Origin of the sequence: Streptococcus sp. sy010, from assembly GCF_007859175.1 — a bacterium.
In the GTDB taxonomy this organism is placed as follows: Bacteria; Bacillota; Bacilli; order Lactobacillales; family Streptococcaceae; genus Streptococcus.
This window is the reverse complement of sequence record NZ_VOHO01000002.1, coordinates 61,009-176,351: the sequence shown is the minus strand read 5'-3', so window position 1 is coordinate 176,351 and position 115,343 is coordinate 61,009. Positions and strand designations below refer to the sequence as shown.

Here is a 115,343-nt window from a genome sequence, read left to right as displayed (position 1 = left end):
CAGCAAGCAAGATGAGATTATTTTAGAGTTTGACGGTATTGAAACCTCTTATCCAAGAAAAGATTGGCACAAGATTACCCTAGCCTATGCCATGAGTATCCACAAGTCACAAGGTAGTGAATTTCCTGTCATTATCCTACCACTGACGCAGCAAAGTGGACGTATGCTCCAACGTAACCTCCTCTATACTGCCATTACCAGAGCTAAAAGCAAACTCGTTATGCTAGGGCAAATTTCCGCCTTTGACTATGCCGTTAGCAACGAAGGCACACAGCGTTTAACCTATCTCAAGGAACATTTTGAAAGTCCAGATGTCCCCAAACAAAGAGAAACTTTTCCACAAGATGTGGATAAGGTTGTGGAAATCTTCTCGAATCCTGTGGATAAACAAGAAAACTATCGTCTAACTGAGGACAACTGGCAAAACATCGATCCCATGATTGGTTTGGAACAGGCTGACATTGATCTTTTTTTCAAAAATTCTTAACAAACAAAAGAGGACCCGAAACCAAGTCCTCTTTTTATTGCATTAAATTTGCTTACTAGAACTAGTTTAATTCTCCAAATCCAGTAGAATATCTTGACCTTGATCTGATAAGCCAGTGGCTGTTACCCCAAGCAGACGGATACCTGAATTGTTTTCTTCTATTTCTGTAAAAATCTGCCAAGCATGTTGCTGAATACTCTCAACATCTTGCCTTGCTTGCTCCAAACTATGCCGTCTAGTTAAGGTTGAAAAATCTGCATAGCGAATTTTTAACACAATCGTTTTAGCCAATTTTCCATTTTTAATTAACAAATTGGCCACACGCCGTGCATTCTTATTGATTTCTGCCTGAATATCTTCTTCATTGTAAAGTAGCTTGGCATAGGTTCTTTCACTACCGATTGACTTGCGTACTCGATCAGGATTGACTGGGGAGTGGCTAATCCCCCTAGCCTTACGATAAAGATCGTAGCCAAAACGACCAAATTGATCAATCAAAGTCATCTCAGGCAAGTCTAGTAAGTCTTTTCCTGTAAAAACCCCTAAATCATGCAGGCGTTGAACAGATTTCTTGCCCACCCCGTGAAATTTCTCAATGGGTAAGTCAGCTAAAAATGCCTGTGCCTCTTCTGGTAAAATCAAGGTCAAACCCCTAGGTTTTTCAAAATCACTAGCCAATTTGGCCAAAAATTTATTGTAAGAAACACCTGCCGAGCAGGTTAACTGCAATTCTTGCCAAATATCATGCTGAATTAGCTTAGCAATCTTAATGGCAGACTTGATGCCAAATTTATTTTCTGTCACATCTAGATAAGCTTCATCAATACTCATTGGCTCAACCAAGTCTGTATAACGCTTAAAAATTTCCCTTGCTTGCAGACCAACTTGTCGATATTTTTCATAATGACCAGAAATAAAGATGGCTTGTGGACAACGTTCATAGGCTTCCTTGGAACTCATTGCCGAGTGAATACCAAAGGTTCTAGCCACATAATTACAGGTTGATACGACTCCTCGACCACCTGTCAGACGAGGATCTGCACCAATTACAACGGGTTTTCCCACCAAATGCGGCTGATCTCTTTCTTCAATGGCTGCAAAAAAAGCATCCATATCAATATGAATAATCTTTCTTGATGTGTCTTGTTTCAAAGGGAAAATTAACATCGCTTCTCCTTTTTCATTCCAATCCAACATCATTATAATACAGTTTATAAAAAGTTGACAACTGTTTTATAAAAGAATTTTTCAAAAAAAGCACTCTACTTATTGCAAACGCTTACTTTTGCGATATAATAAGGATAGACCAAAAGATATTAAGGAGGACGTCTATGGTAACTGTTAAAACTAGTACTGATATTTTTGAAAAAGCTTGGGAAGGCTTTAAAGGAACTGACTGGAAAGAAAAAGCTAGTGTTTCACGCTTTGTCAATGCCAACTACACCCCTTATGATGGTGATGAAAGTTTTTTGGCTGGTCCAACTGAACGCTCACTTCGTATCAAGAAAATCGTTGAAGAAACCAAAGCAGGTTACGAAGAAACTCGTTTCCCTATGGATACTGACCGTGTAGCCTCTATTGCGGATATTCCAGCAGGCTATATTGATAAGGAAAATGAACTCATTTTTGGCTTACAAAACTCTGAACTTTTCCGTTTGAGCTTTATGCCAAAAGGTGGTATTCGTATGGCAGAAACGACCTTGGTTGAAAATGGCTATGAGCCTGATCCTGTCCTACATGACATTTATACCAAACACACTACCACAGTAAATGATGGTATTTTCCGTGCTTATACGTCAAATATTCGTCGGGCTCGCCACGCCCATACGGTAACTGGTCTGCCAGACGCTTATTCACGCGGTCGTATCATTGGTGTCTATGCTCGATTGGCATTGTACGGTGCTGATTACCTCATGCAAGAAAAAGTTAATGACTGGAATGCCTTAACTGAGATTGACGAAGAAACTATCCGTCTGCGTGAAGAGATTAACTTGCAATATCAAGCCCTTGCCGAAGTCATCAAGTTTGGTGAACTTTATGGTCTTGATGTTCGTCGCCCAGCCTTTGATACCAAAGAAGCTATCCAGTGGACCAATATCGCCTTTATGGCTGCTGCTCGTGTTATCAATGGTGCTGCCACTTCACTTGGTCGTGTACCAATTGTTTTAGATATTTACGCTGAGCGTGATTTGGCTCGTGGTACTTATACCGAGTCTGAAATCCAAGAATTTGTTGATGACTTTGTCATGAAACTTCGTACGGTTAAATTCGCTCGTACTAAAGCCTATGACCAACTTTACTCTGGTGATCCAACCTTCATCACAACCTCTATGGCTGGTATGGGGAATGACGGTCGTCACCGTGTGACAAAAATGGACTACCGTTTCCTTAACACGCTTGATAATATCGGCAATTCACCAGAGCCTAACTTGACAGTTCTTTGGTCTAGTGAACTCCCATACGCTTTCCGTCGTTATTGTATGCACATGAGCCACAAACATTCTTCTATCCAATATGAAGGTGTGTCAACCATGGCTCAAGAAGGCTATGGTGAGATGAGCTGTATCTCTTGCTGTGTGTCACCGCTTGACCCAGAAAATGAAGATAAACGCCACAACATCCAGTATTTCGGTGCTCGTGTTAATGTCATGAAGACCCTTCTCACTGGATTAAACGGTGGTTATGATGATGTCCACAAGGATTACAAGGTCTTTAACGTTGTTGAACCAATCACTTCAGAAGTTCTAGATTTTGATGAAGTGAAAGAAAACTTTGAAAAATCATTGGATTGGTTGACTGATACCTATGTTGACGCCCTAAACATCATTCACTACATGACAGACAAGTACAACTACGAAGCTGTTCAAATGGCCTTTTTACCAACTCATCAACGTGCTAATATGGGATTTGGTATCTGTGGTTTCGCTAATACCGTTGACACCCTATCAGCGATTAAGTATGCGACCGTTAAACCAATCCGTGATGAAGATGGCTACATCTACGATTATGAAACAATTGGTGATTTCCCTCGCTATGGTGAAGATGATGACCGAGTAGATGACTTGGCTAAATGGCTCATGGAAGCCTTCTATACTCGTTTAGCTCGCCACAAACTTTATAAAAACGCTGAAGCGACTGTGTCACTTTTGACCATCACATCAAACGTTGCTTATTCTAAACAAACTGGTAACTCTCCAGTCCATCGTGGTGTCTTTCTAAATGAAGATGGCACTGTAAACACTAGCCAAGTTGAATTCTTCCCACCTGGAGCTAACCCAACTAGCAAATCTCGTGGTGGTTGGTTACAAAACCTTAATTCCCTTTCAAAACTTGAATTCTCTCATGCTAATGATGGTATCTCTCTAACAACCCAAGTATCGCCACGCGCCCTTGGAAAAACAAGAGATGAACAGGTTAATAACCTCATCACTATCCTAGATGGCTACTTTGAAAATGGTGGTCAACATGTCAACCTCAATGTTATGGACCTTAACGATGTCTATGAACAAATCATGAGCGGACAAGATGTTATCGTTCGTATCTCTGGTTACTGTGTCAATACCAAGTATCTCACTAAGGAACAAAAAACTGAGTTGACACAACGTGTCTTCCACGAAGTCCTATCTATGGATTCTGCCTTATAACCAAAAAGTCCTAGAAAATTCTAGGACTTTTTTCATTTAATCGATTCCCAAACTCAGCTTAGGCACCTCATGCTTGATATAGGGGATTTGCTTATCCTCTAACAATTTAATAGCAAAGGGATGAGGGCGATACTCTGTTTTATAGGTAATCTTGCCAATACCTGCCTGTAAAAGAGCCTTGGTACAGTTGACACAAGGAAAATGTGTGACATAAAGTTCTGTTTCTGCCGTTGAAATCCCTTCTTTGGCACATTGGATAAGAGCATTCATCTCAGCATGCACCGTTCGGATACAGTGGCCACTATCCATCTGATGACCAATATCATCACAATTTGCTGTTTTTGACACCCCACCATTGTAACCTGTTGCAATAATACGCTTGTCCTTGACCAAGACTGCTCCAACATAAGCACGATTACAGGTCGAACGCTTAGAAATCAACTCTGCATTTGCCATAAAATAATCCTGCCAAGATAGACGTTCAGCCATCACTCAACTCCTATAAGACAATCAATTCTTTTGGTGCACTGGTTAGCACTTCACAACCTGTTTCGGTAATGAGCAGGTCGTCTTCAATACGAACACCATATTTGTTATCTAAGTAAATACCTGGCTCATCTGTTACCACCATACCTGCTTGAAGAGTGTCTTTTGTTTTAGTGAAAAATGGTAATTCGTGAATATCCAAGCCCATACCATGCCCAATCGAGTGTGTAAAGTTATCGCCATAACCAGCCTTATCAATCACACGACGAGCCACACCATCAAAATCAAGATAAGTCATGCCAGCCTTGGCTTGTTCAATCAAAGTTTTATTACTACGAAGAACAATATCGTAAATCTCACGCTCTTCATCAGTCACATGACCGATGTGAATAGTTCTTGTCATGTCGCTGACATAGTGCTGATAGTAGCAACCAAAGTCCAGAGTCAAACTTTCACCAGATTTAATCACCTTATTACTAGCAACACCATGCGGCATAGCTGAGCGGTAACCACTCGCCACGATAAATTCAAAGGAAGCACCTGCTGCACCCAGAGCTCGCATACGTTGGTCTAGGAAATGATTAACTTCCATCTCGGTTGTGACATTTGGTTTAATAAAGTCCAACACATCTAGAAAGGCTTGGTCTGAAATTTGACAGGCACGGCGAATGGTCGCAATCTCACTGGCATCCTTGATGATTCGTAACTCTTCAACAAAATTGGTTAATGGTTTAAGCTCGTAAGCCTCAAATACCGTTTGTAAGGCTTGATAAAACTGATACGACACCTGGCTATCAAAACCAATACTTGTCAAACCATCATCTTTGATAATTTTGGCAATCTCTACCAAGGCTTGACGTGTTTCTACAATATCAAAGCCCTTGATTGATTCTTTTGCCATCAAGGTATAACGCGAATCCGTTAGAAAAAGACGGCGATTTTCACTAATAAAAACCGTACCTTCTGTCCCCCAAAAACCTGTAAGGTAATAAACATTGTTTTGACCTGTGACTAATACAGCGTCAACATCAGTCTGTGCTAATTTGCTTTCAAATCTTGCTAAACGTTCTTGCATGGGTTATCTCCTTTTTATAATTTTGTTTTCAAATAGTGTCCAGTATAGCTTTCGGCAACTTGGGCGACTTCTTCTGGTGTACCAGTGGCAATAATCAGACCACCGCCAACGCCACCTTCTGGACCTAAGTCAATCAGATGATCGGCAGTCTTGATGACATCTAGATTATGCTCGATCACTAAGACGGTATTGCCGTCATCAACAAAACGCTCTAAAACCTTCAATAGACGAGCAATGTCATCGGTATGTAGGCCTGTGGTTGGTTCGTCAAGAATGTAGAAACTCTTACCTGTGGAACGTTTGTGAAGTTCACTGGCTAATTTCATACGTTGGGCTTCACCACCTGAGAGAGTCGTTGCTGATTGCCCCAGAGTGACATAACCCAAGCCCACATCTTGAATGGTCTGTAATTTGCGAGCAATTTTAGGAATGGCTGCAAAGAAATCAAGGGCATCATTGACCGTCATCTCAAGGATTTGAGCGATATTTTTGTCCTTATAGTGAACTTCTAAGGTTTCGCTATTATAGCGAGTGCCATGACAAACTTCACAAGGGACATAAACATCTGGTAAAAAGTGCATCTCAATCTTGATGATCCCATCACCTGAACAAGCTTCACAACGGCCACCCTTAACATTGAAACTAAAGCGTCCTTTTTTGTAACCACGAATCTTAGCTTCATTGGTTTGGGCAAAAAGGTCACGAATATCATCAAAAACCCCCGTATAAGTTGCAGGATTAGAACGCGGCGTCCGTCCAATTGGACTCTGATCAATATCAATCAAACGATCGATATGTTCAATTCCAGTTACCCCTTTATGCTTACCTGGTTTTTCAGAATTACGGTTAAGGGCTTGGGCTAGGGATTTTTTCAAGACACTATTAACCAGGGTTGATTTCCCTGAGCCAGATACCCCAGTAACAGCTATAAATTTACCTAGTGGAAAAGCCACATCAACTGTTTTTAGATTATTTTCACTAGCTCCCTTAACCTCAATAAAACGACCATTACCCACTCGTCGTTCTGTTGGAACAGGAATCACTTTCTTACCAGATAGGTATTGACCTGTGATAGACGCCTTATTTTTAGCAACTTGCTTTGGAGTTCCTGACGCTACAATTTGACCACCAAATTGACCTGCCCCAGGACCAACGTCAATCAGCCAGTCGGCTTCTCTCATGGTATCTTCATCATGCTCAACTACAATCAAGGTATTGCCTAAATCCCTCATTTTTTTCAAACTGGCAATCAAACGGTCGTTATCTCGCTGATGCAGACCAATTGACGGCTCGTCTAGGACATAGAGGACTCCACTTAGGTTAGAGCCAATCTGAGTCGCTAAACGAATGCGTTGACTCTCACCACCAGAAAGAGTTCCAGCCATACGTGACAGGGTTAGGTAGTTTAAACCAACATTATTAAGGAAGGTCAAGCGATCGGTGATTTCTTTAAGAATCGGTCTGGCAATAGCTGCTTGATTCTCATTTAGTTCCAACTGATTTGCCCAAAGCAAATGATCTGAAATGGACAGATCTGCTAGTTGTCCGATATGAAGCCCTGTTTCCCCACCTAACTGAACAGATAAGGCTTGATCATTCAGACGGTAACCTCGACAGGTCAAACAAGGCAACTCGTTCATATAAGCTCGCATGACATTACGCGTATAATCACTGTTCGTTTCACGATAGCGACGATTAATATTGGTCACCACACCTTCAAAAACAATATCAATATCACGTATGCCACCAAATTCATTTTCATAATGAAAATGAAACTCACGCTCACCTGAACCGTAAAAAATTAAGTCCTGATATTCCTTGGCCAATTTCTCGAAAGGCATGTCCATGCTAATGCCAAATTGATCCATGGCTTGTTCCAACATCAAAGGATAATAATTAGACGAAATGGGATTCCACGGAGCTAGAGCTCCCTCACGCAATGTTTTTGTACCATCAGGAACAACCAAGTCTAAATCAACTTCTAGTTTATTACCCAAACCATCACAGGTAGCACAAGAGCCAAAAGGAGCATTAAAAGAAAACAGACGAGGTTCTAATTCTGGCACAGTAAAGTGGCAAACTGGGCAAGAGTAATGCTCAGAAAAGAGTAATTCCTTACCGTCCATAGTGTCGATAATGACATAGCCATCACCCAAGCGTAAGGCTGCTTCAACCGAGTCAAATAAACGGCTACGGATACCCTCTTTATTGATTAAACGATCAATGACCACTTCAATATTATGCAGTTTACTCTTAGACAATTCTGGGACATCAGCCAAATCATAAATCTCACCATCCACTCGCACACGAACATAGCCATCTTTTTGAACACGTTCTAGTATGCCTTTATGCTGTCCTTTTTTACGTCGGACAATCGGGGCTAAAATTTGCATTCTCGTTCGTTCGGGCAACTCCAATACCTGATTAACAATCTGCTCAACTGAAGATGCTGTAATCGCCCCATGACCATTTGGACAATAAGGAATCCCAACACGAGCGTAAAGCAAGCGAAGATAGTCACTGATTTCTGTCACTGTTCCTACGGTTGAACGTGGGTTCTTACTAGTTGTCTTTTGGTCAATCGAAATGGCTGGACTCAAGCCTTCAATAGAGTCAACATCCGGTTTTTCCATATTCCCCAAGAATTGACGAGCGTAAGCTGACAAGCTCTCAACATAACGGCGTTGCCCTTCTGCATAAATGGTATCGAAAGCCAGACTAGATTTACCAGAACCCGATAAACCTGTCACGACCACTAACTGATCACGAGGAATTTCAATATCAATATTTTTCAAATTATGGGCGCGTGCCCCACGAATAACTAATTTATCTTGCATTTTTCTCAACTTCTTTATTTGTGATTAGGCTGCTTTCATTATAACACAAAGCTCATCTTCTGTACCTTGATAAAGTCACAAGCTCTCTTGATTTGCTAAGATTCAACTTTTTTTAACCAGTCGCCCCAAAACCTATCTTTTTATAGTATAATAGAAAGAGTATGTATTGACAACGTAAGGGAGGGCTTGAAGATGAAACAAATGTTTCTTTCAAATGCAAGAGAATTCAAGGAAATTGACACATTCCAACCTGGAGCATGGATCAATCTTGTCAATCCTTCCCAGGAAGAGTCTGTCCAGTTGGCTGAGCAATTTAATATCGACATCACTGACCTAAGAGCACCTCTTGATGCCGAAGAAAGCTCACGTATTGCTTCTGAGGACAACTATACCTTGATTATCGTTGATGTGCCTACCCAAGAAGAACGTAATGGAAAGAGTTACTATGTGACCATGCCTTTGGGAATTATTGTCACAAAAGAAGCAGTTATCACGACTTGCTTAGAACCTCTTTCTCTCTTTGATTACTTTCTCAATCGACGGATTCGTAATTTCTATACGTTTATGAAAACTCGCTTTGTCTTTCAATTACTCTATCGTAATGCCGAACTCTTTCTAACTGCCTTACGTTCCATTGACCGCCAAAGTGATAAAATCGAAGCCGAACTGGAAGCAGCTACCAAAAATGCTCAATTGATTGACATGATGGAGTTGGAGAAGTCTATCATCTACTTAAAGGCTTCGCTTAAAATCAATGAACGAATCGTCAAAAAACTGTCTAGCAACGCCTCTAGTTTGCAAAAATATATTGATGACGAGGATTTACTAGAAGATACCTTGATTGAAACCCAACAGGCCATTGAAATGGCTAGTATCTATGAAAATGTCTTGAATGTCATGACAGAAACTTCAGCTTCTATCATTTCAAACAATCAAAATACGATTATGAAATCATTGGCTCTGATGACCATGGCTCTCAACATTCCAACCGTTATCTTTTCAGCCTACGGCATGAATTTCCAAGACAATTGGCTGCCACTCAATGATATGCCTAAGGCTTTTTGGATTATTGTCTTAATCGCTGCTCTTGGCAGTTCATCTGTTGTCCTCTACTTTTTCCGTAAAAAATGGTTCTAACCCCAAGGAGTATTTATGTCTATCCAAAATTTAACTAAGAAAAATCAAGATTTTATCAACATTGCCACTCATCAACTCATGAAAGATGGTAAAACAGACAGCGAGATTAAAGCTATTCTTGAAGAAGTTTTACCGAGTATTTTGGAACAACAAGGTAAGGGCGTTCCTGCCCGTAACTTCCTTGGTGCACCAACTGTTTGGGCTGCTAGCTTTAGCCAACCGACCGAAACAGAACAAGAAACTGTTGCTGAAGAAAAAAACACCAAGCCATTACTGATGTGGTTGGATAGCTCTTTCTTTTTATTAGCTATTGTCTGCCTGATCAATGGTATGATGGCTATTTTCAATCCTAAATCAGTCAACACTATTTCTTCAGGTTTAACCACCCTACTGACCCTTGCCTTTGTTGGAGGCTTGGCCTTTTACATGATGTACTATTATATTTACCGTCATGCCAATAAACCTCGTAGCGAACGTCCAAGTACTTGGAAATCTCTAGGAATTATCTTTTTGGCAACACTTGTTTGGATGATTCTTTACACACTCACACCACTATTGCCAAGTGCACTTAATCCTAGCCTACCTGTTTGGGGCTTACTCCTATTATCTGCGTGTGCCTTTCTGGTCTGCTACTATCTTCGCCGTCACTACAAGGTGCAGAGTGCGTTTGCTCCGCCACGCAAATAAGCTAGATATAACGACACATAAAAACCAAGTTGAGATGAACTCGACTTGGTTTTTTCTTATTTTCGTTTACGAGCAATGAGATGGATTGGTGTTCCTTCAAACACAAAGGCTTGACGGATTTGATTTTCTAAAAAGCGTAGGTAAGAAAAATGCATCAATTCTTCTTCATTGACAAAAATCACAAAGGTTGGTGGTTTGACAGCCACTTGGGTGGCATAGAAAATCTTCAAACGTTTACCTTTATCAGTCGGTGTCGGGTTAATGGCAATGGCATCCATGATGACATCATTAAGCACTGCCGATGGAATACGCAGATTTTGATTTTCACTAATGGTCTTAATCATCTCTGGTAATTTGTGTAGGCGTTGCTTGGTTACAGCAGACACAAAGATAATCGGTGCATAAGAGATATATTGGAAATTGTCACGAATATCTGCTTCCCATTGACTAACCGTATGATTATCTTTTTCAAGCGTATCCCATTTGTTGACAACGATAATAATTCCTTTACCTGCTTCATGGGCAAAACCAGCAATTCGCTTGTCGTACTCACGAATCCCTTCTTCTGCATTGATAACCATTAAGACCACATCAGAACGGTCAATGGCACGCATAGAACGCATGACAGAATATTTTTCTGTATTTTCATAGACCTTACCTGACTTACGCATCCCAGCGGTATCAATCATGACATATTCTTGACCACTGCTATCCGTAAAACTGGTATCAATAGCGTCACGCGTTGTGCCTGCGATTGGACTAGCAATCACTCGTTCTTCGCCCAAAATTGCATTGATCAAACTAGACTTACCGACATTAGGACGACCAATCAAACTAAACTTGATAACATCAGGATTGTCCTCTTCGTGTTCAGTTGGCAAGTGATTGACAATCGCATCTAGCACATCACCTGTTCCAATACCATGAACAGAAGATACTGGATAAGGATCACCCAAACCGAGTGAATAAAAATCATAGATTTCATTACGCATTTCTGGATTATCGACCTTATTAACTGCTAGAATAACTGGTTTGTTAGTTCGATAGAGAATCTTTGCTACATACTCATCCGCATCGGTGACGCCTTCCTTGGCTGAAACGACAAAAACAATCACATCTGCTTCGGTCATGGCAATATCTGCCTGATGTTTGATTTGCTCCATAAATGGCGCATCGACATCATCAATTCCCCCAGTATCAATTAGACTGAACTGGCGATTGAGCCATTCGGCACTAGTATAGATACGGTCACGAGTGACCCCTTCCACATCTTCAACGATAGAGATTCGCTCTCCTGCAATCCGATTAAATAAAGTTGATTTGCCAACGTTAGGACGTCCGACAATAGCAACTGTTGGTAAAGCCATTTTGATTTCTTCGCTTTCTTTTTATGATAAACGGCGATTTTCGCCTTCTAAATGTAATTCACTTGCTAAATAACGTATGCGTTCCATGACTCGCTTAGTCTGCCAACGCTCATCTTGATCTTTAACCAAGGCTAACTTATTCTCCAAGTCTGCCATGCTATAATTAGACGTGAAAAAGGTAGGCAATTCTTCTTGCATACGATATTGTAAAATCACCTGTAAAACCTCATCTCGTAACCAAGAACTAGCCTGCTCTGCTCCAATATCATCTAGAACTAACACTTGAGCTGTTTTTAACACATCAATTTCTTCCTTAACACTAGCAGTTTTAATGGCATGCTTAATGTCAATGGCAAAGCTTGGGTAGTGAACCAAAGTTGTACTCACCTGTTTTTTTTCAGATAGTTCATAGGCTAGAGCTGCCATGAGAAAGGACTTCCCAATTCCCATATCGCCATAAAGGTAAAGTCCTTTAGCCTGTTTTTCTGGATAAGCCTTGACAAAATCAACTAGAGATTTAAGAACAGTCAAACGTTTATGGTCATCCAAATGAACATCATTTTCAAAACTAATATGACGATAGGCCTTTGGGAGATTCAACAATTTTACACGACCTGTGATTTCTCGTTCTTCTTGCTGTGCTTTAAGCTCTGCTGTTTCCAGATAAGACACGTCCGCATAGCCTTCATTCATGACCAAGATCGGCTGATAGCCCTTTGCCACATAAGCAGAGTCCTTACTTAAAAAACGTTGTCGTTCAATCAGATACTGATTAAACTTCGGCAGACTACGCTTAATTTCTTCCTGTGACAAGCCCTCCCGGCTAATAAATTGAGCAATATCACTATCAGCCAATATGGCTTGTAACCGTTGTCTTGTTTCAACCTTTTGAAAACCATCACGGTTCAGGGTTTGACTAATCTTTTTCATCTAGTCCTCCTTTCTCAACTGGGCTAAAAGGTCCTGCTTAATATTTTTTAACCTAGCTTTATCTTCATCACTGGTTTGATTTTGGTAATCTTGATTACTCCACTGGGGAATATTAGGTTTAGTCATTTTTTTAGCCGACACCTTAGACTGACTAGACGGTTTCATGCCGATTTTCAGATACCTCAAAGCGGCTTCCGCACTGTTAATCTTTTTATAAGCAAAATCATTGGCTAATTTCAAGACATAATTTCGATTCAAATTAGTTGAATTAGTCTTTTTTAAACTATACATGATGATGACATTGATTAGCTCATCCAATAAATCCTTACCAACTAATTCAGCAATCAAACGCCGTTCACTATCTAAAAGACTAGCTTGATAAGGTTTTTTTAATAAAGCTAGTAACGCTTCCGGTTGCTGACGTTTAACTTCCTGTAAAATAGCCTCTTCTTCTTTAGAAAATTTACCTGATACCGTCTGTTCTTGTTGCAGTTTCTTCGATAAAATCCGTTTTGGGTAGATAACCCCTTGATAAGAGGTTTCCTTAGCTAATTGATACAAGGTTAACCAATCCAACTTAAATCGCTCAGCTAACTCATACAAGGCTAAAACATCATCCTGCTCCTTGGCAAAACGTAGCCGTTCTTGAAGCATTCGCTTTTTGAAAGGCTCCAAATCAAAGACGGCCTGTTTGATCTCAAATTGTGGTTCTAACGAGGTAGAAAAAACAGCTGAGAAAGATTTAGTGAGTTTAGTCAAACCTGTGGGCAACTTAACCTGCAAACTAGCGACTGCTTGGACACCTAAGGCCTTTTCTAGCAAGGCACGAAAAGCAGCATTTGCTAAAAATTCCTCGGTTGGTAAAGGGGCCTTTAAGTGAACTAAATAAGCACTTCTTTCTAAATCTTGGTAAAGGTCTAACAGTTCGATTGCAACTAGTCGATCCAAGGCTTGATTTAACTCTTGCGGTGTGAGTTGCAGTTGATCTAATAAATGACTCACTGACCATTCTCTTGAACCATCATCAAAAAAAGTCACAAAATAATAATAAAGGCTAAGGGCTTTTTGTCCCATAACTGGTAAATAAAGGCGGTGCAAACTCTGATGATTGGGACTCAACCAGTTATGTGCCAAATAAGAAAAGCGATCAGTCGGTTTCATCTGCTACCTGACTAGACTTGCCTTTGCTGCGAACTTTTTTAGTAATTTGTTTCAAGAGTTCTTCAATTTCATCCACATCCTTAAAACTGCGATAGACACTGGCAAAACGAACATAAGTGATTTCATCTAATTCTGCCAATTCATCCATAACCAAATTACCGATAACCACACTAGAGACTTCACTGTCATAATCCATACGAATTTTTCGCTCAATTCGGTTAATAGCCTTATCAATGTCATTACTTGAAACGGGACGCTTTTGAGCACTTTGAATAATCCCATTTAAAATCTTATCTCGAGAAAACTGCTCTCTTGTCCCATCCTTTTTAATCACCAATAAAGGCGAGTCCTCCACACGTTCAAAGGTCGTAAAACGTGCCTGACAATCATCACAAACACGGCGACGACGAATAGCCTGACCGTCTTCAGCTTGACGGCTATCAACAACACTAGATTTATTACCTTGACACTTAGGGCACCGCATTTTTTTTTACTCCAATCATTCTTTGCTTATCTATTTATTCTACCATATTTTAGGTAATTATAAAAGGAAGGGCCAACCCTTCCTTAAATTCTAATCATCAAATAAACCATCTAAAGCTGCAAAAGGATTGTTAGCCTCTTTTTCTTCAGCTTTGAGGTTCTGATATTGACTTTCCGTCAACACGACCCAATCATTACCTGATGGTAACTGATCTGCCTTAGCCTCTTCTTCCGTCAAAACTTTTAGAGGAATGTTTAACAAGATATTATCAATCACACTCTCAGCTAAATCAATCGCATCACCTTCAACAACCAAAACAAGATGGTCTTCAACCAAGTCTTTTTTGTCTGCGACTTGACTGGCTTCAATAAAAATCTCATCAACCAAAAGTTGCTCAGTCAAATCAACTGGCACTAAAGAACGACTAGATGGCAGAGTGATGACATAAGACAAGTCATAACTCAGATGATACAAGCCATCTTCGTAAACCACACGTCCCTTGGCAACAAGAGCTGCTACTTTCAAAATCTCTGGCTGTCTATCTTGAAGAGCTATTGTGACATCTAAACTTTTTTCAAAAGAAAGACCTTCTTGACTTTTCTTGATCTCATTAAGATTAAACACTGCTTTCTCCTTGTCTTACTACATCTGTCTCAAACGTTCAATTCGATCAGCAATTGGTGGATGAGTTTGAAAAAGTGCTTGAAAATCCTTTGACTTACGAGGATCACTAATATAAAGTGCCGCACTCGCATCATCTACCTGCTGACTCATAGGAGCAGATTGATCTAATTTTTGTAGGGCATTGATCATCCCTTGAGGATTACGGGTTAGTTCAACAGAACTTGCATCAGCCAAATACTCACGTTGGCGAGAAATAGCCAGACGAACCAAGGTGGCTGCCATTGGCGCTAGCATAATAGATAATATCGCAAAAACTAGAATTAAGGCAGAGGCACCACTGTTGTCACGATTATTTTGACGACGACGTCCCCCACCATACCACATCATACGACCACTCATACTACCAATTAGAGTTATTGCACTGGTTAAGGCAACCGCAATCGTTGAAATACGAATGTCATAATTTCGGATATGGCTGACCTCATGTCCCATAACACCCTCTAACTCTTCACGATTCATGACGGCTAGAAGTCCTGTAGTTGCAGCTACCGCAGCATTTTCAGGCTTAGACCCTGTCGCAAAGGCATTTAATGCCCTATCTTCAATAATGAAGACACGTGGCATCGGAATCTGAGCGACCATAGCCATGTCTTCGACGATTCGATAAAGTTCTGGAGCTTCATTTTCCGTGACCTCACGAGCATTATTCATAGACATGACCACGTTAGTTGATTGAAAAAGCATGCTCATGGCATAGATGGCACCAATGATGAGAGCAATCACGGCTCCGCCACCTAAACTCCCCCACATGAGATAACCGACACCTGCTCCCAATAGGGCTAGCAACGCAAAAAAGGCAATCAAAAGCAAGACAGTCCGACGCTTATTACTTGCAATTTGTTGATATAGCATATTGACCTTTCTTTAATTAGAAGTTAAATTCCACTTTAGGTACTGCTTTTTCTTCCTCTGGTGTTTGTAAAAATTCACTGGCCTTGAAACCAAAAATTCTTGCAAACAGGTTGGTTGGGAAAGTTTGCAACCTAGTATTGTAATTTGCTGTTGTTGTATTGTAAAGCTGACGCGAATAAGAAATTTTATTTTCAGTGTTGGTCAACTCGTCCTGTAGTTTAACAAAGCTAGCATTGGCTTTCAAGTCAGGATAATTTTCTGCTACTGCAAACAGACCTGACACTTGTTTAGACAAGGCGTCGCTGGCTTGCATGGCTTCGTTTGGTGTTCCAGCACTCAAGACTTGTGTACGAAGTTGCGTAATTTTTTCAAAGGTCTTTTCTTCGTAGTCTGCATAACCCTTAACCGTTTCAATCAGATTGGGAATCAAATCATTACGGCGTTTAAGTTGGACATCAATCTGACTCCAAGCCTCCTGCGTTTGCATTCGACTCTTTACTAAACCATTGTAAGCCGAAATCCCAAATAGAGCCAAAACGACCACAACAATAATCATAATCCACATGTTTCTTACCATCCTTTCTTGTTTTGAACATTATACCAAAAATCCTGTCATTATGCCAGTTGGAGCTAGTTAGCGAGCGACTAGCTCACTTTTTTTCCCCTTATTTTTATGGTACAATAAAGTCAAGGAGAAAAGAAACACTTATGACACCTGATGTATTTTACCAACTCTTGGCTGAGGCTGGCTTTGCCCTATCAGACCAACAAAAAGAGCAATTCGAAACCTATTTTGAGCGATTGGTTGAATGGAATGAAAAAATCAACCTGACTGCCATTACGGAGAAAAACGAGGTCTATCTGAAACACTTTTACGATTCTTTGGCACCGATTCTCCAAGGAAAAATCACCAATCAAGCCTTGAACATCTTAGATATTGGGGCTGGGGCAGGTTTTCCTAGCCTCCCTATGAAAATCCTCTTTCCTCAGTTAAATGTCACCATTATTGATTCGCTCAACAAACGCATTAACTTTCTGAACCTACTCGCCCAAGACCTTGGTCTGACAAACGTGCAGTTTTATCACGGACGTGCCGAAGACTTTGGTCAAGACAAGGCATTTAGGGGACAATTTGACATCGTTACGGCTCGTGCCGTGGCTCGCATGCAAATCTTATCTGAGTTGACCATTCCCTTTCTCAAAATCAAGGGTCAGCTCATCGCACTCAAGGCTAGCTCTGCTGAAGAAGAATTAGATCAAGCTAAAAACGCTCTAAACCTTCTCTTTGCTCAAGTTGATGACACAATCAACTACCAACTACCAAACGGTGATGACCGTAATTTGACTATCGTGGTCAAGAAAAAAGAGACCCCCAACAAATATCCTAGAAAAGCAGGGCTACCAAATAAAAAACCACTATAATCCCTTGATAAGTGGTTCTCCACAACAGAAAGCTCTTCAAAGCAAGATCAATCTTTCTTTTGAGGCATTATTGACCAGTCGCAAATAAAGACAAAGCATGTTTATCTACTATGCCGTCTGCTTAGATTAGGAGTGATTTGCCTATGATGAATTATAAGAAAATGATAACTGATGTTCTAAACGATCCAGAAGTCAAACAAAATCAGCGACTCCATACCTTGTTTTCTAAATCATTATCACGATACTTAAAAAATCACGATCGAACAGAAATTGCTTATCTTGTTAATGACATCTCCTATTACTTAATCTTAAATAACTACATTGCCCCTAAGATTGTGCTTGACTTTGCCACTAAAACCCAAAAAGAATTACATAGGCTAAGAGGACTGGGTTCCGCCCTAGATATGTTAGCCACGTCAATTTTAGGATTTGTGATTAAAGATAAAGTAAAATAACAGACAGTAGTAAGCTACTGTCTGTTATTTTTGTTCTTTTCTAGCTTAACTAAACCAGCAAACACCTTATTCAGCGACAACGAGCATTGACTTAATCGCCTTACGGTCTGCCATGTCTTGATAGGCCTGATTAACCTCTGCTAAATCATAAGTGTGCGTAAAGACTTTTCCAGGATTGATATTGCCATCTAACACTTCTTTGAGCAAGAACTGCTTGTCATAAGTGGTAACTGAGGCAGAACCGCCACCAATGGTGATGTTTTGAGCAAAGGTCGATCCAATTTTCCGATCGCCATAGTGAGGGACACCGACTGCTCCGATACGTCCACCATTGTGGAGAACCCCCAAGGCTTGCTCAAGGGCTGCTTCTGTTCCAACACATTCAAGGGCAACATCTGCACCGCCGTTTAGAATCTCACGAACCTTTTGGATACCTTCTTCACCACGTTCGGCAACCACGGCTGTCGCACCAGACGAGAGTGACATTTGTTGACGATCTTCATGACGACTCATCATGATAATTTGAGAAGCTCCACGCATTTTAGCTGCGATTACAGCACATTGACCAACTGCGCCATCACCAATGACAACAACCTTATCACCTGCTTGAACATTGGCTACCCGTGCGGCATGATAACCTGTTGGCATCACATCTGCCAAGGTCAAGAGAGATTTTAACATCCCTTCAGAATAATCTGACGGTTGACCTGGTACTTTAACAAGTGCCCAATTAGCATAATGGAAACGTAAATATTCTGCTTGGAAACCACCACCCCAATTCGTTGGTGCAGGATGATTATCACAAGTCCCATCAAATCCTGAACGACAGGCATCACACTCACCACAACCATGTGTGAAAGGCACAATGACAAAATCTCCTGGTTTCACTGTCGTGATGTCAGGTCCGACTTCTTCTACAATACCAAGTGCCTCATGACCACTATTGATTGAGTTGTGCTCACGAGCATCACCATGTGAGTATGACCACAGATCAGAACCACAAACACAAGCACGCACAATTTTAATAATGGCATCATCCGTTGCTTGAATAGTCGGCTTATCACGCTCCTCGACAATCATCGACCCTGCTTTTTCAAAAATAGCAACTTTCATTAGTCATCTCCTTATCATATTGGTGCCACTCATTATAACATAGACTTAATAAAAAGGCTATTGTCCTACTTACTGTTGACTATTCATCAAATACTCACTGGCATTGTTAGACATCACAATCTAAGTGATGCTTTCTTTTTAGATTCAATAAAAACACACGCTAGATCAGTCTGCTCCAAAAGAAAATCAGAAAAAATCTGTTGTGAGGAGGTTTGCCCAAAATGGGCTGAGCCAAAAAAGTTTGTGAGGAGAACAAATCCATTTGGAAAACAGCTCATCACAACTGTGAGAAAGTCAATCCCTTTTGGGCAAGCAAGCTCAAGACTATGAGCATAGCTGCCTTTTTTGGGAAAAGTTCCTCACAGTTGTCAGTACATCTACCTATTTTGGACAGACCTCATTTACTTAGTTAGACTATCCCATGACTCTTGGAAATAACTAGATACATTCTACAATAGATTATCATGATAGATACAAGTAACCTTTTCAAAAAATAACAAAAAAGCACCCAAGAGAGAAACTCTTTGGTGCTTGAAAACGTTGATATATCGCTGATAATTAACGTTTTGAGAACTGGCTAGCTTTACGAGCTTTCTTAAGACCTGGTTTGAACAACTTTTATTTGAATAAATTTCAAAAGGCTTTAATATCAGGCATTTACACGATTTTCTGAAAGCGTTATTTCAATAAATTTCAACTAATTTCATTTGAATGGTGTGAATTTTACCCTAAAAATCACTGAATTGAGCTAAAAAATCCCAAAAAGTTCACACCACTAAAATACTCTTATGCTACACAATAACATAAGAGTATTTTTTTATACCAATTTCCAAATCTTATGAATGGCAGATTTTGGTAAATCAGACGCTAAGTTTGAATTATAATACAGATGACCACTTGCGTTAGAGAATACGCCACCGCTATGTTCCAACTCTCGAATATCTTCTATAGGAACAATCACAGTTTCAAAACGTGCTATATTTCCTTTTGTAAAAGCGTAAGCTATGCAAGGAATAACATGATGAGGATAGGATTTGACAAACTCTTCAAACTTATCCACTGCTTTTTTATCGGCTTTATAACTTGGACTTTCTTGCTCAGAGAATTGCTTTGAAAGAAGATAAATTAACAACGGAGTTTCATTGTCTTTTTGAGCAAGTAAATAACCAGATTCTTCCATTAGTTCAAACCCTACAAATTCTAATGTAGATTTGGTTAGGCTAGTACATAATTCTTTAACCGTTTTTCGTGATAATTTCATTGTAATGACCTCTATAAATTGTTTTATTTAATTATATCATATTTTTTACAAAAAGAATCTTTTTTGTGTTTTTGTTTCTTGACAATCGATTTCCTTTCTGTTAGAATGAGTATAGAATCAAAGTTAGTTGTTTGATTCTATACTATGTCTGTTTTTAGAATCAAAACTATGAGTATGTTTCTAAAAAGTCCAGCTCACGACTTTAAACCGAGCAATAAACTATAACTTGTTAGACTACTTTAAGTCTGACCATGCTTTAATTAAAAGGAGGTCATTATGGCTTTAAAAAATTTAAATTTTTTTCTATCTTTTAACGCTCCACTTTTTCTTGCTCGTAAGGAATTGAGATTTGTCTCAGCTTCTCGTTGGTCAGAAAAAGGAGAAAACGGTTCTGAAACTGAGAAAGGCGTTAAAGTTGCTCTGCTCATATTCTTAGATGATTCAGATTATCCAAACGATAAGACGAATCTAGGAGAGCAACTGATTGTCAAAGTCCCCTACGCTTCTCTAGACGATTTCAAGGACTTCTTACCTATGAAAACGGTTTGCGAGTTAATAAACATCGAAAAGGCAGTTGTTTATGGTGAATATCGCAATCAATTAAGCCTTACTGCTTCAGTAATTAAAGCCGAAGACTCTATAGAATTGTAATTTAAGAGGTTAGAAATATGATTATAATTGTTATTATCCTTTTGATAATGTTTATCACATTTCCTGACTTTAGAAAGAACTGGATATCCTCTTATCAATGGATAGAAAAAGAGTCAGGTAATGATGTATTAGGGAAAGTTGTGGCTAGTTTGGCTGCTACTATTATAGCACCTGTTATGACCATTATTAGTTCTATTAAACATCAGTTAGTGAACAATAAGCAAAAAGTATCTGAACCCACATCACAAGAAAGGTATGACTCGTTCGTCAACTGGTTTAATGCTGTCCTAAGTTCCGATTTAAATTCAGATGAGGATTTAAAGAGTATTCTTGCAGGGTGGAATTGGTTTAATAATGGTCTTGTTCTACATTTCAAGTATAGACCTAAAGAGAACGAACTCTCTGACATCGCAGAGAGGCTCCAATCTTATAACATGAATTTTGGTTGGGCTTATAGAAATCTCGGAGAATTGTATTTACACAATTTTGACACAACCTCTAATTGGTCAGTACCAGTACTATTTATCGACAAAATAGTAGAGAATGAAGCGAGCAGAGTGGCAGAGCTAGCTCGTGTTGAGCGTGAAAAAGAGCTTGATTCTTTGCCTATTGATTTTGGATTTATTGCCACAAAGCTAATCCCCAATGAAAAAGGTGAGTTGCCTTTATGGTTGAATAGACAAGGAGAGGTCCAATTCAGCTCCTTCGATACTCACATGCTTTTAACTGGGGCAACAGGTTCCGGAAAAACTTCTGCATTACTTTATCTGATTGGAACAATCAATATGGCACGCCAGGAGACGAGTGATAAGCTATATATCCTTGATTATAAGCGAGGAAAAGATTGGTCACTATTTGTTGAAAATGATGCTGATTTCTATACTCATGGAGAATCAACAAAAGAGACTTTTGAAGAACTGTATAAAGAGTATCGGAGGTATCTAGCAGGTGATAAGGAAATTGGAGACCGTATTATTTGGGTCATTATCGATGAATTTTCATCGATTGTTGAGTCCTTCCCAACTAAGAAAGAGAGAGATGAATTCCTTCGTAAATTCGGTGAGATGTTGCGATTATCAAGGAATATCGGTAATGGTAAAGGCGGTTATAGGTTCATTGTAGGCTTACAACAGGCAGACGCTTCTGTCTTTAATGGATCTTCAACAAGAGGAAATTTCGGAATTCGAATGGCTCTTGGAGGGCTTACGACCGAGGGAGCAAGAATGGTTTTTGACGTAACAGAACAAAGTGATAACCCTGAAAGTTCTAAGCCAGGTAAAGGATTTATTCAAGTTTATGGCTATCCAGTTAAAGCCATTATGATGCCACATATTCAAGACCATAATATTTGGTTGTCACATACTCTTATATGGGATGGTAGAATCTCCGAGGAGAGGGTTACTGACGAGTGCGATAAAACGCAATATTAAGGGCTATAACCATCAGATGATTAAATTTTTATGCCGTGAAAGTTTGTTGCACAGTAGGCTAAGATAAATTTAGACTGGTTGAGGCGGTGCGGTCGAACTCTGTTCGTCCGTGCCGACACAATCAGCTTAATCATCTTAGGGAACCTGTTTGTCAACAAAATCATGGAATAAATCAGAATTTAATCATCGGAAATTCAGACGCTCTTAACTTGATAAGCGTCACACAAAAGCACATTGCATTAAAAGGAGAACTATCATGAATCAAATAATTGATTCCGAAAAAATCGTTAAGAGCTATATATATGGCAATACTGTTGAAATGACAACTGCTAATGGTCAACAAGAACAGACTATAAAAGTGATTGAGGGCAAACGCTACGTGAATCTTGAAACAGGAGAGATTCATGACATGGACACTTCTAATAGCACCCGTTTAGACAATCTGAAGTCAGCGAAACAAACTATGAAAAAATTACGCCGTCTAGTTGCTCATAATTTTACTGGGGGAAACAATCAACTTTGGATAACTCTAACATATCGTGAACATGTCACTGAAACCAACAGAGTGTATCAGGACTTCAAGGCATTTATTAGGCGTGTTCGGAGTAAGTTCGGTCATGTCGAATATATAGCTGTGATAGAGCCTCAAGCCTCAGAGCGTTGGCATCTCCATATTTTACTAAAGAACGATTCCGAACTCACTATCCCAAACGATGTATTATCACAACTATGGGCGAAAGGCTTCACTAAAACGAAGCGTCTTCGTAGCTCGGATAAGGTCGGCAACTACCTAGTAGCGTATCTCTCTAATCTTCAACTTGATTCCTCTAGTAATTCCGATAAAAAATCCATAGTGAAAGGGGCTAGGCTTTATATGTACCCAAAGGCGTTAGAATTTACCGTACCTCTAGGGGAATTGAAAAACCTTTAGAGATAACCACTTCAAAGGGAGAAATTATGAAAAAGTTTAATATTCACAGCCCGCCTAACTTTTCCAGGACTACCAGACACGAAACACCTTACGGTGAAAAGGAATATGTGACTGAGTTTTACGACAACATAAAAAGCCTGTCAGACACTTTTAGCGGAGCAACTGACAGACCTCCAGAGTAGTGAGATTATCACTATTCCTATTCTAACATAGATAGGGGTATTTTATGCAAGTAATTTTATCTGATGAACAGATTTATCAAATTCAGCTATTGATTGCTGATTTAATCAAACGAGAAATTAAAAATCAACTAGATAGTAGCAATATTGAAAGTCCATTCTTGAACAAACAGCAAGCTTGTGATTATCTAGGAATCGCAAACAACACACTGGATTCTTGGATTAAAAAAGGATTGCCAGTCATTCGAGTTGGAAAAACAGTCCGCTTTGATAAAACTGAACTCAATCGCTGGTTGCAAAAGTAACATTTTTACCGTGGTTTGTTATAATAAAGCCACGGTATTTTTCTAGCTCAATTCACAAGGAGGATACTATGTCAATTACAAAAACAAAAAATGGAACTTATCGATTACGTGTATATATTCCAGAAGAAGTTAAGTCTTCGCTTGGAACAAACAAAAAAGTGATTGAAAAACGATTCAAATTAAGGAGCGAAGCTAAAAAATACGAACTCGAACTACAAAACAAAATTGATAATATCCTAAACGGTAGAAATGAATCATTCGACAATAGTGGTTCAATCCTTTTTTCAGATTTTTATTACAATATTTGGTGGAAATCCTACAAAGCAGGACAAACAACATCTACTACCAAACCACCATCAAAAGCCACTGTTAATGGTACAGAAATTGTTTTTAGAAAACATATCCTACCTCTGTTAGGCAACTATTCTATTGAGTTCCTCAACCAAAACAAACAAGTCGTATTAAACCTGTTAACCCAAAAAGCAGAAGAATATGCAAACTTCAAGGTCATTAGAAGCTATGTTAATTCTATCTTTGACTGGGCAGAGGAACTTGAATATATCGAAACAAATCGCCTTTCTAAGACCATTAGTCGTATTAAGGCAACTAAAAAAATCAAATTGCAAGAAGCTAAAAAAGATGAGGATTTGTATTTATCACAAGATGAACTGCAAGCATGGTTTACAGCATTTGGAGAAGACTTGGAAAACAATAAACTCTTATTCAAAGACTATGTGCTCTTTTATACAACTTTTTTCTTAGGAGATAGAAAGTCAGAAAGCTATGCTTTACAATGGAAACACATAAACATTAAGAAACAAGAAATTCAATTAGTCCAAGCCTTAGATAAATATAAAAATCCAAAATCTACCAAAGGGAACAAAAAAACAACTTTCCAAATCCCTATTGAACTAGCTGACTTACTTCAATCTTGGAAAAAACAACAAAAAGCTGAGTTGGCAAAATTTGGCATTATCCAATCTGATGAGCAGTATGTCTTTACTTATATCGATACGAGAGGGAATGTCAACAGTCCCTTACACGCTGATTATCTTAATAATAAGATGAAATCAGTCAAACGCCGTCATAAAGAACTAGCACACGCCACACCGCATAAATTACGCCATACTGGGGCAACTCTTGCCAAGCAAGCAGGAACATCACTAGAAGCCATTTCAGAGGCTCTGACTCATAGCGACACTCTCACAACCAAGACTTATGTCAACACTTCAAATATTGTGCCAATGACAGTTGGAGAAATTGCCTATCGCAATCTTAAAAAGTAATGGTGTGAATTTGGTGTGAAAAGTGGTGTGAATTTTGCTAAAAAATCATCAAAAAACACCCCATGGCGTGAACCATGAAGTGTTGTAAATGCTGTATTGTAGCTGCTTCTTAACGTTTTGAGAACTGGCTAGCTTTACGAGCTTTCTTAAGACCTGGTTTTTTACGTTCAACCATACGTGCGTCACGAGTCAATAGACCTGCACGTTTCAATGAATCGCGGAAATCTGGGTCAACTTGAAGCAATGCACGGGCGATACCATGACGGATTGCACCTGATTGACCAGCATAACCACCACCAACAACGTTAACGAAAACATCGTATGAACCTTCAGTAGATGTTACCGCAAAAGGTTGGTTGATAACAAGACGAAGATCAGCATGTGGAATGTATTCTTCAACGTCTTTTTTGTTTACAGTAATTTTACCAGTACCTGGAACCAAACGTACACGCGCAACTGCGTTTTTACGACGGCCTGTACCTGCATATTGTGCTTGTGCCATAATTTATTTGCTCCTTTCCTCTTAGATAAGTCCTGAGATGTCAAGTACTTCTGGTTGTTGTGCAGCATGAGTATGCTCACCACCAACAAATACTTTCAATTTCATTCCTTGAGCACGTCCAAGAGTATTATGTGGAAGCATGCCTTTAACTGATTTTTCAATCAAACGAACAGCGTTTTTAGAACGCAACTCACCTGCAGAGATTTGTTTCAAACCACCTGGATACAATGAGTGAGTGTAGTAGATTTTATCAGTCGCTTTTTTACCAGTTAATTTAACTTTTTCAGCGTTGATAACAATGACAAAATCACCTGTATCTGTGTGTGGTGTGAAAGTTGGTTTGTTTTTACCGCGAAGTACGCTAGCAACTACTGCAGAAAGACGTCCAAGAGGTACATCAGTTGCGTCAACCACGTACCATTTACGTTCAACTTCACCTGGCTTAGCCATGTATGTTGTTTTGTTCATGAGTTCTCCTATACGAATCGTTTTTGTTTACTAGTGTGGATGTTCCAGTCCACAAGTTATTTGAAGGGTTCCGGGGCCTTTCAAATGGGGTAAACAATACCGTTTATTATTCTATCAAATCATATAGACTATCGTCAAGTATTTATACTTTATTTTTTCAATAATTTTTAGAAAGATATTTATCCCTCGATAATACTCTAAAGACCGTCCGACCTATCTAACAAGCTCTGCAAAAAATAGCCTCATTTTTTGATTGGTATATTCTCTGTCACTATCCTGACAGTGACGACGACAAGTAAAGTATTTAGAAGCCACAATTCCTTTCCTCGCTTATTTTTTCCTCTTTATGATATAATAAAAGAATGGATAAAATAGTTAAATCAATAGCAAGTTCTGGCTATTTCCGTGCTTTCGTACTTGATTGTACCGAAACAGTCCGTACTGCCCAAGAAAAACATCAAACACAAGCTAGCTCTACTGTGGCTTTGGGACGTACCTTAATTGCCAACCTTATTTTAGCGGCCAATCAAAAAGGTGATAGTAAAGTGACCGTCAAAGTTATTGGTAATAGTTCTTTTGGCCATGTCATTTCCGTCGCTAATACCAAAGGACAGGTCAAAGGTTATATTCAAAACAAGGGCGTTGACATCAAAAAAACTGCCACAGGCGAAGTGCTGGTCGGTCCTTTTATGGGACAAGGGCATTTTATTACCATTGTTGACTACGGAACCGGTAATCCTTATACCTCAACCACTCCTTTGATTAGTGGAGAAATTGGCGAAGATTTGGCCTATTATTTGACAGAGAGCGAGCAAACTCCTTCTGCTGTTGGGCTTAATGTTTTGCTTGATGAACAGGATCAAGTAAAGGTTGCAGGTGGCTTTATGCTACAAGTTTTACCTGGTGCACCAGAAGCTGAAATCAAGCGTTATGAAGACCGTATTCAATCTATGCCTGCCATTTCAAATCTACTAGCTGCAGAAGAACCTTTGACTGCTCTGCTCGATGCCATTTACGGCGAAGACGAATACAAGCGTCTTACAGAAAGCGAGCTTGCTTTTGTTTGTGATTGTTCTAAAGAGCGTTTTGAGCAGGCCCTCATCACCCTGCCAAAAGCAGATTTACAAGAGATGAAAGACGAAGACCACGGAGCAGAAATCAACTGCCAATTCTGTGGCACAAATTATTACTTTACCGAAACAGATTTGGAGAATTTAATCAATGACAAAGCTTAATTCATCATTTATGATTGGCAATGTAGAAATCCCTCATCGGACCATTCTTGCCCCAATGGCTGGCGTGACTAACTCTGCCTTTCGTACCATCGCCAAGGAGTTTGGTGCTGGTCTAGTCGTTATGGAAATGGTTTCAGACAAAGGAATCCAGTACAATAATGAAAAAACCTTGCACATGCTTCATATCGAAGATGGGGAAAATCCAGTTTCTATTCAGCTATTTGGTAGTGACGGCGACAGTCTAGCTCGTGCAGCCGAATTCATCCAAGAAAATACCAAAACAGATATTGTTGACATCAACATGGGATGCCCTGTGAATAAGATTGTTAAAAATGAAGCTGGTGCTAAATGGCTCAAAGACCCTGAAAAAATTTATTCTGTTATTAACAAGGTTCAATCTGTACTTGACATTCCTCTAACGGTCAAAATGCGAACAGGTTGGGCTGACGCTTCTTTAGCAGTCGAGAATGCCTTAGCTGCCGAATCTGCTGGTGTATCTGCCCTTGCCATGCACGGACGAACACGCGAACAGATGTACACTGGCACTTGTGATCACGCAACCTTAGCCAAGGTTGCTAAAGCCCTAACTAAGATTCCTTTTATGGCTAATGGAGACATTCGTAGCGTTGAAGAAGCTAAATTTATGATTGAGGAAATCGGTGCTGACGCTGTCATGATTGGCCGAGCTGCCATGAACAACCCTTACATCTTCACTCAGATCAACCACTATTTTGAAACAGGGGAAATCCTACCAGATTTACCTTTTGAAAAGAAATTGGACATCGCCTATGAACACCTACGTCGCCTTGTTAAACTTAAAGGCGAACACATTGCCGTTCGTGAATTTCGTGGGCTTGCACCACACTATCTGCGTGGAACGTCAGGAGCTGCCAAGATTCGTGGTGCTGTTTCTCGTGCAGAAAGTTTAGCAGAAGTTGATGAGATTTTTGCTTCAGCGCGTCGGTAGGTTAATTTAAGTTAGACTTAAGTTTCATCACTTATACTAAGCTCATCCGAAATATTATTTGTTTTTCATAGATCTCCAAAAGAGTGCCAAACGGCACTCTTTTTTATGCTTAAAATCAATTAAAAAAACTGAGAAGTTATCTCAGTTTTCTTAGATAATATCAAATTTTAATTTATTCTTGCTTAAGCCAACTTTCAGCGTTTGACCAGCCGTTAACTCTCCGCCTAGAATCAATTCTGCCAACTTATCTTCCACCTGAGTTTGAATAGTACGTCGTAGAGGGCGAGCTCCCATCTCCACATCATAACCATCTTTAGCCAAATGTTTCAAGGCAGCAGGTTGGACTTTAAGCACAATATCTTGTTCTGCTAAATGAACCACCAAAGGCTGAATCAACAATTTAGCAATCGCAAAAAGATTATCTTCCGTCAAACTATGGAAAACCAATTTGTCATCAATACGATTCAAAAATTCTGGACGATAAGACGTTTTCAACTCTTCCAAAATACGTTTTTCCATAGCTGTATGATTTTGACTCAAATCCCTTGCCCCAAAACCAACGGTTTTATCATCACGCAGAGCTGTCGCTCCCAAATTACTGGTCATGATAATCAAGGTATTTGAAAAATCAACTCGACGACCACGGCTATCTGTCAAGACACCATCATCTAGAACTTGTAACAGCAAGTTAAACACATCTGGATGAGCTTTTTCAATCTCATCAAAAAGTAAAACAGAATAAGGTTTATTTTTCACTTTTTCTGTCAACTCTCCACCTTCATTATAGCCAACATAACCTGGTGGCGCCCCATTCAAACGACTTGCCGCAAATTTTTCCATGTATTCACTCATGTCAAAACGAATAAGAGCTGATTCATCATCGAATAATAAGGCAGCCAGGGCCTTAGCCAATTCTGTTTTACCAACACCTGTCGGCCCCAAAAACATGAAAGAGCCAATCGGTCGCTTACCTGTTCGGATTCCAGACTGATTACGACGAATGGCACGAGCAATAGCTGAAACGGCTTGTTCTTGACCGATTACTCGCTTATGCAACTCTTTTTCGAGAGTTAAATAACGTTTATTATCCGCTTGGCTTAATTTTTGAACAGGAATACCTGACAAACGACTTAAAGTTTTCATCACATCAGCTGATGTCACTTCAATTGGCTTCATCAACTTATCTTGCTCATCTACTTGCTTAAATAGAGCCTTAGCTTGTTTCATATCTGCCGCTAAAAAGGCCTGATCTAAAGCCGTTAGATGACTACCTAATTCTTTTTTAATCATGGTTTGAACAGTTGCACTGGTTTCATCCAACAAATCCAAGGCCGAATCAGGTAATCTCTTGCTTGTTAGGTAACGGTGGGCTGCCTTAACAGCTGTTAAGACCACATCATCAGATAAAACAACCCGATGATAGCTTTCATAAGTTTCTTTAACACCTAAAAGAATCTGATAAGTTTCTTCAATACTTGGCTCTTCCAAAGTAATCTTAGCAAAACGACGAGAAAGGGCTGCATCTTTTTCAATATGTTTTTGATATTCATCTTGAGTAGTCGCCCCTACCAAACGAAGATACCCACGAGAAAGAGCTGGCTTAAGAATATTTGCCGCATCTAAAGTACCTTCCATGCCACTACCTGAACCCATAATGGTATGCAGCTCATCAATAAAAAGAATGATCTTGCCGTCTGTCTCAACATCCGCAATAATCTTATTCATGCGTTCTTCAAAATCACCACGAAAACGAGTTCCAGCCAAAACGGTCATCATATCTAATTCTAAAACACGAAAATCTTGTAATTCATAAGGAATTTTACCTGCCACAATACGTTGTGCCAAGCCATAAGCTAAAGCGGTTTTACCCACTCCCGCTTCACCAACGAGAACAGGATTGTTCTTGCTTTTACGACTAAGCACACGAATCATGCGAGTAATTTCTTCTTGCCGACCAATAACTGGATCCAACCTACCTGCTTGAGCTAAAGCTGTTAAATCACGAGTAAACTCTTCTAATTCACCTGCCGTTGACACTGGCTTCATCATCTCTGAAAAGCCACCTTTTTTAGCTTTTTTTGGTACCTTTAACTCACGAATTGCTTTGATCTGCTCCTTAGTAAAGCCAGCATAGGCTTCAACAGTCTTTCGCAAATCATGGATTTTAACCATTTCACCTTGTTCAACATTACGATCAAAACCAACCAATTGCAGCAATCTAAAAGCAACTGTATCCTCACTTAGTAAAATTGCTTCCAAGACATGTTCTGAACCAATCTCTTTGTTTGAGGTCACTGCACAAATCTCACTAGCATAATCTAACAGACGACTCAAGGCTTGAGATTGAGACACAAAAGAAAAACCAAGATTCGTTTCCTCAGGTTCTTGTCCTATCATTTCAATCGCGGCATCTTGATAACGCTCAAGAGGAACTTCTTGATCATATTCTAAAAAACTAAGTGCAGCAACAGAACCTTCTGTTGCGGTCATTGCCAAAAGAATATGCCAACTTTCTAAAAATTTACTCTTAAAACTGACCGCAATAAATTGACCCAAGCCAAAAATTTCCTGCATTTTTAGTGAATACTGATGTGTCATCACTTATTATTGTCCTTTTCTATCTAATCGTTGTAATAGTTTGTCTAACATACGTGCACGAATTGCTGGAGCGTCTTGACCTAACACCTCATCACAACTAGTTGCTAATAGCATCTCACCTTCACGTTGACTAATGATTTTTTCATCAAAAAGATACTGTATCAAATCCGCAAAAACTGTTTGACTAACTCTCAGTCCTAGAGATTCTCTCAGATTACTCAACAATTTATGTTTATCTGAAAAAGTGACCTTGGCAATTCGAATATAGCCACCACCACCACGCTTACTTTCTACCATGTAACCACGATTTTCGGTAAAACGAGTTTTAATGACATAGTTAATCTGACTAGGGACAACTTGAAAAAAATCTGCCAAGCTAGAACGACGAATTTCAGCAATTCCCTCTTGGAGTAATATTTTCTTTATGTATTCTTCAATATTATCAGATGTGCTTTTATTTACCATACGTCCCCCTTTCTAAGAACTTGACCTTATTTGACTATTCTATCATAAATTCGTATTTTACGCCAACAAATCAAAAAGTCCTAGCTAAGCTAGAACTTTTAGTTTTCCTAGTTATTTAGGGCTGCTGCCATAGTTGCTGCAACTTCTGCTTCAAAGTCGTTAGATGCTTTCTCGATGCCTTCACCTACTTCAAAACGAGCAAATGAAACAGCCTTAGCATTTACTGACTCAAGGTAAGCTTCAACTGTCTTGCTGTCGTCCATGATATAAACTTGTGCAAGAAGTGTATAAGCTTGGTCAACTTGTGTATTGTCAAGCATGAAGCGATCCATTTTACCTGGCAAGATTTTATCCCAGATTTGCTCTGGTTTACCTTCTGCTGCCAATTCAGCCTTGATGCTTTCTTCTGCTTGAGCAATGACGTCATCAGTCAATTGAGCTTTTGAACCATATTGAAGAAGTGGAAGAGCTGGTTTGTCAACCATCGCACGACTTTCATTATCTTGTTCAATCTTATGGTTCAATTGAGCCAACTCATCTTTAACAAATTGTGGGTCAAGTTCAGTGTAAGACAAAACAGTTGGTTTCATTGCTGCAACGTGCATTGATACTTGTTTAGCAAGTGTTTCGTCACCACCTTCGATAACAGTGATAACACCGATACGACCACCATTATGTTGGTAAGCACCAAAGGCTTGAGCGTCTGTTTTTTCAACCAAGGCAAAACGACGGAATGAAATTTTTTCACCGATTGTTGCAGTTGCGTTCACATAAGCTTCTTCAAGTGTTTCACCTGAAGGCATTACCAATTTAAGAGCTGCTTCATTGTCAGCAGGTTGACCTTCTGCAATAACTTTAGCTGTTGTGTTGACCAACTCAACGAATTGAGCATTTTTAGCAACGAAGTCTGTTTCAGCATTCACTTCAACAACTGCTGCAACATTACCGTTAACATAAACACCTGTCAAACCTTCAGCCGCTACACGGTCAGCTTTTTTAGCTGCCTTAGCCATTCCTTTTTCACGAAGCAATTCAATCGCTTTATCAATGTCACCATCAGTTTCAACAAGAGCTTTCTTAGCGTCCATAACGCCAGCACCTGATTTTTCACGCAATTCTTTAACGAGAGCTGCTGTAATTGCCATTTTTCATCCTCCAAATATTGTTTCAATAAAAAACGGAGACAGAGCGGTTAGCTTTGCCCCGTTTGGTCTAATTTCAAATTTTATCGAGCTGATTAAGCGTTGTCGCCTTCAACAACTTCAACGATTTCTTCGATTGAATCAGCTTCTGCTGCTGTTTCAAATTCAACAACTGCATCCTCACCTTGACGACCTTCGATGATAGCATCAGCCAATTTAGCTGTAATCAATTTAACAGCACGGATTGCATCATCGTTAGCTGGGATGATCACATCGATATCATCTGGATCAGCATTTGTATCAACCATAGCTACAACTGGAATACCAAGTTTTTTAGCTTCTTTAACAGCGATTTGTTCTTTATGTGGGTCAACAACGTACATTACATCTGGAATGCGTGGCATATCTTCGATACCACCCAAGAATTTCTCAAGACGAGCACGTTGTTTGTTAAGAAGTGCAACTTCTTTCTTAGGAAGTAGGTCAAAAGTTCCTTCTTCTTCCATACGTTTGATTTCTTTAAGGCGTGCAATACGTTTTTGGATTGTTCCCCAGTTAGTAAGGGTTCCACCCAACCAACGATGGTTGATAAAGTATTGACCTGCACGAGCTGCTTCTTCTGCTACAGCTTCTGCTGCTTGTTTTTTCGTTCCAACAAACAAAACAACTGCATCGTTTGCTGCTGCATCACGCATGAAGTCGTATGCTTGATCAGCCAATTTTACAGTTTGTTGAAGGTCGATAACATGAATACCATTACGTTCTGTAAAGATGTATTTAGCCATCTTAGGATTCCAGCGACGAGTTTGGTGACCAAAGTGAACACCAGCCTCAAGAAGTTGTTTCATTGAAATTACTGCCATGAGTATTTCTCCTTTTAATATGTTTTTGCCTCTCCCAAACTTAAACTCGCAAATCCACCATAACGGCAACAGACCCACAATCCATTTGAGATGAGTATTATCGGAAAACACCGACCTTTGTATGATAACACATTACTTCAAGAATTGCAATTTTTTTAATGTAAAATAGCGTGTTTTTATGATCTTGCTTTTCTTATTGATTAAAAAATCGATTGACATAATAATCAAAATATGTTGATTGACCTGTCACAATCGTCACAGTACCTTCCATACCATACCTTAAAGCAGTAATTTCTTTATCTGAAACCTCTGTTTCTGCAATGATTTTGAAGAAATTTCCAGCTTCTGTTTGTGTGGCAATACTATCAATATTACTAATTTTTGATTTGATGGTCACTGCTTTATTAGACGAATCTGTCATCTGAAATCTAAGAATATCTCCAATAGAAAGTTTAGAAATATCACGAGAAGAGATATAAGATACCATATTAACTTTCTTTTCTTTTTCTAAAATAGGATACAAGCTAGCAATTTGTGTCCCTTCAGGAATAATTTGATTTTGGGACACATCTGACCTCAAATGCATGAAACCATCTTCAACTGCAGATATAGTCATTTCAGGTAATGCTTCATATTCCACCAAAACCTCTCCTGCTTTGACAAGTTTATTTTCTTGAAGATAGTTAGATTTTATTTTATTGTTACTGGTTGATTGAATATGAGCAATCACACGATAAGGTTCTACTGTAGCAGACGTTTTAAGGCTAATTTCCTTTTTCATGAAACATAGAAAAACGCCTACAAAAAGAAATAAAATAAAGGTTGGGACGATAATCTTACTGGCAAAATTATGATAACGCCTCTGATAAAACTCTGAACTCTCTAGTAATTCTTCATACATTTTCTACTTCCTTTCGCCTAACTATTAACCAAATGTGCGTAGAAACCATCCCGTTTCAATAACTCTTGATGATTCCCTTCTTCAATTATTCGCCCCTTATCAAGTACAACGATATTATCTGAACGTTCCGCAATCGTCAAACGATGTGCAATAAAAATCACAGTCTTATCCAATGCCAACAAATTATCAATAATTTTCTTTTCAGTCAATACATCCAAACTACTTGTCGCTTCATCTAAAACCAAAATTGGCGAATCTGTCAGTAAAGCTCTCGCCAATGCGATTCGTTGACGTTGACCACCTGAAATCCCTGCCCCATCAGTTGTCAACTCTGTTTGATAGTTGAGTGGCATATTTTCAATATCTGAACGAATTTCAGCTAATTCAACAGCTCGAAAAATATCTTCTTGACTCGTTCCTTCCTTAGCACCTAGTAATAAATTTTCTAAAATCGTTCCATTAAAAATATAAGGTTGTTGGGGTAAATAATTGATATAACGACGAAGCGCCGTTTTATCAATATCTTCTAAATCAATATGGTCTAAGAAAATATTCCCTTTTGTGGGATTAAAAAAATTAACCAACATCTTAGCCAAGGTTGTTTTACCAGAACCAGACACCCCAATAAAAGCTAGTTTACTTCCTGATTTAATCGTTAAATTAATATCAGTCAGTACATCTCTCCCATAACCATACTTGTAACTAACATCTTTAAACGTAATATTTCCTTGACAATTAGACAACTCTGTAATGATCTTTTTATTTTTAAATTCAGACTCAACCAAATAAACCTCATTCAGACGATTATTCGCCACCTTGGCAGTTTGCAATTTGGTTTGTAAATTGATTAGATTTTCTAATGGATTGGTAAAATAGACTAACAAGGAATTATAGGTAATCAATTGTCCTAATGACATCTTGTTATCCATAACCAGATAAGCACCTAGCCAAAGCACGCCGACATTGAGTAAAAGTTGAGCTAATTTTTTCAAATTTTTTTGAATGCTTTCTGCTCTGTTATAAGCAAAAGATTTTTTCAAATAATCGACAAACTCTTTATCAATCTTTTGATAACGCTGTTTTTCACTGGTTAACGATTTAATCGTCTCAATACCATTAATATCTTCAATGATTGATGATGACAAAACTGCATTAGCTTCCATCGTTTCTTGATTCATTCGCTCAAATGGTTTCATAAAAGCAAAAATAATCGCTGTATAGACCGGTAAAGCCATCAAGCTAATCAAAAACAGGTAACTATTTTGAGAAAATAGCACACATGACATAACGAGAATAATAGAAAAGTCTAAGAAAATTGATAAAATCGTACTTGCCAAAGCATCAATAATAGAGTTAGCATCCGTAAAACGAGAGATAATTTCTCCTGTTCGACGTGTGGCAAAAAAAGACATGGGGAGATTAAAAAGATGTTTGATATAAGACAAAATCACATCAATTGATAAACGTTGCCCTAAGACTAACAACAGATATTCCTGACCATAAGAAAGTAGTTGTTGAAGGCTATACACGACAACCAAACCAAAAGAGATGATACTTAACGTATTCTTCAATTGCTCGGGAATATAAGTGTCAATAATAGATTGTAAATAATACGACCCTAAAACATTGATGATGGTCACCAACAATGTCGCAATCACAATATTTGCGATCAATCCTTTCTGACGTGCCAACAACGGAACAAATGAGAATAAACTATCTTTTTTATCTTGATGAACGGTATAGTTAGGACTTGGTGCCATGAACAGAGCAACTCCTGTCCATTCTTTTTCAAAACGTTGACGAGGCAACTTAGTCATCTTAATTGCAGGATCTGGGTCTGCAATATAAATACTATCCTTATCACAACCAGTCACGACATAATAGTGCATGAGATTACCATTTTTTAAAACATGGGCGATAAAGGGATAGATGATGTCTTCATCAAACAAGGTCATATCTGCTCTGATGGCTCGTGTTTCAAATCCCTCTCCCTCAGCTACTTTGACCAAACCATAGGCTGTCGTTCCTTCTTGAGTCGTCTTAGCAAGCTCTCTCAATCTTGCTAGGGAATAATAAGAGCCATAATAGCCAAAAATCATGGCTAAAGCCGCAACCCCACAATCCCTCATATCCACTTGAGGTCGATAGTGTTTTTTTCTAAATTTCATAGATACTCCTATAATATATACTTAGCAACACGCGTTTTATTTTCACCTAATCATTAGTAAAAAAGCTGAAAATTTCAGCTTTTTTACTAATAATCGGGGTGATAACTCATCCCATTTTCCAATTCAAACTGATACGTTAATAGATTATGTAAATTATCTTCCACGTCTCGCTAAATCTCTTCCAAAATCATAACCAATTTTTACTGCTGAAATAAATAAACTTCCTAGACCTATACCTACTGTAATCGGTTCAATACCGCCTTCAATATTCAAAAGCTCTTCTTCTGTTAAATGATCAAAATTATACATATCTTATTTTCCTCCTACTTCTCTATAGATGATAACTACCAATAAACAAATTAATGATATAAACGTCATATCTACAGACAGTATCCATTGAGGTGGTCTATAGATATTCAAATCATTTAAAATATACAGAATTAAATAAATTAATGAACTAATAAAAATAGTAAACTCTGGTAAATATTTCATTTCCATTATTCACCTCTCTATCTTTACGGTCTATTAGCATAATAACCAGCTGCTGCACCAACTGCAAGACCAGTACCAATAACAGCTCCTACACCTCCTATAACTTTCCATCCAACCACAACTCCACCAATAACAATTGGTGCAAGTCCACCATCCATTTTAATTAATTCTTGTTCTGATAGTTCTACAAAATCAATAGTCAAATTATCCATACGTTCTAATTTATTCATTGTATTTCTCCTTTATCATGCTATAAAATTAAATAATGTTCATATTTTTGTAAGGTGAGTCTCTACTCATTACGTTCTCCTTTCTATCTTATCTATTCGCTTTTGAATCACAATATTTAACTATAAGATTAGTTATCAATTAAGAAAATACAAAATTGTTAATAAAACTATTATCTTTGTTGTTACTATTTCATCAATCGATTAGCATACACTAATCCTGTCGGAGCTGTACCTCCGAAAATTGCTCCATAGAGATAGGCTGGCATCTTATGTAAACCACCTCCGCTAGATTCTACTATTTCCTGTTCTGATAATTCTATAAAATTAACATTGAAATGATTCATATACTTTGATTTATTCATTTTATACTCCTTTTCAAATAAGATGCTTAGTAATAGCATTTATTATGATTACTTTAGTAAAAAATATAACTTATAGTTCTTTCTCTCATTTTGTATATTCGTTTTCTTTATACTCTTATTGTAATATAAAAACTAAAAAAGCAACATGACGGGGAAGTCAGGTCGCTAAATTCTTAGTAACTTGAACATTCTACCCAAAAATTCTAGCCACTCCATAGCCGACAATACCCGCTCCTGTTCCGGCTAGAACAGAATAGCCAATAACTGCCAAAACGCCCATTCCACCATCAACAGTTGCAAGTTCTTCCGTCGTCATTTCTTCAAATTTATTCATCAATTCCATGATTTAACTCCTTTATGATCCTATTATTCAAATAATTTAATTCAATCCCAAACACACACCTACAAGTAATCCAATCCATGATGCTACAGCAATAATCATTGCTGAAATATTCGGATTAATCTCTTTTGTCATACTACACCTCTTAATTAACGTTTATTTCGTGATAAACCAACAGCAATTCCTGCACTAAAACCAGCAAAAGCTGAACCAGAAATAATTGTTGCTGCTACAGCAATTGGAAGAATACCACCTTCCACTTTCATCAATTCCTGATCTGAAAGATTTAAAACATTTGTATTGACATGATTTAACGTTTCTAATGTATTCATTTTATTTCTCCTTTCTATCTATCTATTCGCTTTTTTATAGTAAAAACCAAAGATAAAACAAGAAAAAAGCCAAGCTTTTCTGCTCAGCTTTTTTACTAATGAGTTAATTGATAAATCATCGAAATTACTTCATTAACAATAGTAAAACCCACTAGAAAGGCAATGGCAAACTTAGAGATGAATAACTCTGACTCAGCCGAATTTTTTAACCTAAATATTAAATAGACTACCACAACCAGTAGCGTAAAGAGTTTCAAATCAAGTGACATCATTTCCCCCGTATTTCTCTACTAATCATAATCAACAACACCCCATTTAGTATCAGTAACGTTGGATCAAAAACTTGTAGCCATTGAGGCATTGGATAGATCTTTGTATCATTCAAAACGGTTAACACTAGATACGCTAACATGATGATAAAAGCAAGTAATTCTGGTAGGTATTTCATTTTCACCTCTTTTCCTCCTTTATCTAGGCAAAATTTTATCCAAATCAATACTTATTATTCTTTTTAAAATCAAAGTAGATCAGAACAAAAATTAAAAATACAATAATCGAAAAAGAATTAACTTTATCACTCACATTATGTTCGACAATAAAAGCAGAAATAAACGCTTGAAAAAAAGCTGTTTTTTGATAATTCTTTTGAAGAATAATGTCACAAATAATCGTATAAATCCAAAAGACCACAACAATAGCGATTAAAATCCATTTTAAATAATCAATTTGTCCCATAACTAATACACCGCCTAACTGTTTACCATAATAGAATACGTCACAATAACATATTAGGAACAATTGTCATTTAAAAACAAAATGGTTAACATAAAGACCAAATAAGCAAACCAAACAAATACTAAATTTTTAGAGGCCAGAAATAATAATAGAAATGCGTTAATACTAGATAGAGAATCAAAATCTTTAACTTTATTAGATTGTTTTACCGTTTTATAAATGATATAGAATTGAACCAATACAATTGTTATAAAAAATATAATTACCATTATGAGGTTATCCTTTTTCAAGAGCAATGGTTTTTTATGACTTTTCTGTATGTTTAATTGATATTAAAATCACTGTTGTACTAATCACACTCATGATTGTTACTAGTAGATAATTAGGCTCAACGTTGCCTGTCTGACGGAACTGATAGGTAAGAAAAACACAATGGAATAATAAATTTAAAATATAAATCGCCTGAAATACTTTTTTACCTGTGATTGTCATAAGTTCCCCTCCTACTTATCGCTTTCTTTATGACTTTTATAAAAATGACAACAATTAAATACCAAATGACTGGAACAATTCCAAACAATCCAACTATTGCACCTGCACCAACACCTATCAATATAGATTGAAAATACTTGTTGTTAATCAATTCGTTCATAGCTAATATCTCCTTTTGAAAATACAATTGTATTGCCAGTAGTAATCCTACTAAAATAAACTGATAATCGCTCCACCTAATTCTCGACCAGTATTAAATAAACCCATTGTTGCATTAGGAAAAAATATTAAAACAATAATTATTTGAAGCATTTCTATTATTGTCAGATTTTATACTCTTTAACCTTTCTGCTCATACTGAGTCCTGACTTTCTAAACTACCATTATAAACTGTAATACTTTTTCTTAAAAGTTTTAGCAGATATCACTTTCTGATTCGTCAAATCTAAATAGTCACCTGGATAGCCTAAAACATAAATGCCATAACCTGCAAAACCACCCCCAGCTGTTCCTGTTGCCCCAATTTTGAAGTTAGTTTTCAAAGAAGGTTTTAAGCCAGCCATTAAAATTCTCACATGATTATCTACCCAGCAAATGTATTTTTTTGTAAAAGCGTCTTGTACCCATTCAGGTTGCTCAGTATCTCTACCAATTTCCCAAACATCTACAATTTTTTCCTTATAACGTGCTTTCATATTATGTTGTTTCCTTAGTAACCATTACATGAATTAGGTGTTCCACCATATTTGTAACGAAACTGCTATCGATTTATCTTTTGGAGAATCTCGACTCATAATCTTTCCCTTCTTTTTGTAATCGTTTTCTTTATGTTTTTATTATAGCATAGACCTACTCAAAAAGCTATTGTCATGCAATCTAATCTCCTAAAAATACCAACAAAAACCACTTACTCCCCCCCCCATATTTTCAGTAGTATGTCAAAAATATGAAAATTTTTCCGTTTCTTTCAGAAAGATTAAGATAAGTTAAAGTTTTCGTTGCTATGCTTGAGTTATCTTAATCATAGAAAGTCGTATATGGCAAAAGATTTTTTTAAGCGAAAAGAAAAAAAGTACCTGCTAAATCAAGCAGAATACGAACAGCTTACGCTCTTTTTACAAGAACGCATGCTACCTGACCCTTACTTCAAGACACAAAATAACACGGTTTATTTTGATAATATCCATGATGAGATGATTATCAATTCGATTCATGGAACAGATTATAAATGCAAGGTCAGAGCGCGCCACTATGCTGGGACTGACCAAGTATTTTTAGAAATCAAATCAAAAATCTATGGTACGGTTTTCAAACGCCGTATTATTATCAGTCAAGACGACTACCAAACTTTTCTTGATAAAAAGCAACTCCCTGATAGTCAAATCGCTAGAGAACTCCTCTATTTATTTCAAGAAAAACAACTCGCTCCAAAGATTTTCATTATTTACAATCGGACGTCTTATATGGCTAAAGAAGCGTCCTCTGACCTACGCATTACCTTTGATGAACGATTACGCTCATCAACGACCAATTTAGATTTATTTTCCGATACTAGCATGACGCCTCATTTTGATGAACCACGAATTATCATGGAAATCAAAACCAAAGAAGGCCTGCCTGACTGGTTGGTTGACTACCTCTCGCAACATTGCATTTACCCACAATCTTTTTCTAAGTATGGAAAGATTTTTACTAAAGCAAGAAAGGAAGAACTCATTCATGTTTGATTCAATCTTAGCTCAAGGAGTGACCTTGTCAGCTTTAACCATCACTTCTACCGTTGCTCTTTTGGTAGGCGTTATGGTGGCAGGGGTACATGCTAAAACCACACATTACTCGAAAAACTTTGCCATTACCCTTGTCACCCTACCTATTTTGGTTCAGTTCGTGATTATGATGACATCAGGCAATCTAGGAACTGGTGTGGCTATCATGGGAACATTCAGCTTGATTCGTTTTCGTTCGATGCCAGGGACTTCTCGTGAGCTAATCAGTGTTTTTGCGGCCATGACTATGGGCTTGATTATCGGAACAGGCTATGTCTTTGTGGCACTATTTGCGGCCTGCTTTGTGTCTATCGTGTTATTGCTACTTCATCATCTCGCCCTTTTTGATCCAAGTAATAGCAGCCAATACCTAACTATTTCGATGCCAGAAGATCTTGAACACGAAACTGTCTTACAACCTGTCTTTGAACAATATCAGGTGAAAGCAACCTTAGAAAGCATTCGGCTGAAAAATATGGGGTCAATTTTTGAATTAAATTACCACTTGGAATTGCCTAAGCAAATGGATCGTAGAGCCTTTATCAATGACCTACGCATTCGCAATCGCAACTTAGCCATTATTCTTGGCACCAACCCCAATAAGGGTGGCTTATAGAATATCACTAGAACACAAGGAGATTATCATGTTTTTACCATTATCACATCGAACTAAAAAAGCCCTAGCCAGTCTATTATTGACCTCAACCTTGACCCTCGCAGCCTGTCAAGCACAATCAACGGCAACAACGACAGCAACTTCCACTCAACAAACAACTCTACAAACTAGTGTGAGCGAGATTGCTTGGGACTCTCTCCCTTCTAAAACGATTGAACTTGGACAAGACACACTCACCATCACAGAACCTGGAACCTATACGCTGACAGGAACGACAACCAAGGGGGTAGTTGTCAATACCACTGGAAACGTTCGTTTGATATTAGCAGGTGCCAATATTTCCAGTCAGGACAATGCTGCCCTTTATGTTCAATCGGCTGACAATCTTGTCGTGGAATTACAAGATAATACCGAAAACACCATCACTGATAGCAGTAAACACTCAGATAGCAGCATTGAGGGAGCTCTTTATTCTAAGGACGATTTGACGCTTACAGGAAATGGTAGCTTGACCGTCAAGGGAAGCTATCAAGACGGGATTGTTTCTAACGATCGTCTGGCCATCTTATCTGGTCAAATCACTGTTGAGGCAGCTGATGACGGTATCCGTGGTAAAGATGAATTGACAATTACAGGCGGAAAGATTCAAGTCACTGCTGGAGGCGACGGTTTAAAAGCCACTAATGACGAAGATTTGAGTAAGGGAATCACCTATATTGCAAATAGCGACATTAGCGTGACGGCAGGTGACGATGCCATTAAGGCTGAATCACACTTGACCATTGATAGTGGTAACATCCTTGTGCAAAATGCCACGGAAGCTCTAGAAGGAGCAACTGTAACCATAAATGGTGGCACCTTGAAACTTTATGCCACTGATGATGCCATCAATGCCTCAAGTACGCTCACATCTGATGTCTTTATCAAAATCACTGGTGGTGACATCACTGTTGAAGTTGGAGCAGGCGATACAGACGCTATTGATGCCAATGGCAGCATCTACATCTCAGGTGGACAACTTAACATTACTGCCCAATCTGCCTTTGACTACGATGTTCAAGCCGAGATGACTGGTGGGACTGTCATCGTTAACGGAGAAAAACAAACAGAAATTATCGCAACTGGCCCTGGCGGACGTGGTGGTTTTGGAGCTCCTTAACATATTAAATTAAAAAATACCGTTTCTAACTATAAACTTCCTATCATTCCGATAGGGAGTTTTGTTAATTCTTTTGAATTCACTCTTCTCTCTACCTTCGTTTCTGATAAACAGCGAGTAGCACCTAAGAATTTTTACCAAAAAACTCATCGAACAATTGATTCCCTTTGGAAACAGACACAAAAACCCTATGAGCTGCTCTGCCCAAAATGGGCAGATCTAACAAAATTTGTGAGGAGGACAACTTCCTTTGGAAATAAGATCATCACAACTGTGAGGACGTCTGCCCATTTTGGGCAGACAGGCCTTAACTCGTCAGACTAGCTTGCGACTTTTGGGCAGAGGTAAATAATCTAGTTAGACAGTATAAACTAAATTGATGAAAAAACAAAAACTAGCCTAGAGTTTGAGTTACACCCTAAACATGATATAATGATAACAGTAAAGTATGCTATTAGATGACTCATGTTGTTCATCCAGTAGCGTACTATCACTAACCAACAAGGCTTAATCCCTTACTAAGAAAGGAATTTTAGAAATCTTATGATGAATATGCAAAACATGATGCGTCAGGCACAAAAACTACAAAAGCAAATGGAAAAGAGCCAAGCTGAACTTGCTGCAACCAGTTTCACTGGCAAATCTGCTCAAGATTTGGTGGTTGCAACCTTTACTGGCGATAAAAAACTAGTGAGCATTGACTTCAAGGCTGATGTGGTTGACCCAGACGATCTTGAAACCTTGCAAGACATGACCACACAAGCTGTCAATGACGCTCTGCAACAGATTGATGCCGCAACTCAAAAAACACTGGGTGCTTTTGCTGGTAAATTACCATTTTAAGCCCACATAAAAACTCACCTGATAACAGGTGAGTTTTTTAGTCCAACCATGAACTCAAATCTAAACTAGCAAAGGGATGACTGACTGCTGTTTCTTGTCGTTCAAGCAGCGCCTTATTCTCATCAAATTCTAAAAATTTTTCATAGATAAGAGCCGTCATTCTTGCGTCCTCCAAGCTATCATGTCCTTTCCCAGAAATGCCTAATTGTTCAGCGACTGTTTGCAATTTCAAATTGGCAATGCCATTCAAGTCACTACTGCGTCTATCAAAGGCTTGGTCAAAGACATCAAGGGCATATTGGTGACTTAAGTCCAAACCATTTTCCAACAAAAGAGGCAGGTCACTCTTATGAGCATTGTAGCCAATCAAAGCCTTCTCCCCTACAAAGTCAGCAAAATCAGCCAAGACCTGCTCCAAGGTCGGTGCTTGTTCAATCTTCTCCTGGGTAATACCTGTCAAGCCATTGATAAAACTCTGCAAAGGCACTTCAGAATAGACATAGGAATCAAACTGAGCAAGTTCCCGACCGTCAAGCATGGCAACCGCAGACAATTGAATGATATGACTGACACCATCTACCGTATTAAATTCTAAATCAAAAGCAACATACTCACTTAGTTTCTGCATTGGTTTCTCCTTTTTAATCAAAAAAGACTAGCTTTACCCAGTCTTTTACTTCTTACGACCAAACAAACGACCGAAAAAGCCTTTTTTCTCCTCAACCTTGGTCTGAATCTCTTCCACTTGCGTTCTAGCCTGATCCACTTCTGCCTTGGCTTCGTCTAATTCCAACTTGAGCGTGTCCTTGTCAGCCATCGCCTTGGCAGTTAGTTGCTGCTGCTGATCCAGTTGCTTGTCTTTTTCAGCAATCTGAACATCCTTGACACGAATTTGCTCATCTTTTTTCTCAATCTGGATGTCCTTGGCCTTGAGTTGTTCATAGAGCCTTGCAATCTCATCATTTTTCTCATCGACAAGAATCTCCATCAGTTCACGCTGCTTGGTTTCCTCACTAACTGGCTCATCTTCAAAAATCGTCTTTTTGTAAATTTCTTCTAGCTTAATCAAGCCACTACGCTTGACCACAGTGACCCCTTTTTCATTTTTTTCAAGGTCTTCATCTGGTAGATTTTTCACACGATTATTGACAGCTTGGCGACTGACACCCAAGATTTCAGCCAGCTCGCTGACGGTTTTTTCTACTCCCATTTTTTTCCTCTTCTTGCACTTTTCTTACTATTCATACTACCATAAGAGCCTGTCTATGTCAATTTTGCAAAAGATGGCGATTGCTCTTTCTTTATGGTAAAATGAAAGCATGACACATTATGATACGATTGTTATTGGTGGAGGGCCGGCTGGTATGATGGCGACGATTTCTTCTGCCTTTCATGGCAAGAAAACCCTCCTTATCGAAAAAAACAAACGCTTGGGCAAAAAGCTTGCAGGTACTGGTGGTGGACGTTGCAACGTCACCAACAACGGTAGCTTGGACGATTTGCTAGCTGGTATCCCTGGCAATGGCCGCTTCTTGTATAGCGTTTTTTCTCAGTTTGATAATCATGACATTATCAACTTTTTTGAGGACAATGGCTGTGCTCTCAAGGTCGAAGATCATGGGCGTATGTTTCCTGTCACAGATAAGTCACGCAGCATTATCGCTTGCTTGGAAGACAAAATACAAGAACTCGGTGCCAGGATTAAGACCCAAACCGAAGTGGTTTCGGTCAAAAAGATGGACGACCTCTTTCATGTCAAGTCAGCTGATGAGAGCCTAACCAGTCATCAGGTGATTGTGACAACCGGTGGCAAGACCTACCCTTCAACTGGCTCAACGGGGTTTGGGCATGACGTGGCTCGCCACTTCAAACTGGCAGTGACGCCTCTTGAGTCGGCTGAAAGCCCTCTTTTGACCGACTTCAACCACAAGGCACTGCAGGGCATTTCCTTGGACGAGGTTACTCTAAGCTATGACAAGCATGTCATCACCCATGACCTGCTCTTTACCCACTTTGGCTTGTCTGGGCCGGCTGCCCTTCGCATGTCTAGTTTTGTCAAGGGTGGCGAAGAACTCCGACTGGATCTTCTCCCCCAAGTCACATCAGATGACCTGCTCTGCTATTTAGAAAAAGAAAGGGAAAAGTCACTCAAAAATGCCCTCAAGACAAAACTGCCTGAGCGTCTGGCTGACTTTTTAGCCCAAGACCTACCAGAAAAGGTCAAACAACTAGACCCCAAGCAGTTGCTTGACTTGGTCGATCAGATTAAGGCCATGCCAATCCATGTGACCGGTAAGATGTCCCTTGCCAAGTCCTTTGTCACAAAGGGTGGGGTTGACCTTAAGGAAATCAATCCCAAAACCCTTGAAAGTAAAAAGGTTGCAGGGCTGCACTTTGCTGGCGAGGTGCTGGACATCAACGCTCACACTGGGGGCTTTAACATCACCTCTGCCCTTTGTACAGGCTGGGTGGCTGGTAGCCAGTACCCTAACAGCTGGAGCTAAAAGAAAAAACTGACTAGAAGACTACCCTTCTAGTCTTTTTTGTTGCCAAGATACTTAACTGGTTGCCTAAACGCTTTCACGCCGGGGCAAGTCTGTTACTCCTGTCCTAACTTTCGCCTGTCTTAACTTCTTGAAAGAATAAGGGCTGGTTATTTGTTTATAGGTATTATAGGTGTTGGTAAACAGCTATAATACCATCCATACCACTTGACAGGAGAGTGGTATGGCGATTTTTTGAAGAAGAAAGGAGACAACTATCTTTGTCAAAATATAAGTGGGATAAGCAGATGAGTTCAATTTATAATGATTTCTTAAATGAACGCCTGAAAATCAAACTAAACTGTCAACAAACCTTGATAACTTCTTTAACTATATGTTTAGAATTTCTAGGTACATTCTGTATCATAGAATTTATTTTATTAAAAAATGGAATACCCTTAACTTCAGAAACATTATCTTATGGGGCTATTGGATGGGTATTATTATTGCTTCTTATCGATATTCCTGTTCGAGTTCTACTTAGAATACCAGATAAATATCATGAAGAAAACTTGGAAGAACAGTTAAGAGAGTCATTGACAAATAAACCTCTAACTGCTAGTGAGCACCAAATGCTTCTTGATGAACTGACCTATCAAGAAAAATGTGATGAGAAAAAAGATACAGATTTATTCTTTACTTTCATCAACCTATTCTTAACAGCAGCAAGTAGTTTTAATATTTTTTCAGATACCAATACAAGACAAAAAACACTATTTCTTGTAATAATTTTTGCTGTTGCTTGTTTCGCAGTATTCAAATATTGCCAAACCTATTTAAATACTCAAAAAAATCAACGTCAAATCATCTATCGCGTCCTATTAACTACAGAAAAAAAGAATGGAGAACTAGAAAATGACCCTAAAAACTAGTCTAATCGCTAGCAGTCTTTTGGCGACTGCTGTCCTATCATCCGAACAAGTCAAAGCAGATACCATTCAGGAAACTCCTGAATCATCCGTTAAAACCGTGACACCAGCAGAAGTTGTTACCGCAGAACAAATTGAACAAGCAAGATCTGATGCTGATAATGCGGCAGCAGATGTGGTTCTTCAAGAATCTCAAACCGGTTATGTCTATAACAATCTTCAAGACGCTATTGTCGCCGAAGAAGTCGCTCAAAACACCTTAACGACTGCACAAACACAAGCTGAAAATGCGACACCAGAAGTAATCACTCAAGTTGATACTGAAATCGCAACAGCCCAAACAACCGTAGAAAATTTAGAAACAGCTATTGACGTCGCACAAAATCAAGTTAAGGAAAATCAAACTGTTTATAATGACGTAACAACTGATGTAAACACCGCTCAAGTCAATTATGAAACGGCACAACTTGAAGTTGAAGCAGCGGCTACTAAGATTGAAACCTTACAATCGAGTAATGAAGATTTGACTACGATTGAAAGTCAAGTACAAGAGGCTGAAAAAACGGTTATTGAAAAAACAACAGCCGTCATGGTTGCAGAAAATAAGGTCGTTGAAGCTAAGGAATCTGATAGTCAACTAGAACAAGCGATTACAGAAGCGAAATCGAATGTTGAGACATCAAAAGAGCAAGAAAAACAAGCGGAAAGTGATGTTTCAGTAGCCAATCAAAAGATGTTAGCTACTCAAAAAGTGGTCGAAAGTAAGACTGCGGAAGTAGAATCGGTCAAACCTTTAGTGACATATAGTTTTGACGTTAATCTACCTCAAGAGGTTAAGGATGCAGCAAGAGCCTTGTATGACGATTATAGCCCAGAGACTGTTGAGAACATGAGACAAGTCATGAAAGCATCCGGATTGAAAGTAAATGATGTGGCTCAAAATAAAGCGGACTGGCTCAAGTACAATATTGAAGGTGGCGATGACGTCATTGATGTTGAAAACTTGACAGATAAGCAATTTGAAGTTATTAATCAATATTATGTCGATGCCTATAATGCTTTAGCTGATGAATTAGGATTTCCACGAACAAGTTTGAATAGTAAACTAATGGAAATTGCAAAGATTCGAGCCGATATGTATGATCAAAAAGATACTTATCAATCACATGATTATAACATCATAAAAGCGTCCAATCGTCAAGTCTTAGGTGAAAAAAATCAAAATATAGTTGGGGAAAATTTAGATCAATTTGCATTAATAAGTGAAAAACAACCAACTCTTAAAGATCTTTTATCACAAACAGTGATCGCTGTCAATAGTTTTACATTATTTGATCAACCTGGAAACTATGGACATTTTGACACATTAACACATAATTCAGCAATAGGTATTGATATTTATAAATTAAATACAAAAAAAGTAAAAATTATACCGATTATGTTTTAGTTCAAACAGGTTATACTGACCAAGTTGAAATTTTAGATTCTCAAAAAGAACAAAATGACTTAATTCACAAATATGATTATCAACCAGTAAATGATCAAGCGGCATATCAAAACGCTTTGGCTCAATTAAGTTTAGCTAAAAATCAACATCAAACATCTAAAAGTGAATTGGCGACTTTTGTTACACGTCTCAAAGAAGCGAATCAAGCGGTAAAAGATGCGGAAACAAAATATAATGACTTATTATCTCAAGAAAAAGCGACACCAAAGGCTGAACAAGAATTAGAAAAAGCAAAACAAGAACTTGTTCAAGCCCAAAATGCAAAAACTGAAACATTAGGTTTATTAGAAGCTGTAAAAGCTGATGATCAGATGAAGGCAATGTTATTAGAAACAGCCCAATTAGATTATCAAACAGCAAAAGCTAAAGCTAACGAGTTGAAGTCTTTATATGACAGTGCAAAACTCCGATTAGACCAAGCAAAAGCAGTTCTAGATAATAGTCAAGAGACAGTATCTAAATTGACTGAACAATTGCGAGACGCTAAAACCCAAGTTGAAAATGGTCAGAAACGTAAAGAAGAACTTCTTAATGCTGAACAGAATTTACAAAAAGCTCAACAAGCTTATGAGTCAGCCGTAACCACACGTTTAGACGCTGAAAAGAGCTATGAGAGTGAAAAAGGTAAATTAGAAGAATTGCGTTCAGTCTATGAGATGTTACAGTCACATTATGAAAGTCTTCGCATGACCTATGATGTTCAAGAAATGGTTGATGATGTCATTGACACACCAACAAGTGTAACACCTGTTGAAACGCAAACAAGTGAAACAATTGAAGGTAAACCAGTTGACACACCAACAAGTGAAACATCTGCTACTTCTTCTCTGCCTACTCAACCTAGCTCTCAAGAGCTAAGGCCTTCAACTGCTACTGCAAGCTCTAACAAGCCTCGCCACCTAGCTCAGCATGACCCTAAAGACTACGCTAAGTTAGTAGCTAAGGTCAATCAAGCTATGACAGTTGATAGCAGTCAGCCAAGTGCTACGACTACTTCCTTGACGCAAACGACTGTCTCTCGAGCTGAAAGAAGGGAACTGCCAAAAACAGCCAGTCGAGACAGTAAGCTACTTACATTCCTAGGACTTGGTCTCTTGGGACTGATGAAAGCTAGAAAAACAAAAAATCAGTTTAACACCGATTAGACAAAATAAAAACTAGAGTCACTAAGAACTCTAGTTTTTTTGATGGCCTAATTTGTTAAAAATCATCTGATAGAACGATGCTGTTATTCTCAACTAGAAACGATTACGAAAGACTTCGTACATAAGTAGGGCTGCGGCAACACTAGCATTCAAGCTTTGAACATGGCCTTCCATGTGAATGGTAATCATTTCATCCACCTGTTTTTTGAGATTGGCTGACATACCTCGGCCTTCATTACCAATAATCAGAGCCAGTTTGCCAGAAGTATTCCATTGATGACTCGGCGTGCCTGACATGTCTGTCCCAAAAATCCAAAACCCTTGTGCTTTGAGCTGCTCAATCGTGCGACTGAGATTGGTCACACGGGTAATGGGAACGTGGGCAACTGCTCCTGTTGAGGTTTTAGCCACTACAGGTGTCACACCAACGGCACGATGTTTGGGAATGATGACACCAGTCACATTGGTCGCATCTGCTGTTCGTAAAATCGAGCCAAAATTATGGGGATCGGTCAAGCCATCCAAGATGAGAATCAATGGATTGTCTGTTTCTTCTGACTTGGCTAGAATGGTTTCCAACGACGCATAAGGAAAAGCTGCCACGCGAAGCACAAAGCCTTGGTGAACTGCTCCTTGAGTCATGTCGTTCAACTCTTTTTTAGATGTCCAAGAAATCGAAACCTTTTTATCTCGAGCCAAAGATTTGATCTGATCGACATTTTTTCCACGCAAATCTTCTTGCACATAAAGTTTATTGCCTAAATCAGCTTCTAAACTTTCAATAACGGCATGTACGCCATAGATGATATCTTCATTTGTCATGACTTTATTATACCACAAAAAAAGGGGCTTACCCCTTATTTAACTAATATAATGATTTGATAATTTCTACACGAGTAATCTGATCGCCACGCATACTGTCAACTCGTAAGGCCACATCTTTAATGTAGATAGTTGACCCAACTGCAATACTCTTGTCTTCTTCTTCCAAATGCCGTTCCATAAAATCACGTAACAATTCCCCTTTTTTATTGGGTAACTTTACCCGCGCCAAAATTCCAGCAATCTGTACCTTTTGGCTACCACGCAAGATGATATTATTGGAATCATCAAAACTAGTAAAGAGGTATTTTCTCGTGGCAAAAAGAGCACCAATCGCAATAACCCCTAAAAGCGTATCAAGTGCAGTTCCATGAGATACCACAATCTGTCTAGCAACGGCAAAGAGCAAGACTTCGACAATCGTGCCAGACGTGTGTTTACAAAGCATTTTAATTAACTCCACACCGACTGCTATCGTCATGGCTTGGGTCAGAAAGGTTTGTAAATAATCTTCAATAGTTTGTGTTGCTGTCCAAAGATCCACTGCTCCAACCAACAGACGCATGGTCAAGGACATTAAAACTAAGACCAAGATAATAGAAATAACAATCTCCACATAAAAAGAAATCTCGTATAAACTGGTTTGTAAAAATTTTCTCATTGAAACCCCTCTCTGTTAACGCATTCACTATATCTATTGTACCATATCTCACCATTAGAAATTAGAAAAACTTTGATAGACAAAACATCATAGTTCATCGACTAACTGGCTTGTTTATCCATAGACAATAAAAAAGAGCACACAACCGACATCGCTTAGGGCTGCTGGATTCCTCCCCTGACCCGCTTCACGCACAGTTGTTGCTCCAATTTTTATTATATCAATAAGAGAGCTATTTGGCAAGAACTAGCCCTGCTTTTTTTTCAAGTCGTCTTTGACGGAAAAAGGTTTGCATGATCTCTGCACAGGCTTCTGCCATTAGACCTGATTCGACCGCTACACGATGATTGAGTCGGCTGTCGGATAAAATATCATACAAACTCCCGGCTGCTCCAAACTTTTGATTGGCTGCACCATACACCACTTCAGGCAGACGAGCTAAACCAATAGCGCCACTGCACATGATACAAGGTTCAATGGTCACAAAGAGTGTACAATCCAACAAACGCCAATTTCCAAGAGTTTGGTTAGCTTCTTGAATGGCCATGATTTCAGCGTGCATAATCGCCTGTCCTAGTTCTTCACGAGCATTATGGCCACGTCCGATAATTTGACCGTCCTTCACAATAACACAACCAATAGGAATTTCATTTTTAGCAAGAGATTTTTCGGCTTCAAACAAGGCTTGAGTCATGAAGTATTCTTTTTCAGCTTGCGAATACGTCATTACAACTCTCCCAATTCCCAAGAACGTCTGGGTTGAGCCAAGTCCACTGGAATCGTTTCTGCGTAAACTTGAGCTTGCTGACGCAAGACTTCTAAGTGATTGTCTGAATCAATGCCTTCTTCTGCAAACTGAGGAAGATGAGTCAAGACTAAGCGTTTCACTTGAGCTTGTTTGGCAATCTGGCCTGCTTCCTTACTAGTCAAATGAGCTGGGTGATTTTCGCGACCTTCAAAGAAATACACATCTGCCAAAAACAAATCGGCATCTTTGGTAAATTCTGCTAAGCCTTCAAAATAGCCTGTGTCACCAGTAAAAACTAAGACTTGATTGGTTGCAACTTCACGAATACGCATGGCATAACAAACCACCGGATGTACCGTCTTGATGAAACTGATTTCAAAAGGGCCTATCTGATTGATACAATCAACTTGATAGGCTTGTCCTTTTAAGGCTGTTCCCATGTTTAACTTGGCAAATTCATGTTCATCCTCATCATGACCATAGACCAACAAGGTCGGAGAGGTTTGGGGATGAAGCAAACGATAATGACCCAAGACACCCAAGTCTGCAATATGGTCTGGATGATAGTGACTAATAATCACCGCATCTAGATCTAAGGGATTAAGAATTTTTTCCAACTCTGTCACAGCTCGACTACCTGCATCAATTAGCAGATTAAACCCATCTTGACTGGTCAATAAATAACTGGTTGTTCCAGCATCTTGATAAGGATAGCCACCCCAACAACCCAAGGTTTGTAATTTCATTTAAATATTTCCTTTCGTCACTTTTTCTACCATTATATCATAGCTTGACAAAAAGACCTTGAAATCTTTTGTTACAGATTTCAAGGTGATGATTAAGATAATTGAAGAAAAATAAAACCAAGAACAAATAGACACAAGATGAGTAACAAAACCAAAATACCAGATACACTGGTTAGCGTTAAATTGGATAAACATGCAAAAATTAACAACAAAGTTGTTGCTAGAGAAAACCATAACTTAGCAATCAAGTCTGCTGAAACATTAGTTGATGCCTTGCTGACTTCTGTTAACTCTTTAATCTCTTGTTCTACTTGTTTCATGATGAGTTCCTCCTACTTTATTATTTCGTAAAAGCAGATAAAAAATAGAAGAAATCAATGATTTCTTCTATTGGTCTCTTATTTCAAGTTATTAACAAGTTCAACAACTTTTTCCACAGTAAAGCCATATTCTTCGATCACTTTGTTAGCTGGAGCTGACGCACCAAATTGATCAATACCAAGAACTGCTCCATCTAAGCCGACATATTTATACCAGCTTTGACTTGCTGCCATCTCAATCGCAACACGACGACGTACTTGACTTGGCAAGATACTTTCTTTGTATTCTGCTGATTGTTGGTCGAACAAGTCAGTTGATGGTACTGAAACCACACGAACTTTAGTACCTGATTTTTCAAGTTCCTTAGCCGCTTTAACAGCTAGGTTAACTTCTGAACCAGATGCCAAAAGAATGGTATCAAAGTCACTTGATGTTTCATAAGTTACATAAGCACCCTTAGCTACTTCATTGAACTGACTGCCTGCTTCAACTTCTAGATTTTGACGTGTCAAAACAAGGGCAGTTGGTGTTGTCTTACTTGTTAGGGCATAGTGCCAAGCCGCTTGTGTTTCACGCGCATCTGCTGGACGAAGAACAGTCAAGTTTGGCAAAGCACGAAGGGCTGCTAAATGTTCGATTGGCTCGTGAGTTGGCCCATCTTCACCAACGGCAATTGAATCATGAGTAAAGACATAAGTCACTGGCAAACCTTGAAGGGCTGATAGACGCATTGCTGCCTTAACATAGTCTGAAAAGACGAAGAATGTTCCACCAAAAACACGAACACCGCCATGAAGTGCCATACCGTTTAGGACAGTACCCATAGCAAACTCACGCACACCAAATTGGATATTACGGTTAAGTGGATTTTGAGCATCTTGCAAACCATCTTCTTTGATGTAAGTCATGTTAGAGTGAGCCAAATCAGCTGAACCACCAAGGAAGTTTGGCAAGACCTTAGCTACGGCATTGATGGCATCTTGTGATGAATTACGCGTTGCTTGTGAGAAACCATCTTCATAAGCTGGGAAGTCTTTTTCTGTCAATTCAGCAACTGGTTCGTTAGCTAGAACGGCTGTTAACTCAGCTGCCATTTCTGGATAAGCTGTTTTATAGTCGTTGACTAATTTTTCCCAAGTGTCATAGGCTGCTTGACCACGATCTGCCACTTTTTCTTTGAAATCAGCATAAACTTCTGCTGGCACTTCAAATGGGGCATAATCCCATCCAAGAGCTTGACGAGTTGCTTTTGTTTCTTCTTCACCAAGTGGGGCACCATGGACACCGTTCGTTCCTTGTTTGTTTGGTGAACCAAAACCGATAACGGTTTTTACTTCAATCAAGCTTGGTTTTTTAGTTGCCTTAGCTTCTTCAAGGGCTTTTGAAATAGCTGCCAAATCATTGCCATCTTCAACTAGACTTGTATGCCAGCCATAAGCCTCATAGCGAGCACGGATATTTTCAGAAAAGGCATCTTTTGTTTCTCCATCCAAACAGATGTCATTTGAATCATAAAGGACAACCAACTTGTCAAGGTTTTGTTTACCAGCATAAGAAGCTGCTTCTGCTGATACCCCCTCCATCAAATCTCCGTCACCACAGATAACATAAGTGTAGTGGTCAAAGATTGGGTAACCTTCTTTATTATATTTTGCAGCAAGGAAACGCTCAGCTTGAGCCATACCGACAGCTGTTGCAATACCTTGACCCAATGGTCCTGTTGTGGCATCAACACCTTGGGTATGACCAAATTCTGGATGACCAGGTGTTTTTGAATTCCATTGACGGAAGTTTTTAATTTCTTCCATACTAACGTCTTGATAACCTGATAGGTGCAAGAGGGCATAAAGCAACATTGATCCATGACCTGCTGATAAGACAAAGCGATCACGGTTAGCCCAATCTGGTTGATTTGGTGTGACACGTAAATGCTTAGTATAAAGACTATAAGCCATTGGAGCTGCACCCATGACAACACCTGGGTGACCTGATTTTGATTTTTCAATCGCATCAACTCCTAAAAAGCGGATGGCATTAACTGATAAGTTAGACATGTAAAATTCCTTTCTATTTTAAGCTACAACTTAGTAAGCTCTTACATTTTAATATTAACAAAAATATCCGCTTATCGCAAGGATAGGCGGATATGGTTTTCAAACCAATTGATTATAGTAAAGCTTTGAATTGGATATTAGAATCTTGTTCGAAGCAATCATCAAATCCGCGTGGGTGATGGTATTCGATAATATCTTTATCTTGTGGATAAGTGTATTTACCACCAACTTCCCAAATAAATGGATGGAATTTGTATTGTAAACGTTCTTTACGCATTTTCCACAATTCTAAGATTTCATCGGTTGACGCCATAAAGTTTGACCAGATGTCATAGTGAACTGGGATAATTACTTTAGCACGAAGATTTTCTGCCATACGAAGAAGGTCAACAGAAGTCATCTTGTCTTGGATACCGATTGGGTTTTCACCGTAGTTATTAAGGGCAACGTCAATCTCAAAGTCTTTACCATGTTTAGCAAAGTAGTTAGAGAAGTGAGAGTCTGCTCCGTGGTAGATTGTTCCACCTGGTGTTTCAAAAACATAGTTAACTGCCTTGCGTGCCATTTCTTCATCAGTAACCGCAAGTCCGCTCAATTCACCACCAGCTTCTTCTGCACCTTCTACTGGTAGAGTTACCAAGCAAGTACGGTCAAATGATTCAACGGCATGAACTTTGACATCTTTGAACTCGAAGCTATCACCTGGTTTCACAACGATGATACGATCTTCTGGAACACCCCATTTTTTCCAAATCTCACCACATTCGTAAGGACCAACAAATTTAACATGGTCAAGTTTTGGATTGTTGATAATTGCCGCTGCTGTATTGATATCAATATGATCACTATGGAAATGAGAAACCAAATAGTAATCCAACTCGTTAATAGCAAATGGGTCAATAACCATTGGTTGCACACGTAAGTTTGGTTGCAATTTACGCACACCTGCCATGTTAGCCATTTGGTGACCACGAACCATGTCTTTTACTTTTTTAGTTGATTTACCACGAGCTGACCATAAATCCATAACTAAGTTAGCGCCACCTGGTGTTTTCACCCAAACTCCACAGTTTCCTAGCCACCACATCGCAAAATTATCTGCTGGGACAACTTCTTCTTCAATTTCTTCATTTAACCATGTACCCCATTCTGGGAAAGTGCTTAAAATCCAAGATTCTCTTGTAATATCTTTTACATTAGCCATTTGTGTTCCTCCTCAAAACAATAATAAATAAGTTTCTTTACTTTTTTATTATAGTAAATGACAAGAAAAAGAAAAAGACCAAGTCTTACACAAGTCAGTGTTCACTTGTCACACCTTGAAAATGACTTGCTAAAACTTGATCTTCAAACAAACGACAAATGGCTTGACTTAGGTTTTGAGCTTGGTCTGATTGAGATAAATGAGGGAGTAATAATTGATTGATTTGTTCTTCAAAATAAGGCAAGCGATGACTAAAATCATGTTGACGAGAAAATTGTTGAAGTTTTCTAACGTCCTCAGGCGATAAGATAGGATGTACTTGGATTAAGGGAAACTGTGTTTCAAAAGCATCACTGGTTGAAATCAAAACATCTGCTACCAATAAATCTTCAACACTTTTGAATTGCTCGCTAGTAAAAATCGCCTGAATACTATTGACTGGTAAGTAATCTTGACACTGTTTTAGGAGCAATTTTTGCATGGCAACCCCGTCATCACAAATGATATAAACTTGCTTGGGTAAGACAGGACCAGACGTCAGTTGAAAATGGTTGATATACCCACCAAAATGAATGGTGAGGTAAGCCAAATCATCATCATTCAATTCAAGTTGCCAGGCTTCTTCTAAAATGGCAGATACTTTTTTCACTGCTTGAAAAACTTGTTGGTATTTTTCTTTGATGTGTTTGGTGAGCGGATTTTTAGATAGAATGCCATATTGTTTACGAAAAATGAGAGACTTAACATGCGTCAACAAGCGTTTATTTAAGTCTTCTTGATTCAAAATAATTGTACCACAAGCTTCTTCAAAGGCTTCAATGAAGGTGGTTAAGGTCTTAGTCATTTCCAAGAAATCCTTGCTACTAATATGGGTATCCTTATCCTTGCGATAAGATAATAGTAAAACTGCTATCAGGCAAGTATCAACATCATCTAAAGCAATACCTATTCGCTCCCAAATGGACTGGCTTAGGGCCTTAGCCACTTGATACTCGATTCTCTCATAGACAGGAGCAAATTTTTGTTCAATATCTGCCATATCTTCTGTGGTCAAATCCATATTGTGATAAGACAAGAGCAGGTAAGGCAAAATGCGTAACATCATCTTGACTTCTGAACGGTTGATTTTTTTACCCAATTCATGTTCTCTCTGGCTCAGTTCTATCAATAGAAAATCTTGCACTTGATCGGACAACAGCTCTTCTTGACCAAAAATCAAAGCTAATTTTTCTCGTAAAATATTGATAAAGCTATCACTGGCTTCATTAAAAATATCATAAAGAAAGGAATGAACATATTGGATTTTATTGATTGGGTGACATTGAAGAAAATAGCCTTGCGATTTGTTGGCATAAAGGTTAACCTTATACTGCTCTTGTGACAGACGATAGCGAATGTCATTGAGATCATTAAGAACTGTATTGCGTGACACATCGGTTAATTCCATCAATTTTTCAATAGTGACACGAGCTGGAGATACTGCAATATAAACTAGCATCAACTGAATACGTTCGTCAATACTCATGATATAACTATCTGCCGCCACCTCATCCAAAAGTTTTTGACACGCTTTCTTTTGATTGGCATCCAATAACAAGCCAATCCGAGGTTGACTGACAAGTGGATTAACCGTCTCTGGCAAGGCGTCATTGATTTTTTCTAAGTGATAATAAATCTTTCGCCGTGACTGCTCCATCGCACGACTAATGGCCATAACCGTTTCTGGATGATCAAGCTGAATGAGGTAGCGTAATAAATCGCAACTACTTTTATCCAATAAAATCATAAGTGATTTCCTTTCCCTTTCATCTCCATTATAGCATAGATACCAAATTTTATAACGCTAAGGACCATCACTTAGCAAATCCACAAAAAAGCCTAGTCGATTACACTAGACTTTTCATTTTTTTAATGTGCATCTCCTTTTTGCCCATAATAAGCATTAGGACCATGTTTACGCAGATAATGCTTATCCATGATATATTGCGGAGCTGGTTCCACTTGTGGATTGATTTGTTCAGTGTAGCGATTCATGCGTGCCACTTCTTCTAGCACGACCGAATGATACACTGCTTGTGCAGGATCTTTCCCCCAGGTAAATGGGCCATGATTACGCACCACAATACCTGGTACGGCAACTGAGTCAATGCCACGCTCTGCAAAGGTTTCAACAATCACTGCACCTGTTTCTTTTTCATAGGCTGAATTAACTTCATCTGCCGTTAACGAACGTGCACATGGAACAGGTCCGTAGAAGTAATCCGCATGAGTTGTCCCATAAAAAGGAATATCACGACCAGCTTGTGCCCAGCCCACTGCCTCTGTCGAATGGGTATGCACTACTGCACCAATTTCTGGCCAAGCCTTATAGAGAGCAACATGGGTCGCCAGGTCAGACGATGGATTCAAGTCACCCTCAACCACATTACCATCCAAGTCAGTGACTACCATATTTTCTGGGCTAAGTTTGTCATAATCCACACCAGAAGGTTTGATCACGATACGACCAAGTTCACGGCAAACTTCAGAAACATTACCCCAAGTAAACTTCACTAGACCATGTTCTGGTAGGGAAACATTGGCTTCATAAACACGTTGACGCATTTCTGCTAATGATTTTGGCATATTAGAATAACCCCGCTTTCTCAATCAATGGGTATAGAAACTCTTGTGCTTCTTTAATTGCTGCACGCGTTTCTTCCACTGTTTCACAATTTTCAGACCACATTTCAATCAAGAATGGGCCATTATAGTTGGTTTCTTTCAAAACGGCAAACATATTTTCCCAATCAACGCAACCTTGACCAAACGGCACATCACGGAATTGCCCCTTAGAGCTTTCTGTGACAGCATAAGTGTCCTTTAGATGAAGGGCTGCAATTGAGCGATGACCAAGTAGGAATTCACTATAAATATCATTATGCCAAGCAGACACGTTACCAGTATCTGGGTAAACAAAGAGATATGGTGAGTCAATTTCTTTTTCAATGGCTAGGTACTTTTCAATCGAGTTAATAAATGGATCATCCATAATCTCGATGGCTAGCATAACTTGAGCTGCTTCAGCCCAGTCACACGCCAAGCGTAGGTTTTTCAAGAAACGCGCTCTGGTTTCTGGCGATTTTTCTTCGTAGTAAACGTCATAGCCAGCCAACTGAATGGTACGAACACCCAAATCTTGAGCCAACTCGATACATTGTTTCATGGTTTCCAGTGATTTGGCTTCCAGTTCTGGATCATTTGACCCTAGTGGGTAACGACGATGACCTGAGAAACAGATGGTTGGAATACGCACGCCTGTTTCATAAATGGCCTTAACAACTTCCAAACGCTCTTCTTTACTCCAGTTTAGGCGAGCCAAACGATCGTCTGATTCATCCACAGACATTTCAACAAAATCAAAACCGAGTTCTTTAGCAAAATTCAATCGCTCTAACCAAGTAAACTGTTTTGGCGTTGCTTTTTCATAAATACCAATTGGACGCTTCATGGCCTACCCCCAAATACGACGGATTTCATCCTTGAATTCACGAGCTGCTTGTGCAGGATTTTCTGCTTCGGTAATACCACGACCAGCGATAAAGGTATAAACATCAACGCCCTCAAACAATTTCAAGGTATCCACATCAAGCCCACCTGTAACTGATACACGGAAGCCCATGTCAATCAATTTCTTAACTTTGTTAAGGTCTTTTTCACCCCAAGTTTCACCGGCAAGAAGGGCATCACGAGATTGATGGTAAATCGCTTGAGAAATACCTGCATCCAACCATAATTGAGCTTGTTCATAAGTCCAGTCACCATACAACTCAATTTGAATTTCTCCCTTATCGCCATTTACTTCTTGGATGGCTTTAAGGGCTGCTGACATGGTTGGAATCGTTGCTGAACAGATACACGTCATCCAGTCAGCACCACGCACTGCATTGTTTTTAGCAATCGTGCCACCAGCGTCTGCACACTTGGTATCTGCCACGATAATCTTATCTGGAAACAGATTGCGAAGAACTTCTACTAATTCACTTCCCACTTGAAGTAAGCAGACTGTTCCTGCCTCAATAATATCAACTTCTGCACCAACTGCAACGGCTGCCTTAACAGCACCTTTCAAGTCAGAGTGATCAAGGGCAACTTGTAAATTTGGAATATGTTTTGTCATTTTTTCTCCTCTTTTCTATTCGTTTATTCAACTTATCTTAGCTTTCCAAGTCAAGACCTTCAAGATATGGGCTATTTTTTGATTCTTCAACCATAGCTAGCACTTCTTCAGGACTTTGGCATGCCACTAGACGCTCGATTGAATTTTCCAATTCAAAAAGAGCAATAATTTGTGGAATCGCTACTGATGTGTGAATCGCTGCCGATGTTGCAGCAAGTGTAAGAAGAACTGATACTTCCTTACCGTCTGAAAAGGTTACTGGCTCTGTCAAGGTAATCAAAGAGAATGAATCACGATTAACACCTTCACCTGCTTGAGCATGTGGCATTGCCATACCTGGCATTAGAATGTAATAAGGGCCATGCTCTTCTGTTGACGCAATGATATTTTCATAGTAGGTTTCTGTAACAGCACCACTCTCAATCAAAGGGTTAACTGCCAACTTAACAGCCTCTTGCCAAGTTGTAGCTGTCAAACCAAGACGAATCGAATTATTTTCAGTGAATGATTTTTTCAAGTTCATAAGTATTTCCTCCCATTAACAGAGGGGCTTTCGTTTTATGAAAGCCCCCGCCATCTCTATTATTTCAATGCTGCTTCCAATTTTGTTTTGATTTCATTATCATCCATCAAATTGTCAAGACCAATCAATTTACCATTGGTGCGACCTTCTAACTCGCTAATGAGGTGATTTGAAGCGACGATAATATCATAACCACCAGCTAATCCTTTAGCTTCACCAACTGAACATGATGCAGACTCAAAGTTAGTTACGCCTAGACCACGAAGAGCATTTTCTACTTTCATTTTGATCACCATTGATGATCCCATACCATTACCACATGCTGTAAGAACTTTAACCATTGTATTTTCCTCCTGTCAAATCAATTTCTAATCGTTTATTAAATTATTCGCCTTGAGCCTCACCACGATAGTAAGCTTCTTTATCTTTCGCTTTGGCAAATTGAAGTTGTGGGATAACCAATAAGAATACACAAACCAACACATAACCAGCCAAGCCAAGATATTTGAATAGGTATGCAAATGGCAACCATGGGAATTCAAAGTCGATATTTCCGTGATAACCACCGTATGCTGCCAAGTCAAGTAGGCCTACTGCAACTGCACCAAGAGCTACTTGAAGCACACCAGAGATAAATGATAGAATAACTGCTGCTTTCCAACCACCACGCTTGTCAGCGTAAACTGCGATTGCCGCATTATCAAAGAATACTGGAACGAAACCTGTGATGATCAATACTGGGTTTTTAAAGACAATCAAGAGAACGATTGTGATCAACTGACCAATCAAACCAACTGCAAATCCTGAAAGAACTGCGTTTGGTGAACCAAAACCATAAGACGCTGCAACGTCAACCGCTGGGAATGAACCTGGAAGTAATTTAGATGAAATACCTTGGAAGGCATTAGTCAACTCACCAACGAACATACGAACCCCTTGCATCAAGACAAAGAGATACACTGAGAAAGTAAATGCTGTTTGGATAACATACATGAAGAATGATTGTTTCGCTGGGTTAAATGGTGTACCTGATGTGATAACTTCTGCATTAGACATAACATCTGGACCCAAGATAGTCAAGATTAATCCGAAGAAGATTAACATCAGTGTTGCTGAGGCAACCACTGTATCATGGAAGATGTTCAAGAAAGTTGGTAATTTAAGATTATCCAAGTTGTCTTCTTTTTTACCAAGTTTTGGAGCAACTTTATCAACAAACCAAATTGCAAATTGTTGTTGGTGACCGATGGCAAAACCACCACCACCTGTCAAGCGTTGTGTTGCTTCAACAGTCATATTTGAGCTGACTGCCCAATAAAGACCACAAATCACACCGATAGCGATAACACCTGCACTACTACGAAGTTGTGGCACAAGTAACAAAACAATCAAAGAAACAGTTGCTGCTTGTTGCACCATGATATGACCAGTAATGAAAAGGGTTCTAACTTTAGTCAATTTACGCAAAGCAACTAAAAGAATGTTAACCCCAAAACCAATCAAAAGAGCTGTTGTTGCCGCACCAACGAAGTCTGGGAATTGCTCAGAAATTTTAGTATTTGCCGCAGTCAAACCAAAGTAAGGATCAATAACTGCCGCACCAATCTTGAATTTATAGTTTAGGGCTGCCAAGATTGGACGGAATGTAGTAACCAATCCTCCTGCACCAACATTCAAAATCAAGTAACCAACTGTTGCTTTAACAAATCCTGCATAAACATCATGCAAGGGTTTTTTCAAAAGTAGGTACCCGATCAAAACGAGCAAGCCGACAAAGAACGCTGGATTCTGCAAAATATTTTGCGAGAACCAGTTTAATAGGTTAAAAATGACTTCCATTTTAAAACTCCTTTTCTTTTTATTTTTCTTATTTACAGTCCTATTATATCTTTTGTAAGCGTAAACAAAAAGACCAAGAAGTACACAAGCAAGTGTTCAAAGATAGTGAGTGAATAGTTTAGCAATCTTTTGAAAAAAATTAAAAAAAAATTGTCAAGGGACTTTACTTTACAAAAAGATTATGTTATCATAGTAAAAGTTGACTAAGATAGTCTAATATATTTTAATCTTTGAAAGGAGTCTATCATGGCTGTTCCTGCACGTCGTACGTCAAAAGCTAAGAAAAACAAACGTCGTACTCACTATAAATTGGCTGCTCCTAACGTAGCATTCGATCAAACAACTGGTGACTATTCACGTTCTCACCGTGTATCTCTTAAAGGATATTACAAAGGACGTAAAGTTGCTAAAAACGCTAACTAATTAGAAGGGAGTTATCATGCGCGTTAATATCACTCTTGAACATAAAGAATCAGGTGAGCGTTTGTACCTTACTTCTAAGAACAAGCGTAACACACCAGATCGTCTTCAATTGAAAAAATACTCACCAAAACTTCGCAAACACGTTGTATTTACAGAAGTTAAATAATGGGTCAGTACACGTCAATAGGACGGTAAAAACCTTGATTTAAAGGGATTCTTGAAATTTCAAATTTCACTGTATTTCAATAAAAATCAATCGAATGACTACATTTTTGACTACATTTTTTGTGAAATAAATTTAGACATTCGGATATATAAAAGAAAACAAGCTCTAGTAATTACTAGAGCTTGTTGTAATTTCTACTTTTATAAATTAGAGTATTGCTCTATACATTAGTCATTTTACTAAAATAAATTGAATTTAGACAAATCAAATTCTGACTTGAAAAAAGAGCAATAGACTTTTTGTCCTGAGCAAGAATTTGAAGAAATGGAGAGAAAACAAAATGGAAACCGTTGATTTTAGAGAATATCTTAACAAACGCTTAGAAAACGAAAAATTTAAAAAAGGATATACTGAAGAATTAGACAAATTGCTAAGTTCAGTAGCAGTAATGAAGGCAAGACATATAAAAACATATTCCTAATTAAGTGAATTGTTTCTTTAATCAAATACCTTTAGTAAGAGGAGAACGACCATTATTTTTTAAGAATCGATTACAAGATTCAACCGTTACGTCTGGTGATGTTGCTATACGCAAAAATTCCTCATACAATAAATGTAATGGATTACCCATCCATAAACTATGAGACGCTGATTGTAATAAGTACTCACTAAACCGGTATGGAAGAGAAAGACCAATACAAATAGCGACCACCATTTCTATAGTAGGTTTCTTCTTATTATTTCTAATCTTAGAAATTGTCTCAGTAGCCACACCTATATCAGCCGCTAGTTCTTCATTTTTAATATCGAATTCTTTCATCAAATATTTAAGTGCCTCACCAAGTTGATATGGCATCTTTTGCAATAACTGACCCACTTCTTCGTAATCCTTTAGTTGTAAACTATCTAGATCTACATTTTTAATAATAACTTTTTCTAGCAAAGCTGGACGATTTAATGAAGTCATCATCTCAATAGCTATTTCAGTCTGAGCATAATTTTTAGTGAGAACTATACAAGCTTCATCCATGTGCTTTCTGGCATAGTCAGTCAATACCATTTTAAAGTCACCCTTTTGTGCCTTTATTCTTAAATAGTCAGGGTGATTTTTACAAAGATGAGATTCAACATAAACCAAGGCTCCATATTCTAAAGCTTGACGTAATTTAGGATTTTCTTGCTTTAATTTTTCTAATTCTTTTTCACTAATGCAAAACGTTTGCTTAGCATTTAGAAAACCTGATTTCCAACTATGAGCTGGTACATAGGCTGAATCCACCCATTCATAGACACCTCTAGCCAACTCATAACCTAAGTTTGTCAAACGAATTTTAACTGCTTGTCGAGAGACTCCAAAAAAGTCTTTCAATTGATTAATGACTTTCTTCATTATAAGCAGTTCATCTGCCTCTGGATAGAGTTGTTTTTGCTCTTCAGTGACTTCTTCAACCTTTTTGATAAAGCTTGTTTTAGGCAAAAGAACTTTATTTGCAATACTATTAGCTTGATATTCAATATAGCTATGGCTATCAGCCTCAATTTGATGACTTGCGACTTCTAAGTCCTTATGAGCTACACGGTGCAAATGCCAATGTAAACATTCGTGCACAATTGTATTTGCCAAAACACCTTGTTTCTGATGACGAGAATGAGATTTGTTGATTAAGATTGTTCCTGCCTTAAATTGTGTTTCAGGATCATCTACAATATAAATCTTTCCAAGAACATCTAGTGTATCTGTTTCAACTAACGTTAAGTTCATTTTATCAACTAAAGCCATGTAATCCAACGGTTGAGGGGTTACTGGGTTTTCGGGGAAATAACGACTAACAAATCGCTCTGCTACCCACTCCAGTTCATCTGAAGCGAGTTTAAACTGACCTTGTCTTTTTTCATAGACAGATTTAATCTCACTTTTTTCAATCGGCTGACTTACGTTCAAATCTAAGACAACTTTCAGTAGGCAACGTCGCATGGCAGCATCTGTATTTGGTTGATACGTCTCACGATTATATAGATAGCACTCGATTTCCAAATCAAGAGTAATTGTTTCTAAAGTTGATTGCAAGCAAGTTACTGATTCGTAGCTTGCTCCTTCAATCACATATTTTTCTGATAAAGAATACTCATCTAAACAAGTTCTAAGAGCTTGATGATACTTTGCTTTTAACGTGCGTTTCAGTTCTTGGTTTTCTTTTAAGGGTTGAGCACTTCCATTTTCAAATCGGGCTAAAAGTTCTTGACGTTGCTCTTCAAAGAGACCTCCTTGATGCAATCGCCTGATTAGCTAAGTTATCTGCTCGATCATTATAGGTCACGCCAGAATGTGCTTTAACCTTGATGAAATCAATATCTAAGCCATCCACAAGTTCTTGATAACGTTTAACGTAGTATTTGGAAATTGGTTTTTCTGCCTTCCAACCTCCAGTTACCCATTCTTCAATTCCTATATAGTCATAATAGATGGCTGCACTTGTATAACCCTGTTCTTTCATCCATGTTAGCGCATGAATAACAGAGAGCACTTCACCTGCAACTTGATAGCTCTCTACAAAGCTATCGTCTTGACTTGGAATCGCTAATTCTTCAATGACTTGGTCGTCTTTTAGGATAACAATTCCACTACCATAGATTTGAGATTCTGAATCAAAAGAACCATCTACATAGATTTCTAATTCTTTACTTGTCATGTCAATCATTTGTGCATCTTTTGGCAACATGTAGGCTTCTGCCTCTTCCAAAGTAGGAAAGCCTTTAAACTCTGCATTAGAGAAGCTTTTCACTTCTTGTTCAGCTTCTGGCCAACTAGTATAGATTCCAGGTTTTCTTCCGTTTCTTACTGCGTAGTATCTATTTTTCGCCATTGTTATTCCTCCCAACGTGCTTTCTTTTGTTTTAATCCGACTAGACCAAGGAGTGCAACTCCAATAAGAGTAAGGAAACTAGTTTCTTTTACTCCTGTTTGTGGCAAACCTTTTTCTGTGTTTGTATCATCAGTTACTGGCTTGCTCATTGCTTGATTCACTTTATTGACTAATTTTTGATAGTCTTGTGGGTTGTTTTGAGCAAAAGAATTCATCATCGGTTGATGACGCGATGCTTCAACTGGTTTTGTTTCAGTTGGCTTAACTGGTACTTCAACTGGCTTAGTCTCAGTTGGTTGAGCTGGGGTTTCAACTGGTTTAGTTTCAGTTGATTTAGCTGGTACGTCAACCGGTTTAGTTTCAGTTGGTTTAACTGGGGGTTCAACTGGTTTAGTCTCAGTTGGCTTAGCTGGGGTTTCAACCAGTTTAGTTTCAGTTGGTTTAACTGGGGGTTCAACTGGTTTTACTTCAGTTGGCTTAGCTGGTACTTCAACTGGTTTAGTTTCAGTTGGCTTAGCTGGTACGTCAACTGGTTTTGTTTCAGTTGGTTGAGCTGGTACATCAACTGGTTTAGTTTCAGTTGGTTGAGCTGGTACATCAACTGGTTTAGTTTCAGTTGGTATAACTGGTGTTTCAACTGGTTTAGCTTCAGTTGGCTTAGCTGATACGTCAACTGGTTTTGTTTCAGTTGGTTGAGCTGGGGTTTCAACTGGTTTAGTTTCAACAGCTTCTTCACCCTTACTGTCAGCTAACAAGGCTTGGGCGTCATAGATGCCTTTAATCTTGTTGTAGGTGTTAACCGCCTCATCACGCGCAAGAAGGGCTTCTTTGAGGGTTTGTCGTTTAGCTTCAAGGCTAGCTAGGGCTGCGGTTAGGCTAGCGTCAGCAGCTACTTTTTGCTCACTGGCTTTAGCAACTAATGTTTTAGCTTTGGTAAGGTTTGCCTGTGTTTCAGCTTTTAGGGTTTCTGTATCTGATTTAACAACAAAACGATAAGTGCGACGTGGACCTGCTACCACTTCTTTACCCTTGTAGTATTGGACAAAGGTTGGGTCAACCTTGTCAGTAGATTGAACAGAACCGTCTATGTTGTAGTTGTTTACTGTTAAGTTCTTGTCAACCATGGCATATGATAGTTTATTGAAGTTGGAGTCTTCCCAATCTCCCCAAACACCTGAAAGACTGTTAAATTTGAAATCAGAATCTTTTTTCTGAGCTTCAATGTCGTTATCATACATAAAGGTCATGATAACTTGGTAGTAAGCGTTTGGTTGACTTTGATCTTCATCAGCGTTTTTAGCTAGACCAACACCGACATAACCGACACGACCCATCATGGTAGTGCGATGACCAACCGCGCGGGCTTGGGTGTAACGGTTGGCTTCTGTTTTACCAGTTGTCATATCAATCAGTTGTTGAAGACGCTCATTTGAATTAAATTTAACATTCGTTGTATCAGCGAACCATGCCAAAAATAGGTAGTTAGCTAATTCTTTATCTGATCTGATGTTACCATGATTAGTATCTAAGGCTGACAGATTGCGGTAACCTTCTTCATTTTTGAAGAAAAATAAATCTAAGGAAGCATTCTCAGATGATTGTACTTTATCTTTAGTGATAATCTCACCAGAGCGGTCTTTAACCCAGTAGTTACGGACTTCATCATTGTCTGTGTTTCGCACATAGAGTTTTGATGAATGGGTCATTTCATTACGCTCAGCGTTTTCTTCGGCACGGGCTTGGGCAGCACGAATGGCATCACTGTCCGCGACAACATTTGCCGTAATGCCGTTAGCTTCGTTAAACTCGTTAATGTACTGGGCCATGTATTCAGATACTTTTGTCATATCTGGGGTGTACTCAAAATCACCTGTTTCTTTAAGTGACTTGGCTTGTTCAGGGGTTAATTCAACCACTTCTTCAACCTCGCCAGCATATGACCATGAGTTTTTAGGATCACCTAGAACAATTTCACCGTCATATTCTTTTGTGACACCGAATTGTTTAGATAGCTCTTCTTGTGGTAAGGATACCGAATCCTTAACCATCACGGTTTCTTCTTGTGGTGCAGTTTCTACTTGAGCAACTTGTTGTTCAGCTTGTACTAAAAGGTCTTGTGCAGTTTTAAGATTGGTTGCCGCTTGTGTGCTATCAGCTTGAGCAGTATCGACAGCAGTTTGTGCGGTATCAACGGCTGTTGTTGCCACCATTACTTGGTTGCTTGTCGTATCAACCGTCGTTTGCGCTTCTGTGACTTGCTCAGCAGTCACTACAGCTTCTTGTGCCTGAGTTTCAGCGACTGGTTGATTAGTTGGTACTGCTACTTCTTCGGCTTTAACATTACTTGCTAAGCCAAGTGTTGCGATGGTACCAGCAGCTAGGATTGTTTTTGTTTTTTTTGTTTTTATTGTGATCATCCTTTACTCCTTTCAACATGATGATTTTAAAAAACGTTTGCGTAAGCACTTAATGTCAGATTTAGACCTTTGCCTACTTTTTCTGATAGATTGGCCTACTCTCCTCCCTCTCTATCAGCTATTCAATTGTCAAAGGTCTATCTCACTTAAGTCTTACATCATCAGTTTATCATAGGCACATGACCCCTTGTTAAGGGTGGTGCATATAGGTTCAAAATACATCTAAAAGGGGTACCCCCCCCCCCCCCCCGATTTTTGATTTTTGCTACCTATAGGTTGTCTCTATTTTTGGTTGAGGCTTAAATATGATATGATGAAAAAAAGAACAACAGGAGGAAATGATGCCTCATCATTTTGGAAAAGTTTTTCGTCAGTTGAGAGAAAAAAGAGACTTATCAATCAAAGCTGCCGCTGGAGAAGTCGTTTCTGCTCAATTTTTAGGACGCTTTGAAAGAGGAGAAAGTAGTATTAGCTTAGAGAACTTCTCACGTCTTTTGATTACTATTGGTCTTGATTGGGTGGATTTTGCTCAAATTCATCATCAGGATAGACTCTATCAAGGTAGAATTGCTATGGAAAAATTAGCGATTAGCCCGATTGAAGTTCAACAACAAGCCAAAAAAGTTAGCTCTGATATGGAGAACATTAGACAAGACAATCCTTTCCAGTATGACTTGGAACAAAAACTCTTTTATTTAAAGGCTAGGGGACAAGTTGAAAACTTTAAGACTTATGAAAAAGAAATTAGACACTTTATCAATGAGATAGAAAGTCGAGAATACCTTAGCTTACTGAATCATATTGAAACAGATTTTTACTTGTGTATTATTGAAGCCTGTCCTTACCAGTTTGTCAAACGAATGACCAAACACTTTCTTGAGGTTTATTCCAAACAAAGCACACTTGAACAAGTAAAAAGTGCTCAACGAATCCTGATTGCGACTGTGGGCTATTTTTCTAAACGTGGTTATTATTTACGAGCAGACTTGTTAATTAAAAAAATTAGGTCAAAACCTTATCTTTTTAAATATCAGCAAACCTATGAAATGATTTGTCTTGAAATGGAAGAAACTTATCATCTGCTACGTCAAAACAAAGTAGAAGGACTTTCAAAAGCTCGGGTGATTATTGAGTGGTTAACATTAAGTCAACAGTTTGAACCCCATTACCGAGAAGAATTAGCCTTATTTCATCAAAAAGTACAAGAACTCAATTATACAGGAAAAGAATTGTATGGATAAGAGAGTTTTATTTGACAAAGTATCATTTGTAACCTATACTTAAGATAGTAAACATCGTTAACGATGATAGGAGTGACGGTTCTGACTCCTTTACCAAATAAAAATTGACCGAAACGATGATAGGAGTGACGGTTCTGACTCCTTTACCAAATAAAAATTGACCGAAACGATGTTAATGATAGAGAGTTCCTCTCTATCATTTTTTACATAAGGAGTAATAAAGTTGACACTTCAATATGAACAAGAACTATATACTTTAACAAGTGATTTTTACAAAGATTATCCACACAATAGATTTCCTGAAATTCTAAAACCTAGTGGAAATCGTACTTATAACTGTATTGTTGTTGAGTATAAAGATTATTTTATTTGTGTTCCATTTCGCAGTCAGATGAAACATCGAAATGGTTATCATTTTAGAAATACAAGTCGCTCACGTCGTTCTCTCTCTGGTCTAGATTATTCAAAAATGGTAATCATACAAAATTCAGCCAGATATTTAAGTACAAGCCATGTGCTTATCGATAAAGATGAATATATTGAAGCAATGAGTCAATCAAAACGTATTATTTCTGAAATAACAAGATATTTAGATGATTATATCAATCATAATCAGCATCATATCACATTAAATAAACAAAAATATCAAAAAAGATATGCTTATTCAACTTTAAAATATTTCCATGATATATTACAAATTCTTTAAATCAAAAACTGACAAAAAAAGACCTTAATGGTCTTTTTTCTATTACTATGAAAAACTAGTCAACTCTTTTCTTGTCAGAATACTTTTTGAACTCTTTGTTTTTTAGCTCCATATCTACCTCTAACAACCTAGCAAAAGCTGGGTTGTTTTTTCTTGTCAAAGTACATATCTACTTCTTTTTTAAAAAATAATTAAATTTTTTTTCTTATTTTTTGACCTGTGAGGTCATTTTTCTACTGTAAAAATAAAGATTTTAACTTTTTATAACCTGACTAAAAGCTTATAAATCGCTTAGTTATACGCTTTATAGACCATGACCTGAGAGGTCATGGTCTTCTTTTCTTATCTGTTTTATGATGAAAACATCAAGGAATTATTCTTGATAAAAAATAATCACAGTTCTATATGATGCGCATCAAATGGACGGATTGAAACTAATTATGATGATATGACGATAACGGTCATATCTTGCATAAATGGTTTTGCCGTTTATTTGGCGTGCTTTTATGCCAAGGCGTTCAAAACTACTGCTCATAACTGTTTCTATTTGTCCTATAAAGAAACTGTTAGAAAGAGGCATAGTATGTCTAAAGTAACAGAACGTCGTCATCAAAAAATAATAGAAGCTGCAAATAATAAAGATTGGAAAACAGTCTCACACTTACTTAATCAACCATTAGACAATCTTAAACGTCAAGATCGCAAATATCACTTACTTAGTTTGGATGCGACTATTGAACGATTAGGAAGACCTACTAATATTATTGACATGTATTCAGATTATCGTCATGAACCTCTGAAATATTTACTTCTGAAAGAACAAAATGAACGGATTTGCCGAGCTTTATCAACATTGTCAATAGATGATTTACATATTGTCATCGAAATCGCTATTTACAACACCTCTACACTTCAATTAACCAAAGAAACTCGATTCAAGAGTCATAAAACGGTTAAGAGCCATTATCAAAAAGCTCTAAATGTTTTAAAACAAGAGTTAAAAGATTATTTCTAAAAAATTTAAAAAATAATTACCAATTACTCTAATTATTTCTCCTGATAGATAAGGAGGTAAAAATGTATGACATAATCTATTGTCCAGCTCATGACATTAAACCGAGCATGTTGCTCTACACTAAACAAACAATAAATAATACACGAGGTATTTAAACTATGAAAATGAGACCACAATACCGCAAAAGCGGATACTCAAACCAAACAGCAGAACAATATGTTGACCTTCAAGCTCCTATCCACTTGCTTAGTGACGAGCTTGAACCCCAACAAAAATTTGAAGATGGAAGACCAACAAGTGAAATTGTCGCCTACAAAACATGGTTTGGTCAAAAAGGACTACCACCATTTCAAGTGAAATTCCTTGAAAAGCCTGACCTTCCTGAATATCTTTCTCTTGTTAGTTTTGATAACTTACAGGCATGTGAAGTAAGCTATAATGTTTACTTCAAAGCTGACGGATTGAAAGAGGTGAAATAATGGATGGGATTGTTTCACAAGGTCGTGCCAAGTTGGAACAATACCTGTTACAGAGCCTAAACATGGCTTTAGGATCTGTTTTACAGGGTGAGACCTCCTACACTAATTCATTTGACATCATTGTACAAGAAAACGGATTCATCTTCGTTCCACGTCTTCCAACTGGATTTATTATTGATGACGACTTGTATCAAAAGATTTTCTTAATCGCCAATGCGTCACTTTATCCCCAATACACATTGCTAAAGCAAAATTCTGCCTACTTTGTCGCATTGAAAACAGATGATATTCATGTTCAACGAGGCCTATTCTTCCCTTGGAAAAAAGGAATTTCTGAACGTCTAGTCATTCCAGACCTTGAACAATTTTCTACATCTCTAAAAGGCAATGATATTCCTATCATGAAAAATCTAGTCATTAACTATGATAAGGTAACTTCCATTGCTATTGCTGGAAACTCAGGAAGTGGGAAAAGTTATGCTCTAACGTATTTGCTAAGTTTTCTTAAAAACATCTCTGACTTGATTATCGTTGACCCTAAATTTGATACCCCTTCACGCTGGGCAAAGCAACATCAAATTGCTGTTATTCACCCTCAAGAAAATCGCTCCAAGTCTGATTTCGTATCAGAAATTAATGAAAATTTGAGTCAATGTTTAACCATCATTCATAAACGTCAAGGGATTCTCTTTGAAAATCCACGTCATGAATTTAAACATCTGACTATCGTCATTGATGAGGTACTTGCTTTATCCGAAGGAGTTAATAAGAATATCAAAGATTCATTCTTATCTCTATTGTCTCAGATTGTACTATTGGGACGGTCAACAAAGGTTCATCTACTCCTTGTCAGTCAGCGTTTTGACCATAATACAATCCCTGTCTCAGTGCGTGAACAGCTCAATGTACTCATCCAGATTGGAAATATCAATCAGAAAACTACACAGTTCTTATTTCCAGACCTCAACCCAGAAGGCATTGTGATTCCCATTGGAAAAGGGACCGGGCTTATTCAGATTATTGATAATGAACATCCCTATCAGATTATACCCCTGCTTTGCCCTACGTATTACACAAAGAAAGGTATTTTATAGCCAATGAAAAGAAATTACTATCAACAAACTTTCAACATCTGCACTTTGTTCTTTATTATAGGAGTTCTTTGTGCTGTTGGTTCTACGTTATTCAGTATCAGCATGACTTCCTTACAAAGTACTGTTTATCTGTCTTTCATTTATCAGTTTGTAGGTATACTTTATACCATTAGCTTGTTTATTGCTATTGTATCAATCTTTTTTCTTTCAGTTCTTGTTTATTATGAGTTTTTCTTACGATTGAAAGAAGACAATCTAACAAACCTATGGAAATCTGTTCATCAGACATTTACTATGCGTATTTTTTTAAGGCAAAGCGAACGCTCTAAAACCGTGACAACCATAGAACAAGCAAGAGTAATACGCTACAACCCGATTAACAAATACTTTAACCGAGCGATTCAAAAAGCAACTGTAGATATTCGAAAAAATAGAGTTACACTATTGATTCGGATTCCTAAAACTCAACAGGCAACAAAAATTCTAAAAGATATGGAAATGCTTATTAGTGAAGAAATTGCCAACCGTAACCCTGACTATTATTTTTCACGACCTGAGCGAAGCGGAAAATGGTTGTACTTTATCGGTACTAAACGAAAATAGTTATAAGGAACGGTGCTGTGGCTCACGAAGTGAAGGCCAAACAGCACCGTTCTATACTCTGGATGTTATGGGGTTACTACGACCCCCCATAACATCAATAATCAACAATCAGCAAAATTCAATCTAGAAAGGCAAATATTCTATGACAAAAGAAAAACGTTCAAACAAATGGGCATTTCTACTTTATCAAGATAGTACCCCTAAAAACTACCTTGATATTCTTGAAGATATGCACATCCCATTTATCCTGAGTCCTTGGCACGACAAGGACATCAATCGACAAACAGGAGAATTCAAAAAAGCACATAAGCATGGTGCATTATTCTTTGACTCACTGAAAAGCTATTCACAAGTATCTGAGTTATTAACTGAGAAATTAAACACGCCAGCTCATATCGAAATCGTCATGAGCCCAAAAGGGATGTATGACTATTTTATCCACGCTAACGACCCTAATAAGACACCTTATGATATTAACGATATTGAATTCGGTTGTGGCTTCGACTTAGACAAGTTTTTAATTAGCAATAATACTGATGGATTTATTACCTCAGTCATTGATATTATTGAAGAGAATAATTTTACGGAATTTAAAAATTTGGTGCTCTATGCACGACGTGAAGATGCTAAACTCTTAGAATTCATAATGGAGAAGACCTATTTTTTCTCTCGATATTTGGATTCTAGGAGACATGATAATAGAAAAGAGGATTACTAACATGACAAAAACTAACGAACATATAAAGTTAAATCAAATTGAACAACTTCTAAATTATCTCATTACCCTAATACAAACTCAACAACAAGAATTAAAAAGCAATGGACTGGTTACTCAAAAGGAATTATTAAAAATTCTCAATATCTCCCCGAACACACTAAAATCATGGGAAAATACAGGTCTTAGACGACTAGAACCTCCCATTGAAAACACCCGAACTGTCTATTATAAAATGGAAGATGTGATCAATTATTTAACTCCTTAATCTAAAATATGCTAAAATAAAACTATCACATTAAAAGAAATGTGAAGGTCTTATTTTAGCCTTTTATATATCCGATAAAGAAGGCTAACGTGAAAAAAGAAATTATCATCCATAACAATCGTAAGATTATCAAGACAACTAAAAACAACGGTTCTGTAAGCTACACTCAAAGAGGCGTTTATATAGGAATTGATGTGAAAACAAATAAAAAGGTGACATCATCTCTCACTGCCAAAACTTTAAGAAGTCTTGACCGAAAAATTATCCAAGCTAGATTGGATTTTGAAGCAAAAGGGTCAACATTAAAAGAAACAGTAGTCATCAATAATTTTGAAGAACTGGCTGAAGCGTGGTTTATTAGTTTCGTCACTTGGGTTTCTTCTCAAAATACTATCAATCGTGTTAGAAGCTATCTTGACACTTATATCATCCCTAAATTTGGAGAATACAGACCTGATGCCATCAAATCTGCTGATATTCAACTATGGGTCAATAAACTCGCTCAACAATCAAAAAAATCAGTTGAATCTGGAGTAAAAAAATCAAAAAAGGGGCACGCCAAGGACTTTGGAGCAGTTATTCATAAGATGAGTGATATTTTTGATTTTGGTATAACCAACTTTGAACTTTCTCATAATCCTGTAAGAACAATCAAAATTCCACCAAAACCAAAGTCATCTAAAGAACGGGTACGAGTCTTACATGAACAGGAATTATCAAGATGGCTTAATTTTTTAAACGATCTACCAGACACGCGAACTAATAGGCGTTTCAGAATTATTTGTGATACACTCTTAGCTTCAGCACTACGTATTAACGAACTTCTCGCTCTAACTATTCACGATTTAGACTTTGAAACAAATGAAATTATCGTTAATAAAACTCTCATGTGGCGAGCAGGAAATCGAAAACTCGGTATTAAAGGGGAAATGATTTGTAAAAATAGTGCTAAAACTGATTCAGGAAATCGTCGAGTTGCTGTTCCTCGACAAATTCTTATAGATTTACAAACTTTTTACAATGAAATGAGCAATTACTTCAAAGAACATAATTTACCTTGTGTTGATTTGATTTTTCCAACTATCTATGGTAACTATATGTGTGATAGAAATGAACGAGCAACTCTGAAAAAGCGTTTAAGTGAGTTAGGGTTACCAAATTATGGTTTTCACCTTTTCCGACACACACACGCTTCTTTAATGCTAAATGCTGGTGCAAATTGGAAAGAACTTCAAACAAGAATGGGACATAAGTCAATCAAAACTACAATGGATACCTATGCTGAACTAGCTCCTAAAAAGAAGGCTGAAGCAGTTGATATTTATCTTCAAGAAATTGCTAGACTTACAAGTTGATTTTATGACTACATTTTTGACTACATTTTCTTAGTAAAAAAATTAAAAATACTGATATATCAACATTTCTAGCACGCTAAAATAAGATTTCTAACCTTTACAGAAGTTAAATAATTGAATAAAAAAACTCCTATGAAATCAATATTTTATAGGAGTTTCTTTTATTCATAAACATATAAAATTAGTCCCACTTGCCATCTAGAACCTCTTTCAAAAATTTCTTAGGTAGCCAAAATGAATGTTTGGTAATCCGTCTTTGGTTCGGTAAAATATCGGTATCTGAAATTTTACCTTTACCAACAAACTTGCCTTGTTCTAACTCATATAATGTATTTTGAGCATGAATTTTAGTAAATACTACCTTATTTACTTTACTTTGGGGAAAGTTAGTTGAAACTTTATTTCCTTTTTGAGTTAATTGAACACCATCTATTAAAATCTGACGTGTTTCTTGCCAAACTCGTTTAACTTCATTTATTTGTCTATCAGGAAAACCCCAAAATTTTATTCGATCTAAGACAAACACCTTGGGTGAAATTTCTTTAAAGACAACAAAAAGAAAACGTTTATTACAAATTTCTAAATATGGTTGTGATTCTTCCCAAATATCATTAGAAACTAATTCTTTAAAATTATAAGTCTTAAATGGAGAGTCCTCTTTTGGCAAACCTTCTTTATTCACACGAATCACACGCATATTCATATTAGCTTTTTGAAATTCTTGAGTTTTATCAACATCACCTGTTAATCCAATCATTTTTCGAATTAGGATATTATTTTTTCCTTTTGCTTTTGGATTAACATCAAATTTTTCATAAAGCTCTTTTTCCGTCATTCCTTGATATTGTAAAATCTTTTGGGTGATAATTTCAGTAAAACTTTGTTTATTATTCTTAACAGTAGCTACAACACTTTCTTGTTCTTTTTGATTAAAAATTCTATTATTAATCAAATAAGTCATGTAGCTAGATTTCAATTCCCATGCTCGTTGTTTAGCTAGTTCGTTACTAAATGGTTGCTCACGAAAATCTCTTCCTTTACCTGCTCCTTTTGTACACGTTGAAAGATAATTTCCATCAGATTCAGATAATTCATGAGCTTTTCCTTGCTTTATTTTAGCGGTAATACGTTCATAATCCTCTAAAATCACTTGCATATCTTCGGCAAACCATTCAAACAGAAAAACTTTTTCAATCATATAATCAGCCATAGTCGAATTAGGAATTAAACCGTTATAAAAAAGTAATAAAATTTTCGAACATTTTTTCCATAAATGAGTGTTATAAAAATTGTCAAGATTTTCATCCATATAATTTAAAATGGTTAAAACTAATCTTTCCTTAGCACTAATAGAACCATTTTTATTAACCTTAAAAGGAGTTACTTTTAATTCTACACCAATTTTTTGAAAATCAGCCTCTGAATCATTGTTTGGAAGATAGCCGTAAAAATATTTTTCAATATAATTTCCATATTGCCCTTTAGATTTCATACTAATCTTCTTATCAGGAATATTTGAAACTGTCTTATTTTGATAATCCCCATAAGTTTTATATGGAGTTTTCTGATATTCTTCAATAATCTGTTCAAATTTCTTCCCCAAAAGAACTTTAGAATAGTTTATAACACTATCAATATTATTATCATCATAATCATATAATTGTTTTTCCATTGTAATCTCTTTTCTAAACATTTTCTATTTATTATATCAAATTCAAATCTTGATCAATAAGAAAATTTTAGGTATAATAGTAAGAAGTACATAAAAAGATAGAGGAATATATGAAAATCTTAGAATTATTTGCAGGCGTTGGAGGGTTCCGTATAGGACTCGAAAACTCAGATAAAGAATTATTTCAAACAAAATGGGCTAATCAATGGGAGCCCTCTAGAAAATCTCAAGATGCCTTTGAAGTTTATAATTATCATTTTCCTGATAGTGATAATATCAATATTAGTATTTCAGACATTACAGACGAAAAATTCGCTTCAATGGATGCAGACATGATTGTTGGTGGATTTCCATGTCAAGATTATTCAGTTGCTCGTTCTAAAAAAAATGAACAAGGTATTGAAGGTAAAAAAGGCGTTCTCTTTTGGGAGATTATTCGTGCAACTCGCATCATTAAACCAAAATATTTGATTTTAGAAAATGTCGATCGTCTACTTAAAGCTCCATCAAAACAACGTGGGCGTGATTTTGCTATCATGTTAACAGCTTTCAACCAACTAGGGTATTCCGTTGAATGGCGTGTTATCAATGCTGCTGAATATGGTAGAAGTCAACGTAGAAGACGTGTTTTCTTTTTCGTCTATCATAATGATACTGATTTTGCTACACAAGTAGATTCAAAATTTGAAAATCAAAATCCCGTTTTTGAAGAAAATAAATATGATGATTACATCTTTAAAACAGGACTTTTTGCAAGTCAATTTCCAATCAAACAAGTCCCTGTCAAGAAACGCCAAGTCTATTATGAGCTTTCAGATGATATTATAGAAGTTTCAGATAATTTTACAGGTACAGTATGGAATACAGGCGTCATGAGACACGGAAAATACTACTCAATTGACACTAAATCAGATTATATTGGACAGCCGATCACACTAGGTCAAATTTTACAAGATGAAATGGATATTCCAAAAAAATACTATGTAACTGACCAAGCTAAACTTGAAAAATTTCAGTATCTGCGTAGTTCAAAACGTATTGAAAGAACTTCTGCTGATGGCCATACTTACATTTACTCAGAAGGCGGTATGTCCCCAGTAGATGACTTGAATCTCCCAGGACGCACTATGCTAACATCTGAGGGAACCGTGAACCGCTCTACACACTTTTTAAATGTGAAAGGAAAATATCGATTAATAACACCTGTTGAAGCAGAACGATTACAAGATTTCCCAGATAATTGGACAGCTAAGAAAAAACTCTCTGATGGTAGCATTGTTGAAGTCTCAGATAAAATGCGCATGTTCTTCATGGGGAATGCTCTTGTAACGGAGATTGTTAGACAAATTGGAGCATTTATTTCAGAATTAGAAAAATAAGTATTGTTTTAAAATAATAGAGCCATCAAAAACAGATAAAATCTAATTTTTAATTTATCCTTTCCTGAAATTTATTATATTTTGGTTCAAATTATTCACAATTTCCATAGAACTTAAAAAATCAAATTGGAACTTTCCAATTTGATTTTTTGTTAGACACTCCAAACACTCTCTAAGATATTGGTCTGATCTCGATCTGGACCAACGGAGAAGGTAGAAATACGAACGCCTACTAATTCACCAATACGACGAACATAATTACGAGCATTTTCTGGTAAATCTTCTAGACGACGAACACCTGTAATATCCTCTTGCCAACCTGGTAATTCTTCATAAATCGGCTGACAACGTTTTAATTTTTCTAGACTAGCTGGGTAATAATCAATTCGTTCGCCATCCAAATCATAGGCTACACAAATTTTAACAGTATCAAGTCCGGATAGCACATCAATAGAATTCAAGCAGAGGTTAGTAATCCCTGAAACACGACGACTATGACGCATTACCACTGAATCAAACCAGCCTACACGACGTGGACGACCTGTGGTTGTGCCATATTCATGGCCAATTTCTCGAATTCGCTCGCCAGTCGCATCAAAAAGTTCTGTTGGGAAAGGACCATCACCAACACGGCTAGTATAGGCTTTACAAACACCGACTACTTTATTGATTTTACTTGGCCCAACTCCTGATCCAATGGTTACTCCACCTGCCACAGGGTTAGATGACGTCACAAAAGGATAGGTACCCTGATCAATGTCTAGCATGACCCCCTGTGCGCCCTCAAAGAGCACTCGTTTACCATGATCCAAAGCATCATTCAAAATAACAGAGGTATCGGTTACATATTGTTTGATTTCCTGTCCATACTGATAATATTCTTCAAAAATCTCTTCAAAATCAATGACTTTGTCATCGTACATCTTTTCAAATAGACGATTTTTTTCACTTAGATTGATCTTCAATCGTTCTGCAAAAATATCCCTATCCAAAAGATCTGCGATTCGAATACCGACACGCGCAGCCTTGTCCATATAAGCTGGGCCAATTCCCTTATTGGTCGTTCCAATCTTATTAGCCCCCTTGGCAGCCTCTTGCAACTCATCTAACTTAATATGATAAGGTAGAATCACATGGGCACGATCAGAGATACGCAAATTGTTCGTTGAAACACCCTCATTGTGTAAATACTTCAATTCTCGCACCAAGGACTTGGGATTAACAACCATCCCGTTTCCAATAATCGAAATCTTGTCTGCAAAGAAAATCCCAGATGGAATCAGGTGTAACTTGAATTTTTTTCCGTCAATAACAATGGTGTGACCAGCATTATCTCCACCTTGATAGCGTGCAATCACTTCTGCATCTTGTGATAAAAAGTCGGTAATTTTTCCCTTACCTTCATCTCCCCATTGAGTTCCTACAACAACAACTGAAGTCATAATGGCTTTCGCCCTATCCTTTCTCTAACCTCGGCAGGACTTTCACCTGCAAGCATAAGTCATACTTCAATATTATAATAAAATTTTCATATTTTTACAATTTAAGAACAGGTTTCATAGCTTGTTGAAAAATTCTTTTCTGTGACTTGACAGCATCATATTTTTACGGTAGAATAATAGTTGTTGTGGCGGTATAGCCAAGTGGTAAGGCACGGCTCTGCAAAAGCTTGATCGTCGGTTCAAATCCGTCTACCGCCTTTATACACCTATTTTATTAAGATTTATCCAACTAAAAAGCCCATGACATTGGGCTTTTTAATTTATTTAAAAACGTTTTTTAACAGACAAAAAGCTAAGAACTCTTTCTTAGCTTTTTCTTTATGCGACTTAGTTAAAACCGTATAAAATCATTAGGGTTAGCATGCTCATCAACAAACCAACTGACCAAAAGAAAGCATCTACTTTCCATTCACTCCATGGTTGTCCTTTACCAGAAAAACCACCTAACTCAAAGTGATGATGTAGGGGAGTCATGCGGAAGATACGACGACCTTGACCATATTTTTTCTTAGTGTATTTGAAGTAAGCCACTTGTAACATCACTGAACTTGTTTCACAAACGTAAACGAAGCCAATCAAAAGCAACGTCCATTCTTGATCAAGAGCAATAGAAATAGTCGCCAACAGAGCACCTAGGGCTAAACTACCAACATCTCCCATAAAAATTTTGGCGGGTTTTTTATTGTAAAGGAAGAAACCAAGTAGGCCACCAATGGTACTAAGAATCAACAGTAAAACATCATATTGTTTTTGTATCATAGCAATGATACCATAGGCAGCTAAACTAATGACAACTGAAATAGAAGCTAGACCATCCAAACCATCTGTCAAATTGACAGCATTAGAAAATCCGACAATCCAAAAAAGGACAAAGGCTAGATAAAGAATACCCAAATCTAGTTCCCAACCGAAGAAATTGAGCGAATCAGCACCACTTGGACGAACATAAACAATATAAAATAGTAAACCAGCTAAAATCTGAGCCAGCATCTTTTGTCTAGGAGTCAGACCCTCATTGATTTTCTTGAAGATTTTTAGGAAATCATCCAAAAAACCAACAATGCCATAAATAACAACGACCAGTAAAATGGCTAAAGGCTTAGCTAAATTTGTCCCTTGATTGAAAAAAAGTGTAAAGAACAAACTAACTAGAACCGTTGCTGTTAAAAATACTAAGCCTCCCATTGTTGGAGTACCCGCCTTAGCTATATGTTGTTTGACATCCTCATGCATCTGTTGGCCTGCAATTTTTTTCTTTTGGAAAAAAGCCATAAAATGTGGCATGGCTACCACTGTCAAAACGAAGGTTAATCCTCCTGCCATTAGGCTTACTAACATGTTATTCTCCTAACCTTATTGTTATTTTTTTAACCTTACTTATCAACTCACCTGGATTGACACTTTGCTTGGTCACTCGAGCTGAGGCAGATTGACTACCTTTATAAGTGATTTCAAGATTCAACCATTTGGCAAAGACTTCCACGTTTTGTCGCGTCCAACCATACATGTCTGGGAGATTTTCTAAATTACTCGTCAACAGTAAAATTTGTTGATTTTCATTAAGATTATTACCAATTTTGGTAGATACCTTGTTAATTTTACTACCTGTCCCTAAGACGATTGGTTGAACTAAATTACGACGTAGTTCATCCGCTGTATCACCGGGATTTTTACCGATAATTTCACCTAGTTTATAAGGTGTTTGATTTTTCTTACCGTTTGGCACAGCCTCCAAAATGGTATCTTTCATCAACACTGCTTCTTCTAAGACTGGATTGATCACATCACGCCAGAAAAGACCTGACCATTCTTTTGGTTGTTGAAGGGTCACATACATGACAAAATCTGGATTATCAGACGGAACCATGGCCACCACCGAATAAATATAATCTGTGGCTCCAGTCAAGTAACCCGAACCATCTTCTGCTGCAATCTCAGCCGTCCCAGACTTAACGGCAACGGATTGATTGCCAACTTGGATAATCGGACCTTCTGATTTTGAATAAAGCGTACCAAAATCTGGATCAGTACCAACCGTTACCATGTAATCACGAGTTTGCTTGGCTGCTGTTTCAGAAACTGGATTACCCACAACTTCTTTTTGTGCTGTTCGTGTGGTTTTCGTGTTTGGATCATAGATTTTGCTAATAAACTGTGGCTCTAGCATGATTCCATCGTTAGAAATTGCCGTAAAAGCTCTTAACATCTGAGTTTGGGTAACGGCAATCCCTTGACCAAAAGAACTCATGGCAATACTAACAATGTTATCTGATGGCAAAAGACCTGTTGCCTCGCTCCCCATTCCAAAACGTGTTGGGAAACCAAAGCGGAATTTAGCTAAGTAATTAAGCCACTGATCGTCACCCATTTTTTGCTCAAGAAGAGCCATACCGACGTTACTAGAGTAAGCAAATCCTTGAGCAAAGGACATGTAGCCCCCTGTTGATGTTCCGTCATTGATTGACCAATCTTGAATAGTTGCATCAATAATGGTCAATTTGGTATTGTCATAAATTTCATTTGGATTAAAGACACCGGCATCAATAGCTGAAGCTAGGGTCATGACTTTCATGGTCGAACCCGGCTCATAGTTGGTTTGATAAAGGGAACTACGCCAAGTAAAGTCCTCAGTTAAACCCTCTTTAGTATCCGCATTAAAGGTTGGTCGCTGGGTCGTTGCTAAAATCTCACCTGTCTTAGCATGAACCAATGTCGCACTGGCTTCCACCCCTTGTGCCTTGGATTGAAAAACATCCATCTGTGTTTCTAGATAGCGTTGAATTGGCTCTGAAATTGTCGTGTAAACATCTCGACCGTCTATGGCCTTACTCACTTGAACACCTGTTCCTAGTAAGGTATTGCCATTCTTATCTTTTTGATAAGTAATTTGACCGTCTGTACCTGACAAAATATCATTGAAAGCAGCTTCAAGACCAGTTGTTCCGACTAATTTTTTATTACCATTATCATCTTCTTGAGTTTGAGCCAAACCGATAAACTGAGAGGCAAAGGTTCCATTAGGATACATTCGACTGGTACTAGTTTCAAAAGAAAGCCCCTTAATATCAGCGGCTTCTGCAGCTTTTTTGATACTACTCATGGTGCTATAAGTTAGATTAGACCCCTTAATACCAAAATAAACTTGAACCAGACCTTCTTGATTGAGTTGTTTAAGGACATAATCCTTTTCCAATTTCAAATGCTTTTTGAAAATCTCAGCCACTTTGTCATACTGACTAGATTTAATAAATAATTCTTCGCCACTAGCTGTTACATAGTTTTGATCAAGAATGGCATACACCGTATAAGTGGTCGAATCTTCTGCAATCACATTACCATTACGGTCATAAATAGTCCCACGCTTAGCAGCAACTGTTTGGGTTCGCTGATAAACCTGCTTCGCCCCTTCCGATAAATCTACTCCAAATTTTTTATCGGTTCCAATAATTACGACAAAATTGATAATGAAGATAAAAAACATGAAAATGGCTAACAACATCAGGTTTTGCCCAACATGCTTGCGGTTTTCTTCTGGCGTTTTTCTATCTGTTACGACATAACGCAAAAAAAGATTTCGTAACTCTTTCATGCCTACTCCACCTTACCAATATTATCATGCTGGATACTCAAACCAGCCTCTGTCGCAATCTTTGAAATGCGATCAAAACGATTAAGCTCATTAACTTCTTGTTTAGCGTCATTCAGCTCAGTTTCTTTTTCGCTAATTTGATTATTCAAAATTGTTACTTCCTGCTGCAATTGTAGCATCCGACTTTGAAGATAGACAATACTAATTGCCATCATCACTGCTGTCAATACAATCGATGCATAAAAAGCCTTTTCTATTCTTGATAGGGTACGGATATGAGCCTGTACTGCTTGTGACAAGGCTTCCTGCCGTTTCTCTCTGGTCATATGTCTTTCCTAATTCTCTCAATCACACGTAATTTTGCCGAATGAGCACGATTATTATCTGTCAACTCGGTTTGACTTGGCAAAATCGGTTTTCTTGTAATCAGTTGATACTGAGCCTGTAATTCATCAGGGATAAAAGGTAACCCTTTTGGAATATCAAGACGACTAACTTCTTTAAACAGTTGCTTAGTCAAGCGATCTTCCAAGGAATGAAAGGTGATCACTGAAATACGTCCACCGACTGCTAGCAAGTCCAAGGCCTGCTGCAAGGAATCTTCTGCAGCTCCCAATTCATCATTTACCTCAATACGAATAGCCTGAAAAATTTGTTTAGCTGGATGTCCCTTTTTCTTAAGCTCTTTAGCAGGTTTCGCCGCCTTAATCAATTCAACAAGCTGAGTCGTTGTTTCAATCGGTGCTTCTTGACGAGCCTGTTCTATTTTTCTAGCTACCTGTTTAGAAAATTTATCTTCACCATAACGGAAAAAAATCCGCACTAAATCATGGTAGTCATAAGCATTGACTACCTCATAGGCTGTTAAGGTTGCATCTTGATTCATCCGCATATCCAAAGGAGCTTCCTGTTTATAAGAAAAACCACGCTCACCTTGGTCAAGCTGAGGACTGGAAACACCTAAATCATAGATGATTCCATCAATTTCATTGATACCATGTTGGGCAAGACGACTTGACAAATGCCTAAAATTGTCCTTAATAAAAGTCACCTGACCACGCTCAACAAATTTTTTTAATCTCACCTGAGCATGATCAATAGCTGTTTGATCCTGATCAAAACAATAAAGGTGACCTTGATCGCCCAATTGTGACAGTAAATACTCACTATGTCCTGCTCCCCCTAAGGTCGCGTCAACATAAATCCCATTTGGTTTAATCTCTAACTGATCAACCGTTTCATGTAGTAATACGGTTACATGATGAAAATCTTTTATCATAATTCTATTTTATCATATTTTAGTTATTTAATAAATCAAAAGAAAAATACCAGTCGCCTTTAGCGAACTGGTATTGAAAAGTTAGTGACTTATTCAGCTGGGCTAGCTTCAGTTTCAATAACTTCTTTTGTTTCTGCATTTAGAATATAGTGGTAACGTGTGCCATTGCTAACAAAGTCAACGTCAAATTGTTGAACACCATCTTCAGTTTCTAACTCGCTACCAACAACTTCTGCATCTGCTTCAGTAATACCTGCGTCAGCCAAAGCTGCTGCTACAAGTTTATCTTGATCTGCTGAAGATACTGTCGCTGTAGATGTTGATGCGTCTTCTGAATCAACCATCTCAGAAGCATTTTCAATCACTTCTCCTGTTTCAGCATTCAACGTGTACTCATACTCTTGACCAGCACTTGTGAAATCCACTTTAAAGACATTCACACCGTTTTCAACTTCTTTTTCAACTGAAGTCAAAACTGCATCTGCTTCAGAAATGCCGGCTGCTGCTAAGGCTGCTGCAAAAGCTGTGTCTTTAGTCAAAGTTTCTGTTGCCGTGCTTGCTGACGCATCAGTTGATGATGAGGCTGTCTTATCAGACGAAGATGATGACGTTGTTGATGAAGCAGACTTGTCTGATGAAGTTGATGCTTCTGATGAACTTGCTGAACTACTTGAAGAAGTAGTTGCCGTGTTGTTATTGCTACCGTTCAAAAATGAACCTGCACAAGTAGAAAGGCCTAGTAGAGCCAAGATAGCGACCACTGCCGCGACTAAAAGTTTTTTCATAATAACTTTATCTCCTTTTTTATTACTTAATTATTCTATGCTATCTTCAAAAACCTGTCAAGAAATTTGACCACAATAAAACTAGATTGATTCCCCAACCTAGTTTTATGATAAGTCTTAGTCTTTATCATCAAGCGAACGACCATGTAGGCCTTTTTCACGTTGAATTTGTTTTAATTTTTCTGGGGTCAAGTCATTGCCTTCTTCATCAACAATCTTAATCCCTTCGATATGATGACGGACGGCTCGACGATAGCCCTCGATATACTCCTCACGCAAGACTTTTTGTTCAGCCAATTCTGCCTCAGTCAAACCTTCTGCTTTCTTCTTACGGGCTAGTTCATTGATGCGATCAATTTTTGCTTGTTCCATCTTTTCTCCTACTTTGTATTTAGTTGGTTAAAGGCTGCCATTTGGCAAGCGTAACTGGCTAGACTAGCCAATAAGTTCAAACGATTGTTTTTGATAGCTTCATCATCAACCATAACCATGGTTTGATCGAAGAACTTAGTAATGACAGGACTCAGGCCAAATAACTGGTCTAGATTAGCTGCGACATCGTCAGTTAATTGTAGGTCTTGAATCGCTTGATAAAGTGCTTTTTCTGCCTCATTTTCAAATAATGCTGGCTCAACCGTTTGACCTTCTGCTTTTTCTGCCAAATTAAAGACACGAGCTAAACTTTCTACGGCTGCCTTGTAGTCAGTTTGTTCTGATTTTGCAAGCAAGGCTTTAGCGGTTGCAAAAAGATTGCTCACAATCAGACTTGAACTAGCAAGAACAGCTTCACGAATATCTTTTGTAATACCCTCATCTGCCATCAACCTATCCAAACGGGCTTTGATAAAGCTCATAACGTCGTCTTTATTCGCATAAGTCTGGGATGAGAACGTGTTTTGATACAGGTTATTGACAAACTCTGCCAAATCAAGTTTCCACTGTCCTTGATCGAGAATCTTAACCAAACCTTGCGTCGCACGGCGAAGGGCGTAGGGATCATTTGACCCACTTGGAATCAAGCCCACACTAAAGAATGACAACAGGGTATCCAATTTATCAGCTACGGCTAGAATCGCTCCAAGCTGACTAGCTGGTAATTCGCCATCACTACTTGTTGGCAAATAATGCTCACGAATGGCTTGGGCAACAGCCTTATCTTCACCTGCAAGTAGGGCATATTTTTCCCCCATTAAGCCCTGAAGTTCGTCAAATTCACCCACCATGCCAGTCATCAAGTCAAATTTATAAATGGCTGCTGCTCGCTCTAACTTGCTTTTATCTGTTTCAGATAAGCCCAATTCAATAGCCAACTTATCCGCAATCAAGCCTGTGCGTTTCATGTGCTCTGCCAGAGAACCAATCTTTTCATGGAAGGTTACCTTATCTAGTTTTTCCACTAAATCGGTAATCGAAAGTTTTTGATCTTCACGCCAGAAAAACTCGGCATCTTCCAAGCGAGCTAGAAGCACTTTTTGGTTACCCTTGATGACATTTTCAAGATGCTCGCCATTACCATTACGAACTGAGATAAAGGCTGGCAAGAGTTGGCCTTTTTTATCACGCACGACAAAGTAACGTTGGTGGTTTTTCATTGACGTCACTAGAACTTCTTCTGGAACGTCTAGATATTTTTCATCAAATTGTCCCATGAAGGCTGTTGGGTATTCAACCAAGTTTAGCACTTCGTTTAGAAGGTCTTCATCAATGTCAACTTGAATGTCATGCTTTTCTTCTAAGACCTTGATTTGATCAAGGATCATTTGCTGACGCTCAAGTGGACTTGCAATAACAAAAACCGAACGCAAAGTGTCTTCATAACGATCACTAGTTGGAATTTCTACGTCATGGCCAAGGAAGCGATGACCACGACTCACGCGACCACTCTTGATGTCAAAGAAATCTAAATCCAAGGCTTTGTCGTCCAAAAGCACCGTCAAGGTGTGAACTGGACGAATGTACTTGAAAGAATTAGATGCCCAAGCCATGCTGACAGGAAAACTCAAGTTCTCCAACACCTTAGGAAGTTCTGCCAACACTTGCTCAACAGGCTGACCTTTTTCGGTCTTGGTCACATAGACGTAGTCTTCTCCCTTGATGGTTTCAAAGCGAATATCGTCTGTGGTCAAGCCCTTACCACGCACAAAGCCTTCTGCTGCCTTGGTAAAATGACCAGACGCATCAAGGGCAATCTTTTTAGCAGGTCCCTTAAAATCTTCTGTCAAATCACTTTGTTCATCTGCCAAACCGACAACACGAACTGCTAAGCGACGAGGCGTTGAAAAAGGTACAATCTTATCAAATGTCAAACGATTATCTGTTAAAAAAGTCGCCATGCGATTTTCAAGTTGTTCCATACTTGGCGTCACCACATAAGCCGGCAACTCTTCCAAGCCAATTTCTACTAATAAATTTTTTACCATGTTATTCCTCCTCTGCTAACAGTGCTTGACGTGTTTCGTCATCTAGTAAAGGATAGCCTAAGCGTTTGCGTTCTGCAACAAAAGTTTTGGCTACGTTGCGGGCTAGGTTACGAATGCGGGCGATATAGCCAGCACGTTCTGTTACTGATACGGCTCCTCTGGCATCTAAAAGGTTGAAGGTGTGCGAACATTTCAAGACATAATCATAGGCAGGATGCACCAAGTTTTCAGCCAGACAGTTCTTGGCTTCTTGCTCAAATTTTTCAAAATTAGATAGAAGCATATCTTGGTCGCTCAATTCAAAGCTATATTTTGAATGCTCATACTCTGGTTGAATGAAGATTTCACCATATTTCACGCCATCTGCCCACTCAATGTCATAGACAGACTCCACTTCTTGAATGTAAGACGCTAGACGCTCCAAGCCATAGGTCACCTCAGCAGTGACTGGCCCTGTTTCCAAACCACCAACCTGTTGGAAGTAAGTAAATTGAGTAATTTCCATACCATCAAGCCAAACTTCCCAACCTAGACCAGCAGAACCTGTTGATGGATTTTCCCAGTTGTCCTCAACAAAACGAATATCGTGTTCTAAAGGATTGATTCCCAACAACTCCAAACTTTCCAAGTAAAGCTCTTGGATATTGCTTGGACTTGGTTTCATAACCACTTGGAATTGATGGTGTTGATACAAACGGTTTGGGTTTTCACCATAGCGACCATCGGCTGGGCGACGACTTGGCTCTACGTAAGCTGCATTCCAAGGCTCAGGTCCAATCGCACGCAAAAAGGTGTATGGACTCATGGTTCCAGCTCCTTTTTCATTATCATAGGCTTGCATGAGCAGGCAGCCTTGATCATTCCAAAATTGTTGCAAGGTCAAGATAATCTCTTGAAAGGTTAATTTTTTAGACATAGTTTCCTCTTTCTATTGCTTTAATGTGGTGGCGATAGCTCATTGACATCAACTTAGTAAACAAAGACCGTTATTAGACAAGAAAAACCACGCACTAGCCCCTGTTGATAACAGGGGCGTAGCAACGCGGTTCCACCCTATTTTATGACTTCATTTGTATTGATTAAAGCATTGAATCGCCACCATTTATTGGTCTCCTGTCTAGCTTCCACCAACCTAGACTCGCTTTGAGGGTTCAATAAAATCTTTTTCAACACCTTTTATCTTATCATAAATTGATTGGCCTGTCTAATCTTACTTATCTTGTGACCAAACTTTTTGACCATTGAGATAAGTTGCTTGCAAGGTCATTTCCTTGTTTAAGACGATAAAATCAGCAGGCAAACCGGCTTTGATTTGACCACACTCATCTAGCAAGTTCAAGGATTTAGCTGGAACGTAGCTAGCCATGCGAATAGCTGTCACCACGTCTGCCAAACCCCACTCAACCACATGTTTGACAGCATCTTTGAGTTGCAAGATAGAGCCAGCCAAATTACCACCATCCTTTAATCTAGCCGTCCCAGCTTCAACACGAACAGGGAACTCGCCTAGCATGTAGTCACCGTCTGTCATACCACCTGCACTCATACAGTCCGTAATCAAAGCCACACCGTCATGACCCTTTTGTTGCATCAACAAATCACAGGCCTTAGGATGAACATGGTGCCCATCACAGATTAACTCGGCATAAGTATTTGGCAGATGATAAACAGCTCCTAACATGCCCAGTTCACGATGGTTGAGTCCTCTCATGCCATTATAGGCATGAACCCAGATAGAAGCTCCTGCTGCTACAGCTTTTTCTGCCTCGTCATAGGTAGCGTCAGAATGCCCCAAGGCTACTGTCACACCTTGTTCTGTCGCATATTTGACAAATTCAACTGTTCCTTCACGTTCAGGAGCTAGGGCTATTTTGGACAAAAGCCCTTGTGAACTCGCCAACCACTGATCCAATTCAGCAATACTTGGATTTCGCATGTAACTAGGATTTTGTGCTCCCTTATAAGTTTCGGTAAAATAAGGCCCTTCAAAATACAACCCTTGAATTTTACTGCCTTGAACTGTATCTTTGGCTGTCGCCACCAACTGACAAACCTTGTTCAAGGTGTCGAAATCAGCCGTTAGAGCAGTTGGTAAAAAGCTGGTCACCCCTGTTTCTAACAAGGACTGACTCATACGTTCTAAACTCTCTAGTTGACAATCCATGACATCGGATCCTGCATACCCATGAATATGGGTATCAAACAAACCAGGAGCAACCACATAGCCACTATAATCTAAAATCTCAGCCCCTTCTGGCACCTGCTCTTGCCACTGACCAAATCGACCATTTTCAATCGCTAAAAAACCACCGACTTTTTCTTCATAAGGGTAAATAAACCCATCAGCTTTGATAAACATGCTTACTCCTTTCATCAGAAAAACTTCTACAACTCACCCTCTGATTCTGTTTGATTGGCTCTCAGTGAAAACTTATCTGGCACAGGATCCCAGCCACCTTTGACAAAGGGATGGCAGCGGCAAATCCTTGCCAAGCCCATGACAAGACCCTTGATACCATGACGCTCGACTGCTTCAATCATATAGGCAGAACACGTTGGACGATAGACACATGATGGTGGAAACAAGGGCGAAATCAAACGCTGATACGCCCTAACCATATAAATGATTAGCTGCTTCATTTGACCTTATTGATGGCTGCATTATGTAGCTGGCTGATTTCTTTTTTGTTCAAACGGCGAGATTGACCTGGGCGTAAGCCAGTCAAATCAAGCGTTCCAAAGCGTGTTCGTGACAATTTATCAACCAAAAGCCCTACACTTTCAAACATCTTTTTAACTTGATGATGACGCCCTTCATGGATAATCAATTCAACAACGGAACGATTTTTTTCAGGATCAACCTTAATGATTGAATAACGAGCTGGCTTGGTTTTTTTACCGTCAATCACCACACCACGAGTTAGGGGACGTAAATTGTCCTTGGTTGCAATCCCCTTTAGACGAGCCACATAGACCTTATCAATCTCATTGCGAGGATGAATCATCTTATCGGTAAAATCACCGTCATTGGTCAAAATCAAAAGACCTGTCGTATCCCAATCCAAACGACCAACAGGGTAGATACGCTCCTTGACTTGAGGGAGTAAATCAATCACGGTCTGTCTGCCCTTGTCATCTGACACACTGGAAATGACCCCACGAGGTTTATTGAGCAGGTAGTACACCTTTTCTTCGTTATAAATGGGGCTACCACTCACTTCTACGACATCTCCAGATTTGACTTGAGTAGCTAAGTCAGTAATCACTTGACCATTGAGCGTTACCAACCCCTTTTTAATCAATTCTTCTGCCTTACGGCGACTGCTCACTCCGGCATGGGCCATATATTTGTTAATTCTCATCTTCTTTTCCTTATTCTTCTGCTAAATCTTCTGTATTAAAAAGCGAAATTGGCTCTTCCGTCACGGCTAAATCTGACACATCTATCAATTCCGATAACTCATTGATTCCCAAGTAATCTAGGAAATAATCTGTTGTGCGATAGAGATTGGGACGACCCAAGACATCTTTTTTTCCAGCTTCTTCAATCAAGTTAAAAGCCTGTAACTTGCTGATTGCCCCACTCGAATTGACCCCTCTAATCGCATCTACTTCCACCCGAGTAATCGGTTGTTTATAAGCAATGATTGATAAAACTTCTAGACTAGCTCGTGATAGGCTTTGATTGATTGGTGTTTGGGCATAACGACCAAGTAAGTCCGCATGCACGTCTTTTGTGACCAACTTATAACGATTGGCTGAGAGTAACAAAGACAAACTTGATGTTTCGTCATTTTGATATTTGTCACTTAGTTGATCTAGTTGTTGCAAAAGAGCTGAGGGAAGCACATCTAATAATTCTGTCAACTGTCTTAAACTAAGACCATCTTCTCCAGCCACAAACAAGAGTGCTTCTAAAGCTGCTAAATCATTTGCCATGTTCACTCCTTCTCCAAATAAATCTCACCAAAATTGACCGCTTGGCTAAAGGATAGCTGACCAATTTTTATCAATTCCAAACAGGCTAAAAATAAGGTAATCAACTCATTGACAGCTGTTGTTTGCGAAAACAATTGTGACAGACTCAGTTTTCTGGCTTGCGCAAATCTTTCTTCCAACCAAACCATCATGTCTTCGATCCGATAATCCTCAGCTTCAATCAAAGTATGACTAGTTTTAAATTCTTCCTGTTTTTTAGCCATAATCTTGGCAAAAGCAAGATACAAATCTAGCGGTGTCTTATCTTGTTTCAAACTGATATCCTCATGAATCAGTTCCTGCTTAGCTTTTGAAAAATGACGGGCTCGCTGCTCATGCTGGGCAGCCAACTCTTGACTTAGCTCCTTAAAACGAGCATATTCTTCAATCTGACTCAAAAGTTCATACTCAGGCGTTTCTTCAACTGGCTGACTTTCTACCACCTTAGGTAGCAACTTACGACTCTTGATTAACATGAGCTGACTGGCCATCACCATATAGTCACCCGCAATTTCTAATTTCAGCGTTTTCAACGTGGCTAAATAGGTCAGATATTGCTCAATCACTTCAACGATAGGCACATCATAAATATCCACCTCATACTTGGAAACCAAGTGCAAAAGCAAATCTAAGGGGCCTTCAAAATCTTTTAGTTTTATGTCCATTAGTGATAATACTTCTCCAGAGTGATGGGGGATTTTAGTCCTAGACGCTTGGCCAGGGTTGACAAATCAAGTCCTGCTGCCAGTTGCCGTTTGATGTATTCTTCACGCAAAGAATGAGCCGTCAGGCTTGTTAAACCCTTGTTTTTAAGATATGTCGTCAACACACGATGAAACCATTGTCGTGAATAAGGCTTTCCTCCATGTTCAAAAACATAGGTTTGATTTTGCGGTAGGGAAAAATAAGTCAAAAATTGTTCAGACAAGGGTAAAATCCTCACCTGTTGTTTATTGACCAAGCGTAAAATTCTCAACTCAAGCTCAAACCATCCTACTTCCAAGGACAAAATCTGACTTGGCGTCAAACCAAGCTCTACAATAAACAAGGCTAACAGTTGACCAATGTCTTTCTCTTTTTCCTGATAAAGACCAGACAAGTCCACTTGTTTTGTCTCTTTACTTGGTTTTGGTAATTTTTCTTGACTGGTCAAGCGATAAAACGTTTGGAGTTGATCTGATTGATAAAGGTAATATAAAAACTGATTGACAACAGACAACTTACGATTTTTAGCTGAAGCCTTAAGTGGTAATAAAAACTGCTCATAACGAGATAAGCTACTTCTATCAATCTGTTCAGCAACCACTTGGCAAAACTGGTCTAAATCATAAGCATAGGCCTGATAGGAATTTTTAGCCAGTTGTCGTTGCTTCAAAAACTGGGCAATCTCATTCTTGAGGTGATTTTGGGCTAATGTCATAATAATGTTTGAAATCATGAAGCAGGCTATTTAGAGCCTTGAGAATTGACTTACGCGTAATGATACCAACAAGGGTATGGTCTTGTAAAACGGGCAGAAAGGACGCATCTACCAATTTGTGCATGACCTCTGTCAGATTAGCGTTCAAAGCCACTGTCGGTAGTTCCTTATTAACCATCAAGCCAATATTCAAATCAGCCATTTCTATCTCAGACAGCTCATGTTCTTTTTGATAGTGGATAATGTCTGACATGCTGATGGTACCAACATAGATTTTATCCTTAGTCATGACTGGTACGCGTGAAAAACCGTTATTGCTCAACAAGAGCAAGACATGCCCCACATTATGCGTATCGATAAAAAGAGCTAATTCTTCTTCTGGCGTCAGATAGGTTTCCATGTGAGCCAATAAAAATTCTTCAAATTCTTTTGCAATCATCGTTGAAATTCCTTTGATAAAGATGGATAAAGCTGGTGATTCAGATCAAAAAAATCCACCTTAATCTTATCTCCTGTCACCTCAATCTTAGCATAAAGCTTTTCCCTAACCTCTCCACGAGGTTGCTCAACACTGCCAGGATTGACAAAAACAATCTGCCCTTCCTGCCAAGCACTCGCCTGATGCAGATGACCATAAAGACAAATGTCCGCTCTTTCTTCTTGAGCCCATAGATTCAAACGATCCCAAAATAAGTTAATCAAATGATGATGGCCATGAGTTTGAGCTACCCTTAACCCTTCAAAATCCGTCACCAAACGTTCTGGATAATCTCCGCCATCACAGTTTCCACCAACGACTTGAATCCCTTCCCATAAGGGCAAGTTGCTAGGTAGTTCCGAGTCCCCATTGTGAAAAATAGCGTCCACCTTACCTTGATAATAGTCTTTGATACTTTGCACAACGGCTTTATTGCCATGAGAATCACTCATCACAATTAGAGTGTAAGTTGCCATTTTGGAAAGACCTCCATTAGTTTTTTCACAGCCTGCCCACGATGGGATTGCTGATTTTTTTCTGTAGCTGATAATTGAGCCGCTGTTTGCCCTGTTTCTCCTACCAAAAAGATTGGATCATAGCCAAAACCATTCTCCCCCTTTGGTGCAAAGGCAATATAGCCCTCCCACTCGGCTGACACAACTAAACTGTCACGCTCTGGCACTGCAACAACCAAGGTGGTATGAAATTGAGCTGAACGTCGCTTCAAGTCTGTAATCACAGCTAGTTCATGTAAAAGTTTGGCATTATTAGCCTGATCATCAGCATCTTGACCAGCAAATCTAGCCGACCAGACCCCAGGTAAACCACCTAGCAGATCAACCTTTAAGCCGGAATCATCAGCCAAGACCATTTGACCAGTCAAGTTGGCAATGGTTTCGGCTTTCAAACGAGCATTTTCTTCAAAGGTCATCCCAGTTTCTGCCACCTCAAGTAGATCAGGATAATCATTGAGATTCTGTACAGATATGCCTAAAGGAGCAAACAAGTCACGGAATTCCTTGGTTTTGCCCTCATTACGAGTTGCAATTAAGAGATTACTATCCAACCCCCTTGTCTCACCAGCCAATAACTCTGACAGCTTGATCGTTGACTTAGCCGGCTGAATCCATAAAATCTTATCTTGCTCGGAGATGACCATTAACCCCTTAAAAGAAGTCAAAGTCAACTGACGCCCTTGCTCTTGATTGAGCATATCCAAGATAAACTGAACTAAAGCCAAGTTTGAGGATAGTTTGATGACAAACAAATCATAAGCAACAGAAGACTCTTCTCCCAATAAGATATGGTTTAAGTTAGCATACGTCGTTTTTGGATAATCAACAAAAGAATGAATTGAGGAACTTGCAACACCCCATTTGGCAACAAACCAGTCTTCTTCTGTCTTATACTCATATAATTTTTCACTCATAGGTCAACATGCTCCACATTTATCTCGATTTTTAACCAATTTTCAGCAATTTCTTTGAAAATTTTAGCACTAGCCGTCGTATAAAAACGGTGATTGGGTTCTCCCTCTTGCCAACTGCGATTTAGTTGGAAATAATTCAACAAGACAGACACATCACGAATACATTCTGCCCCACTATCAATTAGACTTACCCCATCTCCTACTGCTTCTTGAATAAGCGGTCTTAACAAGGGATAGTGTGTACACCCCAAAACCAAGGTATCCACTCCTTGATCAATCATCGGAATCAAGCTTTCATAAACCACTTGTCTGGCTAAGTTAGAACTAATTTCATTAGACTCAACCAAGGGAGCAAATCGCGGACAAGATAAGCTCATCACCTCTGTTTGTGGAGAAAGCAATTGGATTTTTTCACGATAAATATCTGATTGAATGGTCATAGGGGTGCCAATCACTCCGATTTTACCACCTTGATTGGTCTGAATAGCAGCACTTGCTCCAGGTAAAATAACTCCGATAACAGGTATTTCTAATTTTGCCTTAATGTCTTCCCAGACAACAGCAGTTGCTGTATTACAGGCAATAACGATCATTTTAACATCTTTGGTTAAAAGAAATCTAACCAAGTCCCAAGTAAAGTCACGAATTTGTTCAGCAGTTCTAGGCCCATAAGGTGCCCTAGCCGAGTCACCAATATAGACAACCTCTTCTTGAGGTAGCTGCCTTATCAACTCTTTCACTACTGTTAGACCACCCACACCAGAATCTAAAAAACCAATCGGCCGATTATCCATAGGACCTCCACTTTATGTCTTACTTGCTACTACAAAGAAAGAGCAGAAAATCCCTTCCCTGCTCCCCATCAGTTATTTTTTCTTAGCCTTTGTTTTAGCAGCTTGTTGTTGCTTGTTCATTTGACGGACAACTTGTTGCACCTTAGCTTCACTTGGTTTTTGACCCATTTGGCTCATCATGGTACGAATCACATCAGCATTAAGTGGTGGGTTTTCTTCCAAATATTTTTCCATTTGCTTACGAGCGATAAAGGTTCCACCTACAAGCCCTCCAAAAAAAGCAATGATTACAATTACAATCCAAAGAAATGTTGACATCTTTTCTCTCCTAATTTTTTTACCAACCCATTATATCAAAAATTCAGTAAAATAACAAAATTTATCTCCAAACAAAATCACTGGAAGCATCTTCCAGCGACTATTGTTTATTAAACATCAATCATTTCTACCCATAATACGCAACAGGCTGAGAAACAGGTTGATAAAGTCTAAATAAAGGCTTAGAGCCATCGAAATCGCCCAACCATCTGTTACTTGTCCTTGTTGTTGAAGGTAAACACGTTTAATCAATTGATTGTCATAAGCAATCAAGCCAGAAAAAACAAAGACAGAGATAATACTCACCACGTAAGACATCAAACTGCTAGCAAAGAAAATATTCACCAAGCTAGCAATCATAATACCAATTAAAGCTGCCATTATCGCCTTTCTCATGCCAGACAAGTCTTTTTTAATGGTACGACCAAGAACGGCCATCACCATGAAAACAAGAGCTGATGATAATAGAGCTTGAAAAACTGTTGCTTGAGCGTAGGCTAATAGCATAAAGCTCATGGTAAAACCATTTAAAGCAGAATAGCCCAAGAAAATAGGTAGAGCCATTGGAGTATTTTTACGAGCTGCTCCACTGGCAATAAAAACAAGAGCAACTTCAAGAAACATCCCCCCATAATAAAGCCAAGGGTAGTTTGTCAAAATCACTTGCATATTGGTAGGGAAAACATACAGCATTAGTCCTGCCACTGCTGCAGATAAGCCTATCCCCATGCCAACTAAACCATAAATTTTGGCATAAAAAGTAGCCAAGCCGGTATCTGTTTGTGTATAAGTAATGGTTTGATTCATCTTACTTCTCCTAAAATTTTACTTTTTCAATATTCTTGGTCATTTTTTAGCCAAGTATTTTCTAAAAGGAGTTAAGGCCTCCTTAACTGCCCAATATTTATCAACCACGGTCACAATATAGCTTTCCTTATAACGAGGAAAAGCCAGCGTTGCTCCCCACATATGCTTCAAGATAATATCTTCTTCACGTTTATTGAGATTGATTAGTTTTTTGGCATTGCGTACGGCAATTCGAGGATGAACCCAAGCATGACTTTTATTAAATTTTGTCACTCGCCAATCATAATAAAAGAAATCATGCAAAAGACCACCACGAGCTGTACTTTTCGCATCCCAACCAAATTTTTTAGCAATTTTATAACTCGTATAGGCAACGTTAATCGAATGCTCTAATCGTGTCGAATGCTGATGTTGGACAATCGGTGCCAACTTTTGAAACCTCGGATGAGCAATCAAATGACCCACGTAGTCCATAAATTCTCGATCTTTTTGATAATTTTTTGTCATTATTAAACCTCTGTCGCTAATTTTAGTCTATCGGTCTTAAATAAAACTAAACATCAAAATGCCCGCAGCAACAGCTACATTCAGACTTTCTGCTTGACCAGGCATATTGATATGGACTAGAAGATCGGCTTGAGTTGCCATTTCTTGCGAAATCCCTTGACCTTCATTGCCAAAAACCAAAGCAAAATTACTCAAGTCAGACAGACTGCGATAATCCACAGATTTTTTTGACAAGGTTGTTGCTAGACAGGTTACACCACTTGATTGCATTTGGTTAAGATAAGTCAAGACATTCCCTCGATAAATGGGAAGATGAAAATGACTACCCTGCATAGAACGTAAGGTCTTAGCATTATAAATATCAGCTGACTTTTCTGAAATAAAAACTGCATCAAAACCTGAGGCATCAGCCGTTCGTATCATTGTTCCTAGATTACCTGGATCTTGGACATCTTCCAAAACCAGATACTTACCTTTAAACTGACTTGGGGGCATCATATTAGGTAGAGCTATTTCCGCCACAATACCTTGAGGAGTTGGCGAGGTTGACAAGTCTTTAAGAATTTCGGGTGAAACAAGAATCAGTTGCCCCTCATAATCTATTAGCTGGCTAATTTGATCAGCAACAACAAATACCCTGAGAATCTCTGCCTTCGCCCGCACTGCTTCTTCAAATAAATGCCAACCCTCAATCAAATAAGACGATTGGCGATATTTTTTTTGTAATAATTTCTTAGTTTGCTTGATTAAAGGATTAGCCTTTGATGTTATCTCAATCATGTTTACATTATATCATATTTAAGACCAAGCTATGTTATAATAACATTAACAAATCAAAGGAGAACATCATGCACAAACTACGTCTCTTAGTTTCTGGTCGAGTTCAAGGAGTCGGCTTTCGCTACGCTGTTCTTGGACTTGCTTTAGAACTAGAAGGAATCACTGGTCGAGTCTGGAATAATAGTGACGGTACGGTTGAAATTTTAGCTCAATCTGACAAGCCTCAACTCCTAGCCAAATTTACCCAAGAAATCCGTAAGAACCCTTCCCCCTTATCCAAGGTGACCTACGTTGATGTGACAACTGCTAACTTTTCTTCATTCAGCGATTTTCAAATCATTTCTTAAATTCCAACTAAGGAACTATTGAGAAATTTAATAAAAAAAGGTAAAATAAAGGGTATCTTAAAAATTGAGGAAATAATAGTGAATAAAAAACAAAAACGATTACTCCAGTCAGGATTTGGCCTGAGCCTTCTGTTTCTTTTAGCTGGCTGTGTCCAACAAAAAAATGGTGTCCCAACAGGAGAAGGTTGGGTCTATAACCTACTAGTTGAACCTATGGGACGCTTTATCCAGTATTTTGCTAATGATATGGGACTCGGTTTTGGCATTGCCATTATCCTTGTCACCATTGTTGTGCGTTTTCTAATTTTACCACTAGGACTTTATCAAAGTTGGAAAGCGAGCTACCAGTCTGAAAAAATGGCTTATCTCAAACCTATCTTTGAGCCTTTGCAAAAACGCATGCAAGAAGCAAGTACCCAAGAAGAAAAATTAGCTGCCCAAACAGCCTTTATGGCTGCCCAGCGTGAGAATGGCGTTAGCATGCTAGGGGGTATCGGCTGTATGCCACTCTTGATTCAACTACCTTTCTTTTCTGCTCTTTTCTATGCTGCTCGCTTTACTGAAGGTATTGCTGGAAAAACATTCCTTTGGTTCCGACTTGACCAACCAGACTTGATTTTGGTCTTAATTGTCGGTGCACTGTACTTTGCTCAATCGTGGTTATCTATGCAAGGCATGCAAAATATGTCACCTGAACAAGGTAAACAAATGCAAACCATGATGTATATGACGCCTCTAATGATGGTCATGATGTCATTTAGTATGCCAGCAGGGGTGACTCTTTACTGGTTTGTCGGTGGTATTTTCTCAATCCTCCAACAACTCATTACCATGTATATTCTTAAACCTAAACTTCGTCAAAAGGTAGAGGCAGAATTTGCTAAAAACCCACCCAAAGCTTACCAAGCTCCAAAGACGCGTAAAGATGTGACACCACAAATGACACAAGTTATTCATCAACCAAGCAATCGTAATGCTGGTAAACAACGTAGCAAACACTAAGATAAAAAGCTATCTAATCATTTAGATGGCTTTTTTAATAACTAAAAAGACTAAAACCTAAGGGCTTCAGTCTTTTTGATTAGGCTGTTTTAATCACACTAACAATTTCTAATTGGTAGGCTCCACCTGGCGCTTCAATCTTAGCCACATCCCCAACTTTTTTACCAATAAGGGCTTGAGCCACAGGACTTTCATTAGAAATTTTCCCTGAAAAAATATCTGCACTGGCAGCACCAACGATTGAGTAGGTTACTTCTTTACCACTATCTAGTTGTTTTACCACAACAGTTCGACCAATAGCTACCTCATCCTTTGCAACCGCATCACTATCAATAATTTCAGCATAACGAATCTTGGTTTCTAGAGTTGAAATTTGATCTTCCACAAAAGCCTGTTCATCTTTTGCTGCATCATACTCACTGTTTTCTGACAAGTCACCGTACGAACGAGCAATTTTAATTCGTTCGACAACTTCAGGACGACGGACAAGTTTTAGTTCTTCCAGTTCTTTTTCTAGCTGTTCTTTTTCAGCTAGGGTCATTTGATAGGTTTTTTCTGCCATAATATTTCATTTCCTTTTCTGATTTTTTATTCTTCAAAAACCAAAGAGCAGCAGGGCAACCCCTACGCTCTTTTTATGGTTACTATTTTGTCATTAGTTTAACTGACTATTGACATATTTTTCAACATTAGCTGAATGTTCTTCATAAGTTTCAGCATAATAAACACTACCAGTCTTAACATCTGCTACAAAGTAGAGATAATTCGTATTGGCTGGAGCAATGGTTGCTTTAATCGCTGATAAGCTTGGACTATCTACTGGCCCTGGCATCAAACCTGGATTTTGATAGATGTTATAAGGCGACGCAATACCAGTATCGATTGCAGCGTCTTCTGCCAAGGTCGTTTTTTGACCGAGTTTGCCCATAGCATACAAGATAGCGATGTTACTTTGCAAAGGCATGTTTTCAGCCAAACGATTATAGAATACGCTAGCAATCATCTTACGATCGTCATCTGTTGAGCCTTCTTTTTCAACCAGAGAAGCCAGTGTTAAAACTTCATTGACGGTCTTACCAGAAGCGACAATCTGATCATAGTAAGGCGATAGTTGACTATCCATCGTCGCAATCATGTCCTCAACAACTTCTTCCAAGGTTGTTTCTTCATAGTAGTTATAAGTCGCTGGGAAAAGATAACCTTCCAGTTGGTAACGAGCATCTGTGGTTGATGGCAAGTCAGCTAACAAATTCGGATATTTTTGCACCATTTTATTGATAAAGCTACTATCTGTCATCAAAGCAAGAAAATCTTCCTTGCTAAATGGTGTTTTGTCTGTCGTGTCCTTGGTATTGGCATTACTAGTAATCGCTTGAGCAATCTGATCAATGGTGTAACCTTCTGTGACCAAAATTTTACCAAGAGCTGGACGAGTTGGTTCTGCTGTCCCACCTTTTTGTAGTTCTGCTACAATTTCATCTAAAGACATACTCTTTTGAAGATTGTAATAACCACTTTGGAAGTTGGTATAATTACGAAACTTGGTATAGTAATTAAAAATTGTTCCACTCTTAATCACACCAGATTGTTCTAAAATCTGACCAATCATCTTGTTACCAGAACCTGATGGAATTTCAACCTGAACATAGTCAGTTGATGTTTTATCAGCCGGATTGATACCTGATTGAACATAACGATAACCAAAGAAAGCCGTGATTAACAAGACCAACAAAATAGCTGCAATCAAGCCACGAGAAATACGTCTGGCCAAATGGTCTGTTCGTTCCTGTTTACTTAAATAAACAGGTTCTTCTTCAAGGACATCCTCATCTTCAAAGGCAACGACTTCCTCTTGCTCCACCATATCGTCTCTATTTGAACTTGAAAAAATCTCAGGATTTGTTTGTGCTTCTGGTGCCAAGCCCAGTCCGTGATTAGTTGATACTTCTGAAGCAGATAACTCTTCTTCCTGTAAATCAGCTAGACCGACCAAATCAGATAGATTTTGTGTCTGAACTAACTCTAACGGTTCATCTTGTGGCACAAATTGAGAGAAGTCTTGATCTCGATTGAAATCAATCGTTTCTGAAAAATCTGGTTCAAGTTCAACCTGCTCCATCTCTTGGTCAGTCACTAAGTTTTCAACACGAATATCCTCAAGGGCAGCCTGTGCTTGACGCTCTAACTCTTCCCTTTCTTCTGTTGTTCGTAGTTCTTCTAAACGTTTTTGTTCTTCATATTCTGCTAAAAGCTGAGCTGTGCGTTTGGCAGCTTCTTCTGCTTCTAACTGTTTTTGTCGTAGTTCTTCTTCTCGAATCTTACGCAAACGATTGGCTTCTTCCAATTCAGCTAAAATCTGTTCTTTGAAAGAGCGGCCTGTTTGAGCTTTTGGCTTATCATTATCAGTCAAATTCTCAACCTCCCATTTTTATCAAAGGCCATTATACCTTAAAAATCAAGGAAAATCAAGCAGGAGCATACCAAACCAGATTATACCATTGATAACCACCTAAATTTGACGTGTTTGATTCGCCCTCGTCAACAAAACCATTCATGACATAATAACTAATTAAATGGTCATGACAGGTTAAACTCAGCCCTTGGCGATCTTGGGCCACTGCCAAATCTTTCATTGTTGCTAATAGGCTACTGCCAATCCCTTGCCCTTGATGACTTTTAGCTACCGATAAGGCACTAATGATGAAATAACCACCATCAACTTGATTGGGAACTGCTCCCATAAAAACGTCATCTTTCAGATATTTATCTTGACGAGCATGAGCCGTAATATAACCCACCACTTGATTATCTATTTCTGCTACTAGAAAACTATCGCTGATCGTTTTAATCTGCTCACTCATAGCTGTTTCTGTAATGGCCTCATCAGGTAGAAAATTCTCTCTTTCCAGAAACATTAAACGCTCTAAATCGTCTAGCCTAACTTGTCTAATCTGCATAACCATATCTTATTATTGGGTATTCGTTGCCAAGCTAGACACCAATTGTTCAAAGGCATGTTCATAGGTTTGAATATCACCTGCTCCCATAAAGACATAAACGGCATTGTCATGTTTCAAAAGAGGGGACACATTATCAGCCGTGATGATTTGAACGGGTTTTGTGATATTAGCGGCCAAATCATCAATCTTAACTTGACCATTATCCACCTCACGCGCTGACCCATAAATTTCTGCCAAATAAACTGCATCTGCATCATTAAGTGCAGCTGCAAACTCATCTAACAAGGCAATCGTACGAGTAAAGGTATGAGGTTGGAAAATAGCCACAACCTGCTTAGCTGGATATTTTTGGCGTGCAGCGTCTAAGGTTGCAATGATTTCTGTTGGGTGATGAGCAAAATCATCAATAATGATTTTATCATTAACAATTTTTTCTGTGAAACGACGTTTTACGCCTGCAAAGGTTTTAAGATGTTCAGCTACTAGGCTCATGTCAAACCCTGCAATATATAGGTTACCAATAACCGCCGTGGCATTCAAAATATTATGGCGACCAAAGGCAGGCACATGGAAGTTACCCAATTCTTTTTGACCATAACGCACCTTGAAATCCGATCCATTAGTCGTTCTAACCAAATCATAGGCGATAAAATCGCAATCCTCTTCAAAACCATAATAGTAAATAGGAGCATTAGCCGTCAAACGACGCAATAGTGGATCGCCACCAAAGATAAAGAGACCCTTAGTCACTTGTTTTGCATAGTCATCAAAGGCATTAAAGACATCATCCAAGCTCGTGAAATAATCTGGGTGATCAAAATCAATATTGGTGATAATGCTGTACTCAGGATGATAAGGTGCAAAATGACGCTCATATTCGTCTGATTCAAAAACAAAATACTCACTATTGGCTGAACCACGACCAGTTCCATCACCGATAAGATAAGACGTGTCTGTAATATTCTTCAAAACATGGGACAACAAACCAGTCGTTGAGGTCTTGCCATGTGCTCCTGCCACACCTAGACTGGTGAATTGACGCATGAATTCACCTAAAAACTCATGGTAACGTTTGAAGGGAATACCTTCTTTAATCGCCTTAGCTAGTTCAATGTTGTTATCTTCACGAAAGGCATTACCGGCAATCAATTCTAAATCAGCAGTAATGTTCTCTTCAGCAAAAGGTAGTACCGTAATGCCTGCTTCTTCTAAACCATATTGGGTGAAGTAGTACTTGTCCACATCGCTTCCTTGCACCTTGTGGCCCATTTGATGCAACATCAAGGCCAGGGCACTCATACCAGCCCCTTTAATCCCAATAAAGTGATAGATTTTTGTCATGATTTTCTCCTCATTTTTTACTCATCAAATCGTGTCAAATTCAATTCTTGTGCCACCTGACGCTCTTTTTGAACTTGATTCATCGTTCTATTATAAATTTGACTGGTTTTCAAAAAGTCATAATTATTTTTTTTCGGTTTATTCTTGCTAGAAAGATTTTTAGGTTCTTGATAAACAGTTGGCAACTCAGCCAAGATATAATCTGTCTGATGCAAGACTTGTGCTAGTTTACCCAAGGTTGTTAAGGGTTTTGTTTCCTTAGCCTTGTCTAAAGACTTAACACTTGATGTAAAACTTGACTTGGGTGCTAATTTAAGCTCCTGAGCCATCATGGTCTGACGTTTTTTTCTAACATCTTCCCTAGCCTGTTGACGCATGGTTTCCAAATAAGTACCATTTTTATCATCAGACAAGTTGACCTGTTTTGTCATCTGCACTGGCTGCTGATTGACCACTGGATTGCTATCATATTTTTCCATGTAACTGCCGTGAATTTGACTGATTAAATCTTCCTTTTCATATAAATTCATGGCAGGGGCTGGTGTGATAATCGGTTCATTATCTGCCACCAAGGGATAGGATCTTTTTTGTTTCATCAAGAAAACCTCCTTTCTATGCTTGTTTATTATACCCTAAAACCAAGTTTTTTTCAAAGTCTTCTTGACTGAGAAAAAGAATGGCTCTTGACCATTCTTTCAGCTAATCCATTCCTAAAATTTCCTTGATTTCAGCCAAACTTAGATTAGTTTTACTATCTTGACCATCTAGGACCGTTGTAATCAGATGACGCTTACGGTCTTGTAAAGCTAAAATTTTTTCTTCAATACTTCCTCGGGTTATCAAACGATAAACCGCTACAGGTCGTTCTTGTCCCAAACGATGTGCACGACCAATCGCCTGCATCTCAACGGCAGGATTCCACCACAAATCCACCAAAATCACGGTGTCTGCCCCTGTTAAATTAAGACCTACCCCACCAGCTTTTAAGGAAATGAGAAAAACATCTCTTTGACCCGCATTAAATTGTTGGGTCATGTTCTGTCTTTTATCTGACGGGGTTGATCCTGTCAACTTAAAACTACTCAAAGACAAGTCTTGAAGAAGGCCCTCAATAATGTCTAGCATCCCCTTAAATTGAGAAAAAATCAAAACACGTCGTTGGTTTTTCTTTAGCTGTGTGAGCAGTTCGATTAGGCTATCAATTTTACCACTAGAACCTTGATAATCCATAAAAAGCGCTGGAGTATCACAGATTTGACGTAACCTCATCAAACCTGATAAAATTTCCATTTTTTTAGCTTGAAATTCCTGAGTCGAGGTGTGTGCAACCTGATCTTGCATTTGCCTTAATTGTGCCAAATAGATACTTTTTTGCTCATCAGCCAATTCGTTATAATGTGTAATTTCAATCAAGTTTGGTAATTCTGGCAAGACATCTTCTTTTTTTCGCCGCAAAATAAAAGGAGAAATTCTTGTCGCAACCATTTGAGCTGACCAGCTTAAAAACTTAGACCGACTAAGCAAAAGCCCTGGCATAACAATTTGAAAAATAGACCAGATTTCCAACAGTTTATTTTCAATTGGTGTTCCAGACAAGGCAAAACAACGTTTGACTTCAAATTGACGCAACTGTTGTGCTAGTTTACTCTGATTATTTTTCATCATTTGAGCTTCATCCAAAATCAAATAATCAAACTGCTTGGCTTGATAAGTCAAAACATCCTGACGAAAGGCAGAATAACTGCTGATAATCACTTGATGGCCTTCAGCAATAATCTTATCTCGCAAGGATTTCGGACCATAAGCCACTGCCACATCTACGTCTGGAGCAAACCTTGCCCATTCTTCCTGCCAATTATAAATCAAGCTAGACGGTGCAAGAATCAAAACCCTTGTATCTGCAGTCATGCGAGAGGTCAAAAAGGCAATGGTCTGTAAGGTTTTTCCCAAACCCATATCATCTGCCAAGATACCACCAAACCCATAACGATCAAGCATACTCAACCACTTAACCCCAGTTTGCTGGTAGTCACGTAAATTCGCCTTGATGTTTAATTCAGGTAATTCCAATTCTTCTGGATGCCTTAAATCATAGGCTAACTGTTCAAATGGTGCTGAAAAATTCACACGCGACATGGACCGAGTTAGACTTTCTAGTTGAAAAGCACTTAAAATAGGAAGGCTCAATTTCCCCGGCTCAATCGTTTCTACTGATGTAACTTGCAAGGCTTGACTAATTTTCTGCGTCATGTCATCAAACTCAACTAATTGACCTGATTGATTGATAAAAAAAGACTCATTTGCCAAGAGGGCTGACATGGCTAACTCAACATCATCTTCGGTAATACCTGCAAAATCAAAGGAAATCGCAAGCAACCCTTCTTGATAGTCAATTAAAACGTTAGGGGCAAGTTCTTTTTTTCGCCTGTCCAAATCTTCTGCTAATCTTACCAGTCCCAATTGTTGTAATTGTGGTAAGGTTTGATGAAAAAATTGATGCAAATGAGATGACCTTAATGGTGGATGATAGGCGGTAAAATCACCAATAAAACCACATGCCTTAATCGTCTGAAAAACTGCCTTTTCATGTTCAAAATGACTGGTAAAAGGCAATGCCGACAAGTCTTGACGATTATGAACCACTGCTTGACCGTAATCAAAAACCGTTCTCAACACAAGACGACCATCATTTGCTATATCCAAATCAAAACTTGGCACAAAATCCTTAATCACAAATTCTTCTGGTGCAATTACCTGACCCAAACTTTGAAACGCCAATAGACTAGCTGCCAGTTGAGCCTGTTCTGATTTTAGAAAACTAATCATTCTCTTTTTGTCATCTATCACAGGCAAACTCTGTATTGCTGTCAATAGACGCATTTGCTTATTATTTAGACGATAAAAAGTTCCTTGATGCCACAAGTATTCCTTATCAAAAAACAGTTGGTCTGTCAATGCTTCACAAATCAGCTCAATCTGATTTTCTTGATTATTTACCTTAAAGAGATAAAATCCATCATTTCCAGTCAACTCAGCAAAAGTGATTCGACTATAGTTGATCTGATCCATTTCTAAAGAAAAATCGTACAAGTCTGCTAACAAAAGCAACCCCTGTTCAAAGACACTAACAGGCAAACTAAGGTGACGCGCTTGATTAGGAAAATAATAGTCCAATAATACAGACTGACCTTGTGGTAGTAAGCGCCAAAGAAACTCAATTAATCGTTGACTTGCTTGATCAAAGTTTTCCAAAGACAAAGGCTCAAAATACTGTTTGCCAAGTTGATAATGCGATTTTCGACGAAGACCTTGCAAAAAACTTTTGATATCACGAATAATATATTGACGGTTATCTGGTAAACGATTGATTTTCAAAGTCCACCAAAAATCAGAAGAATAAGGATTGGGCTCGCCAAATGCTGACAAGCGATAATCCCTCTCACTATCTTGAGTCAAGTCCAGCTGATCCAAAAATAATTTACCAAGTGATGCTACCACTTCTACGGGCTCTGGAATAGATTTTTCTTGCTCTACAAGATGTTGGAGCAATTTATCATTTTTAAGTGCATGTTCCACAGCTGCTAGATGTTGACAATATTGTTTTTGTAAAAAACAATCACATTGACAGTGCGTCTCGCTCTCTTGTGAAGAAAATTGAAGGGCTACCTGATCCACTTGAAACAATAAGCTTTTCGCTTCTTCTTTTTCAAACGTCACTAAACCTTTCTCATAAAGAGATATCCCTTCATTTCTCACACGACTCGGAATCATTCGCACCATAGTTTACAGTCCTCCTTATCCCTTCATTATATCAAATTTCTCTTTCTTTTACTGAAAAATCCAGTCAATACTCCAGACACAAAAAACCAGACTTGACGAACACAAGTCTGGTTAGTGTTGAATATAGATTTTTAGTAACCACCTCCTTGATTTAGCGTGTTGGAACATAAGTGAGTTTGTCACCATTTTCAGCTAAGAACTGCTCCAATTCACTATCTGGGATGCGTCTCATATAGAGATTTGAGCGAATGGTATCATCATCTTCACGACAGGTTGATAACACCAAATATTTATCTGTTGGCTTGACTACGGCTCCTTCTTTTTTGCTGACTGCATCTGTAGCCACTGCATTCAGCTGCTCAGCAAACGATTCTTCACTGTCAAAAGAAGTTCGATAAAAAGCAGTCGTTTCTGGAACGATAATAAAGAACATCGCTTCATAGTAATACTTCCGCTCTGCCGTTTCAAGAACAAGGTAACGATTCTGATCAAAGAAAGTTTGATCTTCATAAAAATTAACATCATTAAACATACGATTATCTGGCACCTGGCTACCTCTAGCATGTCCAAACAACCAAGTCAAACTGTCATTCCAATCCTTATTATTATCCGTATCCATAAAGACGGCACCCATTAAAGGCTCATTGTTACCCTCAAATGTCTTATCCAGATAGGTAGCATTATCACCTGTCTGGACGACTGGTTCGTCTAATTTCGTTCCAGGAGCATAGATATAACCAATCACTTCAGGATTGATCGCTGAAAGAGCATCAAAACGTTCCTTCAAATAGGCTTGCTCTTCTGCACTTGGTTGATAAGTGACTTGATTGGTCGTTGTCTGTGCTGGTGTGTTTTGAGAGCTAGCCACATTAGACACTGGATTTTTAACACCAAAGGCAAACCATGTACTGATCGCTACAGCCACAACCAATAAGCTTGCTAGTAAGTATTTGAGTTGCCTGTGCTTTCTTCGTTCATTTTGATAAAACATATTATCCTCCATTATTTAATAAAGAAAAGGCTATTCTATCGAATAACCTTTAACCTTACTTCGACAGCAAATAGATTATTTTACTGCTGATGTTTTTGGCAATGTTTTCTCACCAGATTTCGCTGCAGCTGCTGGCGATACTTTTGCTGAACTTGATTTACCAGAAGGAGCAACTGCTGAACCAGCTTTAGATGAAGCAGCCTTAGCTACTGTTGCTGATTTCTTATCTGATTTAGCAGACTCTTTTTTATCTGAACTTGTTGTTTCTTTTTTAGTGTCTGAGCTTGCTGCTGTTTCGCTTGAAGCCGTTTCAGAAGTTGTTGAGTCACCTTTAACAGTTACTTTTGAACCTGTTTTAGTATTTTCAACAACTGTGTTACCTACACCGTCAAAGTTGCGTGTATCAACTTCATTAGTATCAAGTACTTTTGCTGAACCATTTTCAACGACTGTGTTTCCTACACCTTCAAGGTTACGAACATCAATAGCTGCATCGTTATTGTTAACGGCTCCTTCTACTGTTGAAGGAACTGGTTGAGCCAATTTTTCTTTAATGATTGCTGCTGCATCTTCTGCTGCTTTCACCTCAGCTTTAACAGCTTCTTCTTTTGCTGTTTCTTTAGCAACTTCTGATTTTAACCATGCAGCTACGTCAGTATTTTGATCACCAACCATAACGTTATCTTGTGCAAATGCTGGCGCTGCAACTGACAAGGCAACGCTTGCCAATAGTGATGTTGACATTAATTTCAATTTCTTGTTCATAAACGAACTCCTCCGATTTTTTATAGAATTCCCCATAGGATTCTATTTATATTTTAACGCACCCCCCCCCCCGTTTTGTCAAGCTTTTTGCACGTTTTTTTCAAATTTTCATCAACTTTTTTGACCTTTTTTGACCATAAAAAACAACCTAATTTCTTAGGTTGTTTTCTTTAATTAACGAGTCGCAACATAGGTTAATTTATCACCATTTTCAGCCAAAAATTGTGGTAAGTCCTCATCAGGAATTTGACGTAAATAGAGATTAGCTCTCAAACTACCATCTTCTTCACGACAGGTTGACAATACCAAATATTTGTCAAGCGGATCAATCACCGCATCTGCTTTTTTTACTTTGGATTCGGCTGCCACTGTTTCTAACTGCTTACGAAAATCTTCCTTACTCTCAAAAGATGTCCGATATAACGGAGTGGTTTCAGGAACAATGATAAAATAGGTCGCTTCATAATAATAGTTGCGCTCAGGTGTTTCTAATACCAGATAGGGATTTTGATCGAAAAAGGTCTGATCATCATAAAAATTCACATCGTTAAACATGCGATTATCTGAAACAAGACTCCCCCTAGCATGCCCAAAAAGCCAAGTCAATGAATCCGTGAAATCTTTTTGATTGTTGGTATCCATAAAGACTGCCCCCATATAAGGTTCATAAGTGCCTTCAAAAGTTTTTTCCAAATAAGTCGCATTATCTCCTGTTTGCACAACAGGTTCATCCAACTTAGTTCCTGGAATATAGATATAACCAATGACTTCTGGATTGATAGCTGATAATTTAGCAAAACGCTCTTTCAAATAAGCTGTTTCTTCATCACTAACTTGATAGCCTTCAGGTGTTTGAGAGGAAGCTGTTTGAACAACTTGCTCACTTGATTGGCTACTGCTTACCGTAGAAACCGTTGATGTTTGCTGATTTTGGGTCATAACTATCAGACCACAAGCGAACACCAACCCTAACAAAGCAAGCAACAAATACTTAACATATGCAGACGTAGGTCTTTTTTGATTAAACATACTCATTTCTTTCTAAGTCATTTAAGTCCAAGGGTTATAAAACCGTCCTTGATTGAGCCAAATCAATACAAAACTAAGCACTAGGATAAGAATTGCCAAGGCAATGACGCCATAATCGCCAGCTTTCAAGTCTTGTTTTTGGTACCAGGTTCGTTTTTTCCCCTTGCCAAAACGACGTAACTCCATAGCCGTTGCAACGGTGTCGATTCGTTCTAAGGAGCTAAAAATCAAGGGGGTTAAAATCAACAAGTTCCCTTTAATACGTTCTAATAATTTAGCTTTTTGAGATAATTCCAACCCACGCGCATTTTGTGATAACTTAATGAGATAAAATTCCTCTTGTAAATCTGGAATATAACGTAAAGTCAGACTAACAGCATAAGCAATCTTATAAGGGACACCAATTTGATTAAGGCTGGCTGCAAATTGGCTAGGATGAGTCGTCAGCAAAAAGACAATAGCCATAGGCACTGTTGAGAAATACTTCAGAGCAAGATTAAATAAATAAAAAAGTTCTTGACTGCTTATGCCATAAGCACCGATTCCAGCCCAAAGTAAAGTCTTTTGCCCATAAATCTCAACCCCATAATTGGGAGCAAAGAGATAAACCATGAGCAAATTCAAAAATGCAAAGAATAAGACCAAATAAATCACAAAAGACACCTGTCGCCATTTGATATTAGCTAGCTTGAAAAGCAATAACGAACCCCCCCCCACAAAAGCAAGCAAACGTGTGTCATAACTAATCATTACTGCTATTGAAACAAGGATAAAGAAGATTAACTTACTCGCACCTGACAGCTGATGAATTGGGCTAGTTCCTGGTTGGTAACCCAAGAGTTTATTTGTCTGCATGATGCTCTCCTTTATTGCGCAATGTATAATGATTAACCACTTGCTCAACATCAAGCCCAAGTTTATCCGCCAAAGCAAACAGACTTGGCTGACAAAGATTGGCTTGTGTTAAGATATCTTTTTGTTTTAAAATCTGAATTGGTTGGTCGTCAGCTAAAATTTGCCCCTTGGCTAAAACTAAAGCTCGATCACTATGTTCTAACATCAACTGCATATCATGAGTAATCATAATAATGGTATGGCCGGCTTGATTAAGCTGATCCAAAAACGCCATAATCTCGCTATAATGCTGAAAATCTTGGCCAGCTGTTGGCTCATCTAACAAGATAATTTCTGGATTCAAAACCAAAATAGACGCAATGGTCACTCGTTTCTTTTGACCAAAAGACAAGGCTGCAATCGGCCAATGGCGATAAGGATACAGGCCACAAATTTTTAAGGTTTTTTCTACACGTTCCTTTACGTCTGCCTCACTCACTTGACGCAAACGTAAACCTAAGGCTACCTCATCAAAAATCATGGTCTGACTAATCATTTGATTAGGATTTTGCAAGACATAACCAATACGCTCTGCTCGCTCCTTAATCGTATCTGCTGAAATGTCTTGGCCTTGATAAAAGATTTGACCTTGGCTAGATTCAACAAACTGGCAGAGTGCTTTAGCCAAAGTGGACTTCCCAGCCCCGTTTTGACCAATCAAGGCCAAACGCTCACCTTTTTTTACGGTAAAGGAAATATCAGATAAAATGGGCTGTCCATCACCATAACTCACCTCTAAATCTTTGACAACCAACACATCTTCACTTGGCTTTGAAGATTGATAAGAGTCAATCGTTGGCAAGGATAACTTGGGCAAATCCATACCTTCCAACTGCGACAAAGAACTTAGTGAGGTCAAGTCCAATCCTTGTTCACGCAAAAAACCAAGATACAGCGGCTCACGAATCCCTTGCTCTTTTAATAAAGTCGTAAGAAGTAAGTCATCTGGTTGCCCATCAAAAATAACCTCACCTTCTGCCATCAAAATCACTCGATCAACAGAAGCAGCTAACACTTCCTCTAAGCGATGTTCGATAATCAAGGTTGTGACTTTCTCACTCTTATGAATGCTGTCAATAAGAGCCAACATATCCTGACTGGATTTAGGATCTAAATTAGCCAAAGGCTCGTCAAACACTAAAATCGGACTTTCATCAATCAGAACACCTGCTAAGCTCACTCTTTGCTTTTGCCCACCTGATAAATCTTGTGGACGGTGTTGCAGCAAATTTTCCAAACCTAGTCGTTTGCTCCACATCTCGACCTTTTCTTTCATCTCTTTTTCAGGTACTTGATCATTTTCTAAAGCAAAGGCTATATCTTCTGCCACAGACAAGCCAATAAACTGGCCATCGGTATCCTGCAATACCGTACTGACCAGTTTTGACTTATCATAAATCGATTGTTCAAAGCTAGGCTGACCCGCCATTAGAAAACGATCTGTCATTTTTCCCTTGTGATGATTAGGAATCAAGCCGTTAATTAACTGTCCTAAGGTTGATTTGCCTGAACCAGACGGCCCAACCAATAAGATTTTTTCACCTTCTTGGATACTTAGGTTAATATTTTTCAGAGTAGGCTCTGCTTGTGTTTCATATTGAAAACTAAAATCATCAAATACAATCAAGTCTGTCATCATTTCTATCATTCCTTAGAAAGACTACCAGCTTTAATTCGAGTCCGAGCATAAAGGCCAATCAACAAGCTACCACCCAAACCAACTGTTAGGGCATTAACTCCTGCTGACCAAATCCCTTGAACATAAACTTTACTAGCAATTTCCTTGTAAATCAAAACATCTGCATAAGGTGCAATCAACCCCCAGCCAATAAAGTTTACTACTAGTTGAGTAAGATTAAAAACAAGATAATCCTTTCCTTGTAGTTGGCCCTTATCTAATTTAATCACACCAGATAACAAACCAATACCCAAACCAATCAAACCACTGACCAAGACCCAAGTCCACCAAACTGAGCCGTATTGAATGGCATCTTTGAGTGCATGACCAATAAAACCTGCAAAGAAACCAACGCTTGGCCCATAAATCAAGGCAAACAAAGCTAAAACAGCATACTGTAACTGGATACTGGTATTGGGTACTGGTACAGGAATATTCACCAAAATTCCAATAATCACAAAGAGTGCGGCACCAATTCCCGTTGCGACAACTTTTTTAATTGAGTTATTTTTCATAGACATCTCCTAAATTTTCTTCACTTCAATATGCCAGTTCGAACCCACTCCCACATTATAGGCCTTGGCAAACGACCCTTGGTTAATCGCCAAACCTAGACGATAGAGGGAGTTAATATACAAAATTGGCTGACCAATACGAACATCTGCAAAAGATTTACCATACGTCACTTGATTTTGATACACCAACATATCATTGTTATAAATCGTCACTTCAAAACGGTCGTTAAATTCTGGGTTTAATTGATAAAACTCCTCACGAGTAATCGAAGTCCACAAAGACCCAAAGCGAACATCCAAAATGTCAATAGCTCCCCTAACTTGATTGTCAGTAACTTGGGTTTCTACCACTGGCAATTCCACAATATCATCCACTGACAAGACAGGGCCAACTTCTTCAAAGCTAATATGCCCACTAGCTAATTTTGCTCCTGTATAGGCATAGACATCACGACCATGGAAGGTATAAGAATGCTCTGTATTTTGACGACGATTTTTCACTTCAGAAATCTCACGAACAGCCTTAATACCAACATGTTTTTTAATGTAAGATAGGGTACCATTGTCTGGTGTCACGATATAGTGGTCTTGTTCTGTTAAGGCAACGACACTTTTACGTTTAGACCCCACACCTGGATCAACAACCGAAACAAAGGTTGTTCCTTTCGGCCAATATTCAACCGTTTGGAACAGACGATAGCTGCCTTCAAAGATGTTATAAGGTGTAATGTCATGCGTCAAATGGTGAATGCCTAAGTTGGGTGATTCTTGCAATGCTACACCAATCATAGCCGACACTGCCCCATCAACCAAACCAAAATCTGATTGTAACACTAGTAATTGATTACTCATTTATCTTTCCTTTTTCTAACTAAGA

The 115,343-nt window shown here is 38.5% G+C and carries 121 protein-coding genes, 1 tRNA gene, 1 other RNA gene and 2 pseudogenes (1 of these 125 running past the window's edge); 37 read left to right on the top strand and 88 right to left on the bottom strand.

Annotated elements, in window-relative coordinates; translation table 11 throughout:
* A pseudogene (locus FRX51_RS03325) lies at positions 1 to 302 on the top strand (ATP-dependent RecD-like DNA helicase); its annotated part reaches 1,895 nt to the left of the window's first position; the annotation flags it as partial.
* Positions 303 to 553: 251 nt separating this feature from the next.
* Here FRX51_RS03325 and dinB read toward each other — a convergent pair.
* A complete protein-coding gene (gene dinB / locus FRX51_RS03320) occupies positions 554 to 1,654 on the bottom strand; it encodes a DNA polymerase IV (protein ID WP_146495825.1) in 1,101 nt (366 codons plus the stop codon).
* A 164-nt stretch (positions 1,655 to 1,818) separates the two neighbouring features.
* Between dinB and pflB the strand changes: the two genes are divergently transcribed.
* The gene (pflB, locus tag FRX51_RS03315) at positions 1,819 to 4,131 is read left to right on the top strand and encodes a formate C-acetyltransferase (protein WP_146495823.1); all 2,313 of its coding nucleotides are present in this window, start codon (positions 1,819 to 1,821) and stop codon (positions 4,129 to 4,131) included.
* Between the two features lie 36 nt (positions 4,132 to 4,167).
* Here pflB and FRX51_RS03310 read toward each other — a convergent pair whose 3' ends face one another.
* From FRX51_RS03310 to uvrA, 3 genes are read right to left on the bottom strand one after another with little or no spacing between them, the layout of a single operon-like run.
* On the bottom strand, positions 4,168 to 4,620 hold the full coding sequence (locus FRX51_RS03310; protein ID WP_146461136.1) for a cytidine/deoxycytidylate deaminase family protein: 453 nt from the start codon (positions 4,618 to 4,620) through the stop codon (positions 4,168 to 4,170).
* A gap of 10 nt (positions 4,621 to 4,630) precedes the next feature.
* On the bottom strand, positions 4,631 to 5,692 hold the full coding sequence (locus tag FRX51_RS03305) for a Xaa-Pro peptidase family protein (protein ID WP_146495821.1): 1,062 nt from the start codon (positions 5,690 to 5,692) through the stop codon (positions 4,631 to 4,633).
* A 14-nt stretch (positions 5,693 to 5,706) separates the two neighbouring features.
* A complete protein-coding gene (gene uvrA, locus FRX51_RS03300; RefSeq protein WP_146495819.1) occupies positions 5,707 to 8,529 on the bottom strand; it encodes an excinuclease ABC subunit UvrA in 2,823 nt (940 codons plus the stop codon).
* Positions 8,530 to 8,721: 192 nt separating this feature from the next.
* On the opposite strand from uvrA, the gene FRX51_RS03295 reads away from it, so the two are divergent.
* A complete protein-coding gene (locus tag FRX51_RS03295; RefSeq protein ID WP_146461129.1) occupies positions 8,722 to 9,666 on the top strand; it encodes a magnesium transporter CorA family protein in 945 nt (314 codons plus the stop codon).
* Between the two features lie 15 nt (positions 9,667 to 9,681).
* A complete protein-coding gene (locus tag FRX51_RS03290) occupies positions 9,682 to 10,353 on the top strand; it encodes a DUF1129 domain-containing protein (RefSeq protein ID WP_146495817.1) in 672 nt (223 codons plus the stop codon).
* 56 nt (positions 10,354 to 10,409) lie between these two features.
* Here FRX51_RS03290 and der read toward each other — a convergent pair whose 3' ends face one another.
* The 7 genes from der to FRX51_RS03255 all read right to left on the bottom strand — a co-directional run bounded on the left by der (position 10,410) and on the right by FRX51_RS03255 (position 16,396).
* Positions 10,410 to 11,720 (bottom strand): ribosome biogenesis GTPase Der, encoded by a 1,311-nt coding sequence (der, locus tag FRX51_RS03285; protein ID WP_146495815.1) that lies wholly within the window; start codon positions 11,718 to 11,720, stop codon positions 10,410 to 10,412.
* 21 nt (positions 11,721 to 11,741) lie between these two features.
* Positions 11,742 to 12,650: a primosomal protein DnaI gene (dnaI, locus tag FRX51_RS03280; protein WP_146495813.1), complete on the bottom strand. Its 909-nt coding sequence runs from the start codon at positions 12,648 to 12,650 to the stop codon at positions 11,742 to 11,744.
* Complete coding sequence (locus FRX51_RS03275; RefSeq protein WP_146495811.1) at positions 12,651 to 13,811, bottom strand: DnaD domain protein; 1,161 nt, start codon at positions 13,809 to 13,811, stop codon at positions 12,651 to 12,653.
* Positions 13,798 to 14,295 carry a transcriptional regulator NrdR gene (nrdR, locus tag FRX51_RS03270; protein WP_146461119.1) on the bottom strand — a complete coding sequence of 166 codons (498 nt, stop codon included), beginning with the start codon at positions 14,293 to 14,295 and terminating at the stop codon, positions 13,798 to 13,800. The genes FRX51_RS03275 and nrdR overlap by 14 nt, the downstream gene beginning before the upstream one ends.
* A gap of 90 nt (positions 14,296 to 14,385) precedes the next feature.
* Positions 14,386 to 14,919 carry a DUF177 domain-containing protein gene (locus FRX51_RS03265; protein WP_146495809.1) on the bottom strand — a complete coding sequence of 178 codons (534 nt, stop codon included), beginning with the start codon at positions 14,917 to 14,919 and terminating at the stop codon, positions 14,386 to 14,388.
* 18 nt (positions 14,920 to 14,937) lie between these two features.
* Positions 14,938 to 15,831: a zinc metalloprotease HtpX gene (gene htpX / locus FRX51_RS03260; RefSeq protein WP_146461114.1), complete on the bottom strand. Its 894-nt coding sequence runs from the start codon at positions 15,829 to 15,831 to the stop codon at positions 14,938 to 14,940.
* 16 nt (positions 15,832 to 15,847) lie between these two features.
* Entirely contained in the window at positions 15,848 to 16,396 is a 549-nt protein-coding gene (locus FRX51_RS03255; RefSeq protein WP_146495807.1) for a LemA family protein, read from the bottom strand.
* Between the two features lie 143 nt (positions 16,397 to 16,539).
* Here FRX51_RS03255 and rsmG point away from each other — a divergent pair, with 143 nt between their 5' ends.
* Positions 16,540 to 17,253, top strand: coding sequence for a 16S rRNA (guanine(527)-N(7))-methyltransferase RsmG (gene rsmG / locus FRX51_RS03250; protein WP_146495805.1), 714 nt, complete (start codon positions 16,540 to 16,542; stop codon positions 17,251 to 17,253).
* Positions 17,254 to 17,396: 143 nt separating this feature from the next.
* On the top strand, positions 17,397 to 17,708 hold the full coding sequence (locus tag FRX51_RS03245; protein ID WP_146495803.1) for a bacteriocin immunity protein: 312 nt from the start codon (positions 17,397 to 17,399) through the stop codon (positions 17,706 to 17,708).
* A 66-nt stretch (positions 17,709 to 17,774) separates the two neighbouring features.
* Here the strand turns inward: FRX51_RS03245 and FRX51_RS03240 are convergent, their stop codons facing one another.
* Complete coding sequence (locus FRX51_RS03240) at positions 17,775 to 18,821, bottom strand: zinc-binding dehydrogenase (RefSeq protein ID WP_146495801.1); 1,047 nt, start codon at positions 18,819 to 18,821, stop codon at positions 17,775 to 17,777.
* An 817-nt stretch (positions 18,822 to 19,638) separates the two neighbouring features.
* Positions 19,639 to 20,082 carry a hypothetical protein gene (locus tag FRX51_RS03235; protein ID WP_146495799.1) on the bottom strand — a complete coding sequence of 148 codons (444 nt, stop codon included), beginning with the start codon at positions 20,080 to 20,082 and terminating at the stop codon, positions 19,639 to 19,641.
* Between the two features lie 276 nt (positions 20,083 to 20,358).
* On the opposite strand from FRX51_RS03235, the gene FRX51_RS03230 reads away from it, so the two are divergent.
* The 5 genes and pseudogenes from FRX51_RS03230 to xerC all read left to right on the top strand — a co-directional run bounded on the left by FRX51_RS03230 (position 20,359) and on the right by xerC (position 24,864).
* Positions 20,359 to 20,733, top strand: coding sequence for a hypothetical protein (locus FRX51_RS03230; protein WP_146495797.1), 375 nt, complete (start codon positions 20,359 to 20,361; stop codon positions 20,731 to 20,733).
* Positions 20,734 to 20,750: 17 nt separating this feature from the next.
* A complete protein-coding gene (locus tag FRX51_RS03225; RefSeq protein ID WP_146495795.1) occupies positions 20,751 to 22,163 on the top strand; it encodes a hypothetical protein in 1,413 nt (470 codons plus the stop codon).
* A 256-nt stretch (positions 22,164 to 22,419) separates the two neighbouring features.
* Positions 22,420 to 23,276, top strand: a pseudogene (locus FRX51_RS03220) (replicative protein).
* Between the two features lie 44 nt (positions 23,277 to 23,320).
* A complete protein-coding gene (locus FRX51_RS03215; RefSeq protein WP_146495793.1) occupies positions 23,321 to 23,578 on the top strand; it encodes a helix-turn-helix domain-containing protein in 258 nt (85 codons plus the stop codon).
* A gap of 68 nt (positions 23,579 to 23,646) precedes the next feature.
* The gene (gene xerC, locus FRX51_RS03210) at positions 23,647 to 24,864 is read left to right on the top strand and encodes a tyrosine recombinase XerC (protein ID WP_146495791.1); all 1,218 of its coding nucleotides are present in this window, start codon (positions 23,647 to 23,649) and stop codon (positions 24,862 to 24,864) included.
* A gap of 109 nt (positions 24,865 to 24,973) precedes the next feature.
* On the opposite strand, the gene rpsI is transcribed toward xerC, so the two are convergent.
* Together rpsI and rplM are read right to left on the bottom strand one after the other, a co-directional pair.
* A complete protein-coding gene (gene rpsI / locus FRX51_RS03205; RefSeq protein WP_012516324.1) occupies positions 24,974 to 25,366 on the bottom strand; it encodes a 30S ribosomal protein S9 in 393 nt (130 codons plus the stop codon).
* Positions 25,367 to 25,387: 21 nt separating this feature from the next.
* Positions 25,388 to 25,834: a 50S ribosomal protein L13 gene (rplM, locus tag FRX51_RS03200; RefSeq protein ID WP_146461100.1), complete on the bottom strand. Its 447-nt coding sequence runs from the start codon at positions 25,832 to 25,834 to the stop codon at positions 25,388 to 25,390.
* Positions 25,835 to 26,196: 362 nt separating this feature from the next.
* On the opposite strand from rplM, the gene hslO reads away from it, so the two are divergent.
* Positions 26,197 to 27,069, top strand: coding sequence for an Hsp33 family molecular chaperone HslO (gene hslO / locus FRX51_RS03195; protein ID WP_146495789.1), 873 nt, complete (start codon positions 26,197 to 26,199; stop codon positions 27,067 to 27,069).
* Positions 27,056 to 28,036, top strand: coding sequence for a tRNA dihydrouridine synthase DusB (gene dusB, locus FRX51_RS03190; protein WP_146495787.1), 981 nt, complete (start codon positions 27,056 to 27,058; stop codon positions 28,034 to 28,036). The genes hslO and dusB overlap by 14 nt, the downstream gene beginning before the upstream one ends.
* Positions 28,037 to 28,186: 150 nt before the next feature.
* On the opposite strand, the gene FRX51_RS03185 is transcribed toward dusB, so the two are convergent.
* The 16 genes from FRX51_RS03185 to FRX51_RS03125 all read right to left on the bottom strand — a co-directional run bounded on the left by FRX51_RS03185 (position 28,187) and on the right by FRX51_RS03125 (position 39,851).
* On the bottom strand, positions 28,187 to 30,634 hold the full coding sequence (locus FRX51_RS03185; protein ID WP_146495785.1) for an ATP-dependent Clp protease ATP-binding subunit: 2,448 nt from the start codon (positions 30,632 to 30,634) through the stop codon (positions 28,187 to 28,189).
* Between the two features lie 6 nt (positions 30,635 to 30,640).
* Positions 30,641 to 31,099 carry a CtsR family transcriptional regulator gene (locus FRX51_RS03180; RefSeq protein ID WP_146461090.1) on the bottom strand — a complete coding sequence of 153 codons (459 nt, stop codon included), beginning with the start codon at positions 31,097 to 31,099 and terminating at the stop codon, positions 30,641 to 30,643.
* 107 nt (positions 31,100 to 31,206) lie between these two features.
* Positions 31,207 to 32,244, bottom strand: coding sequence for a translation elongation factor Ts (gene tsf / locus FRX51_RS03175; RefSeq protein WP_146495783.1), 1,038 nt, complete (start codon positions 32,242 to 32,244; stop codon positions 31,207 to 31,209).
* A gap of 92 nt (positions 32,245 to 32,336) precedes the next feature.
* On the bottom strand, positions 32,337 to 33,104 hold the full coding sequence (gene rpsB, locus FRX51_RS03170; protein ID WP_146495781.1) for a 30S ribosomal protein S2: 768 nt from the start codon (positions 33,102 to 33,104) through the stop codon (positions 32,337 to 32,339).
* A gap of 193 nt (positions 33,105 to 33,297) precedes the next feature.
* Positions 33,298 to 34,005: an HlyD family efflux transporter periplasmic adaptor subunit gene (locus tag FRX51_RS03165; protein WP_146495779.1), complete on the bottom strand. Its 708-nt coding sequence runs from the start codon at positions 34,003 to 34,005 to the stop codon at positions 33,298 to 33,300.
* Positions 34,006 to 34,022: 17 nt separating this feature from the next.
* Positions 34,023 to 36,173 carry a peptide cleavage/export ABC transporter ComA gene (gene comA / locus FRX51_RS03160; protein ID WP_146495777.1) on the bottom strand — a complete coding sequence of 717 codons (2,151 nt, stop codon included), beginning with the start codon at positions 36,171 to 36,173 and terminating at the stop codon, positions 34,023 to 34,025.
* Positions 36,174 to 36,326: 153 nt separating this feature from the next.
* A complete protein-coding gene (locus FRX51_RS03155; protein WP_146495775.1) occupies positions 36,327 to 36,482 on the bottom strand; it encodes a class IIb bacteriocin, lactobin A/cerein 7B family in 156 nt (51 codons plus the stop codon).
* A gap of 206 nt (positions 36,483 to 36,688) precedes the next feature.
* Entirely contained in the window at positions 36,689 to 36,895 is a 207-nt protein-coding gene (locus tag FRX51_RS03150) for a class IIb bacteriocin, lactobin A/cerein 7B family (protein ID WP_398587260.1), read from the bottom strand.
* A gap of 185 nt (positions 36,896 to 37,080) precedes the next feature.
* The gene (locus FRX51_RS05815) at positions 37,081 to 37,257 is read right to left on the bottom strand and encodes a hypothetical protein (RefSeq protein WP_186627097.1); all 177 of its coding nucleotides are present in this window, start codon (positions 37,255 to 37,257) and stop codon (positions 37,081 to 37,083) included.
* Positions 37,258 to 37,447: 190 nt separating this feature from the next.
* Positions 37,448 to 37,600, bottom strand: coding sequence for a Blp family class II bacteriocin (locus FRX51_RS03145; protein ID WP_146495773.1), 153 nt, complete (start codon positions 37,598 to 37,600; stop codon positions 37,448 to 37,450).
* Positions 37,601 to 37,746: 146 nt separating this feature from the next.
* On the bottom strand, positions 37,747 to 37,929 hold the full coding sequence (locus FRX51_RS03140) for a class IIb bacteriocin, lactobin A/cerein 7B family (protein WP_146495771.1): 183 nt from the start codon (positions 37,927 to 37,929) through the stop codon (positions 37,747 to 37,749).
* 95 nt (positions 37,930 to 38,024) lie between these two features.
* Positions 38,025 to 38,198, bottom strand: coding sequence for a hypothetical protein (locus FRX51_RS05810; protein ID WP_186627095.1), 174 nt, complete (start codon positions 38,196 to 38,198; stop codon positions 38,025 to 38,027).
* Positions 38,199 to 38,421: 223 nt separating this feature from the next.
* Positions 38,422 to 38,664 carry a hypothetical protein gene (locus tag FRX51_RS03135; RefSeq protein WP_146495769.1) on the bottom strand — a complete coding sequence of 81 codons (243 nt, stop codon included), beginning with the start codon at positions 38,662 to 38,664 and terminating at the stop codon, positions 38,422 to 38,424.
* Positions 38,665 to 38,967: 303 nt separating this feature from the next.
* Entirely contained in the window at positions 38,968 to 39,156 is a 189-nt protein-coding gene (locus FRX51_RS05840) for a hypothetical protein (protein WP_146495767.1), read from the bottom strand.
* Complete coding sequence (locus FRX51_RS05805; RefSeq protein ID WP_186627093.1) at positions 39,140 to 39,316, bottom strand: hypothetical protein; 177 nt, start codon at positions 39,314 to 39,316, stop codon at positions 39,140 to 39,142. The genes FRX51_RS05840 and FRX51_RS05805 overlap by 17 nt, the downstream gene beginning before the upstream one ends.
* Before the next feature lie 223 nt (positions 39,317 to 39,539).
* Positions 39,540 to 39,851 (bottom strand): role in replication, encoded by a 312-nt coding sequence (locus tag FRX51_RS03125; RefSeq protein ID WP_146495764.1) that lies wholly within the window; start codon positions 39,849 to 39,851, stop codon positions 39,540 to 39,542.
* A gap of 342 nt (positions 39,852 to 40,193) precedes the next feature.
* Here FRX51_RS03125 and FRX51_RS03120 point away from each other — a divergent pair, with 342 nt between their 5' ends.
* The 4 genes from FRX51_RS03120 to FRX51_RS03105 all read left to right on the top strand — a co-directional run bounded on the left by FRX51_RS03120 (position 40,194) and on the right by FRX51_RS03105 (position 43,540).
* Positions 40,194 to 40,883: a polyphosphate polymerase domain-containing protein gene (locus tag FRX51_RS03120; RefSeq protein ID WP_146495762.1), complete on the top strand. Its 690-nt coding sequence runs from the start codon at positions 40,194 to 40,196 to the stop codon at positions 40,881 to 40,883.
* Entirely contained in the window at positions 40,876 to 41,538 is a 663-nt protein-coding gene (locus FRX51_RS03115) for a DUF4956 domain-containing protein (protein WP_186627091.1), read from the top strand. The genes FRX51_RS03120 and FRX51_RS03115 overlap by 8 nt, the downstream gene beginning before the upstream one ends.
* A 28-nt stretch (positions 41,539 to 41,566) precedes the next feature.
* Entirely contained in the window at positions 41,567 to 42,697 is a 1,131-nt protein-coding gene (locus FRX51_RS03110; protein ID WP_146495758.1) for a carbohydrate-binding domain-containing protein, read from the top strand.
* A gap of 543 nt (positions 42,698 to 43,240) precedes the next feature.
* The gene (locus FRX51_RS03105) at positions 43,241 to 43,540 is read left to right on the top strand and encodes a YbaB/EbfC family nucleoid-associated protein (protein WP_146461068.1); all 300 of its coding nucleotides are present in this window, start codon (positions 43,241 to 43,243) and stop codon (positions 43,538 to 43,540) included.
* Positions 43,541 to 43,577: 37 nt separating this feature from the next.
* On the opposite strand, the gene FRX51_RS03100 is transcribed toward FRX51_RS03105, so the two are convergent.
* Both FRX51_RS03100 and FRX51_RS03095 read right to left on the bottom strand, forming a co-directional pair.
* The gene (locus tag FRX51_RS03100; protein ID WP_146495756.1) at positions 43,578 to 44,168 is read right to left on the bottom strand and encodes a 3'-5' exonuclease; all 591 of its coding nucleotides are present in this window, start codon (positions 44,166 to 44,168) and stop codon (positions 43,578 to 43,580) included.
* Between the two features lie 45 nt (positions 44,169 to 44,213).
* Entirely contained in the window at positions 44,214 to 44,750 is a 537-nt protein-coding gene (locus FRX51_RS03095; RefSeq protein ID WP_146461064.1) for a DUF536 domain-containing protein, read from the bottom strand.
* Positions 44,751 to 44,859: 109 nt separating this feature from the next.
* On the opposite strand from FRX51_RS03095, the gene FRX51_RS03090 reads away from it, so the two are divergent.
* The 4 genes from FRX51_RS03090 (at position 44,860) to FRX51_RS03075 (ending at position 49,604) form a co-directional block, all read left to right on the top strand.
* Positions 44,860 to 46,044, top strand: coding sequence for an NAD(P)/FAD-dependent oxidoreductase (locus tag FRX51_RS03090; RefSeq protein WP_146495754.1), 1,185 nt, complete (start codon positions 44,860 to 44,862; stop codon positions 46,042 to 46,044).
* A 260-nt stretch (positions 46,045 to 46,304) separates the two neighbouring features.
* The gene (locus FRX51_RS03085; RefSeq protein ID WP_146495752.1) at positions 46,305 to 46,955 is read left to right on the top strand and encodes a hypothetical protein; all 651 of its coding nucleotides are present in this window, start codon (positions 46,305 to 46,307) and stop codon (positions 46,953 to 46,955) included.
* Positions 46,939 to 48,399 carry a hypothetical protein gene (locus FRX51_RS03080; RefSeq protein ID WP_146495750.1) on the top strand — a complete coding sequence of 487 codons (1,461 nt, stop codon included), beginning with the start codon at positions 46,939 to 46,941 and terminating at the stop codon, positions 48,397 to 48,399. The genes FRX51_RS03085 and FRX51_RS03080 overlap by 17 nt, the downstream gene beginning before the upstream one ends.
* Positions 48,400 to 48,515: 116 nt before the next feature.
* Positions 48,516 to 49,604, top strand: coding sequence for a hypothetical protein (locus FRX51_RS03075; RefSeq protein ID WP_146495748.1), 1,089 nt, complete (start codon positions 48,516 to 48,518; stop codon positions 49,602 to 49,604).
* A 93-nt stretch (positions 49,605 to 49,697) separates the two neighbouring features.
* On the opposite strand, the gene rlmB is transcribed toward FRX51_RS03075, so the two are convergent.
* The 15 genes from rlmB to FRX51_RS03000 all read right to left on the bottom strand — a co-directional run bounded on the left by rlmB (position 49,698) and on the right by FRX51_RS03000 (position 62,681).
* Positions 49,698 to 50,426, bottom strand: coding sequence for a 23S rRNA (guanosine(2251)-2'-O)-methyltransferase RlmB (rlmB, locus tag FRX51_RS03070; protein WP_146495745.1), 729 nt, complete (start codon positions 50,424 to 50,426; stop codon positions 49,698 to 49,700).
* Between the two features lie 43 nt (positions 50,427 to 50,469).
* The gene (locus FRX51_RS03065; protein ID WP_146495743.1) at positions 50,470 to 51,087 is read right to left on the bottom strand and encodes a hypothetical protein; all 618 of its coding nucleotides are present in this window, start codon (positions 51,085 to 51,087) and stop codon (positions 50,470 to 50,472) included.
* Between the two features lie 123 nt (positions 51,088 to 51,210).
* Positions 51,211 to 51,304, bottom strand: an RNA gene (ffs, locus tag FRX51_RS03060) — signal recognition particle sRNA small type.
* A 15-nt stretch (positions 51,305 to 51,319) separates the two neighbouring features.
* A complete protein-coding gene (gene tadA, locus FRX51_RS03055) occupies positions 51,320 to 51,814 on the bottom strand; it encodes a tRNA adenosine(34) deaminase TadA (protein WP_146495741.1) in 495 nt (164 codons plus the stop codon).
* On the bottom strand, positions 51,814 to 52,581 hold the full coding sequence (locus FRX51_RS03050) for an MBL fold metallo-hydrolase (protein ID WP_146495739.1): 768 nt from the start codon (positions 52,579 to 52,581) through the stop codon (positions 51,814 to 51,816). The genes tadA and FRX51_RS03050 overlap by 1 nt, the downstream gene beginning before the upstream one ends.
* A gap of 92 nt (positions 52,582 to 52,673) precedes the next feature.
* Complete coding sequence (locus tag FRX51_RS03045; RefSeq protein ID WP_146461042.1) at positions 52,674 to 52,901, bottom strand: hypothetical protein; 228 nt, start codon at positions 52,899 to 52,901, stop codon at positions 52,674 to 52,676.
* A gap of 78 nt (positions 52,902 to 52,979) precedes the next feature.
* Positions 52,980 to 54,956 (bottom strand): transketolase, encoded by a 1,977-nt coding sequence (gene tkt, locus FRX51_RS03040; RefSeq protein WP_146495737.1) that lies wholly within the window; start codon positions 54,954 to 54,956, stop codon positions 52,980 to 52,982.
* Positions 54,957 to 55,068: 112 nt separating this feature from the next.
* Positions 55,069 to 56,160, bottom strand: a complete 1,092-nt coding sequence (gene ulaG / locus FRX51_RS03035) for an L-ascorbate 6-phosphate lactonase (protein ID WP_146461039.1) — start codon at positions 56,158 to 56,160, stop codon at positions 55,069 to 55,071.
* Positions 56,161 to 56,254: 94 nt separating this feature from the next.
* A complete protein-coding gene (locus FRX51_RS03030; RefSeq protein WP_146495734.1) occupies positions 56,255 to 57,946 on the bottom strand; it encodes a transcription antiterminator in 1,692 nt (563 codons plus the stop codon).
* A 122-nt stretch (positions 57,947 to 58,068) separates the two neighbouring features.
* A complete protein-coding gene (locus FRX51_RS03025) occupies positions 58,069 to 58,785 on the bottom strand; it encodes an L-ribulose-5-phosphate 4-epimerase (RefSeq protein WP_146495732.1) in 717 nt (238 codons plus the stop codon).
* Between the two features lies 1 nt (position 58,786).
* Positions 58,787 to 59,650 (bottom strand): L-ribulose-5-phosphate 3-epimerase, encoded by an 864-nt coding sequence (locus FRX51_RS03020; RefSeq protein WP_146495730.1) that lies wholly within the window; start codon positions 59,648 to 59,650, stop codon positions 58,787 to 58,789.
* Between the two features lie 3 nt (positions 59,651 to 59,653).
* Positions 59,654 to 60,319 carry a 3-keto-L-gulonate-6-phosphate decarboxylase UlaD gene (locus tag FRX51_RS03015; RefSeq protein ID WP_146495728.1) on the bottom strand — a complete coding sequence of 222 codons (666 nt, stop codon included), beginning with the start codon at positions 60,317 to 60,319 and terminating at the stop codon, positions 59,654 to 59,656.
* Between the two features lie 37 nt (positions 60,320 to 60,356).
* Positions 60,357 to 60,842 (bottom strand): PTS sugar transporter subunit IIA, encoded by a 486-nt coding sequence (locus FRX51_RS03010; RefSeq protein WP_146495726.1) that lies wholly within the window; start codon positions 60,840 to 60,842, stop codon positions 60,357 to 60,359.
* 59 nt (positions 60,843 to 60,901) lie between these two features.
* A complete protein-coding gene (locus tag FRX51_RS03005; protein WP_146461028.1) occupies positions 60,902 to 61,183 on the bottom strand; it encodes a PTS sugar transporter subunit IIB in 282 nt (93 codons plus the stop codon).
* Between the two features lie 43 nt (positions 61,184 to 61,226).
* Positions 61,227 to 62,681 (bottom strand): PTS ascorbate transporter subunit IIC, encoded by a 1,455-nt coding sequence (locus FRX51_RS03000; RefSeq protein ID WP_146495724.1) that lies wholly within the window; start codon positions 62,679 to 62,681, stop codon positions 61,227 to 61,229.
* Positions 62,682 to 62,927: 246 nt separating this feature from the next.
* Between FRX51_RS03000 and rpmF the strand changes: the two genes are divergently transcribed.
* The 3 genes from rpmF to FRX51_RS05800 all read left to right on the top strand — a co-directional run bounded on the left by rpmF (position 62,928) and on the right by FRX51_RS05800 (position 63,751).
* Positions 62,928 to 63,104, top strand: a complete 177-nt coding sequence (gene rpmF / locus FRX51_RS02995) for a 50S ribosomal protein L32 (RefSeq protein ID WP_146461024.1) — start codon at positions 62,928 to 62,930, stop codon at positions 63,102 to 63,104.
* 16 nt (positions 63,105 to 63,120) lie between these two features.
* Positions 63,121 to 63,270, top strand: coding sequence for a 50S ribosomal protein L33 (rpmG, locus tag FRX51_RS02990; protein ID WP_001265622.1), 150 nt, complete (start codon positions 63,121 to 63,123; stop codon positions 63,268 to 63,270).
* Positions 63,271 to 63,610: 340 nt separating this feature from the next.
* Entirely contained in the window at positions 63,611 to 63,751 is a 141-nt protein-coding gene (locus tag FRX51_RS05800) for a hypothetical protein (protein ID WP_186627089.1), read from the top strand.
* A gap of 21 nt (positions 63,752 to 63,772) precedes the next feature.
* Here the strand turns inward: FRX51_RS05800 and FRX51_RS02985 are convergent, their stop codons facing one another.
* The 3 genes from FRX51_RS02985 to FRX51_RS02975 are packed head-to-tail and all read right to left on the bottom strand — an operon-like array spanning position 63,773 to position 68,551.
* On the bottom strand, positions 63,773 to 65,545 hold the full coding sequence (locus tag FRX51_RS02985; protein WP_146495722.1) for an XRE family transcriptional regulator: 1,773 nt from the start codon (positions 65,543 to 65,545) through the stop codon (positions 63,773 to 63,775).
* Positions 65,523 to 66,134, bottom strand: coding sequence for a viroplasmin family protein (locus FRX51_RS02980; protein WP_146461021.1), 612 nt, complete (start codon positions 66,132 to 66,134; stop codon positions 65,523 to 65,525). Before FRX51_RS02980 ends, FRX51_RS02985 begins: the two co-directional genes overlap by 23 nt.
* Positions 66,135 to 66,136: 2 nt before the next feature.
* Positions 66,137 to 68,551, bottom strand: a complete 2,415-nt coding sequence (locus FRX51_RS02975; RefSeq protein ID WP_146495720.1) for an LPXTG cell wall anchor domain-containing protein — start codon at positions 68,549 to 68,551, stop codon at positions 66,137 to 66,139.
* Between the two features lie 341 nt (positions 68,552 to 68,892).
* Here FRX51_RS02975 and FRX51_RS02970 point away from each other — a divergent pair, with 341 nt between their 5' ends.
* The 9 genes from FRX51_RS02970 to FRX51_RS02930 all read left to right on the top strand — a co-directional run bounded on the left by FRX51_RS02970 (position 68,893) and on the right by FRX51_RS02930 (position 76,027).
* Positions 68,893 to 69,792, top strand: a complete 900-nt coding sequence (locus tag FRX51_RS02970) for a helix-turn-helix transcriptional regulator (protein WP_186603328.1) — start codon at positions 68,893 to 68,895, stop codon at positions 69,790 to 69,792.
* Positions 69,793 to 70,015: 223 nt separating this feature from the next.
* Positions 70,016 to 70,498, top strand: a complete 483-nt coding sequence (gene tenpIN, locus FRX51_RS02965; RefSeq protein ID WP_146495718.1) for a type III toxin-antitoxin system TenpIN family toxin — start codon at positions 70,016 to 70,018, stop codon at positions 70,496 to 70,498.
* Positions 70,499 to 71,081: 583 nt separating this feature from the next.
* Positions 71,082 to 71,513, top strand: coding sequence for a sigma-70 family RNA polymerase sigma factor (locus FRX51_RS02960; RefSeq protein ID WP_146495716.1), 432 nt, complete (start codon positions 71,082 to 71,084; stop codon positions 71,511 to 71,513).
* A 164-nt stretch (positions 71,514 to 71,677) separates the two neighbouring features.
* The gene (locus FRX51_RS02955; RefSeq protein ID WP_186603332.1) at positions 71,678 to 71,992 is read left to right on the top strand and encodes a hypothetical protein; all 315 of its coding nucleotides are present in this window, start codon (positions 71,678 to 71,680) and stop codon (positions 71,990 to 71,992) included.
* On the top strand, positions 71,992 to 73,086 hold the full coding sequence (locus tag FRX51_RS02950) for an AAA family ATPase (protein ID WP_146495712.1): 1,095 nt from the start codon (positions 71,992 to 71,994) through the stop codon (positions 73,084 to 73,086). The genes FRX51_RS02955 and FRX51_RS02950 overlap by 1 nt, the downstream gene beginning before the upstream one ends.
* Before the next feature lie 102 nt (positions 73,087 to 73,188).
* Positions 73,189 to 73,689: a hypothetical protein gene (locus FRX51_RS02945; RefSeq protein WP_261379141.1), complete on the top strand. Its 501-nt coding sequence runs from the start codon at positions 73,189 to 73,191 to the stop codon at positions 73,687 to 73,689.
* 142 nt (positions 73,690 to 73,831) lie between these two features.
* On the top strand, positions 73,832 to 74,407 hold the full coding sequence (locus FRX51_RS02940; RefSeq protein WP_146461006.1) for a replication protein: 576 nt from the start codon (positions 73,832 to 73,834) through the stop codon (positions 74,405 to 74,407).
* Between the two features lies 1 nt (position 74,408).
* Positions 74,409 to 74,672, top strand: coding sequence for a MerR family transcriptional regulator (locus FRX51_RS02935; RefSeq protein ID WP_146461004.1), 264 nt, complete (start codon positions 74,409 to 74,411; stop codon positions 74,670 to 74,672).
* Positions 74,673 to 74,761: 89 nt separating this feature from the next.
* Positions 74,762 to 76,027, top strand: a complete 1,266-nt coding sequence (locus FRX51_RS02930) for a site-specific integrase (protein ID WP_146495708.1) — start codon at positions 74,762 to 74,764, stop codon at positions 76,025 to 76,027.
* A gap of 181 nt (positions 76,028 to 76,208) precedes the next feature.
* On the opposite strand, the gene FRX51_RS02925 is transcribed toward FRX51_RS02930, so the two are convergent.
* The gene (locus FRX51_RS02925; RefSeq protein ID WP_146495706.1) at positions 76,209 to 77,699 is read right to left on the bottom strand and encodes a Sau3AI family type II restriction endonuclease; all 1,491 of its coding nucleotides are present in this window, start codon (positions 77,697 to 77,699) and stop codon (positions 76,209 to 76,211) included.
* A 110-nt stretch (positions 77,700 to 77,809) separates the two neighbouring features.
* On the opposite strand from FRX51_RS02925, the gene dcm reads away from it, so the two are divergent.
* A complete protein-coding gene (gene dcm / locus FRX51_RS02920) occupies positions 77,810 to 79,078 on the top strand; it encodes a DNA (cytosine-5-)-methyltransferase (protein WP_146495704.1) in 1,269 nt (422 codons plus the stop codon).
* Between the two features lie 152 nt (positions 79,079 to 79,230).
* Here the strand turns inward: dcm and FRX51_RS02915 are convergent, their stop codons facing one another.
* On the bottom strand, positions 79,231 to 80,520 hold the full coding sequence (locus FRX51_RS02915) for an adenylosuccinate synthase (RefSeq protein WP_146495702.1): 1,290 nt from the start codon (positions 80,518 to 80,520) through the stop codon (positions 79,231 to 79,233).
* A gap of 187 nt (positions 80,521 to 80,707) precedes the next feature.
* On the opposite strand from FRX51_RS02915, the gene FRX51_RS02910 reads away from it, so the two are divergent.
* Positions 80,708 to 80,778 (top strand) — tRNA-Cys (locus tag FRX51_RS02910).
* Positions 80,779 to 80,907: 129 nt separating this feature from the next.
* On the opposite strand, the gene mraY is transcribed toward FRX51_RS02910, so the two are convergent.
* The 22 genes from mraY to FRX51_RS02800 all read right to left on the bottom strand — a co-directional run bounded on the left by mraY (position 80,908) and on the right by FRX51_RS02800 (position 99,164).
* Positions 80,908 to 81,918 carry a phospho-N-acetylmuramoyl-pentapeptide-transferase gene (gene mraY, locus FRX51_RS02905; RefSeq protein WP_146495700.1) on the bottom strand — a complete coding sequence of 337 codons (1,011 nt, stop codon included), beginning with the start codon at positions 81,916 to 81,918 and terminating at the stop codon, positions 80,908 to 80,910.
* A 1-nt stretch (position 81,919) separates the two neighbouring features.
* Positions 81,920 to 84,169 carry a penicillin-binding protein PBP2X gene (pbp2X, locus tag FRX51_RS02900; protein ID WP_146495699.1) on the bottom strand — a complete coding sequence of 750 codons (2,250 nt, stop codon included), beginning with the start codon at positions 84,167 to 84,169 and terminating at the stop codon, positions 81,920 to 81,922.
* A 2-nt stretch (positions 84,170 to 84,171) separates the two neighbouring features.
* A complete protein-coding gene (gene ftsL, locus FRX51_RS02895; RefSeq protein ID WP_146495697.1) occupies positions 84,172 to 84,495 on the bottom strand; it encodes a cell division protein FtsL in 324 nt (107 codons plus the stop codon).
* Positions 84,492 to 85,448, bottom strand: coding sequence for a 16S rRNA (cytosine(1402)-N(4))-methyltransferase RsmH (gene rsmH, locus FRX51_RS02890; protein WP_146495695.1), 957 nt, complete (start codon positions 85,446 to 85,448; stop codon positions 84,492 to 84,494). Before rsmH ends, ftsL begins: the two co-directional genes overlap by 4 nt.
* An 89-nt stretch (positions 85,449 to 85,537) precedes the next feature.
* Complete coding sequence (locus FRX51_RS02885; RefSeq protein WP_146495693.1) at positions 85,538 to 86,233, bottom strand: PepSY domain-containing protein; 696 nt, start codon at positions 86,231 to 86,233, stop codon at positions 85,538 to 85,540.
* Positions 86,234 to 86,350: 117 nt separating this feature from the next.
* Positions 86,351 to 86,605 carry a DUF896 family protein gene (locus tag FRX51_RS02880; protein ID WP_146495691.1) on the bottom strand — a complete coding sequence of 85 codons (255 nt, stop codon included), beginning with the start codon at positions 86,603 to 86,605 and terminating at the stop codon, positions 86,351 to 86,353.
* Positions 86,606 to 86,613: 8 nt separating this feature from the next.
* Entirely contained in the window at positions 86,614 to 88,653 is a 2,040-nt protein-coding gene (gene glyS, locus FRX51_RS02875) for a glycine--tRNA ligase subunit beta (RefSeq protein WP_146495689.1), read from the bottom strand.
* A gap of 1 nt (position 88,654) precedes the next feature.
* A complete protein-coding gene (glyQ, locus tag FRX51_RS02870) occupies positions 88,655 to 89,569 on the bottom strand; it encodes a glycine--tRNA ligase subunit alpha (RefSeq protein WP_146495687.1) in 915 nt (304 codons plus the stop codon).
* 294 nt (positions 89,570 to 89,863) lie between these two features.
* Positions 89,864 to 91,027 carry an N-acetylglucosamine-6-phosphate deacetylase gene (gene nagA, locus FRX51_RS02865; protein ID WP_146495685.1) on the bottom strand — a complete coding sequence of 388 codons (1,164 nt, stop codon included), beginning with the start codon at positions 91,025 to 91,027 and terminating at the stop codon, positions 89,864 to 89,866.
* 11 nt (positions 91,028 to 91,038) lie between these two features.
* Positions 91,039 to 91,293: a membrane protein insertion efficiency factor YidD gene (gene yidD / locus FRX51_RS02860; RefSeq protein WP_146495683.1), complete on the bottom strand. Its 255-nt coding sequence runs from the start codon at positions 91,291 to 91,293 to the stop codon at positions 91,039 to 91,041.
* Positions 91,290 to 92,015: a pseudouridine synthase gene (locus FRX51_RS02855; RefSeq protein ID WP_146460978.1), complete on the bottom strand. Its 726-nt coding sequence runs from the start codon at positions 92,013 to 92,015 to the stop codon at positions 91,290 to 91,292. The genes yidD and FRX51_RS02855 overlap by 4 nt, the downstream gene beginning before the upstream one ends.
* A gap of 10 nt (positions 92,016 to 92,025) precedes the next feature.
* Entirely contained in the window at positions 92,026 to 92,592 is a 567-nt protein-coding gene (gene scpB, locus FRX51_RS02850; protein ID WP_146495681.1) for an SMC-Scp complex subunit ScpB, read from the bottom strand.
* A 2-nt stretch (positions 92,593 to 92,594) separates the two neighbouring features.
* Positions 92,595 to 93,296 carry a segregation/condensation protein A gene (locus FRX51_RS02845; protein WP_146495679.1) on the bottom strand — a complete coding sequence of 234 codons (702 nt, stop codon included), beginning with the start codon at positions 93,294 to 93,296 and terminating at the stop codon, positions 92,595 to 92,597.
* Positions 93,296 to 94,051, bottom strand: a complete 756-nt coding sequence (gene xerD / locus FRX51_RS02840; protein WP_186627087.1) for a site-specific tyrosine recombinase XerD — start codon at positions 94,049 to 94,051, stop codon at positions 93,296 to 93,298. The genes FRX51_RS02845 and xerD overlap by 1 nt, the downstream gene beginning before the upstream one ends.
* Positions 94,020 to 94,490 (bottom strand): cyclic-di-AMP-binding protein CbpB, encoded by a 471-nt coding sequence (gene cbpB / locus FRX51_RS02835; protein ID WP_146460969.1) that lies wholly within the window; start codon positions 94,488 to 94,490, stop codon positions 94,020 to 94,022. The genes xerD and cbpB overlap by 32 nt, the downstream gene beginning before the upstream one ends.
* Positions 94,487 to 95,005, bottom strand: coding sequence for a metallophosphoesterase (locus tag FRX51_RS02830; protein ID WP_146495675.1), 519 nt, complete (start codon positions 95,003 to 95,005; stop codon positions 94,487 to 94,489). The genes cbpB and FRX51_RS02830 overlap by 4 nt, the downstream gene beginning before the upstream one ends.
* Complete coding sequence (locus tag FRX51_RS02825; protein ID WP_146495673.1) at positions 94,987 to 95,958, bottom strand: nucleoside-triphosphate diphosphatase; 972 nt, start codon at positions 95,956 to 95,958, stop codon at positions 94,987 to 94,989. Before FRX51_RS02825 ends, FRX51_RS02830 begins: the two co-directional genes overlap by 19 nt.
* Positions 95,955 to 96,752, bottom strand: coding sequence for a glutamate racemase (racE, locus tag FRX51_RS02820; protein ID WP_146495671.1), 798 nt, complete (start codon positions 96,750 to 96,752; stop codon positions 95,955 to 95,957). Before racE ends, FRX51_RS02825 begins: the two co-directional genes overlap by 4 nt.
* Positions 96,753 to 96,824: 72 nt before the next feature.
* Positions 96,825 to 97,070, bottom strand: a complete 246-nt coding sequence (locus tag FRX51_RS02815; RefSeq protein WP_146460961.1) for a YneF family protein — start codon at positions 97,068 to 97,070, stop codon at positions 96,825 to 96,827.
* Positions 97,071 to 97,187: 117 nt separating this feature from the next.
* A complete protein-coding gene (locus FRX51_RS02810) occupies positions 97,188 to 97,877 on the bottom strand; it encodes a Bax inhibitor-1/YccA family protein (RefSeq protein ID WP_146495669.1) in 690 nt (229 codons plus the stop codon).
* 39 nt (positions 97,878 to 97,916) lie between these two features.
* Positions 97,917 to 98,384 carry an HD domain-containing protein gene (locus tag FRX51_RS02805; protein ID WP_146495667.1) on the bottom strand — a complete coding sequence of 156 codons (468 nt, stop codon included), beginning with the start codon at positions 98,382 to 98,384 and terminating at the stop codon, positions 97,917 to 97,919.
* 36 nt (positions 98,385 to 98,420) lie between these two features.
* Complete coding sequence (locus tag FRX51_RS02800) at positions 98,421 to 99,164, bottom strand: RNA methyltransferase (protein ID WP_146495665.1); 744 nt, start codon at positions 99,162 to 99,164, stop codon at positions 98,421 to 98,423.
* A 68-nt stretch (positions 99,165 to 99,232) separates the two neighbouring features.
* On the opposite strand from FRX51_RS02800, the gene FRX51_RS02795 reads away from it, so the two are divergent.
* Positions 99,233 to 99,511: an acylphosphatase gene (locus FRX51_RS02795; protein WP_146495663.1), complete on the top strand. Its 279-nt coding sequence runs from the start codon at positions 99,233 to 99,235 to the stop codon at positions 99,509 to 99,511.
* Between the two features lie 78 nt (positions 99,512 to 99,589).
* Positions 99,590 to 100,513: a membrane protein insertase YidC gene (yidC, locus tag FRX51_RS02790; protein WP_146495661.1), complete on the top strand. Its 924-nt coding sequence runs from the start codon at positions 99,590 to 99,592 to the stop codon at positions 100,511 to 100,513.
* Between the two features lie 79 nt (positions 100,514 to 100,592).
* On the opposite strand, the gene greA is transcribed toward yidC, so the two are convergent.
* From greA to FRX51_RS02725, 13 genes are all read right to left on the bottom strand, one after another.
* Positions 100,593 to 101,075 (bottom strand): transcription elongation factor GreA, encoded by a 483-nt coding sequence (gene greA / locus FRX51_RS02785; RefSeq protein WP_146495659.1) that lies wholly within the window; start codon positions 101,073 to 101,075, stop codon positions 100,593 to 100,595.
* A gap of 93 nt (positions 101,076 to 101,168) precedes the next feature.
* Positions 101,169 to 102,923: an endolytic transglycosylase MltG gene (gene mltG, locus FRX51_RS02780; protein ID WP_146495657.1), complete on the bottom strand. Its 1,755-nt coding sequence runs from the start codon at positions 102,921 to 102,923 to the stop codon at positions 101,169 to 101,171.
* Positions 102,924 to 102,978: 55 nt separating this feature from the next.
* Positions 102,979 to 103,470, bottom strand: a complete 492-nt coding sequence (locus FRX51_RS02775) for a GNAT family N-acetyltransferase (RefSeq protein WP_146495655.1) — start codon at positions 103,468 to 103,470, stop codon at positions 102,979 to 102,981.
* 12 nt (positions 103,471 to 103,482) lie between these two features.
* Entirely contained in the window at positions 103,483 to 104,814 is a 1,332-nt protein-coding gene (gene murC / locus FRX51_RS02770) for a UDP-N-acetylmuramate--L-alanine ligase (RefSeq protein ID WP_146495653.1), read from the bottom strand.
* Between the two features lie 17 nt (positions 104,815 to 104,831).
* Positions 104,832 to 105,410 (bottom strand): hypothetical protein, encoded by a 579-nt coding sequence (locus FRX51_RS02765; RefSeq protein WP_261379142.1) that lies wholly within the window; start codon positions 105,408 to 105,410, stop codon positions 104,832 to 104,834.
* Between the two features lie 103 nt (positions 105,411 to 105,513).
* The gene (locus tag FRX51_RS02760) at positions 105,514 to 108,594 is read right to left on the bottom strand and encodes a DEAD/DEAH box helicase (protein ID WP_146495649.1); all 3,081 of its coding nucleotides are present in this window, start codon (positions 108,592 to 108,594) and stop codon (positions 105,514 to 105,516) included.
* A gap of 151 nt (positions 108,595 to 108,745) precedes the next feature.
* Complete coding sequence (srtB, locus tag FRX51_RS02755; RefSeq protein ID WP_146495647.1) at positions 108,746 to 109,585, bottom strand: class B sortase, LPKTxAVK-specific; 840 nt, start codon at positions 109,583 to 109,585, stop codon at positions 108,746 to 108,748.
* Between the two features lie 75 nt (positions 109,586 to 109,660).
* Positions 109,661 to 110,350, bottom strand: coding sequence for an LPKTxAVK-anchored surface protein (locus FRX51_RS02750; protein ID WP_146495645.1), 690 nt, complete (start codon positions 110,348 to 110,350; stop codon positions 109,661 to 109,663).
* A 174-nt stretch (positions 110,351 to 110,524) separates the two neighbouring features.
* A complete protein-coding gene (gene srtB, locus FRX51_RS02745) occupies positions 110,525 to 111,379 on the bottom strand; it encodes a class B sortase, LPKTxAVK-specific (RefSeq protein ID WP_398587245.1) in 855 nt (284 codons plus the stop codon).
* A 21-nt stretch (positions 111,380 to 111,400) separates the two neighbouring features.
* Positions 111,401 to 112,234 carry an energy-coupling factor transporter transmembrane protein EcfT gene (locus tag FRX51_RS02740; protein WP_146495641.1) on the bottom strand — a complete coding sequence of 278 codons (834 nt, stop codon included), beginning with the start codon at positions 112,232 to 112,234 and terminating at the stop codon, positions 111,401 to 111,403.
* Entirely contained in the window at positions 112,221 to 113,909 is a 1,689-nt protein-coding gene (locus FRX51_RS02735; RefSeq protein ID WP_398587268.1) for an ABC transporter ATP-binding protein, read from the bottom strand. The genes FRX51_RS02740 and FRX51_RS02735 overlap by 14 nt, the downstream gene beginning before the upstream one ends.
* An 8-nt stretch (positions 113,910 to 113,917) precedes the next feature.
* On the bottom strand, positions 113,918 to 114,466 hold the full coding sequence (locus FRX51_RS02730) for an ECF-type riboflavin transporter substrate-binding protein (RefSeq protein ID WP_146495639.1): 549 nt from the start codon (positions 114,464 to 114,466) through the stop codon (positions 113,918 to 113,920).
* Positions 114,467 to 114,475: 9 nt separating this feature from the next.
* A complete protein-coding gene (locus FRX51_RS02725) occupies positions 114,476 to 115,318 on the bottom strand; it encodes an S-adenosyl-l-methionine hydroxide adenosyltransferase family protein (RefSeq protein ID WP_146495637.1) in 843 nt (280 codons plus the stop codon).
* Positions 115,319 to 115,343 lie beyond the last annotated feature (25 nt).

Bases quoted from the DNA above. Each gene is read 5' to 3' on its own strand.
- dinB (WP_146495825.1), bottom strand. From the start codon at position 1,654: ATGTTAATTTTCCCTTTGAAACAAGACACATCAAGAAAGATTATTCAT.
- pflB (WP_146495823.1), top strand. From the start codon at position 1,819: ATGGTAACTGTTAAAACTAGTACTGATATTTTTGAAAAAGCTTGGGAA.
- FRX51_RS03310 (WP_146461136.1), bottom strand. From the start codon at position 4,620: ATGGCTGAACGTCTATCTTGGCAGGATTATTTTATGGCAAATGCAGAG.
- FRX51_RS03305 (WP_146495821.1), bottom strand. From the start codon at position 5,692: ATGCAAGAACGTTTAGCAAGATTTGAAAGCAAATTAGCACAGACTGAT.
- uvrA (WP_146495819.1), bottom strand. From the start codon at position 8,529: ATGCAAGATAAATTAGTTATTCGTGGGGCACGCGCCCATAATTTGAAA.
- FRX51_RS03295 (WP_146461129.1), top strand. From the start codon at position 8,722: ATGAAACAAATGTTTCTTTCAAATGCAAGAGAATTCAAGGAAATTGAC.
- FRX51_RS03290 (WP_146495817.1), top strand. From the start codon at position 9,682: ATGTCTATCCAAAATTTAACTAAGAAAAATCAAGATTTTATCAACATT.
- der (WP_146495815.1), bottom strand. From the start codon at position 11,720: ATGGCTTTACCAACAGTTGCTATTGTCGGACGTCCTAACGTTGGCAAA.
- dnaI (WP_146495813.1), bottom strand. From the start codon at position 12,650: ATGAAAAAGATTAGTCAAACCCTGAACCGTGATGGTTTTCAAAAGGTT.
- FRX51_RS03275 (WP_146495811.1), bottom strand. From the start codon at position 13,811: ATGAAACCGACTGATCGCTTTTCTTATTTGGCACATAACTGGTTGAGT.
- nrdR (WP_146461119.1), bottom strand. From the start codon at position 14,295: ATGCGGTGCCCTAAGTGTCAAGGTAATAAATCTAGTGTTGTTGATAGC.
- htpX (WP_146461114.1), bottom strand. From the start codon at position 15,831: ATGCTATATCAACAAATTGCAAGTAATAAGCGTCGGACTGTCTTGCTT.
- FRX51_RS03255 (WP_146495807.1), bottom strand. From the start codon at position 16,396: ATGTGGATTATGATTATTGTTGTGGTCGTTTTGGCTCTATTTGGGATT.
- rsmG (WP_146495805.1), top strand. From the start codon at position 16,540: ATGACACCTGATGTATTTTACCAACTCTTGGCTGAGGCTGGCTTTGCC.
- FRX51_RS03245 (WP_146495803.1), top strand. From the start codon at position 17,397: ATGATGAATTATAAGAAAATGATAACTGATGTTCTAAACGATCCAGAA.
- FRX51_RS03240 (WP_146495801.1), bottom strand. From the start codon at position 18,821: ATGAAAGTTGCTATTTTTGAAAAAGCAGGGTCGATGATTGTCGAGGAG.
- FRX51_RS03235 (WP_146495799.1), bottom strand. From the start codon at position 20,082: ATGAAATTATCACGAAAAACGGTTAAAGAATTATGTACTAGCCTAACC.
- FRX51_RS03230 (WP_146495797.1), top strand. From the start codon at position 20,359: ATGGCTTTAAAAAATTTAAATTTTTTTCTATCTTTTAACGCTCCACTT.
- FRX51_RS03225 (WP_146495795.1), top strand. From the start codon at position 20,751: ATGATTATAATTGTTATTATCCTTTTGATAATGTTTATCACATTTCCT.
- FRX51_RS03215 (WP_146495793.1), top strand. From the start codon at position 23,321: ATGCAAGTAATTTTATCTGATGAACAGATTTATCAAATTCAGCTATTG.
- xerC (WP_146495791.1), top strand. From the start codon at position 23,647: ATGTCAATTACAAAAACAAAAAATGGAACTTATCGATTACGTGTATAT.
- rpsI (WP_012516324.1), bottom strand. From the start codon at position 25,366: ATGGCACAAGCACAATATGCAGGTACAGGCCGTCGTAAAAACGCAGTT.
- rplM (WP_146461100.1), bottom strand. From the start codon at position 25,834: ATGAACAAAACAACATACATGGCTAAGCCAGGTGAAGTTGAACGTAAA.
- hslO (WP_146495789.1), top strand. From the start codon at position 26,197: ATGGATAAAATAGTTAAATCAATAGCAAGTTCTGGCTATTTCCGTGCT.
- dusB (WP_146495787.1), top strand. From the start codon at position 27,056: ATGACAAAGCTTAATTCATCATTTATGATTGGCAATGTAGAAATCCCT.
- FRX51_RS03185 (WP_146495785.1), bottom strand. From the start codon at position 30,634: ATGACACATCAGTATTCACTAAAAATGCAGGAAATTTTTGGCTTGGGT.
- FRX51_RS03180 (WP_146461090.1), bottom strand. From the start codon at position 31,099: ATGGTAAATAAAAGCACATCTGATAATATTGAAGAATACATAAAGAAA.
- tsf (WP_146495783.1), bottom strand. From the start codon at position 32,244: ATGGCAATTACAGCAGCTCTCGTTAAAGAATTGCGTGAAAAATCAGGT.
- rpsB (WP_146495781.1), bottom strand. From the start codon at position 33,104: ATGGCAGTAATTTCAATGAAACAACTTCTTGAGGCTGGTGTTCACTTT.
- FRX51_RS03165 (WP_146495779.1), bottom strand. From the start codon at position 34,005: ATGTATGAAGAATTACTAGAGAGTTCAGAGTTTTATCAGAGGCGTTAT.
- comA (WP_146495777.1), bottom strand. From the start codon at position 36,173: ATGAAATTTAGAAAAAAACACTATCGACCTCAAGTGGATATGAGGGAT.
- FRX51_RS03155 (WP_146495775.1), bottom strand. From the start codon at position 36,482: ATGTATAATTTTGATCATTTAACAGAAGAAGAGCTTTTGAATATTGAA.
- FRX51_RS03150 (WP_398587260.1), bottom strand. From the start codon at position 36,895: ATGAATAAATTAGAACGTATGGATAATTTGACTATTGATTTTGTAGAA.
- FRX51_RS05815 (WP_186627097.1), bottom strand. From the start codon at position 37,257: ATGAATAAATCAAAGTATATGAATCATTTCAATGTTAATTTTATAGAA.
- FRX51_RS03145 (WP_146495773.1), bottom strand. From the start codon at position 37,600: ATGGAATTGATGAATAAATTTGAAGAAATGACGACGGAAGAACTTGCA.
- FRX51_RS03140 (WP_146495771.1), bottom strand. From the start codon at position 37,929: ATGAATACATTAGAAACGTTAAATCATGTCAATACAAATGTTTTAAAT.
- FRX51_RS05810 (WP_186627095.1), bottom strand. From the start codon at position 38,198: ATGTCACTTGATTTGAAACTCTTTACGCTACTGGTTGTGGTAGTCTAT.
- FRX51_RS03135 (WP_146495769.1), bottom strand. From the start codon at position 38,664: ATGGGACAAATTGATTATTTAAAATGGATTTTAATCGCTATTGTTGTG.
- FRX51_RS05840 (WP_146495767.1), bottom strand. From the start codon at position 39,156: ATGACAATCACAGGTAAAAAAGTATTTCAGGCGATTTATATTTTAAAT.
- FRX51_RS05805 (WP_186627093.1), bottom strand. From the start codon at position 39,316: ATGAACGAATTGATTAACAACAAGTATTTTCAATCTATATTGATAGGT.
- FRX51_RS03125 (WP_146495764.1), bottom strand. From the start codon at position 39,851: ATGAAAGCACGTTATAAGGAAAAAATTGTAGATGTTTGGGAAATTGGT.
- FRX51_RS03120 (WP_146495762.1), top strand. From the start codon at position 40,194: ATGGCAAAAGATTTTTTTAAGCGAAAAGAAAAAAAGTACCTGCTAAAT.
- FRX51_RS03115 (WP_186627091.1), top strand. From the start codon at position 40,876: ATGTTTGATTCAATCTTAGCTCAAGGAGTGACCTTGTCAGCTTTAACC.
- FRX51_RS03110 (WP_146495758.1), top strand. From the start codon at position 41,567: ATGTTTTTACCATTATCACATCGAACTAAAAAAGCCCTAGCCAGTCTA.
- FRX51_RS03105 (WP_146461068.1), top strand. From the start codon at position 43,241: ATGATGAATATGCAAAACATGATGCGTCAGGCACAAAAACTACAAAAG.
- FRX51_RS03100 (WP_146495756.1), bottom strand. From the start codon at position 44,168: ATGCAGAAACTAAGTGAGTATGTTGCTTTTGATTTAGAATTTAATACG.
- FRX51_RS03095 (WP_146461064.1), bottom strand. From the start codon at position 44,750: ATGGGAGTAGAAAAAACCGTCAGCGAGCTGGCTGAAATCTTGGGTGTC.
- FRX51_RS03090 (WP_146495754.1), top strand. From the start codon at position 44,860: ATGACACATTATGATACGATTGTTATTGGTGGAGGGCCGGCTGGTATG.
- FRX51_RS03080 (WP_146495750.1), top strand. From the start codon at position 46,939: ATGACCCTAAAAACTAGTCTAATCGCTAGCAGTCTTTTGGCGACTGCT.
- rlmB (WP_146495745.1), bottom strand. From the start codon at position 50,426: ATGACAAATGAAGATATCATCTATGGCGTACATGCCGTTATTGAAAGT.
- FRX51_RS03065 (WP_146495743.1), bottom strand. From the start codon at position 51,087: ATGAGAAAATTTTTACAAACCAGTTTATACGAGATTTCTTTTTATGTG.
- tadA (WP_146495741.1), bottom strand. From the start codon at position 51,814: ATGACGTATTCGCAAGCTGAAAAAGAATACTTCATGACTCAAGCCTTG.
- FRX51_RS03050 (WP_146495739.1), bottom strand. From the start codon at position 52,581: ATGAAATTACAAACCTTGGGTTGTTGGGGTGGCTATCCTTATCAAGAT.
- FRX51_RS03045 (WP_146461042.1), bottom strand. From the start codon at position 52,901: ATGAAACAAGTAGAACAAGAGATTAAAGAGTTAACAGAAGTCAGCAAG.
- tkt (WP_146495737.1), bottom strand. From the start codon at position 54,956: ATGTCTAACTTATCAGTTAATGCCATCCGCTTTTTAGGAGTTGATGCG.
- ulaG (WP_146461039.1), bottom strand. From the start codon at position 56,160: ATGGCTAATGTAAAAGATATTACAAGAGAATCTTGGATTTTAAGCACT.
- FRX51_RS03030 (WP_146495734.1), bottom strand. From the start codon at position 57,946: ATGATTTTATTGGATAAAAGTAGTTGCGATTTATTACGCTACCTCATT.
- FRX51_RS03025 (WP_146495732.1), bottom strand. From the start codon at position 58,785: ATGCCAAAATCATTAGCAGAAATGCGTCAACGTGTTTATGAAGCCAAT.
- FRX51_RS03020 (WP_146495730.1), bottom strand. From the start codon at position 59,650: ATGAAGCGTCCAATTGGTATTTATGAAAAAGCAACGCCAAAACAGTTT.
- FRX51_RS03015 (WP_146495728.1), bottom strand. From the start codon at position 60,319: ATGACAAAACATATTCCAAATTTACAAGTTGCCCTTGATCACTCTGAC.
- FRX51_RS03010 (WP_146495726.1), bottom strand. From the start codon at position 60,842: ATGAACTTGAAAAAATCATTCACTGAAAATAATTCGATTCGTCTTGGT.
- FRX51_RS03005 (WP_146461028.1), bottom strand. From the start codon at position 61,183: ATGGTTAAAGTTCTTACAGCATGTGGTAATGGTATGGGATCATCAATG.
- FRX51_RS03000 (WP_146495724.1), bottom strand. From the start codon at position 62,681: ATGGAAGTCATTTTTAACCTATTAAACTGGTTCTCGCAAAATATTTTG.
- rpmF (WP_146461024.1), top strand. From the start codon at position 62,928: ATGGCTGTTCCTGCACGTCGTACGTCAAAAGCTAAGAAAAACAAACGT.
- rpmG (WP_001265622.1), top strand. From the start codon at position 63,121: ATGCGCGTTAATATCACTCTTGAACATAAAGAATCAGGTGAGCGTTTG.
- FRX51_RS05800 (WP_186627089.1), top strand. From the start codon at position 63,611: ATGGAAACCGTTGATTTTAGAGAATATCTTAACAAACGCTTAGAAAAC.
- FRX51_RS02980 (WP_146461021.1), bottom strand. From the start codon at position 66,134: ATGGCGAAAAATAGATACTACGCAGTAAGAAACGGAAGAAAACCTGGA.
- FRX51_RS02975 (WP_146495720.1), bottom strand. From the start codon at position 68,551: ATGATCACAATAAAAACAAAAAAAACAAAAACAATCCTAGCTGCTGGT.
- FRX51_RS02970 (WP_186603328.1), top strand. From the start codon at position 68,893: ATGCCTCATCATTTTGGAAAAGTTTTTCGTCAGTTGAGAGAAAAAAGA.
- FRX51_RS02960 (WP_146495716.1), top strand. From the start codon at position 71,082: ATGTCTAAAGTAACAGAACGTCGTCATCAAAAAATAATAGAAGCTGCA.
- FRX51_RS02955 (WP_186603332.1), top strand. From the start codon at position 71,678: ATGAGACCACAATACCGCAAAAGCGGATACTCAAACCAAACAGCAGAA.
- FRX51_RS02950 (WP_146495712.1), top strand. From the start codon at position 71,992: ATGGATGGGATTGTTTCACAAGGTCGTGCCAAGTTGGAACAATACCTG.
- FRX51_RS02945 (WP_261379141.1), top strand. From the start codon at position 73,189: ATGACTTCCTTACAAAGTACTGTTTATCTGTCTTTCATTTATCAGTTT.
- FRX51_RS02940 (WP_146461006.1), top strand. From the start codon at position 73,832: ATGACAAAAGAAAAACGTTCAAACAAATGGGCATTTCTACTTTATCAA.
- FRX51_RS02935 (WP_146461004.1), top strand. From the start codon at position 74,409: ATGACAAAAACTAACGAACATATAAAGTTAAATCAAATTGAACAACTT.
- FRX51_RS02925 (WP_146495706.1), bottom strand. From the start codon at position 77,699: ATGGAAAAACAATTATATGATTATGATGATAATAATATTGATAGTGTT.
- dcm (WP_146495704.1), top strand. From the start codon at position 77,810: ATGAAAATCTTAGAATTATTTGCAGGCGTTGGAGGGTTCCGTATAGGA.
- FRX51_RS02915 (WP_146495702.1), bottom strand. From the start codon at position 80,520: ATGACTTCAGTTGTTGTTGTAGGAACTCAATGGGGAGATGAAGGTAAG.
- mraY (WP_146495700.1), bottom strand. From the start codon at position 81,918: ATGTTAGTAAGCCTAATGGCAGGAGGATTAACCTTCGTTTTGACAGTG.
- pbp2X (WP_146495699.1), bottom strand. From the start codon at position 84,169: ATGAAAGAGTTACGAAATCTTTTTTTGCGTTATGTCGTAACAGATAGA.
- ftsL (WP_146495697.1), bottom strand. From the start codon at position 84,495: ATGACCAGAGAGAAACGGCAGGAAGCCTTGTCACAAGCAGTACAGGCT.
- rsmH (WP_146495695.1), bottom strand. From the start codon at position 85,448: ATGATAAAAGATTTTCATCATGTAACCGTATTACTACATGAAACGGTT.
- FRX51_RS02885 (WP_146495693.1), bottom strand. From the start codon at position 86,233: ATGAAAAAACTTTTAGTCGCGGCAGTGGTCGCTATCTTGGCTCTACTA.
- FRX51_RS02880 (WP_146495691.1), bottom strand. From the start codon at position 86,605: ATGGAACAAGCAAAAATTGATCGCATCAATGAACTAGCCCGTAAGAAG.
- glyS (WP_146495689.1), bottom strand. From the start codon at position 88,653: ATGGTAAAAAATTTATTAGTAGAAATTGGCTTGGAAGAGTTGCCGGCT.
- glyQ (WP_146495687.1), bottom strand. From the start codon at position 89,569: ATGTCTAAAAAATTAACCTTTCAAGAGATTATCTTGACCTTGCAACAA.
- nagA (WP_146495685.1), bottom strand. From the start codon at position 91,027: ATGAAAGGAGTAAGCATGTTTATCAAAGCTGATGGGTTTATTTACCCT.
- yidD (WP_146495683.1), bottom strand. From the start codon at position 91,293: ATGAAGCAGCTAATCATTTATATGGTTAGGGCGTATCAGCGTTTGATT.
- FRX51_RS02855 (WP_146460978.1), bottom strand. From the start codon at position 92,015: ATGAGAATTAACAAATATATGGCCCATGCCGGAGTGAGCAGTCGCCGT.
- scpB (WP_146495681.1), bottom strand. From the start codon at position 92,592: ATGGCAAATGATTTAGCAGCTTTAGAAGCACTCTTGTTTGTGGCTGGA.
- FRX51_RS02845 (WP_146495679.1), bottom strand. From the start codon at position 93,296: ATGGACATAAAACTAAAAGATTTTGAAGGCCCCTTAGATTTGCTTTTG.
- xerD (WP_186627087.1), bottom strand. From the start codon at position 94,051: ATGACATTAGCCCAAAATCACCTCAAGAATGAGATTGCCCAGTTTTTG.
- cbpB (WP_146460969.1), bottom strand. From the start codon at position 94,490: ATGATTGCAAAAGAATTTGAAGAATTTTTATTGGCTCACATGGAAACC.
- FRX51_RS02830 (WP_146495675.1), bottom strand. From the start codon at position 95,005: ATGGCAACTTACACTCTAATTGTGATGAGTGATTCTCATGGCAATAAA.
- FRX51_RS02825 (WP_146495673.1), bottom strand. From the start codon at position 95,958: ATGAGTGAAAAATTATATGAGTATAAGACAGAAGAAGACTGGTTTGTT.
- racE (WP_146495671.1), bottom strand. From the start codon at position 96,752: ATGGATAATCGGCCGATTGGTTTTTTAGATTCTGGTGTGGGTGGTCTA.
- FRX51_RS02815 (WP_146460961.1), bottom strand. From the start codon at position 97,070: ATGTCAACATTTCTTTGGATTGTAATTGTAATCATTGCTTTTTTTGGA.
- FRX51_RS02810 (WP_146495669.1), bottom strand. From the start codon at position 97,877: ATGAATCAAACCATTACTTATACACAAACAGATACCGGCTTGGCTACT.
- FRX51_RS02805 (WP_146495667.1), bottom strand. From the start codon at position 98,384: ATGACAAAAAATTATCAAAAAGATCGAGAATTTATGGACTACGTGGGT.
- FRX51_RS02800 (WP_146495665.1), bottom strand. From the start codon at position 99,164: ATGATTGAGATAACATCAAAGGCTAATCCTTTAATCAAGCAAACTAAG.
- FRX51_RS02795 (WP_146495663.1), top strand. From the start codon at position 99,233: ATGCACAAACTACGTCTCTTAGTTTCTGGTCGAGTTCAAGGAGTCGGC.
- greA (WP_146495659.1), bottom strand. From the start codon at position 101,075: ATGGCAGAAAAAACCTATCAAATGACCCTAGCTGAAAAAGAACAGCTA.
- FRX51_RS02775 (WP_146495655.1), bottom strand. From the start codon at position 103,470: ATGCAGATTAGACAAGTTAGGCTAGACGATTTAGAGCGTTTAATGTTT.
- murC (WP_146495653.1), bottom strand. From the start codon at position 104,814: ATGACAAAAATCTATCACTTTATTGGGATTAAAGGGGCTGGTATGAGT.
- FRX51_RS02765 (WP_261379142.1), bottom strand. From the start codon at position 105,410: ATGAAACAAAAAAGATCCTATCCCTTGGTGGCAGATAATGAACCGATT.
- FRX51_RS02760 (WP_146495649.1), bottom strand. From the start codon at position 108,594: ATGGTGCGAATGATTCCGAGTCGTGTGAGAAATGAAGGGATATCTCTT.
- srtB (WP_146495647.1), bottom strand. From the start codon at position 109,585: ATGTTTTATCAAAATGAACGAAGAAAGCACAGGCAACTCAAATACTTA.
- FRX51_RS02750 (WP_146495645.1), bottom strand. From the start codon at position 110,350: ATGAACAAGAAATTGAAATTAATGTCAACATCACTATTGGCAAGCGTT.
- srtB (WP_398587245.1), bottom strand. From the start codon at position 111,379: ATGTTTAATCAAAAAAGACCTACGTCTGCATATGTTAAGTATTTGTTG.
- FRX51_RS02740 (WP_146495641.1), bottom strand. From the start codon at position 112,234: ATGCAGACAAATAAACTCTTGGGTTACCAACCAGGAACTAGCCCAATT.
- FRX51_RS02735 (WP_398587268.1), bottom strand. From the start codon at position 113,909: ATGACAGACTTGATTGTATTTGATGATTTTAGTTTTCAATATGAAACA.
- FRX51_RS02730 (WP_146495639.1), bottom strand. From the start codon at position 114,466: ATGAAAAATAACTCAATTAAAAAAGTTGTCGCAACGGGAATTGGTGCC.
- FRX51_RS02725 (WP_146495637.1), bottom strand. From the start codon at position 115,318: ATGAGTAATCAATTACTAGTGTTACAATCAGATTTTGGTTTGGTTGAT.